General features: G+C 63.0%; 98 protein-coding genes, 5 tRNA genes and 2 pseudogenes (1 of these 105 running past the window's edge). 44 read left to right on the forward strand and 61 right to left on the reverse strand.

The window, feature by feature from the left end; genetic code table 11:
- Positions 1–108: 108 nt before the first annotated feature.
- On the reverse strand, positions 109–1485 hold the full coding sequence (otsA, locus tag BTE28158_RS14600) for an alpha,alpha-trehalose-phosphate synthase (UDP-forming) (RefSeq protein ID WP_151048386.1): 1377 nt from the start codon (positions 1483–1485) through the stop codon (positions 109–111).
- On the reverse strand, positions 1482–2234 hold the full coding sequence (gene otsB, locus BTE28158_RS14605) for a trehalose-phosphatase (protein WP_151048385.1): 753 nt from the start codon (positions 2232–2234) through the stop codon (positions 1482–1484). The genes otsA and otsB overlap by 4 nt, the downstream gene beginning before the upstream one ends.
- Before the next feature lie 282 nt (positions 2235–2516).
- On the opposite strand from otsB, the gene BTE28158_RS14610 reads away from it, so the two are divergent.
- Genes BTE28158_RS14610 through BTE28158_RS14620 form a run of 3 tightly spaced genes read left to right on the forward strand, consistent with a single transcriptional unit; the run spans position 2517 to position 4493 of the window.
- Entirely contained in the window at positions 2517–3161 is a 645-nt protein-coding gene (locus BTE28158_RS14610; protein WP_151048384.1) for an SCO family protein, read from the forward strand.
- Positions 3162–3169: 8 nt separating this feature from the next.
- The gene (locus BTE28158_RS14615; protein ID WP_124623294.1) at positions 3170–3610 is read left to right on the forward strand and encodes a copper chaperone PCu(A)C; all 441 of its coding nucleotides are present in this window, start codon (positions 3170–3172) and stop codon (positions 3608–3610) included.
- A 10-nt stretch (positions 3611–3620) separates the two neighbouring features.
- Positions 3621–4493 (forward strand): cytochrome c oxidase assembly protein, encoded by an 873-nt coding sequence (locus BTE28158_RS14620; RefSeq protein WP_124623296.1) that lies wholly within the window; start codon positions 3621–3623, stop codon positions 4491–4493.
- A 19-nt stretch (positions 4494–4512) separates the two neighbouring features.
- Here the strand turns inward: BTE28158_RS14620 and BTE28158_RS14625 are convergent, their stop codons facing one another.
- Both BTE28158_RS14625 and BTE28158_RS14630 read right to left on the reverse strand, forming a co-directional pair.
- Positions 4513–5004 (reverse strand): GNAT family N-acetyltransferase, encoded by a 492-nt coding sequence (locus BTE28158_RS14625; RefSeq protein ID WP_151048383.1) that lies wholly within the window; start codon positions 5002–5004, stop codon positions 4513–4515.
- A gap of 127 nt (positions 5005–5131) precedes the next feature.
- On the reverse strand, positions 5132–5998 hold the full coding sequence (locus BTE28158_RS14630; protein ID WP_124902100.1) for a pirin family protein: 867 nt from the start codon (positions 5996–5998) through the stop codon (positions 5132–5134).
- A 110-nt stretch (positions 5999–6108) separates the two neighbouring features.
- Here BTE28158_RS14630 and BTE28158_RS14635 point away from each other — a divergent pair, with 110 nt between their 5' ends.
- On the forward strand, positions 6109–7026 hold the full coding sequence (locus BTE28158_RS14635; protein ID WP_059607090.1) for a LysR family transcriptional regulator: 918 nt from the start codon (positions 6109–6111) through the stop codon (positions 7024–7026).
- A gap of 133 nt (positions 7027–7159) precedes the next feature.
- Positions 7160–7663, forward strand: a complete 504-nt coding sequence (locus tag BTE28158_RS14640) for a GAF domain-containing protein (protein ID WP_151048382.1) — start codon at positions 7160–7162, stop codon at positions 7661–7663.
- A 139-nt stretch (positions 7664–7802) separates the two neighbouring features.
- On the opposite strand, the gene map is transcribed toward BTE28158_RS14640, so the two are convergent.
- Complete coding sequence (gene map / locus BTE28158_RS14645) at positions 7803–8609, reverse strand: type I methionyl aminopeptidase (protein ID WP_151048381.1); 807 nt, start codon at positions 8607–8609, stop codon at positions 7803–7805.
- Positions 8609–8845, reverse strand: coding sequence for a ParD-like family protein (locus tag BTE28158_RS14650; RefSeq protein ID WP_059607081.1), 237 nt, complete (start codon positions 8843–8845; stop codon positions 8609–8611). The genes map and BTE28158_RS14650 overlap by 1 nt, the downstream gene beginning before the upstream one ends.
- 149 nt (positions 8846–8994) lie before the next feature.
- Between BTE28158_RS14650 and BTE28158_RS14655 the strand changes: the two genes are divergently transcribed.
- From BTE28158_RS14655 to BTE28158_RS14665, 3 genes are all read left to right on the forward strand, one after another.
- Positions 8995–9654: a helix-turn-helix domain-containing protein gene (locus tag BTE28158_RS14655; protein ID WP_151048380.1), complete on the forward strand. Its 660-nt coding sequence runs from the start codon at positions 8995–8997 to the stop codon at positions 9652–9654.
- The gene (locus BTE28158_RS14660; RefSeq protein ID WP_151048379.1) at positions 9651–10199 is read left to right on the forward strand and encodes a GNAT family N-acetyltransferase; all 549 of its coding nucleotides are present in this window, start codon (positions 9651–9653) and stop codon (positions 10197–10199) included. Before BTE28158_RS14655 ends, BTE28158_RS14660 begins: the two co-directional genes overlap by 4 nt.
- Positions 10200–10481: 282 nt before the next feature.
- Complete coding sequence (locus BTE28158_RS14665) at positions 10482–10970, forward strand: hypothetical protein (RefSeq protein ID WP_151048378.1); 489 nt, start codon at positions 10482–10484, stop codon at positions 10968–10970.
- 64 nt (positions 10971–11034) lie between these two features.
- Here the strand turns inward: BTE28158_RS14665 and BTE28158_RS14670 are convergent.
- The 5 genes from BTE28158_RS14670 to uvrC form a co-directional block, all read right to left on the reverse strand.
- A tRNA-Cys gene (locus tag BTE28158_RS14670) sits at positions 11035–11108 on the reverse strand.
- A gap of 101 nt (positions 11109–11209) precedes the next feature.
- A tRNA-Gly gene (locus BTE28158_RS14675) sits at positions 11210–11285 on the reverse strand.
- 52 nt (positions 11286–11337) lie between these two features.
- Positions 11338–11413: transfer RNA gene (locus BTE28158_RS14680), tRNA-Gly, on the reverse strand.
- A gap of 144 nt (positions 11414–11557) precedes the next feature.
- A complete protein-coding gene (pgsA, locus tag BTE28158_RS14685) occupies positions 11558–12145 on the reverse strand; it encodes a CDP-diacylglycerol--glycerol-3-phosphate 3-phosphatidyltransferase (protein WP_006757520.1) in 588 nt (195 codons plus the stop codon).
- A gap of 99 nt (positions 12146–12244) precedes the next feature.
- Positions 12245–14275 carry an excinuclease ABC subunit UvrC gene (gene uvrC, locus BTE28158_RS14690; RefSeq protein ID WP_151048377.1) on the reverse strand — a complete coding sequence of 677 codons (2031 nt, stop codon included), beginning with the start codon at positions 14273–14275 and terminating at the stop codon, positions 12245–12247.
- 76 nt (positions 14276–14351) lie between these two features.
- Between uvrC and earP the strand changes: the two genes are divergently transcribed.
- From earP to BTE28158_RS14705, 3 genes are all read left to right on the forward strand, one after another.
- On the forward strand, positions 14352–15539 hold the full coding sequence (earP, locus tag BTE28158_RS14695) for an elongation factor P maturation arginine rhamnosyltransferase EarP (RefSeq protein WP_151048376.1): 1188 nt from the start codon (positions 14352–14354) through the stop codon (positions 15537–15539).
- A gap of 138 nt (positions 15540–15677) precedes the next feature.
- Positions 15678–16235, forward strand: a complete 558-nt coding sequence (gene efp / locus BTE28158_RS14700) for an elongation factor P (RefSeq protein WP_059607070.1) — start codon at positions 15678–15680, stop codon at positions 16233–16235.
- Positions 16236–16506: 271 nt separating this feature from the next.
- Entirely contained in the window at positions 16507–17892 is a 1386-nt protein-coding gene (locus tag BTE28158_RS14705; RefSeq protein WP_059607068.1) for a sigma-54-dependent transcriptional regulator, read from the forward strand.
- 160 nt (positions 17893–18052) lie between these two features.
- Here BTE28158_RS14705 and nagZ read toward each other — a convergent pair whose 3' ends face one another.
- From nagZ to BTE28158_RS14815, 22 genes are all read right to left on the reverse strand, one after another.
- Positions 18053–19081: a beta-N-acetylhexosaminidase gene (gene nagZ / locus BTE28158_RS14710; RefSeq protein WP_151048375.1), complete on the reverse strand. Its 1029-nt coding sequence runs from the start codon at positions 19079–19081 to the stop codon at positions 18053–18055.
- A 15-nt stretch (positions 19082–19096) separates the two neighbouring features.
- Positions 19097–19537 carry a holo-ACP synthase gene (acpS, locus tag BTE28158_RS14715; RefSeq protein ID WP_124902108.1) on the reverse strand — a complete coding sequence of 147 codons (441 nt, stop codon included), beginning with the start codon at positions 19535–19537 and terminating at the stop codon, positions 19097–19099.
- Between the two features lie 69 nt (positions 19538–19606).
- A complete protein-coding gene (pdxJ, locus tag BTE28158_RS14720) occupies positions 19607–20383 on the reverse strand; it encodes a pyridoxine 5'-phosphate synthase (protein ID WP_059607063.1) in 777 nt (258 codons plus the stop codon).
- Positions 20380–21219: a DNA repair protein RecO gene (recO, locus tag BTE28158_RS14725; RefSeq protein ID WP_014897645.1), complete on the reverse strand. Its 840-nt coding sequence runs from the start codon at positions 21217–21219 to the stop codon at positions 20380–20382. The genes pdxJ and recO overlap by 4 nt, the downstream gene beginning before the upstream one ends.
- Positions 21206–22105, reverse strand: coding sequence for a GTPase Era (era, locus tag BTE28158_RS14730; RefSeq protein ID WP_059607060.1), 900 nt, complete (start codon positions 22103–22105; stop codon positions 21206–21208). The genes recO and era overlap by 14 nt, the downstream gene beginning before the upstream one ends.
- 60 nt (positions 22106–22165) lie before the next feature.
- Positions 22166–23413, reverse strand: a complete 1248-nt coding sequence (rnc, locus tag BTE28158_RS14735) for a ribonuclease III (protein WP_151048374.1) — start codon at positions 23411–23413, stop codon at positions 22166–22168.
- 153 nt (positions 23414–23566) lie between these two features.
- Entirely contained in the window at positions 23567–24460 is an 894-nt protein-coding gene (gene lepB / locus BTE28158_RS14740; protein ID WP_059678698.1) for a signal peptidase I, read from the reverse strand.
- 16 nt (positions 24461–24476) lie between these two features.
- A complete protein-coding gene (lepA, locus tag BTE28158_RS14745; protein ID WP_059607053.1) occupies positions 24477–26270 on the reverse strand; it encodes a translation elongation factor 4 in 1794 nt (597 codons plus the stop codon).
- 217 nt (positions 26271–26487) lie between these two features.
- Positions 26488–26724, reverse strand: coding sequence for a glutaredoxin family protein (locus BTE28158_RS14750; protein ID WP_059607051.1), 237 nt, complete (start codon positions 26722–26724; stop codon positions 26488–26490).
- Between the two features lie 7 nt (positions 26725–26731).
- Positions 26732–28237 carry a DegQ family serine endoprotease gene (locus BTE28158_RS14755; RefSeq protein WP_124623326.1) on the reverse strand — a complete coding sequence of 502 codons (1506 nt, stop codon included), beginning with the start codon at positions 28235–28237 and terminating at the stop codon, positions 26732–26734.
- A 16-nt stretch (positions 28238–28253) separates the two neighbouring features.
- Positions 28254–29306, reverse strand: coding sequence for a MucB/RseB C-terminal domain-containing protein (locus BTE28158_RS14760; RefSeq protein WP_059607047.1), 1053 nt, complete (start codon positions 29304–29306; stop codon positions 28254–28256).
- A gap of 5 nt (positions 29307–29311) precedes the next feature.
- A complete protein-coding gene (locus tag BTE28158_RS14765; RefSeq protein ID WP_059523722.1) occupies positions 29312–29929 on the reverse strand; it encodes a sigma-E factor negative regulatory protein in 618 nt (205 codons plus the stop codon).
- A gap of 88 nt (positions 29930–30017) precedes the next feature.
- The gene (gene rpoE, locus BTE28158_RS14770) at positions 30018–30617 is read right to left on the reverse strand and encodes an RNA polymerase sigma factor RpoE (RefSeq protein WP_006752490.1); all 600 of its coding nucleotides are present in this window, start codon (positions 30615–30617) and stop codon (positions 30018–30020) included.
- Positions 30618–30708: 91 nt separating this feature from the next.
- The gene (locus BTE28158_RS14775; RefSeq protein WP_151048373.1) at positions 30709–31173 is read right to left on the reverse strand and encodes a protein YgfX; all 465 of its coding nucleotides are present in this window, start codon (positions 31171–31173) and stop codon (positions 30709–30711) included.
- An 11-nt stretch (positions 31174–31184) separates the two neighbouring features.
- Complete coding sequence (gene fabF, locus BTE28158_RS14780) at positions 31185–32417, reverse strand: beta-ketoacyl-ACP synthase II (protein ID WP_124623329.1); 1233 nt, start codon at positions 32415–32417, stop codon at positions 31185–31187.
- A 162-nt stretch (positions 32418–32579) separates the two neighbouring features.
- Positions 32580–32819 (reverse strand): acyl carrier protein, encoded by a 240-nt coding sequence (gene acpP / locus BTE28158_RS14785; RefSeq protein WP_004197638.1) that lies wholly within the window; start codon positions 32817–32819, stop codon positions 32580–32582.
- A gap of 144 nt (positions 32820–32963) precedes the next feature.
- A complete protein-coding gene (gene fabG, locus BTE28158_RS14790; RefSeq protein WP_059607041.1) occupies positions 32964–33713 on the reverse strand; it encodes a 3-oxoacyl-ACP reductase FabG in 750 nt (249 codons plus the stop codon).
- Between the two features lie 36 nt (positions 33714–33749).
- Positions 33750–34682 (reverse strand): ACP S-malonyltransferase, encoded by a 933-nt coding sequence (gene fabD, locus BTE28158_RS14795; RefSeq protein ID WP_124902110.1) that lies wholly within the window; start codon positions 34680–34682, stop codon positions 33750–33752.
- 85 nt (positions 34683–34767) lie between these two features.
- Positions 34768–35757 carry a beta-ketoacyl-ACP synthase III gene (locus BTE28158_RS14800; protein ID WP_059607037.1) on the reverse strand — a complete coding sequence of 330 codons (990 nt, stop codon included), beginning with the start codon at positions 35755–35757 and terminating at the stop codon, positions 34768–34770.
- Entirely contained in the window at positions 35758–36864 is a 1107-nt protein-coding gene (gene plsX, locus BTE28158_RS14805; protein WP_059607035.1) for a phosphate acyltransferase PlsX, read from the reverse strand. It lies immediately after the preceding gene.
- A 129-nt stretch (positions 36865–36993) separates the two neighbouring features.
- Positions 36994–37173, reverse strand: coding sequence for a 50S ribosomal protein L32 (gene rpmF, locus BTE28158_RS14810; RefSeq protein ID WP_006051932.1), 180 nt, complete (start codon positions 37171–37173; stop codon positions 36994–36996).
- A gap of 98 nt (positions 37174–37271) precedes the next feature.
- Complete coding sequence (locus tag BTE28158_RS14815) at positions 37272–37907, reverse strand: YceD family protein (RefSeq protein WP_151048388.1); 636 nt, start codon at positions 37905–37907, stop codon at positions 37272–37274.
- 255 nt (positions 37908–38162) lie between these two features.
- Here BTE28158_RS14815 and BTE28158_RS14820 point away from each other — a divergent pair, with 255 nt between their 5' ends.
- On the forward strand, positions 38163–38792 hold the full coding sequence (locus BTE28158_RS14820; RefSeq protein WP_124902111.1) for a Maf-like protein: 630 nt from the start codon (positions 38163–38165) through the stop codon (positions 38790–38792).
- Positions 38789–39511 carry an SAM-dependent methyltransferase gene (locus BTE28158_RS14825; RefSeq protein WP_059447957.1) on the forward strand — a complete coding sequence of 241 codons (723 nt, stop codon included), beginning with the start codon at positions 38789–38791 and terminating at the stop codon, positions 39509–39511. The genes BTE28158_RS14820 and BTE28158_RS14825 overlap by 4 nt, the downstream gene beginning before the upstream one ends.
- 72 nt (positions 39512–39583) lie before the next feature.
- On the opposite strand, the gene BTE28158_RS14830 is transcribed toward BTE28158_RS14825, so the two are convergent.
- Genes BTE28158_RS14830 through BTE28158_RS14845 form a run of 4 tightly spaced genes read right to left on the reverse strand, consistent with a single transcriptional unit; the run spans position 39584 to position 42665 of the window.
- Positions 39584–40576 (reverse strand): S49 family peptidase, encoded by a 993-nt coding sequence (locus tag BTE28158_RS14830; RefSeq protein ID WP_124623335.1) that lies wholly within the window; start codon positions 40574–40576, stop codon positions 39584–39586.
- Positions 40577–40588: 12 nt separating this feature from the next.
- Complete coding sequence (locus BTE28158_RS14835; protein ID WP_059607024.1) at positions 40589–40999, reverse strand: Rieske (2Fe-2S) protein; 411 nt, start codon at positions 40997–40999, stop codon at positions 40589–40591.
- Positions 40996–41655: an HAD-IA family hydrolase gene (locus BTE28158_RS14840; RefSeq protein ID WP_059607022.1), complete on the reverse strand. Its 660-nt coding sequence runs from the start codon at positions 41653–41655 to the stop codon at positions 40996–40998. The genes BTE28158_RS14835 and BTE28158_RS14840 overlap by 4 nt, the downstream gene beginning before the upstream one ends.
- A 5-nt stretch (positions 41656–41660) precedes the next feature.
- The gene (locus BTE28158_RS14845; RefSeq protein ID WP_059607020.1) at positions 41661–42665 is read right to left on the reverse strand and encodes an RluA family pseudouridine synthase; all 1005 of its coding nucleotides are present in this window, start codon (positions 42663–42665) and stop codon (positions 41661–41663) included.
- A gap of 724 nt (positions 42666–43389) precedes the next feature.
- On the opposite strand from BTE28158_RS14845, the gene BTE28158_RS14850 reads away from it, so the two are divergent.
- The 6 genes from BTE28158_RS14850 (at position 43390) to BTE28158_RS14875 (ending at position 50609) form a co-directional block, all read left to right on the forward strand.
- Positions 43390–46524 carry an Rne/Rng family ribonuclease gene (locus tag BTE28158_RS14850; protein ID WP_151048372.1) on the forward strand — a complete coding sequence of 1045 codons (3135 nt, stop codon included), beginning with the start codon at positions 43390–43392 and terminating at the stop codon, positions 46522–46524.
- 131 nt (positions 46525–46655) lie between these two features.
- The gene (moaA, locus tag BTE28158_RS14855) at positions 46656–47768 is read left to right on the forward strand and encodes a GTP 3',8-cyclase MoaA (RefSeq protein ID WP_151048371.1); all 1113 of its coding nucleotides are present in this window, start codon (positions 46656–46658) and stop codon (positions 47766–47768) included.
- A 28-nt stretch (positions 47769–47796) separates the two neighbouring features.
- Entirely contained in the window at positions 47797–48414 is a 618-nt protein-coding gene (gene mobA / locus BTE28158_RS14860; protein ID WP_151048370.1) for a molybdenum cofactor guanylyltransferase MobA, read from the forward strand.
- Positions 48415–48519: 105 nt separating this feature from the next.
- Positions 48520–49815 (forward strand): molybdopterin molybdotransferase MoeA, encoded by a 1296-nt coding sequence (gene moeA / locus BTE28158_RS14865; RefSeq protein WP_151048369.1) that lies wholly within the window; start codon positions 48520–48522, stop codon positions 49813–49815.
- 36 nt (positions 49816–49851) lie between these two features.
- Positions 49852–50127: a hypothetical protein gene (locus tag BTE28158_RS14870; RefSeq protein ID WP_006476519.1), complete on the forward strand. Its 276-nt coding sequence runs from the start codon at positions 49852–49854 to the stop codon at positions 50125–50127.
- Positions 50124–50609: a GNAT family N-acetyltransferase gene (locus BTE28158_RS14875; RefSeq protein ID WP_151048368.1), complete on the forward strand. Its 486-nt coding sequence runs from the start codon at positions 50124–50126 to the stop codon at positions 50607–50609. Before BTE28158_RS14870 ends, BTE28158_RS14875 begins: the two co-directional genes overlap by 4 nt.
- Positions 50610–50705: 96 nt before the next feature.
- Here the strand turns inward: BTE28158_RS14875 and BTE28158_RS14880 are convergent, their stop codons facing one another.
- The 5 genes from BTE28158_RS14880 to pncB all read right to left on the reverse strand — a co-directional run bounded on the left by BTE28158_RS14880 (position 50706) and on the right by pncB (position 56683).
- A complete protein-coding gene (locus BTE28158_RS14880) occupies positions 50706–52184 on the reverse strand; it encodes a DNA recombination protein RmuC (protein ID WP_151048367.1) in 1479 nt (492 codons plus the stop codon).
- Positions 52181–53170: a 2-hydroxyacid dehydrogenase gene (locus BTE28158_RS14885; protein WP_174919945.1), complete on the reverse strand. Its 990-nt coding sequence runs from the start codon at positions 53168–53170 to the stop codon at positions 52181–52183. The genes BTE28158_RS14880 and BTE28158_RS14885 overlap by 4 nt, the downstream gene beginning before the upstream one ends.
- Positions 53171–53251: 81 nt before the next feature.
- Positions 53252–54682 (reverse strand): sodium:proton antiporter, encoded by a 1431-nt coding sequence (locus BTE28158_RS14890; RefSeq protein ID WP_059607007.1) that lies wholly within the window; start codon positions 54680–54682, stop codon positions 53252–53254.
- A gap of 52 nt (positions 54683–54734) precedes the next feature.
- Complete coding sequence (locus BTE28158_RS14895) at positions 54735–55397, reverse strand: LutC/YkgG family protein (RefSeq protein WP_151046993.1); 663 nt, start codon at positions 55395–55397, stop codon at positions 54735–54737.
- Between the two features lie 86 nt (positions 55398–55483).
- Positions 55484–56683 carry a nicotinate phosphoribosyltransferase gene (gene pncB / locus BTE28158_RS14900; protein ID WP_059607002.1) on the reverse strand — a complete coding sequence of 400 codons (1200 nt, stop codon included), beginning with the start codon at positions 56681–56683 and terminating at the stop codon, positions 55484–55486.
- Positions 56684–56972: 289 nt separating this feature from the next.
- Between pncB and fdxA the strand changes: the two genes are divergently transcribed.
- The 8 genes from fdxA to BTE28158_RS14940 all read left to right on the forward strand — a co-directional run bounded on the left by fdxA (position 56973) and on the right by BTE28158_RS14940 (position 61354).
- Positions 56973–57296 (forward strand): ferredoxin FdxA, encoded by a 324-nt coding sequence (gene fdxA / locus BTE28158_RS14905; RefSeq protein WP_011544919.1) that lies wholly within the window; start codon positions 56973–56975, stop codon positions 57294–57296.
- Positions 57297–57399: 103 nt separating this feature from the next.
- Positions 57400–57475: transfer RNA gene (locus tag BTE28158_RS14910), tRNA-Asn, on the forward strand.
- Between the two features lie 75 nt (positions 57476–57550).
- Positions 57551–57626 (forward strand) — tRNA-Asn (locus BTE28158_RS14915).
- 107 nt (positions 57627–57733) lie between these two features.
- Positions 57734–58219, forward strand: coding sequence for a CreA family protein (locus tag BTE28158_RS14920; RefSeq protein WP_151046995.1), 486 nt, complete (start codon positions 57734–57736; stop codon positions 58217–58219).
- 63 nt (positions 58220–58282) lie between these two features.
- Positions 58283–59188, forward strand: coding sequence for an AraC family transcriptional regulator (locus tag BTE28158_RS14925; RefSeq protein ID WP_151046997.1), 906 nt, complete (start codon positions 58283–58285; stop codon positions 59186–59188).
- Between the two features lie 121 nt (positions 59189–59309).
- On the forward strand, positions 59310–60083 hold the full coding sequence (locus tag BTE28158_RS14930; RefSeq protein ID WP_124623351.1) for an AzlC family ABC transporter permease: 774 nt from the start codon (positions 59310–59312) through the stop codon (positions 60081–60083).
- Positions 60080–60418, forward strand: coding sequence for an AzlD domain-containing protein (locus BTE28158_RS14935; protein ID WP_124902123.1), 339 nt, complete (start codon positions 60080–60082; stop codon positions 60416–60418). The genes BTE28158_RS14930 and BTE28158_RS14935 overlap by 4 nt, the downstream gene beginning before the upstream one ends.
- Positions 60419–60577: 159 nt before the next feature.
- Positions 60578–61354, forward strand: coding sequence for a DUF4088 family protein (locus BTE28158_RS14940; RefSeq protein WP_124623355.1), 777 nt, complete (start codon positions 60578–60580; stop codon positions 61352–61354).
- A gap of 117 nt (positions 61355–61471) precedes the next feature.
- Here BTE28158_RS14940 and BTE28158_RS14945 read toward each other — a convergent pair whose 3' ends face one another.
- Positions 61472–61882, reverse strand: coding sequence for a hypothetical protein (locus BTE28158_RS14945; protein ID WP_124902124.1), 411 nt, complete (start codon positions 61880–61882; stop codon positions 61472–61474).
- A 280-nt stretch (positions 61883–62162) separates the two neighbouring features.
- Here BTE28158_RS14945 and BTE28158_RS14950 point away from each other — a divergent pair, with 280 nt between their 5' ends.
- The 3 genes from BTE28158_RS14950 (at position 62163) to fumC (ending at position 65435) form a co-directional block, all read left to right on the forward strand.
- Complete coding sequence (locus BTE28158_RS14950) at positions 62163–62381, forward strand: RNA-binding S4 domain-containing protein (protein WP_006753074.1); 219 nt, start codon at positions 62163–62165, stop codon at positions 62379–62381.
- A 129-nt stretch (positions 62382–62510) separates the two neighbouring features.
- On the forward strand, positions 62511–63899 hold the full coding sequence (norM, locus tag BTE28158_RS14955; protein WP_151046999.1) for a multidrug efflux MATE transporter NorM: 1389 nt from the start codon (positions 62511–62513) through the stop codon (positions 63897–63899).
- 141 nt (positions 63900–64040) lie between these two features.
- Entirely contained in the window at positions 64041–65435 is a 1395-nt protein-coding gene (gene fumC / locus BTE28158_RS14960) for a class II fumarate hydratase (protein ID WP_151047001.1), read from the forward strand.
- Positions 65436–65491: 56 nt separating this feature from the next.
- Here the strand turns inward: fumC and BTE28158_RS14965 are convergent, their stop codons facing one another.
- Positions 65492–66004: an acyl-CoA thioesterase gene (locus BTE28158_RS14965; protein WP_014897688.1), complete on the reverse strand. Its 513-nt coding sequence runs from the start codon at positions 66002–66004 to the stop codon at positions 65492–65494.
- A gap of 144 nt (positions 66005–66148) precedes the next feature.
- A complete protein-coding gene (locus BTE28158_RS14970) occupies positions 66149–66289 on the reverse strand; it encodes a hypothetical protein (RefSeq protein ID WP_170296360.1) in 141 nt (46 codons plus the stop codon).
- 175 nt (positions 66290–66464) lie between these two features.
- Here BTE28158_RS14970 and BTE28158_RS14975 point away from each other — a divergent pair, with 175 nt between their 5' ends.
- Positions 66465–67172 carry an ArsR/SmtB family transcription factor gene (locus BTE28158_RS14975; protein ID WP_124623362.1) on the forward strand — a complete coding sequence of 236 codons (708 nt, stop codon included), beginning with the start codon at positions 66465–66467 and terminating at the stop codon, positions 67170–67172.
- A gap of 162 nt (positions 67173–67334) precedes the next feature.
- A complete protein-coding gene (locus BTE28158_RS14980; protein WP_151047003.1) occupies positions 67335–69845 on the forward strand; it encodes a DUF6600 domain-containing protein in 2511 nt (836 codons plus the stop codon).
- 110 nt (positions 69846–69955) lie between these two features.
- Here the strand turns inward: BTE28158_RS14980 and BTE28158_RS14985 are convergent.
- Positions 69956–70165, reverse strand: a pseudogene (locus tag BTE28158_RS14985) (thymidylate synthase); the annotation flags it as partial.
- Between the two features lie 211 nt (positions 70166–70376).
- Here BTE28158_RS14985 and BTE28158_RS14990 point away from each other — a divergent pair.
- The 6 genes from BTE28158_RS14990 (at position 70377) to BTE28158_RS15015 (ending at position 76902) form a co-directional block, all read left to right on the forward strand.
- Complete coding sequence (locus tag BTE28158_RS14990) at positions 70377–70949, forward strand: site-specific integrase (RefSeq protein ID WP_151047005.1); 573 nt, start codon at positions 70377–70379, stop codon at positions 70947–70949.
- Positions 70950–70978: 29 nt separating this feature from the next.
- Complete coding sequence (locus BTE28158_RS14995) at positions 70979–71611, forward strand: tyrosine-type recombinase/integrase (RefSeq protein WP_239007112.1); 633 nt, start codon at positions 70979–70981, stop codon at positions 71609–71611.
- A 67-nt stretch (positions 71612–71678) separates the two neighbouring features.
- Positions 71679–73715, forward strand: coding sequence for a site-specific integrase (locus BTE28158_RS15000; protein WP_170296361.1), 2037 nt, complete (start codon positions 71679–71681; stop codon positions 73713–73715).
- A 72-nt stretch (positions 73716–73787) separates the two neighbouring features.
- Complete coding sequence (locus BTE28158_RS15005) at positions 73788–75605, forward strand: tyrosine-type recombinase/integrase (protein WP_151047011.1); 1818 nt, start codon at positions 73788–73790, stop codon at positions 75603–75605.
- Complete coding sequence (locus BTE28158_RS15010; protein ID WP_089460614.1) at positions 75598–76056, forward strand: hypothetical protein; 459 nt, start codon at positions 75598–75600, stop codon at positions 76054–76056. Before BTE28158_RS15005 ends, BTE28158_RS15010 begins: the two co-directional genes overlap by 8 nt.
- A 12-nt stretch (positions 76057–76068) precedes the next feature.
- The gene (locus BTE28158_RS15015) at positions 76069–76902 is read left to right on the forward strand and encodes a thymidylate synthase (protein ID WP_151047013.1); all 834 of its coding nucleotides are present in this window, start codon (positions 76069–76071) and stop codon (positions 76900–76902) included.
- A 134-nt stretch (positions 76903–77036) separates the two neighbouring features.
- Here the strand turns inward: BTE28158_RS15015 and BTE28158_RS15020 are convergent, their stop codons facing one another.
- The 7 genes from BTE28158_RS15020 to BTE28158_RS15050 all read right to left on the reverse strand — a co-directional run bounded on the left by BTE28158_RS15020 (position 77037) and on the right by BTE28158_RS15050 (position 92426).
- Positions 77037–77663 (reverse strand): hypothetical protein, encoded by a 627-nt coding sequence (locus BTE28158_RS15020; RefSeq protein ID WP_089460612.1) that lies wholly within the window; start codon positions 77661–77663, stop codon positions 77037–77039.
- Positions 77660–78685 (reverse strand): FRG domain-containing protein, encoded by a 1026-nt coding sequence (locus BTE28158_RS15025; protein ID WP_089460611.1) that lies wholly within the window; start codon positions 78683–78685, stop codon positions 77660–77662. The genes BTE28158_RS15020 and BTE28158_RS15025 overlap by 4 nt, the downstream gene beginning before the upstream one ends.
- Before the next feature lie 161 nt (positions 78686–78846).
- Positions 78847–81087 carry a hypothetical protein gene (locus BTE28158_RS15030; RefSeq protein WP_151047015.1) on the reverse strand — a complete coding sequence of 747 codons (2241 nt, stop codon included), beginning with the start codon at positions 81085–81087 and terminating at the stop codon, positions 78847–78849.
- Complete coding sequence (locus tag BTE28158_RS15035) at positions 81084–82268, reverse strand: hypothetical protein (RefSeq protein WP_124475529.1); 1185 nt, start codon at positions 82266–82268, stop codon at positions 81084–81086. Before BTE28158_RS15035 ends, BTE28158_RS15030 begins: the two co-directional genes overlap by 4 nt.
- A 131-nt stretch (positions 82269–82399) precedes the next feature.
- Positions 82400–88606, reverse strand: a complete 6207-nt coding sequence (locus BTE28158_RS15040; RefSeq protein ID WP_151047017.1) for an HTH domain-containing protein — start codon at positions 88604–88606, stop codon at positions 82400–82402.
- A gap of 372 nt (positions 88607–88978) precedes the next feature.
- Positions 88979–89896, reverse strand: coding sequence for a flagellar basal body-associated FliL family protein (locus BTE28158_RS15045; protein WP_089460607.1), 918 nt, complete (start codon positions 89894–89896; stop codon positions 88979–88981).
- Positions 89897–89951: 55 nt separating this feature from the next.
- Positions 89952–92426 (reverse strand): UvrD-helicase domain-containing protein, encoded by a 2475-nt coding sequence (locus tag BTE28158_RS15050; protein WP_170296362.1) that lies wholly within the window; start codon positions 92424–92426, stop codon positions 89952–89954.
- A gap of 718 nt (positions 92427–93144) precedes the next feature.
- On the opposite strand from BTE28158_RS15050, the gene BTE28158_RS15055 reads away from it, so the two are divergent.
- The 4 genes from BTE28158_RS15055 to BTE28158_RS15070 all read left to right on the forward strand — a co-directional run bounded on the left by BTE28158_RS15055 (position 93145) and on the right by BTE28158_RS15070 (position 99535).
- Positions 93145–93756, forward strand: coding sequence for a hypothetical protein (locus tag BTE28158_RS15055; protein WP_105749897.1), 612 nt, complete (start codon positions 93145–93147; stop codon positions 93754–93756).
- 344 nt (positions 93757–94100) lie between these two features.
- The gene (locus BTE28158_RS15060) at positions 94101–96923 is read left to right on the forward strand and encodes a type VI secretion system Vgr family protein (RefSeq protein ID WP_151047021.1); all 2823 of its coding nucleotides are present in this window, start codon (positions 94101–94103) and stop codon (positions 96921–96923) included.
- Positions 96920–98512 (forward strand): hypothetical protein, encoded by a 1593-nt coding sequence (locus BTE28158_RS15065; protein WP_089460604.1) that lies wholly within the window; start codon positions 96920–96922, stop codon positions 98510–98512. The genes BTE28158_RS15060 and BTE28158_RS15065 overlap by 4 nt, the downstream gene beginning before the upstream one ends.
- A 15-nt stretch (positions 98513–98527) precedes the next feature.
- The gene (locus tag BTE28158_RS15070) at positions 98528–99535 is read left to right on the forward strand and encodes a PoNe immunity protein domain-containing protein (RefSeq protein WP_151047023.1); all 1008 of its coding nucleotides are present in this window, start codon (positions 98528–98530) and stop codon (positions 99533–99535) included.
- A gap of 68 nt (positions 99536–99603) precedes the next feature.
- On the opposite strand, the gene BTE28158_RS15075 is transcribed toward BTE28158_RS15070, so the two are convergent.
- The 4 genes from BTE28158_RS15075 to proA all read right to left on the reverse strand — a co-directional run bounded on the left by BTE28158_RS15075 (position 99604) and on the right by proA (position 108078).
- Positions 99604–99906: an H-NS histone family protein gene (locus BTE28158_RS15075; protein ID WP_151047025.1), complete on the reverse strand. Its 303-nt coding sequence runs from the start codon at positions 99904–99906 to the stop codon at positions 99604–99606.
- Between the two features lie 112 nt (positions 99907–100018).
- Complete coding sequence (locus tag BTE28158_RS15080; RefSeq protein WP_143330794.1) at positions 100019–101077, reverse strand: hypothetical protein; 1059 nt, start codon at positions 101075–101077, stop codon at positions 100019–100021.
- A gap of 133 nt (positions 101078–101210) precedes the next feature.
- Positions 101211–102089 (reverse strand): hypothetical protein, encoded by an 879-nt coding sequence (locus BTE28158_RS15085; protein ID WP_151047027.1) that lies wholly within the window; start codon positions 102087–102089, stop codon positions 101211–101213.
- A gap of 58 nt (positions 102090–102147) precedes the next feature.
- Positions 102148–108078 carry an anti-phage protein ProA gene (gene proA, locus BTE28158_RS15090; protein ID WP_151047029.1) on the reverse strand — a complete coding sequence of 1977 codons (5931 nt, stop codon included), beginning with the start codon at positions 108076–108078 and terminating at the stop codon, positions 102148–102150.
- An 892-nt stretch (positions 108079–108970) separates the two neighbouring features.
- Here proA and BTE28158_RS15095 point away from each other — a divergent pair.
- Positions 108971–109180 (forward strand): hypothetical protein, encoded by a 210-nt coding sequence (locus BTE28158_RS15095; RefSeq protein WP_089460599.1) that lies wholly within the window; start codon positions 108971–108973, stop codon positions 109178–109180.
- A gap of 1660 nt (positions 109181–110840) precedes the next feature.
- Here BTE28158_RS15095 and BTE28158_RS15100 read toward each other — a convergent pair.
- On the reverse strand, positions 110841–111413 hold the full coding sequence (locus BTE28158_RS15100; RefSeq protein WP_089460598.1) for an HAD domain-containing protein: 573 nt from the start codon (positions 111411–111413) through the stop codon (positions 110841–110843).
- A 465-nt stretch (positions 111414–111878) separates the two neighbouring features.
- Complete coding sequence (locus BTE28158_RS32505; RefSeq protein WP_219846199.1) at positions 111879–112376, reverse strand: DUF6088 family protein; 498 nt, start codon at positions 112374–112376, stop codon at positions 111879–111881.
- Positions 112377–113193: 817 nt separating this feature from the next.
- Between BTE28158_RS32505 and BTE28158_RS15105 the strand changes: the two genes are divergently transcribed.
- Entirely contained in the window at positions 113194–113493 is a 300-nt protein-coding gene (locus tag BTE28158_RS15105) for a helix-turn-helix domain-containing protein (RefSeq protein ID WP_239007123.1), read from the forward strand.
- 525 nt (positions 113494–114018) lie between these two features.
- Here the strand turns inward: BTE28158_RS15105 and BTE28158_RS15110 are convergent.
- Positions 114019–114789 (reverse strand): annotated as a pseudogene (locus BTE28158_RS15110) (thymidylate synthase); the annotation flags it as partial.
- Positions 114790–114831: 42 nt separating this feature from the next.
- On the reverse strand, positions 114832–115343 hold the 3' portion of the coding sequence (locus BTE28158_RS15115; protein ID WP_151047031.1) for a sigma-54 dependent transcriptional regulator. The gene runs 886 nt beyond the window's last position; 512 of the gene's 1398 nt are visible here — the last part of the coding sequence; its start codon lies beyond the right edge, outside the window — the gene reads right to left on this strand; its stop codon occupies positions 114832–114834.

Raw genomic sequence — 115343 nt, forward strand, 5'->3', positions numbered from 1 at the left:
GAAATACAAAACGCCCGATGCGGTGCATCGGGCGTTCTAGCGCCTGGATACTGTCAACCTATTCCAGGACTTGACACATCGCGCGGCCTCCGCCGTGCAGCGCGCGGGTTACACGCGCTGCAGGTCGCGCAGGAAGTTGTCGCGCCACACCGACACGTTGTTCTCGCGCAGCTGCGCGATCATGTCCGCATAGCGCGCGCGCCGCTCGGCGAGCGGCATCGTCAGCGCCTGCGACAGTGCATCGGCCATCCCGTCGATGTCGATCGGATTGACGATCAGCGCGCCCGTCAGCTCGCGCGCTGCGCCCGCGAACCGCGACAGCACGAGCACGCCCGGATCGTCCGGATTCTGCGCGGACACGTATTCCTTCGCGACGAGGTTCATGCCGTCGCGCAGCGGCGTCACGAAGCCCACGCGCGCGAGGCGATACAGCGCGGCCAGCACCTGTCGGTCGTACTGGCGGTGAATATAGAGGATCGGCGCCCAGTCGAGCTCCGCGTAGCGGCCATTGATGCGCCCCGACTCCGCTTCGAGCTGCAGGCGGATGTCCTGGTACGCGCGCAGGTCGGCGCGCGTCGACGGCGCGATCTGCAGGAACGACACGCGGTTGCGGATCGACGCCTGGTGCTCCAGCAGCTTCTCGAACGCGCGGAACCGCTCGACGAGCCCCTTCGAATAATCCAGCCGGTCGACGCTCATGATCAGCTGGCGCCCGCGCAGCGACATGGCCATGCGCGCGGCCTTGCCGTTCTCGCCGGCCTGCGCGAGCGACGCGATCTCGTCCGGATACACGCCGATCGGATAGGCCGCCGCACGCAGCGTTTTGCCGAACGCGCTGACGCGCACCGTGCGCCCCTCGCGCGCCACTTCGCCGCCGGCCTCGAACTCGATGTAGTCGCAGAACGCGCGCAGGTCCGGCTCGGTCTGAAAGCCGAGCAGGTCGAACGCGCACAGCGACTCGACGAGTTCGTGATGCGGCGGCACGTTGACGAGCACCTGTGCGGCCGGAAACGGAATGTGCAGGAAAAAGCCGATGCGGTTCTTCACGCCGGCCGCACGAAGCGCACGCGCGAACGGGATCAGGTGATAGTCGTGCACCCAGATCACGTCGTCGTCCTGCAGCAGCGGCACGAGCTGCTGTGCGAGCCAGACGTTCACGCGGCTGTAGCCTTCGAACTCGTGGCGGTCGTACTGGATCAAGTCGGCGCGGTAATGAAACGCGGGCCACAGCGTCGCGTTCGAGAAACCTCGGTAGTACTGGTCGTAATCGCGACGTGACAGCCCGACGGTCGCGAACGTCACGGGGCCGCGCTCCTCGACCCGGATCTGCGGCGCACCAGACGCGACCACCTCGCCGCTCCAGCCGAACCACATGCCGCCCGTCTCCTTCAGCGCGTCGTACACGCCGATCGCGAGGCCGCCCGCCGCCGGCTCGCCTTCCGAAATCGGGGCGACGCGGTTCGAAACGATGATGAGTCGACTCATGCGCCCTGCTGCTCCGCGCCAAGCCAGCGGGCGATCTGCTCGTGCAGCGCGTCGACCGAGTCGAGCCGCGCGCGGGCCGACGTCTCGCCCGCGCCGACCTTGATCGACAGGCCGCCGCGCGCGTTGACCACCGCGAAGCCCTTCTCGTCGGTCAGGTCGTCGCCCGCGAACAGCGGCACGCGGCCCGCGAACGGCGGCTCGTCGAGAAACGCGGCCAGCGCGCGCCCCTTGTCGACGCCCTTCGGCTTGATCTCGAATACCATCTTGCCGGGTTGCAGCACGTACGCATCCGCATATTCGGCGACGAGGCGCTCGGCCGCCTCGCGCGCGGCCGGCTCGCGCTCGGGTGCGTTGCGGTAATGCAGCGCGACGGCCGCACCCTTGATTTCGAGCAGCATGCCCGGATGACGGTCGACGACGGCCGCGAGCTCGCGCTCGATGCGCAGCAGCCGTTCGTCGTTGAAGCCGATGCGCTGCGTGTCGCCGTTCGCATCGCGACGCTCGGCGCCGTGCAGGCCTGCGATCGGCAGGTCCGGCATGTTCAGGAACGTGTCGAGATTGTCGATGCCGCGACCCGACACGACGGCGACCGCACCGTGCGTGCGACGCCGCAGTTCATCGAGCAGCGTCAGCAGCGACGGTGGCACGTGAATGCTGTCGGGCGTCGGCGCCAGCTCGACGAGCGTGCCGTCGAAGTCGAAAAAGAACGCGGTATCGGTCAGGGACAGGGAAGCCGGAACGGATTGCATCGATTCGATGGTCTGAGGAGCGGCCTGCAAACGCGGGCCGCCGCTGCGAGAATGGAATTGTGCGCATCTTACCGCGCCTGCGTAGCGAGATGGGCGAAACCGGTGGCGGGCGAGCCTCGCGCAGCCATCCGCATCAACTGCGACATATTGCCCCGCTCGCCCATGCCGTACGGGTTTCGAAAGGACGCAGGCGCAGGAATTGCGCTACAGTCTGCAACCGCCGGCCGCGCGACGCATGGCGCCGCGCCGGCCGACGACCATTCCGTCCGATCGAGCCCCAGGATGTCGTCTGCCCGTTCCGCGCCGCACCGGCGCCTCTTCAGTCCGACCCGCTTCGTCCGCACGGCCGCGGCGCTGACCGCCGCCGTCGCGCTCGCCGCATGCACGCACGACGAGCCGAACTGGCACCTGACCAACGTCACGGGCCACCTGCCCGACCTGTCGTTCACGCTCACCGGCGGCGACGGCCACGCAGTCGACGCGAACGCGTTTCGCGGCCGCGTCGCGCTCGTCTACTTCGGCTATACGCACTGTCCGGACGTCTGCCCCGAAACGATGGCACGGCTGATGGAAGTGCTCGCGAAGCTCGGCCCGCGGGCGAACGACGTGCGCATCCTGTTCGTCTCGGTCGACCCCGCGCGCGACACGCCGCAGACGATGCAGGCATACGTCGCCGCGTTCGACGCCGCGCACGCGCGCGGCCTGACCGGCACCGACAGCCAGATCGAATCGCTCGCGAAGCGCTATCGCGTCGCGTACCAGATGGAAAAACGCGATCCGTCCGGCGGCTACGAGGTTACGCACAGCTCGGCCGTCTACATCTTCGACGCGAACGGTCGCGCGCGCCTGCTCGCGACTGACCGCGATTCACCCGACGCCATCGCCGCCGATGTGCGCCGGATCATCGACACCGCCTCCACCACCTGAACTCCGACATGAAGACGCCCCTCAAGACGTTCGCCCTCCTCGCCGCGCTGTGCACCGGCGCGCACGCGTATGCCGCCGGCGCGATCATCGCGCAGAACGCATGGGTGCGCTGGCTGCCGAACAAGCTGCCCGCGGGCGGCTACGTGACGCTCGTCAACACGGGCGACAAACCGGTCGATCTCGTCGACGTCGACAGCCCCGACTACGGGATGGCGATGCTGCACCAGACCGTGTCGAACGGCTCGACGCAGAAGATGGAAATGGTCGACAAGCTGACGATCCCCGCGCGCGGCAAGGTCGACATCGCGCCGGGCGGCTATCACTTCATGCTCGAGGAACCCAGGCACACGATCAAGCCCGGCGACACCGTGCGCCTGCGCCTGAAGTTCTCCGATGGCGAGACGGTCGACACGCCGTTCGCCGTGAAGTCGCCGGCCCAGGCGAAGTGATGCGCGCGCGATGAACGTCCTGTACTGGCTCGATCCGTGGGAACCGTCGCCGACCGTGGTCATCGCGGTGCTGACGGCCGCCGTGCTGTTCGCGCGCGGCGTGAAGAAGGCGAAGGTGTCGCCGCTGCGACAGTTCTCGTTCTGGCTCGGGCTGACGGCGCTCTACATCGCGCTGCATACCCGGCTCGACTACTTCTTCGAGCACGAATTCTTCATGCACCGTGCGCAGCACCTCGTGCTGCATCACCTCGGGCCGTTCTTCATCGCGCTGGCCTACCCGGGCGCGGCGATCCGCGCGGGCATACCGTTTCGCTGGCGGCAGCGCTTCGTGCGCCCCGCGCTCGCGTGGGCGCCCATGCGCGCGACGCTCGACGTGGTGTTCCATCCGGTCGTCGCGGTCGTGCTGTTCGTCGGGCTGATCTATTTCTGGCTGCTATCGCCGATCCACTTCATCGCGATGCTCGACTGGCGCCTGTATCGCGTGATGAACTGGAGCATGGTAATCGACGGGCTGCTGTTCTGGTGGCTCGTCGTCGATCCGCGTCCCGCGCCGCCCGCGCGGCTGTCACCGGGCCGCCGGATCCTGATCGTCGTCGCGGCGATCCCGCCGCAGATCGCGCTCGGTGCGCTGATCTTCTTCACGCCGCACGAGTTGTATCCGATCTACTCGATCTGCGGACGCGCATTCACATGGCTCAGCCCGCTGCGCGATCAGCAGATCGGCGGCCTGCTGCTTTGGATCCCGGGTTCGATGATGAGCGTGATCGGCGCGCTGATCGCGCTGCGGCACTGGCTGCGACTGTCGGCGCGCGGCCGCTTGGTCGACGAACGGGCGGCCGCCCGGCACGCGCAGAACTCGCCGGTGACTCGCGCCGCCCACTGACGGCGGGGCGCGCGGCGCGTCAGCCGCGCGCGCTGGTCATCCACACGTGCGGGATGCCGTCCTCGTCGTGCACGTCCGAGCTCGGCGTGAAACCGAATGCCCCATAGAAGCGCTGCAGATGGGCTTGCGCATGCAGGCTCACCTGCGCATCCGGCCACTGCGCGCGGATGAACTCGAGCGCGCGCGACAGCAACGCGTTGCCGAGGCCCGCGCCGCGAAACGGCGCGGTCGTCAGCACGCGGCCGATGCGCACGTCAGTGTGCTGCGCATCCGGCAGCAGCACGCGCAGATAGCCGGCGAGGCGGCCCGCCGGGTCGTACGCGGCCAGGTGCCATGCGGCCTGATCCGCACCGTCGATGTCGCGATACACGCAGTTCTGCTCGACAACGAACACGGCGCTGCGCGCGTCGAGGATCGAATAGAGTTCACGCGCCGTCAGCGCGTCGAAGGATTTCCAGTGCCAGTCGAGATCGTCGGCGCGCACGGAGGCGGCAGGTGCGGAAGCGTTCATGGTCGGTCCTGAATCAAGCGCGCCGGCCGGCGCGCAGCAACCGATGATTATGCCTCGAAGCGCACGCGGCACGCGTGCCGCCGCGCCGCGCATGAAAAAAAGCCCCGCATTGCGCGGGGCCTGTCCGTCACACCGGCATCTGGCCGAAGCGGCCGCTGTTGAAATCGTCGATCGCGGTCCGGATTTCCTCTTGCGAGTTCATCACGAACGGCCCGTAACCGACGACCGGCTCATCGATCGGCTCGCCGCTCAGAATCAGCAGCTTGGCATCGCCGTTCGCTTCGATCTCGACGTCGCGGCCGTCGCGGCTCAGTTGCACGAACTGCGCTTCGCGGGCGACCGTCTCGCCGTTCACCAGCAATGTCCCGCTCAGCACGACCACCGCGAGCGTCCGCCCTTCGGCGATCGGGAACCGAGCACGGCCGCCTGCTGCAAGCCGCACGTCCCACACATCGATCGGCGTGTGCGTGCGGGCCGGGCCGCGCCGCCCGTCGAACTCGCCCGCGATGATCCGCGCTCGACCTGCGCCGTCCGGCAATTCGACCACCGGGATGTCCGCGTTCAGAAGCGTCTGATAACCGGGCGCACCCATCTTGTCGGCCGCGGGCAGGTTCACCCACAGCTGCACCATCTCGAGCGGGCCGCCACGCTTCGTGAACGCTTCCGAGTGAAATTCCTCGTGCAGGATCCCGCTCGCGGCCGTCATCCACTGCACGTCGCCCGGGCCGATCACGCCGCCCGCGCCGGTCGAGTCGCGGTGTGCGACTTCGCCGTCATAGACGATCGTCACCGTTTCGAACCCGCGGTGCGGGTGCTGTCCCACCCCGCGCGGCGCCGAAGCCGGCTCGAAGTTCGCAGGACCGGCGTAGTCGAGCAGCAGGAACGGGCTCAGATGTGCGCCGTGAGACTGATAGCTGAACATCGACCGCACCGGGAAACCGTCGCCGACCCAATGACCGCGCGGCGCACTGTACACACCCTGGATCTTCTTCATTTGCCTTCTCCGAATTGCGGCGAAACACGTGTTTCGCATCCTGAGAAGGAATATAGAGGTGGAACGATCGATGCGGTAGACTGCCAAAATCGCACTCAGCGTTCTATTTCATGAACGATAACGAACGGGATCTGAACGATCTCTATTACTTCGTGCAGGTGGTCGAGCACGGCGGCTTCGCACCGGCAGGACGCGCGCTGAACATGCCGAAATCGAAGCTGAGCCGCCGCATCGCGCTGCTTGAAGCGCGGCTCGGAATGCGGCTGATCCAGCGCTCGACACGCCGCTTCACTGTCACCGACGTCGGCCAGACCTATTACGCGCATTGTCGCGCGATGCTCGTCGAAGCGGACGCCGCCGACGAGGCGATCGCGCTGCTGCACGAGGAGCCGCGCGGCATCGTGCGGGTCAGTTGCCCGGTCGTGCTGCTCGATTCGCTGGTCGGCGCGATGATCGCCGCGTTCATGGTCACGTGCCCGCGCGTCGAGATTCATCTCGAAGCGACCAACCGGCGCGTCGACGTCGTCGGCGAAGGGATCGACGTCGCGATTCGCGTGCGCCCGCCGCCGCTCGAGGACAGCGATCTCGCATTGCGCGTGCTGGCCGAGCGCGGGCAGTGTCTCGTCGCGAGCCCCGCGTTGCTGCGCGAGCGCGGCGTGCCGGCCGTCCCCGCAGACCTGACCCGCTTGCCGAGCCTCGATCACGGCGTGCCGCAGGCCGCGCACGTATGGCGGCTGCGCGGCCCCGACGGCGCGCAGGCGGAAATCCATCACCAGCCGCGGCTCGTGACGGGCGGCATGCTCGCACTACGTGCGGCGGCCGTCGCGGGCGTCGGCATCGTGCAGTTGCCGACGATGATGGTGCGCGACGAAGTCGCGCGCGGCGAACTGGCGACCGTGCTGCCGGACTGGGCACCGCGGCGCGAAATCGTGCACGCGGTGTTCGCGTCGCGGCGCGGGCTGCTGCCCGCGGTGCGCGCCCTGCTCGATTTCCTGGCCGAGCGGTTCGCCGAGCTCGAACCTGATTGAGCGACGGCGCTGCGCGTTCACCAGGGCGCCCGCGAACCACGCGCTGCAAACGAGCCGCGCGTGCCGTAGACTGCGGGACGCGCATCGCGCTTTTCACAATCCCGCTGCCCACAACCCTTTTCGCATTTCAGCCATGTTCACGCTGTCCACCGCCCCTCACGCCTCCAAGGCCGAACTCTATGCGACGCTCGTCGAGCAGGCACGCGCGCTCGTCGAAACGGAACGCAACCTGACCGCGAACGCCGCGAACTTCTCCGCGCTCGTCTATCACTCGCTCGACCGCCTGAACTGGGCCGGCTTCTATTTCTTCGACGGGACTGAACTCGTGGTCGGCCCGTTCCAGGGCAAGCCCGCGTGCGTGCGGATCGCGCTCGGCAAGGGCGTGTGCGGCACGGCCGCGCAGACCCGCGAGACGCAGGTCGTGCGCGACGTGCACGAATTCCCCGGCCATATCGCCTGCGATGCCGCGTCGGAATCGGAAATCGTCGTGCCGCTGGTGGCCGCCGACGGCACGCTGATCGGTGTGTGGGACGTCGACAGCCCCGTTGCCGCACGTTTCGATGACGAGGACCGCAACGGAATGGAAGCGCTGTGCCGCGTATTCGTCGAGCACGCATGGCAGAAGGCGCGCGGTTGAGCCCCGGTTGAGCCGCGTGGCGCTGCGGGTCGCGGCGGTGGAGACGATCATCTGCTGATCGCGCCGCGCGACTCCAAATGAAAAGGGCCCCATGACGGGGCCCTTTTTCATTGCGCCGCTGCGTGAGGCACGCCGCGCGTCAGGCCGCGTGCGTGCCGGACAGCGCCGCGAACGCCGGCGGCCTCACATCGTCCGACAGGATCTCGAAGCCCTGCTCCGTCACGACGACCATGTGCTCCCATTGGGCGGATAGCGAATGGTCCTTGGTGACGACCGTCCAGCCGTCGGCCAGCACGCGCGTATCGCGCTTGCCCGCGTTCAGCATCGGCTCGATCGTGAAGATCATCCCCGGCCGCAGCGGCACGCCGGTACCCGGGCGGCCGTAGTGCAGCACCTGAGGCTCGTCGTGATATACGTCGCCGATCCCGTGCCCGCAATACTCGCGAACCACGCTGAACCCTTCTCGATGTGCGACCTGCTGGATCGCGTAGCCGACGTCGCCGAGCGTCGCGCCCGGACGAACCGCGCGGATGCCCGCATGCATCGCCTCGTAGGTCGTCGCGACGAGGCGCCGCGCCAGTTCGCCCGGCTCGCCGACGAAGTACATGCGGCTCGTGTCGCCGAACCAGCCGTCCTTGATCACCGCGATGTCGAGATTCACGATGTCGCCGTCGCGCATCGGCCGCGACGACGGAATGCCGTGACAGACCACGTGATTGACCGACGTGCACAGGGTTTTCGGATACCCGTGGTAGCCGATGTTCGCCGGGATCGCGCGGAGCTCGTCAACGATGTATTCGCGGCAGCGCGCATCCAGCTCGTCGGTGGTGACGCCCGGCTTCACGTGCTCGGTGATCATCGTCAGCACCTGGGACGCGAGCTTCGCGGCCTCGCGCGACCTGGCGATTTCCGCGGCACCGCGGATCGGGATTTCGCGTCTTGCCATCACGCCACCTGCTCGATGCCGTGGGCGACCGACTCTGTCGGTCGGGCATCGCCGCCGCGCGCTTCGGTCTCGATCAGCATCCGGCAGATATCGCCGTAGGACAGTGACGGATTGAGCTCCGCCAGCATCCCGACGCGCAGCCAGTGCTCCGCCTGTGCATTGATCGAACGGCTCAGCGCGGTGCTGGTCGAGCGCAGCCGTTCGTGCATGTGCTCGGATATCTTGATGATTCCCATATGTCTCTAATTAAACGAAATATAGCTGTTTTGTATATTACGCTCGCCCGGGTCGTCCGGCAAGCACGCGACCGACAGCGAATCGTCGACCCGCGACGGCAGGAATCCCGTTGACATCAAATTCCAGCTTGCTGGACAATAAATCCATCATGCAAGAATCAACCGCTGCCCCCGCTGACGACACCGGCATCAACGAACGCATTGCCCGGCGCGTGCGCGACCTGCGCACGCTGCGAGGCTACACGCTGGATGCGCTCGCCGCGCGTTCCGGCGTCAGCCGTTCGATGATCTCGCTCATCGAGCGTGCGTCGGCAAGCCCGACGGCCGTCGTGCTCGACAAGCTCGCGGCCGGTCTGGGCGTGTCGCTGGCCGGGCTGTTCGCCGGCGATCGCGACGACGCACCCGCGCAGCCGCTGGTGCGGCGCGCACAGCAGGCGGAATGGCGCGATCCGGCATCCGGGTACGTGCGGCGCAATCTGTCGCCGCCCGGATGGCCGTCGCCGATCCAGCTCGTCGAGGTCGATTTCCCGCCCGGCGCGCGCGTCGCGTACGACTCCGGCGGGCGTGAAAGCGCGCTGCATCAACTGGTGTGGGTCGTCCGCGGGTGCATCGACGTCACATTCGGCGATCAGCTTCACAAACTACACGAAGGCGACTGTCTGGCCATGCGCGTCGATCAGCCGCTGGTTTTCAGCAACCCGTCGTCGCACGTCGCGCGCTATGTCGTCGCGATCTGCGATGCCCCCGCCGCCATCGGCGCGCGGAATGTGTCATCCGTTCAAGGCCGACAGGCGCAGGAGCCCGTATGAATTCCCCGACACCGCGCGACGACGTGCGCCTGATCGATTGCAACGAGGCCGAGCATGCCGAGGCCATTCTCGAGATCCTGAACGATGCGATCTTGAACTCCACCGCGCTGTACGACTACCAGCCTCGCCCACCGGAAGCGATGGTCACCTGGTTCGCGACGAAGCGCGCCGGCGGGTTTCCGGTCGTCGGCGCGGTCGACGAATCGGGCACGCTGGTCGGCTTCGCGAGCTGGGGCACGTTCCGCGCGTTCCCGGCGTTCAAGTACACGGTCGAGCACAGCGTCTACGTCCACCGCGACCATCGCGGCCGCGGGCTCGGCGAATTGCTGCTGCGCGAGTTGATCCGGCGTGCGCGCGAAGCTGACGTGCATTTGCTGGTCGGCTGCATCGACGCGACCAACAGCGGCAGCGTCGCGCTGCATACGCGGCTCGGCTTCGCGCACTCGGGCACGATCACCGAAGCGGGCTTCAAGTTCGGCCGCTGGCTCGATGCGGCGTTCTATCAGCTGAAGCTCGACACGCCGGCACGGCCGGTCGACGGCTGACCGGCATCGCCGAACATTCGGCATGCTCATGATGACGCGGCCGGTATGGACGGCCCGCAGCACGCCCATCGCTTCGCCCGCGACAACGCGCGATCGCCCCCCTCCCCACCGGAGCGCGTTGTCGCCCCTCCTCCGGGCCTTCCCGGGCCGAGGCCTCGCCCCTTTGCCCCGTGACCGCACGTGTGACGTTCGCCGCATTCTTCTGCGAGAACGGTAGCGATACGGTATTCCCCAGCGGTCGCAGCACGGCCGCGTACCGATCCATCACCCGGAGAATGCCGTATGAAAACGCCCCCTGTCCTGTCGCACCATGCCGGATCGCGACGCGATGCCGGCCTCGCGCGCCGCGCGGCCCGACGCGTTGCGTGGTCGCTTGCCGCCCTCCCGCTTTTCTGCGGACAAGCTTTCGCGGCCGGCGCGTGTCCGACGCCGTTCGCGTTGAGCGGCAACACCGATCTGCTGTGGAAGGAAGTCACCAGCAACCAGTGGCGCAACATGCTGCCGCGCGGCTGGACCGACAACGGTTTTCATTTCTACAGCCGGGTGCGCAGCCGCGGGCCGGAGAACGGCATCAACACGCCGTCGGACCTCGAATCGGAAATCCGTAAACAGGTGTCGGACGAACCCGCCGGCGGCGGCAACCCGAATCGGCGGACGATCACGCTGCCGATACTGAACAGCAAGGGCCAGCATCTGCTCGCGATTTACGACTACGACGGCAAGAGCACGTCGAAGTGCGAGTTGGTGACGCTGACATATCCGGCGGAATAGATGCGCGAATGAGGCGCGGAAAAAAGAAAAGCCCCGCCGAAGCGGGGCTTTTTCTCTTCTTACCTGGAGGCGCGAGCCGGAGTCGAACCGGCCTAAACGGCTTTGCAGGCCGCTGCATAACCGCTTTGCTATCGCGCCAAAAGCGGACTGTCCGGATGCCGTGGAGGCAAGCGACAGATTTCTTATTCGATGACCATCAGTCCATCAAATAAAAAGGGAAGCGTGGCTTCCCCATTACTTGGAGCGGGAGACGAGTCTCGAACTCGCGACCTCAACCTTGGCAAGGTTGCGCTCTACCAACTGAGCTACTCCCGCATGTGTCCTGCATCTGCAGCGCTTTGCCGTACAACACGCTGCCAGAAAAATCTGGAGCGGGAGACGAGTCTCGAACTCGCGACCTCAACCTTGGCAAGGTTGCGCTCTACCAACTGAGCTACTCCCGCGTATTGATACGCTACTGCTTCCCCGTCACACATTTACTTCGTCGTGCAGCGGAGAAGCGAGATTATGTCGAAGGCACATTCGTGTGTCAAGGGCTTTTCCAGCCCTTTTTCCAAAAACCTGCGCAACCGACCATGCGGGGCCGATCACGCGCCGCCTCGCTCGCGAATCTGCGGCCATGCAAGCTTCATGTAGTACAGCATCGACCAGATCGTCAGCACCGCCGCGAGATACATCAGCCACTCGCCCCACACGCGCGTGTCGATCGTCGCGATGCCGAGCGGCAGCGGGCCGTAGTACAGCAGCATCGGGATCGCGACCATCTGGCACGCGGTCTTGAACTTGCCGAGCTGGTTGACCGCGACGCTCTTCGACGCGCCGATCTGTGCCATCCATTCGCGTAGCGCCGAGATCGCGATCTCGCGGCCGACGATCACGAGCGCGATCGCCGCATCGACCCGCGAAATCTGCACGAGGATCAGCAGCGCGGCGGTCACCATCAGCTTGTCAGCAACCGGATCGAGGAACGCGCCGAACGACGACGTCTGGTTCCACTTGCGGGCGAGAAACCCGTCGAACCAGTCGGTCAGCGCGGCGAGAATGAAGATCGCCGCCGCCGCGAGGTTGCGGTGCGCGCCGCCCATCACCGTGTCCGGCAGATAGAACACGCCGACGACGAGCGGGATCAGCACGATCCGTACCCACGTCAGGAAAATCGGGAAATTGAACGGCATGGCAGGCGGGTCAGTAAAGGATTTGCAATTGTGCCGTGTCGACCGGCCTGCCACAAGAACGCGAGATCGCGCGCAGGAGCCGCCGGCCGCACGGCCGCTTCAGTGAAGCTGTTTGTAGATCTGCTCGGCGAGTGCGTGCGAGATACCTTCGACGCTCGCCAGTTCCTCGACGCTCGCGGCGACCACGCCGCGCAGCCCGCCGAACCGCGCGAGCAGCCGCTGCCGGCGTTTCGCGCCGATCCCTTCGAGCTCCTCGAGCCGGGAGGTCTGGCGCGCCTTCGCCCGCTTCGCGCGCATTCCGGTGATCGCAAAACGATGCGCCTCGTCGCGGATCTGCGCGACGAGCATCAGCGCGGCACTTTCCTTGCCGAGTTCGAGCGGCGCGCGGCCGTCCGCGAACACGAGCGTCTCGAGGCCGACCTTGCGCCCTTCGCCCTTCGCGACGCCGACCAGCATTGACGTGTCGAGCCCGAGTTCGGTGAACACCTGTCGCGCAATCTCGACCTGCCCCTTGCCGCCATCGATCAGCACGATGTTCGGCAGCAGGCTCGATGCCTCGGCCTTGCGCGTCGATTCGCCGTCGATGCCGGCTGCGTCGTCGGCGGCCGCCGCCTGCGCGGCCTGCTCGACCATCTTCTCGTAACGGCGCGTCAGCACCTGCCGCATGGCCGCGTAATCGTCGCCCGGCGTGATCCCGGTGATGTTGTAGCGACGGTACTCGCCCGATTGCATCTTGTGATGGTGATATACGACGCACGACGCCTGCGTCGCCTCGCCCATCGTGTGGCTGATGTCGAAACATTCGATCCGCAGCGTGGCGAGATCGTCACCTTCGAAGCTGAGCGTCTCCGCGAGCGCGCGCGTGCGCGCCTGCTGCGAGCCCTGTTCGGACAGCAACCGTGCGAGCGCAATCTGCGCGTTCTGCTCGGCCATCGACAGCCACGCGCGCCGCTGCCCCTGCGGCTGCCGCACCAGCGAGACCTTGTGACCGGCCTGCTCGGACAGCAAGTCGAGCAGGTCGCGGCTCGCGGGCGCGTGGCTCACGACCAGCACGGGCGGCACGCGATTGCCGAGATAGTGCTGCGCGATGAACGCATCGAGCACCTCGGCCTCCACCGACGCCCCCGCGTCACGCGCGGCGGCAGCGTCTTCCTCGGGCGCCTCGGGCAATGCCGCGGCAGTTTCGTCGGCTGCGTCCGCCGCCTCGGCTTCGTCGCCGAGCCCGCCTTCGGCAAGCGTCAGCGCACTTTCGACGTGCGTCGGGAAATACGCCTTGTCGCCGAGATGCCGGCCGCCGCGCACCATCGCCAGGTTCACGCACACGCGCCCGCCCTGCGCGACGACCGCCAGGATGTCGACGTCGCTGTCGCTGCCGACCTCGATCGCCTGCTGGTGCAGCACCGTCGCGAGCGAGCTCATCTGGTTGCGCACGGCGGCCGCCTGCTCGAACTTCAGCTCGGCCGCGAACGCGTGCATCTTCTGCTCGAGCTCCTTCATCACTTCCGACTGCCGACCGAGCAGAAACCGCGCGGCATTCGACACGTCGATCGCGTAGTCGTCCTCGGAAATCGCGCCGACGCACGGCGCCGTGCAGCGCCCGATCTGATGGAGCAGGCATGGCCGCGTGCGGTTGTTGAAGACCGAATCCTCGCAGGTGCGCAGCTGGAACACGCGCTGCAGGATCTGGATGCTCTCGCGCACGGCCCATGCGCTCGGGAACGGCCCGAAGTACTGGTTCTGCTTGTCGACCGAGCCGCGGTAGTAAGCCATGCGCGGAAAGCGGTGCGCGGTGAGCTTCAGGTACGGATACGACTTGTCGTCGCGAAACAGGATGTTGTAGCGCGGCGTGAGCGCCTTGATCAGATTGTTCTCGAGCAGCAGCGCTTCCGCCTCCGAGCGCGTGACGGTCGTCTCGATGCGTGCGATGCGCGTGACCATCATCGCGATGCGCGGCGACAGCTGCGTCTTCGTGAAATAGCTGGATACGCGCTTCTTCAGGTCGCGTGCCTTGCCTACGTAAAGTACGGCGCCCGCCGTGTCGTAGTAGCGGTAGACGCCCGGCATGTGCGGCAACTGCGCGAGGATCTTCTTGGGTTCGAACGGGATGTCGGCGGCTTCTGGGGATGTCATGCGTGATCCGGGTGCCTTGTGGCGCGGAACGGGTCCATTAGAATCGCCAGTTTAGAGCATTCACCGGTCCGCTTCGATGCCCCGCACCACCCCCGCCTCCCCTGCGCCGCTCGCACCCGACGAACCGATCGCGTGCGACCTCTTCTGCACCGTGATCGACAACTTCGGCGACATCGGCGTGTGCTGGCGCCTCGCGCGCCAGCTCGCACACGAGCACGGCTGGCAGGTGCGCCTGTTCGTCGACGATCTGCGCACGTTCGCGCGTCTGCTGCCGGGGGTCGATCCCGATGCCGGACGGCAGACGCTCGACGCCATCGTGATCGAACACTGGCATGCGGAAGCCGGCGACGCGCTGGAGATCGCCGACGTCGTGGTCGAGGCGTTCGCGTGCGAGCTGCCCGGCGCGTATCTCGCGGCGATGGCGCGCCGCGCGCGCCGCCCCGTGTGGATCAATCTCGAATACCTGAGCGCCGAGGACTGGGTCGCCGATTTCCATCTGCGGCCGTCGCCCCATCCGCGGTACCCGCTGCTGAAGACGTTCTTCTTCCCGGGACTATCGGCCGGCACGGGCGGCGTGCTGAAGGAACGCGACCTCGACGCGCGCCGCACGGCCTTCGAAGCCGACACGGCAGCGCGCGCCGCCTGGTGGCGGCAGGCGACCGGCAACGCGCCGCCGGCGCCGGGCACGACCGTCGTCAGCCTCTTCGCCTATGAAAATCCGGCCGTCGATGCGCTGCTCGCGCAGTGGCGCGACGGCCCGTCGCCCGTCGTCGCGCTCGTGCCTGCCGGCCGCGTATCACCGGCCGTCGCGCGTTTCTTCGGGGTCGAATCGTTCGGCGCCGGCGCGCGCGCGGCCGCCGGCAACCTGACCGCTTACGGGCTCGCGTTCGTCCCGCAGGCCGACTATGACCCGCTGCTGTGGGTGTCCGACATCAACTTCGTGCGCGGCGAGGACTCGTTCGTTCGCGCGCAATGGGCGCGCAAACCGTTCGTGTGGCACATCTACCCGCAGGCCGACGACGCGCACCTGCCGAAGCTCGACGCCGCGCTCGCGCACCTGTCGGCCGGCCTCGCCGACGCGCCGCGCGCCGCGCTCGAGCGCTTCTGGCACGCATGGAACGGCGGCGGCACGCCCGATTGGGCCGATTTGCTGCAACACCGTGCCGCGCTGGACGCCAACGCGGCATGCTGGGCCGACGCGCTGGCGGGCGTCGGCGATCTCGCCGGAAAGCTGGCGGAATACGCAAAATCTCAGTTAAAATAAGCGGTTATCCGACGGCTGACCACGCAAGCGCTCGCGTTTTGGGGCTCTTGGCACCCACCGGAACGCCCCCGCTTGCGCCGTCAGCCGTTGTGCAACGCTCAGGCACCTATTTATTTGATTGGATCAGGACAGTTTTTTATGAAGACCGCACAGGAACTCCGCGTAGGCAACGTCGTGCAGATCGGCAGCGACGCATGGGTCATCGCAAAGACGGAATACAACAAGTCGGGCCGTAACGCCGCCGTCGTCAAGATGAAGATGAAGAACCTGCTGACGAACGCAGGCCAGGAATCGGTCTACAAGGCTGACGACAAGTTCGACGTCGTCGTGCTCGACCGCAAGGAAGTGACGTACTCGTACTTCGCCGATCCGATGTACGTGTTCATGGACGCCGACTACAACCAGTACGAAGTCGAAGCGGAAATGATGGGCGAAGCGCTGAACTACCTCGAAGACGGCATGGCTTGCGAAGTCGTGTTCTACAACGAGAAGGCGATCTCGGTCGAACTGCCGACGATCCTGGTTCGCGAGATCACCTACACGGAACCGGCCGTCAAGGGCGACACGTCGTCGGGCAAGGTGCTGAAGAACGCCAAGCTCGCGACGGGCTTCGAACTGCAAGTGCCGCTGTTCTGCAGTACCGGCGACAAGATCGAAATCGATACGCGCACGAACGAATATCGCAGCCGCGCGTAATCGCTCGCGATTTCCGGATCGAACAAAGCGCCCTTCGGGGCGCTTTTTGTTTGCCTGCCGCCAACAGCACCGGTGCGTCGGCACCATCGATAATACAAAATCCAGCACTAAAGGTATTCAATTTGTATCATCGGTAACTGTTTTATAGCGACAAAGAAATAATGTACGTCCGGCGTTCAGCGGGGCATAAAATCAGTTTTTAATCTGACATGCGGCTGCGGCCGGCTCGACAGCCGACAGCCCGCCTCTCTTGACTCGACTCGCGTCCACCATGCCACACGCCCTGATTGTCGAAGACGATCCCAACAGTCTGTCCGGCCTGACCGCGCTGCTCGCCGCGGACGGCTTCTCGGTCGACACGGCCACGTCGCTCGCCGAGGCACGCACGGCGCTCGGCCGCTCGATTCCCGATGTCGTCCTGGTCGACCTGAACCTGCCGGACGGCAGCGGATTTGACCTGCTCCAGCATCTGCCGCAGCAGCAGCCGAACGGTTCGCTGCCGGTGATCGTGCTGACGGGCAACGCGACGGTCGAGAGCGCGATCGAAGGCCTGCGTCACGGCATCTGGGACTACTTGCTGAAGCCGATCAACATTCCGCGCCTGCGCAGCCTGCTGGCCCGGATTCCGCGTCCCTACGAACTGATCGACGAAGTGCGGACGCTGCGCGCGTCGCTGCGCCACCTGGGCCGTTTCGGCGCGCTGGTGGGCCGCAGCGAGGCGATGCAGCACGTGTACGACATGATCGAGCACAACGCCGGCACCGAAACGGCCGTGCTGTTCACCGGCGAAGCCGGCACGGGCAAGAAGCTGACCGCGCGCACGCTGCACGAACTGAGCCGGCGCCGCAAGGGGCCGTTCGTGTCGTTCGACTGCCGCACGATCGCGCATGCCGGGCGTCACGGCGCGTCGCTCGACAGCGTGCTGTTCGGCCATGAACGCGGCGCGTTCGACGGCGCCGAGCGGCGCGAATCGGGCCTGTTCGAACAGGCCGGCGGCGGCACGCTGTTCCTCGACGAGATCACCGCACTGCCGCTCGTGCTGCAGGAGGCGCTGCTGCATGCGCTCGACTCGCAGAACTTCATGCGGATCGGCGGCACGAGCTCGATCGCGAGCGACTTCCGGCTGATCGCGGCCACGCGCCGCCCGGCCCGCGAGGCGGTCGCGAACGGCACGCTGCGCGAGGATCTGTGGCTGCGTCTCGATGCGGCGTCGATCACGATGCCGCCGCTGCGCGAGCGCGACGGTGATGCGCTCGCCATCGCGGACGCGCTTATCGACGAACTCAACCGCGAAGCGAGCGCCACCGGTCGCAGCACGACCGACAAGCGCGCGGCACCGGGCTTCGTGCGCGAATGCCTGTCCTACGAATGGCCCGGCAACGTGCGCGAATTGCAGGAGCGCGTGCGTTTCGCCTATGACGCGTCCGGCGATTTCATCGAAACGCTGCGCGCGGGCGAAGCGAGCTTCGCGGCTGGCGCCGCGCTGAACGGCAGCAGCGTGCAGATCAAGGTCGGCACCCCGCTGTCCGACGTCGAGGACCTGCTGATCCGCGCGACGCTCGACGCGGTCGGCGGCACGCGCCATCGGGCCGCGACGCTGCTCGGCATCAGCCCCAAGACGCTGTACAACAAGTTGCAGCGGATGAAGGTCAACTGACCGCGCCGCAGTTGTTCGGGGCGCGGTCGGGAGTTGACGGTTAGTTGCGTAAGGCTATGTCACCTTGCGCCTCGCCCCGCCTCGATGGAAAAGCAAAAAGCCGCGCTTCTGCGCGGCTTTTTGCTTTCGACAACGACGACATCACGCCGCCCTTCTCCGCTTACGCCAGCGCGCTGCTCAGCAGCGCCTGCGCCTGCAGATACTCGGGTTGCGCGATCAGCTTGTCCCACTTGAGCGGCTTGCCGCGCGCCCGCATCCGCTTGATGCGCCGCACCGACTCGGCCGACGCCTGGGCCTTCAGCCCGTTCAGCACGACCTCGGCCGCGTCCGGCTGGTTGCAGACGAGCACCATGTCGCAGCCGGCGGCGAGCGCTGCGTCAGCCGCCTGCGTGAGCGTGCCGCCTTCGCGTGCCGCCTCCATCGACAGGTCGTCGCTGAAGATCGCGCCCGTGAAGCCGAGCCGCCCGCGCAGGATGTCCTGCAGCCACACGCGCGAGAAGCCCGCGGGCCGCTTGTCGACCTGCGTGTAGATCACGTGCGCGGGGATCACCGCGGAGAGTGACAGGCCGAGCCAGTCGTACGGGGCGACGTCCTGCTTGAGGATCGCGTCGAGCGGCCGGTCGTCGGTCGGCAGTGCGACGTGCGAATCGGCTTCCGCGAAGCCGTGCCCCGGGAAATGCTTGCCGCAGTTCGCCATGCCCGCGAGCGACAAACCGTGGTTCAGGCTCTTCGCGAGCAGCGTGACGACACGCGGGTCGCGATGGAACGCGCGATCGCCGATCACCTTCGAGTGCCCGTAGTCGAGATCGAGCACCGGCGTGAAGCTCATGTCGATCCCGCATGCGCGCAGCTCGGCGGCCAGGATGTAGCCGACGGCGGTCGCGACCTTCGTCGCGAGCAGCACGTCGCGGTCCCACAGTTCGCCGAGGCGACGCATCGCGGGCAGCACCGTGAAGCCGTCGGAGCGGAACCGCTGCACGCGGCCGCCTTCGTGATCGACGGCGATCAGGATGTCTTCGCGCACCGCGCGGATCGAGTCGGTCAGCGCCGTCAGTTGCGCACGATTCTGGAAGTGCCGCGCGAACAGGATCACGCCGCCAGTATTCGGATGCGCGAGGCGCCGCGCATCGTCGCGCGACAGGGTCGTGCCGACGACGTCGAGCATGACCGGGCCGGGAGTCGTTTTCATCGAATCGGAATTCCGTCAGGAGGGGGTTCGGGAAACAGGTGCAGGTGCAGTGCCAGGCGCGGCGTCCGTTTCGGCGACCACGAACGACACCGCGTAGTCGCGTTCGTCGCTGACCGTCACACGCGCCGTGATGCCACGCGCGGCAAGCCAGTCGGCCAGCTCGCCCGAAGCGACTACGTACGGCTCGCCGCTACGCTGGTTGAGCGTCTGCAGCGCGCGCCACGTCATCGGCCAGTGCATGCCGAGCCCGATCGCCTTCGAGAACGCTTCCTTCGCGGAAAAGCGCGTCGCGAGAAACGCGATGCCGCGCGCCTCCGAGCGCGCACGGCGAGCCTGGAACACGCGCAGCTCGTCGGGGCCCAGCACCTTCTCGGCGAACCGGCCGCCCGTGCGCTCGAGCACGGCCGCGATGCGGCTCACCTGGACGATGTCGGTGCCGATGCCGTAGATCGCCATCTCAACGCCCGCCGTGATGCGCGGACGATGCCGGGCGGCGAGCGAAGCGCGCGCGCACGCAACGCATCGTCAGCGCGCGCCGCCGTGCAGCGCGGCGACGCGTGCGGCGACCATGATCGCCTTCATCTCGCGCACCGCGTTGTCCCAGCCTGCGAAGATCGCGTGCGCGACGATCGCGTGGCCGATGTTCAGTTCGACGATGCCGTCGATCGCGGCGATCTGCTGCACGTTCGTGTAATGCAGCCCGTGGCCGGCGTTGACCTTGAGACCCAGTTGCGCGCCGGCCTGCACGCCGGCGACGATGCGCTCGTATTCGCGCTGCTGCTCGGCCTCGTCGTGCGCATCGGCGTAGCGGCCGGTATGCAGCTCGACCACCGGCGCGCCGGCTTCGTGCGCGGCGCGGATCTGCGTCTCGTCCGGATCGATGAACAGCGACACGCGCACGCCGGCGTCGGCGAGCTGCCTGCATGCCGCACGCACGGCCTCGAAGCGGCCGGCAACGTCGAGACCGCCTTCGGTCGTCAGTTCCTCGCGCTTCTCCGGCACGAGGCACGCGTCGTGCGGACGCACTTCGCATGCGATGTCGAGCATCTCGGCCGTCACCGCGCATTCGAGGTTCATCCGCGTCTTCAGCAGAGGGCGCAGCGTGCGCACGTCGGCGTCGACGATGTGGCGGCGGTCCTCGCGCAGATGCAGCGTGATCGCGTCCGCACCGGCCTCTTCGGCGGCGAGCGCCGCGCGGATCGGATCGGGATAGGACGTGCCGCGCGCGTTGCGCAGCGTCGCGACGTGGTCGATGTTCACGCCGAGGTCGATGGCGGTGGGCGTTGTCAGGAAGAAACTCATAGGTTTTGCAGGTCGATCAGGATCTGACGCGTGGCAAGCGGCGTACCGCCGAGATAGGTGTTCAGCAGGAAGCGCATCAGCGTCTTGCTTTGCGCGACCGTCTGGGCTCGATGGTAATCGTCCTGCTCCATGTCGAGCAACGTCTGTCCGGTAATCACCGGCCAGTGCGACGGTACGTCGTCGTCCGCATTGCGCACGCCGCGCTCGGGATCGAACACGTAGCGGCGATCCGGCTCGACCGCACGGCGCGCGACCGTGCGGTTCAGCGCCATCGCATAGCCGGTCTCGCGCAGCAGCACCCGCTCGAACGAACGCAGCACCTGCACCGCGGGCTCGCCGTGCGCAAGGCGCGTGAGGGTCAGCACGTAGTGATTGAAGAGCGGCGGCTGCGGATCCTCGCGCGCGCAGAATTTCACGAGCAGCTCGTTCGCGTAGAAGCCGCACAGCAACCCGTCGCCGCCGAGCGGGAGCATCCCGCCGACCCACTCGGCACCCGTCAGCGTGCGTACTTCGGATTTGCCCGACCAGGACAGCAGCAGCGGCTGGAACGTCTGCAGCACGCCGCGCAGCGCGGAGTGCGGGCGCTTCGCGCCCTTCGCGACGAGCGCGAGGCGGCCGTGATCGCGCGTGAGCACGTCGATGATCAGGCTCGTTTCCCGATACGGATAGCTGTGCAGCACGAACGCCGGCTGCTCGGCGACGCGGAAATCGGACGTGCGAGACGTCGCGCGCCGCGCCTTGCGACGCGGCGGTTCGGGCGGTGCCGGCAACGGCGCGTCGTTCGCGCCGGCGGTCACCGCGTCTTCGGTCGACGTCAGCGCGTCATTCGTACCCATAGGCGCGCAGCCCCGCCTCGTTGTCGGCCCACCCGCTCTTCACCTTCACGAAGGTCTCGAGATACACGGGGCCGTCGAACAGCTTCTCCATGTCCATCCGCGCCTCGGTGCTGATCTGCTTGAGCTTCTCGCCCTTCTTGCCGATCACCATCGCCTTGTGCGAATCGCGCTCGACGAGGATCGTCGCGAAGATACGCTTCAGGCGCCCTTCCTCCTCGAACTTGTCGATCAGCACGGTGCTCGTGTAGGGCAGTTCGTCGCCGGTCCAGCGGAACACCTTCTCGCGCAGGATTTCGGCCGCAAGGAAGCGCGAGCTGCGGTCGGTCAGTTCGTCCTCGCCGTAGATCGGCTCGCCTTCCGGCAGGTACGGCTTGATGGTGTCCAGCAGGCGCTTGATGTCTTCCGGCCGCTGTGCCGACAGCGGCACGAGTTCGGTGAATTCGCGCAGCCCGCTCATCTGCTGCATGAACGGGAACAACGTCGCCTTGTCGGACACACGATCGATCTTGTTCGCGATCAGCAGCGTCGGCATGCCGGGCGGGATCAGGTCGAGCACCTTCTGGTCGTCGGGCCCGAAGCGGCCAGCCTCGATCACGAACAGGATCACGTCGACCGACGTGAGCGTCGACGTGACCGCGCGGTTCAGCGAGCGGTTCAGCGCGGTGCTGTGACGGGTCTGAAAGCCCGGCGTGTCGACGAACACGAATTGCGCGTCGTCGAACGTGTTGATGCCGGTGATGCGATGGCGGGTCGTTTGCGCCTTGCGCGACGTGATGCTGATCTTCTGGCCGACGAGTGCGTTCATCAACGTCGACTTGCCGACGTTCGGGCGGCCCACGATCGCGATCATGCCGCAACGGAAACCGGTAGGAGCGGGAGTGTTCATATCGTTTGGGAGACAGGTTCGGAAACGGCCGCGCGGCGCGCGGCACGATCGAGGGGCAATTCAGTGGTCGGCATCGGCCACGCGCGCCTGCGCGGCAGCGAGGCTTGCGCCACCCTGCGGCGTCTCGGTGCCGGGCGCCGCGGCGTCGCGGGCACGCGACGTTGCACGCGAAGCGGCGTCGGAACCGGCAGCGGGCTTGTCGGTGGACGCGGCCGGATCGGCCGCCTGGCCCGCCTGCTTGTCGGCTGCACGGGGTGCGGCTTCCGCGTGCTTGTCCGTCGCGCGCGAGCCGGCTTCGTTGCGATCCGACGGCTTCTCAGACGCCTTGTCGGCCGGCTTGTCGGCCATCGGCTTCGGGGGCCGGTCGGCCTTGTCCGTGGCCGTTTCCACATGCGCCGCGCGAATCGCGGCCATCGGCGCCTGCGTCGGCCGCTCGGTCGTGTGTGCGCCGGCGTCGGTCGCTGCCGACCCGGCAGCAGGCGCCTTCGCGTCGCGCGTCGTCGCACGCTCCTTTCGTTCCGGCGAACGCAGGTCGAGTGCTTCCTGCACGCCCTTCACGCCCGGCACGATTTCAGGCTCGACGTGCTTCGACCCGCGTGCGTTCTTCGAACGCTTCGGCTTCGCGGCCAGCATCGGCGCGGCCGCCAGCACCTCGTCGAGCGCCTTCTTCGCGGCAGCCTGCTCGGCCGCCCGCCGGCTCGCGCCGGAGCCTGACACCTTCACGTCGAGCTTCGGCACCGTGCACTCGACCTCGAACTGCTGATTGTGCGCCGCACCATGAGTCGCGACGACCGTATAGGTCGGAAGCGCGATCTTGTGCCCCTGCAGGTACTCCTGCAGCAGCGTCTTCGCATCCTTGCCGAGCGTGCGCGGATCGATGTGGTCGAGAATCGGGATATAGAGGCGCTTGATGACCCCTTGGGCGGCTTCGAAGCCGCCATCGAGGAATACGGCCCCGATGATGGCTTCGAACGCGTCCGCGAGGATCGACGGGCGACGGAAGCCGCCGCTGCGCAATTCGCCCTCGCCCAGCCGCAGCCCTTCCGAAATATTCAGGGCCTGAGCGATTTCGTAGAGCGACTGCTGCTTGACGAGGTTGGCGCGCACGCGCGACAGGTCACCTTCGTCCAGCTTGCTGAAACGCTGGAACAAAAGGGCGGCCACCGCGCAATTCAGAACGGAATCGCCGAGAAACTCGAGCCGTTCATTGTGCGTGGCACTGTGACTGCGATGGGTCAAAGCCTGGCGCAATAATTCCGCATTGCGAAATTCGTAGCGCAGCCGGCTTTCCAACTGGGATAGGGGCATGTGCAGGAGTATAACGCGGGCGCCGGTCGGGCCGAAACGGCACGGCCGGACGCGAAAAGGCGTGACGAGGCGGTGTTACCGCCGGTTCTTAAAGTAGTTCGGCAATACGCGACGCGGCCCGTGCGTCGCGTATTGCGTGCGAGTCGAACGCGATCAGTTGAAGGAACCGATGCGCTTCAGGTCGCCGAAGTTCATCCAGATGAAGAACGCGCGGCCGACGATGTTGTTGTCCGGCACGAAACCCCAGTAGCGGCTGTCGGCGCTGTTGTCGCGGTTGTCGCCCATCATGAAGTAGTGGCCCGGCGGCACCTTGCAGATCACGCCGCGGCTGTTGTACGTGCAGTTGTCGCGATACGGATAATCGTAGGCGCCCATCACGAACGGCGGCACGGCAGGGTTGTTGAGGATCGCGTTCTTCTTGTTGCCGATCGTTTCCTCGAACTGCTTTGCGTAGTTCTGGCGCTCGTCGTCGAAGAAATCGGGCAGCGGCGTTTCGGGCACCGGCTGGCCGTTGATCGTCAGTTGCTTGTCCTGGTAAGCGACCGTGTCGCCCGGCAGGCCAATCACGCGCTTGATGTAGTCGACCGACTCGTCCTTCGGATAACGGAACACGACGACGTCGCCGCGCGACAGCGGGCTGCCCTGCGTGATCTTCGTGTTCGTGATCGGCATGCGCAGGCCGTATTCGAACTTGTTGACGAGGATGAAGTCGCCGACCAGCAGCGTCGGAACCATCGAGCCCGACGGGATCTTGAACGGCTCGACGACGAACGAACGCACGACGAATACGGCCAGGATCACCGGGAAGAAGCTCGCGGTGTACTCGAGCCACCACGGCTGACGCAGCTTTTCGTCGCGCAGCTTCGAACGCGTCTGCCCCGCGTTTTCGTCCGCGAAACGCTTGTCGATGCGCGACTGCTGGCGGTCGAACTCCTCGATCGCCGCATCGGCCGCCTTGCGTCGCCGCGGCAGGAACACCAGTTTGTCCAACACCCACGCTACGCCCGTCACGACGACGAGCACAAAAAGAATCAGCGCAAAATTCATAAAAGGATCAGTCCTGTTATTTGTCTTCGACGCGCAAGATCGCGAGGAACGCTTCCTGCGGGATCTCGACCGAACCCACCTGCTTCATGCGTTTCTTACCTTCTTTCTGCTTCTCGAGCAGTTTCTTCTTTCGCGTGATGTCGCCGCCGTAGCACTTCGCGAGCACGTTCTTGCGGAGTGCCTTGATGTTCTCGCGCGCGACGATGTGCGCACCGATCGCGGCCTGGATCGCCACGTCGTACATCTGGCGCGGAATGATCTCGCGCATCTTCGCGGCCACTTCACGGCCGCGATACTGCGACTGCGAGCGGTGCACGATGATCGACAGCGCATCGACCTTGTCGCCGTTGATCAGCATGTCGACCTTCACGACGTCCGACGTGCGGTATTCCTTGAACTCGTAATCCATCGACGCATAACCGCGCGACACCGACTTCAGGCGATCGAAGAAGTCGAGCACGATTTCGGCCATCGGGATTTCGTACGTGAGCTGCACCTGGCGGCCGTGATACTGCATGTTGATCTGCGAGCCGCGCTTCTGCTCGCACAGCGTGATCACGGACCCGACGTAGTCCTGCGGCATGTACAGGTTCACGGTGACGATCGGCTCGCGAACTTCGGCGATGCGGCCGGGCTCCGGCATCTTTGCCGGATTCTCGACCATGATCGTCGAGCCGTCGCTCTGCACGACCTCGTAGACGACCGTCGGCGCGGTCGTGATGAGATCCATGTCGAATTCGCGCTCGAGCCGCTCCTGCACGATTTCCATGTGCAGCAGCCCGAGGAAGCCGCAGCGGAAACCGAAGCCGAGCGCCTGCGACACTTCCGGCTCGTACTGCAGCGATGCGTCGTTGAGTTTCAGCTTCTCGAGCGACTCGCGCAGCGCGTCGTACTGGTTCGCCTCGACCGGATAGAGGCCCGCGAACACCTGCGGCTTCACTTCCTTGAAACCCGGCAGCGGCTCGGTGGCGGCCTTGGTCACGTGCGTGACCGTATCACCGACCTTCGCGGCCGTCAGTTCCTTGATGCCGGCGATGATGAAGCCGACCTGCCCGGCCGACAGCGATTCGAGATTGCGCGACTTCGGCGTGAATACACCGACGTGCTCGACCGGATACTGCGCGCCGGTCGCCATCATCTTGATCTTGTCCTTCGGGCGCAGCGTGCCGTTGACGATGCGCACGAGCATCACGACGCCGACGTAGTTGTCGAACCACGAATCGATGATCAGCGCCTGCAGCGGCGCGGCCGGATCGCCCTTCGGCGGCGGCACCTTCGCGATCAGCGCTTCGAGCACGTCCTCGACGCCGAGCCCCGTCTTCGCGCTGCAGCGCGTCGCGTCGGTCGCGTCGATGCCGATCACGTCCTCGATCTCCTCGATCGCGTTCTCGGGGTTCGCCGCTGGCAGGTCGATCTTGTTCAGCACGGGCACGACCTCGACGCCGAGCTCGATCGCCGTGTAGCAGTTCGCGACCGTCTGCGCCTCGACGCCCTGGCTCGCGTCGACCACGAGCAGCGCACCTTCGCACGCGGACAGCGAACGGCTGACCTCGTACGAGAAGTCGACGTGCCCCGGCGTATCGATCAGGTTGAGGTTGTAGACCTTGCCGTCGCGGGCGCGATAGGACAGTGCCGCCGTCTGCGCCTTGATCGTGATGCCGCGTTCGCGCTCGATATCCATCGAATCGAGCACCTGCGCTTCCATTTCACGGTCGGCGAGGCCGCCGCATACCTGGATGATGCGATCCGCGAGCGTCGACTTGCCATGGTCGATGTGCGCGATGATCGAGAAATTGCGAATATGATCCATTCAGTGCCGATCAAGCGAAAAAGGCGCGCTCGACGACTGCGGAGCACGCCTTGTAAGTCGGTGAAAAAACGGCTTATTTTAGCCGAAAAGGCCTTTGCCGGGCGGTAATTTGGGACGTCTGGTCGAGGACGCCCGGTCAGGGCACCCTGCCGGAGGCCTTGGCGGGCAGACTCGCACCGGAACTCCGCGCAGGGCGCGGCCGGCGGCGGGGCCAGATTCAGCGCCGCGCCGATAGCGCGCCGCGCACCCTCGCCTCGTCGAACCGGTGGCGGCACACCTCCGTGCCGTCCAGCAACAGCACCGGCACGTCCTCGTCGTACCGGGCGACGAGCGCCGGATCGGCGTCGATGTCGACGTAGTCGACGGCAACGCCGAACTCGGCCGCCACGGGCGCCAGCGCATCGCGCATGTCGTCGCACAGATGGCACCAGCCGCGGCCGTAGAGCGTGAACATCGGCGCGTTACTTCTGGATCGGGCGCGGGCGCACAGGCACGAACTGCGTGTTGTCGCCGCGCCGCACGAGCACCGCGACCGCCTTCTGCGGATCCAACTGCGCGGTCACGTCGGCGAACTGCTTCGCGCTCGTGATGTCGGTGTCGCCGACGCGCAGCACGATGTCGCCGCGCTGCAGGCCCGCACGGGCCGCCGGACCGTCGACGCCGTCGATCTGCACGCCATTCTTCAGCTTCAGCGACTTCAGCTGGTCAGCCGAAAGGTCGCTGACCGTCAAGCCGAGTGAATTGGCCTGGCGCGGCTTCTGCGGCACATTCTTGCGCTGCTCGGCCTTCGCCGTCGTCTCCGCCGGCGTCTCGGCGATCGTGATCGGCACATCACGCGCCTGACCCTTGCGCCACACGCTGACGGTCGCCTTGGTGCCCGGCTTCGTGTCGCCGACCATGCGCGGCAGATCCGACGCCGCATCGACCGGCCGGCCGTTGAACTTCAGGATGATGTCACCCGGCTGAATGCCCGCCTTGTCGGCCGGACCGCCCGGCTCGACGCTGCTGACGAGCGCGCCTTCCGCCTTCGGCAACCCGATCGAGTCGGCCACATCCTTCGTCACTTCGCCGATCGCCACCGCGATGCGGCCGCGCGTGACCTTGCCGGTCGCCTTCAGCTGGTCCGCCACGCGCATCGCCTCGTCGATCGGGATCGCGAACGAAATGCCCATGAAACCGCCGGTGCGGCTGTAGATCTGCGAGTTGATGCCGATCACCTCGCCCTGCATGTTGATCAGCGGGCCGCCCGAGTTGCCGGGGTTCACCGCGACGTCGGTCTGGATGAACGGCAGGTAATCGCCCGTGTTGCGGCTCTTCGAACTCACGATGCCGGCCGTCACGGTGTTGTCGAGGCCGAACGGCGAGCCGATCGCGACGACCCACTCGCCGACGCGCACCTTGTTCGAATCGCCGATCGCGACGACCGGCAGATTCGACGCCTGGATCTTGACGACCGCGACGTCCGTGCGGTCGTCGACGCCGACCAGTTTCGCCTTGAATTCGCGCTTGTCGGTCAACGTCACGTAGATGGTGTCAGCGTCGTCGACGACGTGCGCGTTGGTCATCACGTAGCCGTCCGCCGACACGATGAAGCCCGAACCGACGCCGCGGTTCTGCTCGGTGTCGGGCGGATTGTCTGGCGCCGGCGCGTTTTTCGGGTTGCCATTGCCGTTGCCGCCACCGCTACCGGGCGCCTGCGGCAGCGGAATGCCGAAGAAGCGCCGGAAGAATTCCGACATGTCGCCGTTGTCGAAGCCCGGCGGGAGCACGCCGCGCGGCCCGGGCGTCGGCACGTTCGCGGTGGTTCGGATGTTCACGACAGCCGGCCCGACCTTCTCGACCAGATCGGCGAAGTCGGGAAGACTGGCTGCAGGAGGCGTGACAGCGGCAGCGGTATGCGAGGCAAGCGGCAGGCAGGCAAACAGCACCGCCGCCGCGAACACTTTGCGCAGCGTGAGTTTCGTCATGTCGAAAGCCGTAGCGTTACTTGGAAGCCTTGTATTCTATGGCAGACGCGAACTGCTGCAACGTGGCCGGCGGCACTTCGCCGAGCACGGTGATCCAGTAGTCGCCGCGACGCTTCACGAGCACGTGGGTCGCGCCGGTGCTGCCTGCACCTTCCTTGCGCGTGTTCTTTTCGGCCGGCTCGATGAAGACGGAGATCGTCGCGAGGCCGTCGGTGAAGACGGCCTGATCGACCGGAATCGGCGGATCACCGGCGTCGCGCGCGGCCATCGGGCGGCGCACCTCGCGAATCTTCCGGAATCCGGCGATGGTCGGTGCGATCTGCCAGCCCTGCGCTTCCATGTCGACCGTCGCGACCGGCGGGCGGACGACCGTCCAGCCGCTCAGGTTGCGCATACCGGCCGCAATCGCGGATTTGTCGCCGGCCGTGCCGCCTGTCTGCACTTGCGAAAATGCGACCTGCTCGAGCACGTGATCGCTCGCATCGAGCGTCTGCGAACGCAGCAGCAGCCCGGTGCGGGTGTCGGCCCACAGCTTGTACGTGAACCGGTACGCATCCTTCGGTACGAGTTCGACCACTTGCGCATCGACTCCGGCCACACGGTCCTTGCCGAGCAGCTTCGCGTCATAAACGGACATCACGTGCTCGCCGCCCGCGCCGAGCAATGCAGGGAACGAATCGCGCGTCTGGCGGCGCTCGACCACGCACAACTTGCGCTCGGGAACGAACGTGTACAACTCGTCGTTGTGCCGCAGAACCTTGCGCGGCTTGCCGTCGAGCGATTCGATCCGCTCGAACTCGCCGTCGCGGGACGCCACGTGCGCGATACGCGACGACTGGACATAGCCGCCGCGCTGGTAGACGAACGTACCCTCGTAGCTCTGCTGCTGCGCCGCCTGCTGGATGCGATCGAGCCAATCCGCCGCACCCTTGCGGGTCGCGACGGGATCGTCCGGTTGCTGGGCGCTGGCTGTGAGGGATTGGACGGACAACAGGGCGGCTGCGCAAAGCAGGAGGGCCGGCAGCCGCTTCCATCCGGAGATGGCGTGATTCAACTGCAATGTCCGCATCGGGTTTATTGGCCTGGCGTGGTGGTCACGGCAGCGCGGATCAGCGGCATCGAGCCCGTGACGACGGGCTGCTGCGCGAATTGCTGGTGCGCTTCAAGGTATTGGTCGAGACTTGCGTCGCGGATGATGTTGACGTCCTGCAGACCCGGCTGCGCCGATGCCTGCGCAACCGTCACGCGCTGCAGGTTGCCGTTCTGCGGTGCGCCTGTCGATGCGACCTGGACGGCGCCCGGCGCGCCGGCCGTCTGCATCTGCGGGACGACGATCCACGTCAGCGTGGCGGCCGCGGCGGCCACCGCGAACGCGGGCACGACTCGCCGGCGCAGCGACAGCAGTTTGCGCGCGACCGGCGCGGCGGCCGGCGCGAGCAGGTGCGGCTCGCTTTCGAGCGCGGCCGACATGCGCGCGGTGAACGCGACGCTCAGCGCGGGCGACAGCGCGAGCTCGTCCGAGCGCAGCGCATCGCCGATCAGGTGGTAATGGGCCCACGCAGCGCGATCCGCGCGGTCGAGCTCAGCCAGAAACTGCCCGTGATCCGGGCCGTCGAACAGTTCACCGTCGACCAGAGCGGAAAGGCGCTCGCCGCGCGAGCACGCCTGCGACTGCGTATTGACCGACCCCATGATGCTCCCCATCTTGCACACACCCCGTCGTGACTTCACGACTCTATCCGTAACTAGACCCCGACCCGCGTCGTTGCGCCCGTCGCGCTTACCAGCGCTTGCCTTCGGGCGTATCGAGCAGCGGACGCAATTTCGCAGCAATTGCCTCGCGCGCCCGGAAGATCCGCGACCGGACCGTCCCAATCGGACAATCCATCATTTCCGCGATCTCTTCGTAGCTCAGGCCCTCGATCTCGCGCAGCGTGATCGCCTGGCGCAGTTCTTCGGGCAGGACGGCCATTGCAGCGTTGACCGTCTCGGCAATCTGCTTGCTCATCAACATCGACTCAGGCGTGTTGATATCCCTTAGTTGGTCTGCGTCGGAGAAAGTTTCCGCTTCCTCGGCATCGGCCTCGGTGGAGGTCGGTGCCCGGCGGCCCTGCGTCGCAAGGTAGTTCTTCGCCGTATTGACGGCAATCCGGTACAACCACGTGTAGAACGCCGACTCGCCGCGAAATTGCGGCAGCGCACGATACGCCTTGATGAACGCGTCCTGGGCCACATCCTCGACCTCGGCGGGATCCCGCACGAGGCGCGAGATCAACCGAATGATCTTGCGGTGGTATTTGGAGACCAGGAGTTCGAACGCTGCCTTGTCGCCTTTCTGTACGCGCTCGACCAGAGCCTGATCGATTTCTTTTTCACTCACCTGACAAATCCGTTAACTAGGGATGCAACGCGGAGCGTTATTGTAGCGTTCCGGCGCCGGGCGCTGGTTACGGTCGGTAACTGCGCCACCGTCATGCCCGCCCCGCCGTGCCCGCGGTACGCGCCAGCACGGACAGCGCGCTGAACGACGCGGCATCGAGCGCATCGGCCGGGATCAGCAGCGGCCGGGCGCGCCGGGCGCCCTGCCCGACCGACAGCACGAGCAGCAGGCTGCTCCAGTGTGCATGGCCGGTCACGCGGCCCCGGGCCAGCAAGCGCCCGGTGCGGCCAAACGCCGCAATCTCCCCGAATGCATCGATCCGCAGCTCGGCCGGCAGCCGACGGGCACAGGCCCGCGCGGCACACGCGGCAAGCAGCGCAGCCGTCGCCGCGGACACGCACGCGCCGGCGGCAGCACCGGCCCGCGGCGCCCAGAACAGGTACGCGGACGCGGCAGCCGCCGCGACGAACACGGCCAACGCGACATACGACACGGCCGAGGCCCGCAACGCAAAGCGCTGCGGACGCCCGGCCGGAGCATCGAATGGACTCGTCAAGCGATTCGGCGTCAGACGCGCTTGAACACCAGCGTGCCGTTGGTACCGCCGAAGCCGAAGTTGTTCTTCACGGCAACGTCGATCTTCATGTCACGCGCGGTATTCGCGCAGTAATCGAGATCGCACTCGGGGTCCTGGTTGAAGATGTTGATGGTCGGCGGCGACACGTTGTTGTGCAGCGCCAGCACCGTGAACACCGACTCGAGACCGCCCGCGCCACCCAGCAGGTGGCCCGTCATCGACTTCGTCGAGTTCACGACGAGCTTGTACGCATGCTCGCCGAAGGCCGCCTTCACCGCGTCGGACTCGTTCTTGTCGCCGAGCGGCGTCGACGTGCCGTGCGCGTTCAGGTACTGAACCTCGTCCGCGTTCAAGCCGGCGTCGCGCAGTGCCGCAACCATGCAGCGGCGCGGACCGTCCATGTTCGGCGCGGTCATGTGGTACGCATCGCCAGTCATGCCGAAGCCCGAGACTTCCGCATAGATCTTCGCGCCGCGCGCCTTCGCCGCCTCGTATTCCTCGAGCACCATGACGCCTGCACCCTCGCCCAGCACGAAGCCGTCGCGGTCCTTGTCCCACGGACGGGACGCAGTGGCCGGATCGTCATTGCGGGTCGATAGCGCACGCGCAGCCGCGAAGCCGCCGATGCCGAGCGGCGACACCGTCGATTCGGCGCCGCCCGCGACCATCACGTCGGCGTCGCCGGCCTGGATCAGGCGCGCCGCGAGGCCGATGCTGTGCAGACCGGTCGTGCAGGCCGTCACGGCCGCGAGGTTCGGGCCCTTCAGGCCGAACATGATGCTCAGGTGACCCGAGATCATGTTGATGATCGAACCCGGCACGAAGAACGGCGAGATCCGGCGCGCGCCGCGATCGACGTAGGTCTGGTGCGTGTCTTCGATCATCGGCAGGCCGCCGATGCCGGAGCCGACCAGCACGCCGATGCGTTCCGCATTGGCTTCGTTCACTTCGAGGCCGCTGTCCCGGATTGCCTGGACGCCGGCTGCGATGCCGTAATGGATGAACGTATCCATGTTGCGGGCTTCCTTCGCCGGAATGTACTCCTCGGCGCTGAAACCCTTCACCTCACCCGCGAAATGCACGGCAAGGTTCGACGGATCGAACTTCGTGACGGTGGCGATGCCGGACCTGCCGGCGACGAGATTGGCCCAGCCGTCGGCAACATTATTGCCAACAGGCGAAATCAGCCCCAGGCCTGTAACGACAACACGACGGCGGCTCACGGTAACCTCTTTTCCATTGGATGACAAAAACAAAAGCCACAGTGGCCACAGGAACCAGCCCTGCGAGCCCTGTGGCTGTTAGTCCGTCCGGCGCGGTTGCCGGCAGGATGGCGCGTCAAACGCGAAGATCGCGGCGACGTGGCAGACAAGCGCGAAAGGCGCTTACGCCTTGACGTTTGCGCGAGCGTAGTCGATCGCTTGCTGAACGGTCGTGATCTTCTCTGCTTCTTCGTCCGGGATTTCCATGCCGAACTCGTCTTCGAGCGCCATCACCAGTTCGACCGTGTCGAGCGAGTCCGCGCCCAGGTCGTTCACGAACGATGCTTCGTTCTTGATCTCGGCTTCTGCGACGCCCAGTTGCTCAGCGACGATCTTCTTGACACGTTGTTCGATGTTATCCATTACCCCTCCGAGGGAAAGTTCAGATTTACAAGTGCGCGCATTTTATCAGGTTTGCTGACGCCAAAACGCGCGTTGGCTTGATGGTCGATCAAGCGCCTATCCGCCTGAAAAACGGGATACGGCGCGGATGGTAAACGAAAACCGTTACGACATGTACATGCCGCCGTTCACGTGCAGCGTCGTGCCGGTGATGTAACCGGCCTGCGGCGATGCGAGGAACGCGACGGCATGGGCAATGTCTTCCGGGCTGCCGAGGCGGCCGAGCGGAATCTGGGTCTTGAGCGCGGTCTGCTGTTCTTCCGGCAGCGTCTTCGTCATGTCGGTGTCGATGAAGCCCGGCGCGACGCAGTTCACCGTGATGCCGCGGCTGCCGATCTCGCGCGCGAGCGCACGGGTCATGCCCGCGACGCCGGCCTTCGCGGCAGCATAGTTGACCTGCCCCGGGTTGCCGGCCGAACCGACCACCGACGTGATGTTGATGATACGGCCGCCGCGGGCCTTCATCATCGGGCGCAGCACTGCACGCGACAGGCGGAACACCGACTTCAGGTTGGTGTCGATCACCGCGTCCCAGTCCTCGTCCTTCATCCGCATCGCGAGCTGGTCCTGCGTGATCCCGGCGTTGTTGACGAGCACGTGGAGCGCGCCGAATTCCTTCACGGTCGCGTCGATCAGCGCTTCGGCCGCCGCCGCGTCGTTGACGTTCAGCACCGCGCCGCGGCCCGTCACGCCCGCTTCCGCGAACCCTGCGGTAATCGCGGCGGCGCCCGATTCGCTCGTCGCCGTGCCGATCACCGTCGCGCCCAGGCGCGCGAGTTCGAGCGCGATCGCCCGGCCGATGCCGCGAGACGCGCCGGTCACGATCGCGACCTGTTTATCGAGAGTCTTTTCCATGAATCGAATATCCGTCTCTTGAGGAAAGGCGCCGCGTCAGGCGGTCGCCAGCTTCAGTGCTTCGTCGAGCGAAGCCGGATCGAACACCGATACGCCGACCAGGTTGCCGTCGATGCGCTTCGTCAGGCCCGACAGCACCTTGCCCGGACCGCATTCGATCACGTGCGTGACGCCCGTGCCCGCGATGTGCTGCACGCATTCGACCCAGCGCACCGGGCCCGCGGCCTGGCGCACCAGCGCGTCCTTGATCGCGGCCGGATCGCTGGTCACCGCGACGTCGATGTTGTTGACGACCGGAATCTGCGGCGCCTTCACGTCGACGTTCGCGAGATAGTCGCGCAACTGGTCCGACGCCGGCTTGAGCAGCGACGAATGGAACGGCGCCGACACGGGCAGCGGCAACGCGCGCTTCGCGCCCTTCGCCTTCGCGATCTCGCAGGCCTTCTCGACGGCCGCCTTCGCGCCCGCGATCACGACCTGCGCCGGAGCGTTGAAGTTCACGGCTTCGACGACGCCCGCTTGCGCGGCTTCGACACACACCGCGCGCACCGTGTCGTCATCGAGACCCAGGATCGCGGCCATGCCGCCCTCGCCGACCGGCACGGCCGTCTGCATCGCCTGCGCGCGGAAGCGCACGAGCGGCACTGCGTCCTTGAACGCGATCGCGCCCGCGGCGACGAGCGCCGTGTATTCGCCGAGGCTGTGGCCCGCGACGATCGACGGGGCCGGGCCGCCGGCCTGCTGCCATGCGCGGTAGCACGCGTAGGCGGCCGTCAGCATCACGGGCTGCGTGTTGGTGGTCAGATTCAGTTCTTCGGCCGGACCTTCGGCGATCAGCTTGCCGAGATCCTGATTGAGTGCATCGGATGCTTCCTGAAGCGTCTCGCGCACGACGGCCAGATCGGCGAATGCGTTGAGCATGCCGACCGACTGCGAGCCCTGCCCCGGAAAAACGAATGCAAATTTCATATCGTCCCCAATTGAATCGATTCGGACGGCGCGCGCGAACGGCGCGCCGGTTCGGGATCCGCGCGCAGCCATTGCGCGCCGCGGATCAGTAGCGGAAGACGGATGCGCCCCACGTGAAGCCACCGCCGACGCCTTCGATCAGCACGTGCTGACCGCGCTGGATGCGGCCGTCGCGCACCGCGGTGTCGAGCGCCAGCGGGATCGACGCAGCCGACGTGTTGCCGTGCTGGTCGACCGTCACGACCATGCGCTCCTGCGGCAGGCCGAGCTTGCGGCAGGTGCTGGTCATGATGCGGATGTTGGCCTGGTGCGGAATCAGCCAGTCGATCTGCTCCGGCGCGAGATTCGCCTTGGCGAGCGCCTCGATCGCGACCTTTTCGAGCACGTTGACCGCGAGCTTGAACACGGCCTGCCCGTCCATGTACAGGAACGCGCTGCCGTCGATCACGCCGCGATTGACGTTGCCCGGTGTGCAGAGGATGTTCGAATAACTGCCGTCTGCGTGCAGCGCGCTGCCGAGCACGCCCGGCTCTTCCGATGCGGACAGGATCACCGCGCCCGCGCCGTCGCCGAACAGCACGCAGGTCGTCCGGTCCTTGAAATCGAGAATGCGCGAGAACGTCTCCGCGCCGACGATGAGCGCCGTGCGGTGCTGGCCACTGCGGATGAAGCTGTCTGCCGTCGCCATCGCATAGGCAAAGCCGGAGCACACGGCCTGCACGTCGAATGCCGCGCCGCCGTTCTTGATGCCGAGCTTGTTCTGCAGCAGGCACGCCGTGCTGGGAAACACGAAATCGGGTGTCGAAGTCGCGACGATGATCAGGTCGATCGACTGCGGATCGATACCGGCCATTTCGATCGCACGACGCGACGCCTCGAGCGCGAGGTCGCTCGTCGTGACGTCCGGTGCGGCGAAGTGACGCGCATGGATGCCCGTGCGCGCAACGATCCACTCATCGCTCGTCTCGATGCCTTCCTTCGCGAGTCGATCGGCAAGCTGCTGGTTCGTGACGCGGTCGGGCGGCAGATAGCTGCCCGTGCCGAGCACGCGGGAATAGAGAGTCGATTGGGCCATTTATGCTTTAGAGGATTGCGCAGCGGAAGGTTCGGCGTGATGGCCTGCGGCCGGGCTCGTCTGGCCCGCGCCGCCCGCGTCGTGTTCGCCGTCGCCGAGCGACACCGAATTGTCCGCCATCGCGCGCGCGAGGCGCTCCAGCACGCCGTTTTTGACGGCATCATACCCGCGTTTGATCGCCCACTCAAACGCATAGGCATCGGCCGAACCGTGGCTTTTGATCACGAGGCTCTTCAGCCCCAGCAGCGCTGCTCCATTGTACTGGCGGTGATCGACGCGCTTCTTGAAACGCATCAGCACCGGCAGCGCAAGCAGCGCCATCAGCTTCGACATCAGCGAACGGCCGAACTCCTCGCGGATGATGTCGGAGAGCATCTGCGCGAGCCCTTCGGACGTCTTCAGCGCGACGTTGCCGACGAAGCCGTCGCAGACGATCACGTCGACCGTGCCTTTATAGATGTCGTTGCCTTCGACGTTGCCGCGGAAATTCAGCGTGCTGGCGCGCAGCAGTTCCCCTGCGCGCTTGATCGTCTCGTTGCCCTTGATGACCTCTTCGCCGATGTTCAGCAGGCCGATCGTCGGACGCTCCTTGCCTTCGAGCGCGGCAACGAGCGCATGCCCCATCTCCGCGAACTGCAGCAGGTGCTGCGGCTCGCAGTCGACGTTCGCGCCGAGGTCCAGCATCATCGTGTAGCCGGTCGGGTTCGGCAGCGCGAACGCGATCGCTGGCCGCTCGATGCCGGGCAGCGTCTTGAGCACGTAACGGGAAACGGCCATCAGCGCACCGGTATTGCCGGCGGAGATACAGGCCTGGGCCGCGCCGTCCTTGACGTGGTTGAGCGCGACACGCATCGAAGAATCCTTCTTCTTGCGCAGCGCCACTTCGACAGGGTCGTCCATCGCCACGACTTCGGTGGCGGGCACGATGGTCAGCGCGGGATCGTCGAGGGCTTTCAGCTTTTTCAGCTGAGCGCGGATCGCGCTTTCGATGCCGACGAGCATCAGGTGCGCATCGGGATGCGCGCGGACGAACTTGACTGCCGCGGGAACGGTCACGGACGGGCCGTGGTCGCCTCCCATGCAATCGATTGTGAGCTTTACGGTCATGGAATGCGACGAATTTCAGGCACAAAAAAGCGGCAGTTGAATGCCGCCTTTTTGTTGAGCCAGGAAAGTGTCAAGCGAACCAGTTGTCACGCGAACGGCGAACGTAGCGCGCAACGCGTGACTTGACGCTTAGTCGTTCTTCGTCTTGACGACTTTCTTGCCGCGATAGTAGCCGTTCGGGCTGACGTGGTGACGCAGATGCACTTCACCCGTGCTCGGCTCGACTGCCAGCGGCGCTGCCGTCAGGAAATCGTGCGAACGATGCATGCCGCGCTTCGACGGCGACTTCTTGTTTTGCTGGACTGCCATGACTAACTCCTAAATAATTTTCCGGATTCTAACACAGCCCGATCCGGCGCTTAACTACCCTGGCCCAAAGCCCTTACGCCTTCCCGCGCCACAACTGCTTAGTGTTTCTTGCCGCCGTCCCCGTCCTTCTTCAGCGCTTCCAGCGCCGCGAACGGATTCGGCCGTTTGCCTTCGTCCTCGTCTTCGGCGGACTCGTCGTCCGCGTCTTCCGAAGGACCGCTCGCACCCGACACGAGGCTTTCGTGAACTGCCGGGCAAACCTCGTGCTTGGGCACGAGCGGCAACGAAAGCAGCAACTCCTCTTCGATCAAGTCGACGAGATCGAACTGGCGTGAGCCCACGATCACATCGGCTTCATCGTCGTCGAGCGGAAATTCTTCAGCTTCTTCTTCGGTCGCAACGACCCGGTACGTCATGTCGACGTCGAACGTCTGGTCGTACGGGGTCATGCAGCGCTGGCACGTGAGCCACGCATGGCCATGCACCGCGAGGCGCAGATACGGCTGCTGCCCATCGGCGCCGTCGTCCTGCAACTCTTTCTGGGTGAACCCTTCGGCCTGCCACGTGAAGACCGTGTCACGATCGGGCGCGTCCGCCGGCACTTCGCTCAGCATGCGCGGCAGCTGCGACAGCCGCACGGCACCCGCTGCTTGCCGCCCGCTGCGGGCCAATTCGAACAGGTCGACCGCGTGCGGATCAAGCGACGCCGCAGGTTTGCCAGAAGAAGTGTTCATGTTGCGCTCCTGCCTACAGGCTGACTTGCGGGACCCGACTTGCTGGCGCCACATATTTGGCGCCGCACACGTGCGCGATCTACGCCGCGTACGATTACGTACTTTACGTCCGACGACCCGGCAGGCGCCACCACAGCGAAAGCCTGCCGATGAAAAGCGGGAAAGCATACCTGTTTTACCTTTTTCGGTCAATCACTTATGCTTGCGCCCTCGCAACACCGCGCCACACCTGACGACTCATCGACCCAACCGACCATGCCGGATACCGTTTGCCGCCCGCCGCGGCTGATTCTCGCCTCCAGTTCCCGCTACCGCCGCGCGCTCCTCGAGCGCCTCGGCATGCCGTTCGACGTCATGTCGCCCGACCTCGACGAAACCCCGCTCGCAGGAGAAGCGCCGGCCGAGACCGCACTGCGCCTCGCCGGCGCGAAGGCGCGCGCGGTCGCCGCGACGATCGACGCGCCGGACGGCGTGCTCGTGATCGGGTCGGACCAGGTCGCGACGTTCGACGGCCGCCAGATCGGCAAGCCCGGCACGCACGAGCGCGCGCTCGCGCAGCTCCTGTCGATGCAGGGCCGCGACGTCGAATTCCACAGTGCGCTCAGCCTGTACGACAGCCGCACGGGTGAAACCTGGAGCGAGGACGTCGTCACGCACGTGCGCTTCCGCTCGCTGTCCGAAGCCGAACTCGACGCTTACCTGCGCGCGGAAACGCCGTACGACGTCGCCGGCAGCGCGAAGTCAGAAGGGCTCGGCATCGCGCTGCTGGATGCCATCGACTCCGACGACCCCACGGCCCTCGTCGGCCTGCCGCTGATCGCGCTCACGCGGATGCTGCGCGCCGCGGGCTATCCATTGTTCGCTACCCAAGGAGACCGCGCATGACGGCCGGCACGCTCTATCTCGTCCCGAACACCCTCGGCGAAGGCGACGCATCGATGCTCGCCGCCGTGCTGCCCGCGGCCGTGCAGGCGCGCGCCGGCACGCTCGGCTACTACATCGGCGAAAACGCGAAAACGACCCGCGCGTTCCTGAAGAAGATCGGCACGACGCGGCCGATCCAGGAGATCGAGATTCGGGAACTGAACGTCAATACGCCGGCCGGCGAGATCGACCGGCTGCTCGCACCGGTACTGGCGGGCGCGGACGCCGGGCTCGTATCCGAGGCCGGCTGCCCCGCCGTTGCCGATCCCGGCGCGCTGCTGGTCCGCCGGGCGCACGAGCGCGGCGTGAAAGTCGTGCCGCTCGTCGGGCCGAGTTCGATCCTGCTAGCGCTGATGGCATCGGGCCTGAACGGCCAGAGTTTCGCGTTCAACGGCTATCTGCCGGTCGATGCGGCCGCGCGCGCGAAACGCCTGCGTGAACTCGAGCAGTTGTCGCGCAAGGCGCGCCAGACGCAGATATTCATCGAGACGCCGTACCGGAACCATGCGATGCTCGATACGCTCGTCGCGACCTGCGCGCCGTCGACGCAGATCTGCGTCGCGGCCGACTTGACCCTCGAAACCGAGACGATCGCCAGCCGTTCGGTGGCCGACTGGAAAAAGGCGCCGGCGCCGAACCTGCACAAGCGCCCCGCCATCTTCCTGCTGCTCGCGAACTGAGATCGGCACCGGCAACAGCCTCGCGGCACGGGGCGCCCCGCCCCAATCGGCGCGGCGCCGGCCGGCTGGCGCTCAGCGCAGGCTGAACGACGTGCCGCCCGCGGTCAGCGCCTTCATCGCTGCACCGCCGACCGCCGCGCCGAACTTGCGCGCAACACGATTCGTCAGGCTTTCCTTCACCGTGTAGTCGACGAGATCCGGCGCCTTCAGCACGTCGCGCGCGACCGTGTCGGTCGTGCCGTAGCCGTCGGCGAGCCCGAGTTCGACGCTCTTCTCGCCGGTCCAGAACAGGCCCGAGAACATGTCGGGCGTTTCGTGCAGCCGCTTGCCGCGGCCATCCTTCACGGCCTTGATGAACTGCGCATGGACCTGGTCGAGCAGCGCCTGCGCATGGGCATCCATCTTCGGCGTGTCGGGCGAGAACGGGTCGTAGAAGCCCTTGTTTTCACCCGCTGTGTGCAGGCGGCGATCGACGCCCAGCTTGCCCATCAGGCCCGTGAAGCCGAACCCGTCCATCAGCACCCCGATCGAGCCGACGATACTCGCCTTGTCGACGAAGATCTTGTCGGCGGCGGACGCAATGTAATAGCCACCCGATGCGCACATGTCGGTCACGACGACGTACAACGGCTTGTCCGGATACTTCGTGCGGAGCCGGCGGATCTCGTCATAGACCATTCCTGCCTGCACCGGGCTGCCGCCCGGGCTGTTGATCCGCAGCACGACGCCGGCCGTGCCGCTGTCGTCGAAAGCGGCATCCAGCGCCGTATTGATGTCGTCGGCATTCGCGTTGGTGCCCGCCGCGATCTCGCCGTCGATCGTCACGAGCGCCGTGTGGCGCCCGCTCGACGAGAACTTCGAGTCGCTCGAGAAATCGATCAGCGCGAACGCGAGCAGCACGAATACGCCGAGAAACGCAAAGCGGAAGAAGATCTTCCAGCGCCGCGCCGCGCGCTGTTCCTTGACGGCCGCGAGCGCGATCCGCTCGAGCGCCGCACGCTCCCAGTTCGGTTCGCGGCTGTCGGGACGGGAGGAGGAATCAGGGATGTTCGGTTGGTCGGCCATGCAGTAATGTCTTCAGTCGGTCGTGGCGGAAGGGGGCGGAGCGGCGGGGCCCAAGTCGGCATCCGGCACCCAGAATACCGCACGCCCGTCCGGCGTGTCGCGCTCGTCGACTTCGACCGGCCGCAGGCGACCGCCGCGGCATGGGCCGCCGACACACTTGCCGGTATCCGGCGCATAGATCGCGCCGTGCGTCGCACACATCAGGTACAGGCCCGACGACTCGAAGAACTGCCCTTCGGCCCAGTCGAGTTCCATCGGCACGTGCGCGCAGCGGTTCAGGTAGCCGTACGCACGACCTTCGTAGCGCACGAAGAACACGACCGCCTGCTCGCCGCGCAGCGATGCGTCGACGCGCACGCCGGCACCGCCGTCGGCCAGCGCGTCCGATGCACACACGCGCACGACTTCCGGCGCCGTGCTCATGCGTGCTCCCGCAGCCACGCCGCCAGCGCGCCGACGTCCGGCGCGACGAAGCGCGGCGTCAGCGCGGCCAGCGCATCGGCCGTGTGCGCACCATACGAAACACCGATGCCGGCGGCCCCGGCACTGGCGGCCATCTGCAGGTCGTGCGTGGTGTCGCCGATCATCACGGTACGCGCAAGATCCTGCCCCAATTCGCGCGACAGTTCGTGAAGCATCGCCGGGTGCGGCTTCGAGAACGTTTCGTCCGCGCAGCGCGTCGCATCGAACAGGCTCGTCAGCTTTGACTGGTCGAGCACGCGGTTCAGCCCGACTCGGCCCTTGCCGGTCGCGACCGCGAGCAGGTAACCCATGTCGCGCAATTCCGCGAGCAGTTCGCGCACGCCGGCGAACAGCTCGATGCGCTGATCGTCCAGCAAGTAGTGATGGCGATAACGTTCGGCCAGCCGCGGATAGTCGGACGGATCGAGGGTCGGCGCAGTAATCTGAAGCGCATCGCGCAGGCCGAGGCCGATCACATAGCGGGACGCCTCGTCCGACGGCGTGGGTAGGCCGAGATCGCGGCACGCGGCCTGGATGCTGTGCGCGATGTGCGCAGTCGAATCCATCAGCGTGCCGTCCCAGTCGAAGACGATCAGGTCAAATTGCTGTCGGGCCATGCGAGTCAGGCGGTATCGCGCAGAGCGCTGAGTTGATCGAGGAAGCGCCGGCATTCGTCCGGCAGCGGCGCGTCGAACTGCAGCGCCTCGCCGGTCAGCGGATGGGTGAGCTTCAGCCGGTGCGCGTGCAGGAACATCCGCTTGAGCGACGGCTGCGCATTCGCGCGCGCCAGCGCCTTGTTCAGTGCGAAGTCGCCATACTTGGCGTCGCCGGCGATCGGCAGGCCGAGATGCGCGAGGTGCACACGAATCTGATGGGTCCGACCCGTTTTGAGTTCCGCTTCGACCAGCGCATAGTCCGGCCAGCGCTCGATCAGGTTGAACACCGTGTGCGACGGCAGGCCGTCGTCCTGCACGCGCACCCGCCGCTCCCCTTCCGGGGTCGAATACTTGAACAGCGGCGCCTTCACCGCACGGCGGCGGCCCCAGTCGGCCTGCCATTCTCCATGTCCGCACGCGAAGTAACGCTTGTCCATCCGGTTCTCGCGAATCTGCTCGTGCAGGCCGACGAGCGCCGAGCGCTTCTTCGCGAGCATCAGGATCCCGGACGTCTCGCGGTCGAGCCGATGCACGAGTTCGAGGAACTTCGCGCGCGGACGCGCCTGACGCATCTGCTCGATCACGCCGAACGCAACGCCGCTGCCGCCGTGCACGGCGACGCCGGCCGGCTTGTTGATGACGAGCATGGCGTCGTCTTCGTACAGCACCTCGAATTGCGCGGGCGGCACGATCGGCGTGTCGGCGCGCGCGAGGTCCGCCGCGGCCACGCGCACGGGCGGTACGCGCACGATGTCGCCGAGAGCGAGCCGGTACTGCGCATCGATCCGGCCCTTGTTCACGCGCACTTCGCCGCTGCGCAGGATCCGGTAAATATGGCTTTTCGGCACGCCTTTACAGACGCGCAACAGGAAGTTGTCGATCCGCTGACCGGCCGAGTTTTCGTCGATCTCGATCATCGATACCTGGCCGCTTGCGACTGAATTCTGGGATATTTTGCCTAACTCATTCATACTGAATATAATTTTGCCCAGCCTGACGTTGAGGGTGGCCTGACCGGCCGGCCCCGACCGAGTCGGGCAAGGTGCAAGCGGAAACCATTATTTTACTTGCGCCGGGGGTCCGCTGCTCGCCCCTAATCAAAGAGATGCAGCAAGTTGCACGCACGGCGCCGCCCGTCGGCAAGGATCGCGCCCACAGGCGGATTCGGTCGGCAAGGCGCCGCGGTAACGGAAAGTTGGTTGAAAAGAATTTGATCGGCAGCCCGACGGCGCGAAGTGCGTCCGCAGGCTGCCGGTTGCGAAAATTACGGCGTTGCGCCCGATTTGGCCCCGCGAAGCGTGCGGGGCTTGGCGACGTCAAACCAGGGAAGTACACCCCAAGCGGGAAAGTCGGGCTGGATTCGATACTCCCCGCTGCGGCCCAAGCCGCAGCATCTGCCGCCCGTCGGCGCGCGCGACGCATTGCGCGCGCCCGTGGCAATGCGCGGACTCAGGCTTAGCGCGCTTTTTTGCAGCGTGCGGTGTGTGAACGCCGTGCTTTGAAGCCGTATTCGCAGGTGCCCTACGGCCGCCGGCCCCGTCTTTCGGGCCCAAGCGCCTCTTCAGGCAATTCTCCCCGCCATCGTTCCCGCTCCAGCGTGCTTGTGACAACACAACAAGGTGCGGCCTGCCGTCGTTCCCGCCCTCGCGACTGACAACCGCGAGGCGCCGGCTGCGGAGCCGCCTGGAGTCGTACATGAAACGCATGCTGTTCAATGCGACGCAGCAGGAGGAGCTGCGCGTCGCCATCGTTGATGGGCAAAAGCTCATCGACATCGACATCGAGACAGCCGGGCGCGAACAGCGCAAAGGCAATATCTACAAAGGTGTCGTCACCCGCATCGAGCCGTCGCTCGAAGCGTGCTTCGTCAACTACGGCGAAGATCGCCACGGCTTCCTGCCGTTCAAGGAAGTCGCCCGCCAGTACTTCAAGGAAGGCATCGACATGCGCTCCGCGCGCATCCAGGATGCCCTGCGCGAAGGCCAGGAGCTGATCGTCCAGGTCGAGAAGGAAGAGCGCGGCAACAAGGGCGCCGCCCTCACGACCTTCATCTCGCTCGCCGGCCGCTACCTGGTGCTGATGCCGAACAATCCGCGCGGCGGCGGTGTATCGCGCCGGATCGAGGGCGACGAGCGCCAGGAACTGCGCGAAACGATGTCGCAACTGCAGATTCCGGACGGCATGAGCATGATCGCCCGTACCGCGGGCATCGGCCGCAGCGCCGAGGAACTGCAGTGGGACCTGAACTACCTGCTGCAACTGTGGCGCGCGATCGAAGCGGCGTCGCAAAGCGGCAACTCCGGCCAGCCGATGCTGATCTACCTGGAATCGAGCCTCGTGATCCGCGCGATCCGGGACTATTTCCAGCCCGATATCGGCGAAATCCTGATCGACACGACCGAGATCTACGATCAGGCCCGTGCGTTCATGGACATCGTGATGCCGGACAACGTGTCGAAGGTGAAGCGCTACCACGACGACGTGCCGCTGTTCTCCCGCTTCCAGATCGAGCACCAGATCGAAACGGCCTACTCGCGCACGGTGCCGCTGCCGTCGGGCGGCGCGATCGTGATCGACCACACCGAAGCGCTCGTCGCGATCGACGTGAACTCGGCGCGCGCGACCAAGGGTGCGGACATCGAGGAAACGGCGACCCGCACGAACCTCGAAGCGGCCGACGAAGTGGCCCGCCAGCTCCGCCTGCGCGACCTCGGCGGCCTGATCGTGATCGACTTCATCGACATGGAGTCGGCGAAGAGCCAACGCGAAGTCGAGCAGCGCCTGAAAGACGCGCTCAAGCATGACCGTGCACGCGTGCAGATGGGCAAGATCTCCCGCTTCGGCCTGATGGAACTGTCGCGTCAGCGCCTGCGTCCGGCCCTGTCGGAAGGCAGCCACGTGACGTGCCCGCGCTGCAACGGCACCGGCCACATCCGCGATACCGAATCGTCCGCGCTGCAGGTCCTGCGGATCATTCAGGAAGAAGCGATGAAGGAAAACACCGCGGCGATCCACTGCCAGGTGCCGGTCGAGGTGACCGCCTTCCTGCTCAACGAAAAGCGTCAGGAAATCAACAAGATCGAGTCGCGCTTCAAGGTCGGCATCGTGCTGATCCCGAACAAGCACCTCGATACGCCGCACTACAAGCTCGAGCGCCTGCGCCATGACGACGCGCGCCTCGACGATCCGCGTGCGTCCTGGAAGATGGCAGAGGAAGCCGCCCGCGAACTGGAGTCGGAAACCGGCTACAGCAAGCGTGCGGCCGACGTGAAGCCGAAGCAGGAAGCGGCGGTCAAGGGCATCACGCCCGAGCGTCCGGCACCGAGCCCGGCACCGCAGCGCCCGGTCGAGCCGGCGGTTGCGGCGCCCGCACCGGTCGCCGCGGCGAGCGGCGGTTTCATCGGCTGGCTGAAGGGTCTGTTCGGCATGTCGCCGGCTCCGGCGCCCGCGCCGGTCGCACCGGCACCGGCCAAGGAACAGGCAACCCGTCCGGCCCGCGAGCGGACCGAGAAGACCGAGCAGCGCGGCGGCGATCGCAACCGCAACCGCCGTGGCGGCGCCCAGCAGGCTCAGGGTGGCCGCGACCAGGCAGCGGCAGGCCGTGGCCAGTCGCAACGCCTGGAACGCGAAGGCAAGGAAGGTCGCGAGCCGCGCGAGGGTCGCGAACCGCGTGAAGGCCGCGAACCGCGTGAAGGCCGCGAACCGCGCGAAAGCCGCGAGCCGCGTGAAGGTCGCGAGCCGCGCGAAAGCCGTGAGGGTCGAGAAAGTCGCGAAGGCCGTGGCCCGCGCGAAGGCCGCGAGCCGCGTGAACCGCGCGAGAACCGCGAACCGCGCGAGCGCACCGAGCAGCCGGAAGCCGTCGAGGCAGCCGGCCGCGGCGAGCGCCAGGAGCGCGGCGAACGTCGCGAGCGCGGAGAGCGCCGCAAGCCGATGCAACACGCGGCGACGCTCGAAACCGTCACCCGTGGCGAAAACCATCCGGAAGCGGATGCCGACCAGGCCGCAGCCGTCGCCCTGCCGGGCGCCGATGTCGCAGCCGACGCGGAAGCCAGCGCACGTGACGGCGAGGAACGTCGCCGCCGCCGCCGCGGTCGCCGTGGCGGTCGTCGCGAGCGCGAGGACGAAGGCGCAGTCGTCGACCACGCCGAGCAAGGCGCGGACGGCGAAGTCGCCATGCAGGCCGTGACGACGGAACCCTCGAGCGCGGACGAGCCGGCTCATACGGCCGTATCGGTCGCACCGGTCGTAGTCGAGCCGCAACCGGCACCGGTTCGCGTCGAAGCAACGCCGGTCGCACCGCTCGAGCCCGCCGTCGTCGCACCGGCAGCCGAATCGGCACCGGTCGCGCCGGCCGCTGCTCCGGAAGCCGGCCCGGCTCCGGTCGCGGTTTCGCCGACCGATGCGTTCGAAGTGCCGGCCGCGCCCGCTGCCGTCGAAGCGCCGCAGTCCGCGCCCGTCGAGCAGGCCGCACCGGCACCGGTCGTCGCAGCCGAAGCGGTTCCGGCCGTTGTCGAACCGGCTCACGTCGAACCGGCTCGCCTCGAACCCGCTCGCGTCGAACCGGCCCGCGTCGAAACCGCACCGGTCGAAGCCGTTGCTGCGCCAGCTCCGGCGCCCGTGCAACCGGCCGCTGCGCCAGCTTCGGCGAGCCTCGATGCCGTGCTGGAACAAGCCGGTCTCGTGTGGGTGAACACCGACGCCGACAAGTTCCGCGCTGCTCAGGAAGCCGCGTCGCGCCTGCCGCGCGCGGTCCGCGTTCCGCGCGAGCGCAAGGCGCTGCCGCCGGTCGACCCGACCCCGATGCAGCAGGTCGAAACGTCGCAACATTAAGCGGCGCATCGCCCGACCAGGAAAAGCCCGCCCCCGGCGGGCTTTTCCATTTCCGCGCCGAGGGTTTCCGCCCACCGGCCCGGCCAGGCGCTTGCGGCTAGAATAGAAGCTTGGCTCGCACTTCTTTCGACATGTCCCGACGCATCATTCCCCTCGCAGACGTCAGCGGGATGCCGGATATCTCCGGCGTCGCGCATACCCCTGACGGCGCCTTGGCCGACACGTTCGCCAGGCCGCTGCGCGACCTGCGCATCTCGGTGACGGACCGTTGCAACTTCCGTTGCGTGTACTGCATGCCGCGCGACGTGTTCGACAAGAACTACCCGTTCCTGCCGCACAGCGCGCTGCTCACGCACGAGGAGATCGAACGCGTGGCGCGGCTGTTCGTCGCACACGGCGTCGAAAAGATCCGGATCACCGGCGGCGAACCACTGCTGCGCAAGAACCTCGAATTCCTGATCGAGCGCCTCGCGCGCCTGACGACCCATGACGGCCGCCCGCTCGACCTGACGCTGACCACCAATGGCTCGCTGCTCGCGCGCAAGGCGCGCGCGCTGAAGGATGCCGGCCTCACGCGCGTGACGGTCAGCCTCGACGCGCTCGACGATACGTTGTTCAAGCGCATGAACGACGCCGACTTCGCGAGCGCCGACGTGCTCGACGGCATCTTCGCCGCGCAGGCCGCGGGCCTCGCGCCGGTCAAGGTCAACATGGTCGTGAAGCGCGGCACCAACGACAGCGAGATCCTGCCGATGGCCGAGCGCTTCCGCGGCACCGGCGTGATCCTGCGTTTCATCGAATACATGGACGTCGGCACGTCGAACGGCTGGAACATGACCGAAGTGCTGCCGTCCGCGGACGTCGTCGCACGGATCGCCGAACAGTTCCCGCTCGTGCCGCTCGAGCCGCACACGGCGGCGGAAACCGCGCAGCGCTGGGGCTATGCGGACGGCAGCGGTGAAATCGGCGTGATCTCGAGCGTCACACAGGCATTTTGCGGCGACTGCACGCGCGCGCGGTTGTCGACCGAAGGCAAGCTGTACCTGTGCCTGTTCGCGTCAACTGGCCATGACCTGCGTGCCCTGGTGCGCGGTGGCGCCAGCGACGCCGAGATCGCGACCGCGATCGCCCGGATCTGGCAGGCCCGCACCGACCGCTATTCGCAGCTGCGCGGCAGCGCGGCCACCGACGCGGCACCCCACGGTGCCGGCAAGCGCGTAGAAATGTCGTACATCGGCGGCTGACGCGCGCCCGCCGCCCCGATTTCCCGCGATGTCCGCTTCCACCTCGCCTTCCATCACCGGCCTGCTGCTCGCGGGCGGGCGGGCGACGCGCATGGATGGCGCCGACAAGGGCCTGCAACTGCTCGACGGCACGCCGCTTGCGCTGCACGTGTTGCGCCGGCTCTCGCCGCAGGTCGACGAGACGCTGATCAGCGCAAATCGCAACGCCGAACGCTACGCCGAGCTCGGTGCGCCGTTCGCCGCGCGCATCGTGCCGGACGAAACACCCGATTTCCCCGGCCCGCTGGCGGGTCTGCTGGCCGGCATGCGGGCGGCGCGCGCACCGCTCGTCGCATGCTCGCCGTGCGACACACCCTATCTGCCGACCGACCTCGTCGCACGACTGCACGCGGCGCTCGATGCGCAGCAAGCCGACATCGCGATGGCGGTGACCGTCGACGCGCAACAGGCACGTTCGCCGCAGCCGACCTTCGCGCTGCTGCGAACGTCGCTCGCCGACGATCTCGCGGCCGGACTCGCGGCCGGCGAGCGCAAGGTGCGTGCGTGGTACGCACGCCACAAGACGGTCGAAGTCGAGTTTTGCGACGAGCGTGCGTTTTACAATGCCAACTCCTGGCAGGAACTTGCCGCGCTTGCCCGCCGCTGACGGCACCGGCATCCGTTCCCGCCCGCCGCATGCGCCTTCGCGCTCCGGCGCCCTCCGCGCGCCACCGGCCACGAACCCGATACGCCTTGCGGCGCAGTCACACTGATGATCACGCAATCCTCGCCCGCCTCCCGAACCGCACCCGATTCCGCTGCCACGTTGTCGCTCGCCGATGCGCAGGCGCTCGCGTGCCGGTTCGCGGTGCCGGTCGACGCGTGCGACACGGTGCCGCTGCATGACGCCCTTGACCGCGTGCTCGCGGCCGACGTCAATGCGCCGTTCGACATCCCCGCGTACGACAACTCGGCAATGGACGGCTATGCATTCGACTGCGGCGCACACACGCCTGCATCGGCCCCCGACATCGCATTGACGGTCGCCGGCACGGCGTTCGCCGGCCATCCGTTCGATGGAGCCGTGGCGCCCAGTACGTGTATCCGCATCATGACCGGCGCGCCGATGCCGGCCGGATGCGACACGGTCATTCCGCAGGAACGCGTGCGCGTCGACGGCGACGTCATCCGCTTCGCCGCGCACGACGTCACGCGCGGAGCAAACTGCCGCCGGGCCGGCGAGGACCTCGCGCGCGGCGCCTGCGCGCTTGCCGCTGGCCGCATCCTGCGCCCGTCCGATCTCGGCCTGCTCGCATCGTTCGGGTTGCGCGAAGTCACGGTGCGCCGCCGCGTGCGCGTCGCCGTGTTCTCGACCGGCGACGAACTGCGCGAACCCGGCGAGCCGCTCGGCCGCGGCACGCTGTACGACAGCAATCGCGGGATGCTGGTCGCGATGCTCGAAAGGCTGCACATCGACGCGCTCGACCTCGGGATCGTCCGCGACGATCCGGCTGCCCTCGAGCGCGCGCTGCGCGATGCCGCCGCCGCACAGGCGGACGCGGTGATCACGTCAGGCGGCGTGTCGGTCGGCGAAGCCGATTTCACGCGCGACGTGATGGCACGGCTTGGCGACGTGACCTTCGCTAGCCTCGCGCTGCGGCCCGGCCGGCCGCTCGCGTGCGGCACGCTCGCACCTGCGGGCGACGGCGCCGGCCACGTGCTGTTCTTCGGGCTGCCCGGCAATCCGGTCGCCTCCGCCGTGACGTTCTATGCGATCGTGCGCCCCGCGCTGCTGACGCTGGCCGGCGCGCATGCGCCACCGCCGGCGCTGTATACGGCACGCAGCACGCAGGCGCTGAAAAAGCGCCCGGGCCGTACCGAATACCTGCGCGCCATCGCGACGCGCGACGCCGACGGCCAGTGGCTTGTCGCGCCGGCCGGTTCGCAAAGTTCCGCATCGCTGAGCGGCCTCGCGGCCGCCAACTGTTTCATCGTCCTGGGCCACGATTGCGCAGCAGTCGACGCGGGCGCCCCGGTCGACATCCTGCCGCTCGACGGCTTGATCTGAATTCCAATCGGTATATCTCTACGGGGCAATCCGCACATGAAAAAACAAATCTCGTCGATCGCCGCGGGGCAGACCGCTAAGGCGCTGATCCTCGTCTACCTGACGTTCAGCGTGCCGATCGTGCTGCTCGGCATCCTGGTCGCGTACATCCGCTACGGGATGGTCGAACTGAGCACGATCCTGAGCGCGCTGCTGCTGAACGCGATCCTCGGTTTCGTGCTGCTGTGGATCGCCTGCCACGCGTACAACTGGGTCGCGTCGCGCTTCGGCGGCATCGAGATCGTGCTGTCCGATCCGCCGGAGGAAGCGTGAGCGGCACGCCGCTGATCCGCACGGCCGAGGCGCGCGACGTCGGCGCGATCCTCGCGCTGATGCGCGAGCTGGCCGAGTTCGAGAAGCTCACGCACCTGTTCGTCGCGAGCGACGCCGACCTGGCCGACGCGCTGTTCGGCGAGCGCCCCGCCGCCGAAGCGCTGGTGGCCGAGGGCGACGGCGCGATCGTCGCGTATGCGCTGTTCTTTCACAACTATTCGACGTTCCTCGGCCGTCGCGGCCTCTATCTCGAGGATCTGTACGTGCAGCCGTCGCAGCGCGGCACGGGCCTCGGCACCGCGATGCTGCAGCACCTCGCAGCACTCGCAGTCGAGCGCCGCTGTGCTCGTTTCGAATGGTCGGTGCTCGACTGGAACCAGCCGGCGATCGACTTCTACCAGAAGATGGGCGCGACCGTGCTGCCCGAGTGGCGCATCGTGCGCGTCACCGGGGATGCACTGAACACGCTCGCCGCACGTTGAACGTGGGCCGGCCACGCTGGTCGATGCTGCAAAAGAAAACGGGCGCCGTAGCGCCCGTTTTTCGTTCCAGCCGGCTTCGGCTGTACGCGTGATGCGTCATGCATCGTCCGCATCGGCTCCATCGGCGCCTTCCGTGCCGAGCAGCCCGGCGGCCGCCTCACCTGGCAACGCCTCGACCTGCTTCAGCTTGCGGTTCATCACGCGGGTGCGCTGCTCGGCGGACTCGATCGAGCGCGTGACCGTTTCAAGCTGCGCCTTCGTGCGCGCGAGCACATCGCCGAACTTGCCGAATTCGGTCTTCACTGCACCGAGCACCTGCCACACTTCGCTCGAGCGCTGCTCGATCGCGAGCGTGCGGAAGCCCATCTGCAGACTGTTCAGCAGCGCAGTCAGCGTCGTCGGCCCGGCCACCGTCACGCGATAGTCGCGCTGCAGCAGGTCGGTCAGCCCCGGGCGGCGCAGGATCTCCGCATAGAGCCCCTCGGTCGGCAGGAACAGCAGCGCGAAATCGGTCGTATGCGGCGGTGCGACGTACTTCTCGGCGATCGTGCGCGCTTCCAACCGCACGCGCGCCTCGAGCGCACGGGCCGCGTCCTCGACCGCCGCCGAATCGGCACGCTCCTGCGCGTCGATCAGCCGCTCGTAGTCCTCGCGCGGGAATTTCGCGTCGATCGGCAGCCACACCGGCGGCGCGTCGCGCGTGCCAGCGTCGCGCCCCGGCAGCCGGATCGCGAACTCGACGCGTTCGCTGCTCTTCGGCACCGTCGCGACGTTCTTCGCGTACTGGTCGGGCGTGAGCATCTGCTCGAGCAAGGCCTCGAGCTGCACCTCGCCCCAGGTGCCGCGCGTCTTCACGTTGGTCAGCACCTTCTTCAGATCCCCAACACCGGCCGCGAGGGTCTGCATCTCGCCGAGCCCGCGGTGTACCTGCTCGAGCCGGTCCGACACGAGCTTGAACGATTCGCCGAGCCGCTGTTCGAGCGTCGCATGCAGCTTCTCGTCGACGGTGCGGCGCATCTCCTCGAGCTTCGCCGCATTGTTCGTCTCGATTTCCTTCAGCCGCTGTTCGAGCGTCGCACGCACTTCGCCGATCCGGCGATCGTTGGCCTCGGTCAGTTGCGTGAGCTGCCGGTTCAGCGTGTCACCGAACAGCCGCAGCGCGACCGTCTGCTCTTCACGCGCCTGCTGCGCCTGGCGCTGCACGCTCTCGCGCATCGCGTCGAACTGCTGCGCGTTGCCCGCGACGAGCTTGCCCAGCTGTTGCGCGAAGCCCTCGATCTGATTGTTCTGCACGGTCGCGATGCTCGTGAGCTGCGTCGCGAGCGTCTGCTGAAGCTGCGAGAAACTGCCAGCAAGCTCGGTGCGCGAGCCTCGTGCGTTCTCGACGATCTCGCCACGCAGCTCGCGCTCGAGCCGCTCGACCGCGAGCGCCTGCGCGTGCGCGGCGTCCTCGATCTGGTCACCCAGCACGGCCGCATCGTCGTGGCGGCCGCCACCGCGCACGATCGCGACGATCGCCACCGCGAGCGCGACGGCCAGCACGACGACCGCCGCCAGCAACAACATCGTCGTCATGCGCGCGGCTTCCCGATTACGTCAGGGTTGATCGCGTTCGGCGGCTGCCCCGCGCGCGGCCCTTCGCCCAGCGCGGCGATCAGGTTGTCGGCCGCGAGGTTCGCCATCGCACGGCGCGTCTTCTCGGTCGCGCTCGCGATGTGCGGCGTCAGCACGACGTTCGGTACCTTGAGCAGCGCTGGATGGACGCTCGGTTCGCCTTCATAGACGTCGAGGCCGGCCGCGGCGATCGTCCCGTCGCGCAGCGCGACGGCCAGCGCTGCGTCGTCGACGATGCCGCCGCGCGCGATGTTGGTCAGCGTCGCGGTGGGCTTCATCTTCGCGAGCTCGGCCGCGCCGATCGTGTGATGGTTCTCCTTCGTGTACGGCAGCACGAGAACGACGTGATCGGCGCGCGCCAGCAACGCATCCTTCGACACGTATTCGGCGTTCAGCTCGGCCTCGATCTCGGGCGCAACCCGCGACCGGTTGTGATAGATCACCTGCATCCCGAAGCCGCGCGCGCGCCGTGCGAGTGCCTGACCGATGCGCCCCATCCCGATGACGCCGAGTGTCGAGCCGTAAATGTCGCTGCCGAGGAAACCGTCGTACGCCCACTTCTTCCAGTGTCCGGCGCGCAACCAGTGCTCGGATTCGGCGATCCGCCGCGCGGCGGCCATCATCAGCGCCCAGCCGAAATCCGCGGTGGATTCGTTCAGCACGTCGGGCGTATTGGTGCCGAGCACGTTCGCAGCGTTGAACGCGGCCATGTCGAAATTGTTGTAGCCGACCGCCATGTTCGACACGACGCGCAGGCGCGGCGCCGCCGCGAGCGCGGCCGCGCCGACCGGGTCGCCCGCCGTCAGCGCGCCGTCCTTGTCCGCGAGGCGCGCGGCGAGCGCGTCGGGGGCGAGCGCATCGCCATTGTTCCAGTCGACTTCGAAATACTGCTCGAGCCGTTCGATCACGTCCGGAAAGATCGGACGTGCGACCAGGATCTTCTGCATCGCCATCTCCGCATGCCGCGGCCGGCACGCGGCACTTCGTGCGCCGCCGGAGCCGTCCGCGCTTGGTTGAAAATCGTCAGCCTACGCCGGGAAGAAGATCCACGACGTCAGCAGGAATACGGGTACCAGGATCACGAGCGCCCAGCCGAGATAGGCGAAGAAGCTCGGCATCCTCACGCCGCGCGATTCCGCGATCGCCTTCACCATGAAGTTCGGCGCATTGCCGATGTAGCTGTTCGCTCCCATGAACACCGCCCCCGCGGAAATCGCGGCGAGCGTCGTCGCGCCGGTCGTCATCAGCGCTTGCGCATCGCCGCCCGCGAGGTTGAAGAACACGAGATAGGTCGGCGCGTTGTCGAGGAACGACGACAGCAGGCCGGTCGCCCAGAAATACATCGCGTCGATCGGCTTGCCGTCGGGCCCCGTGACGAGATGGACGATCTGTGCGAACGCACCGTCCGCACCCGCGCGCAGGATCACGATCACCGGTGCGATCGTCACGAAGATCCCCGCGAACAGCTTCGCGACCTCCTCGATCGGCGCCCAGTTGAACGCGTTGCCTTCGCGCGCCGAGCGCGGCGTCAGCGCGAGCGACGCGAGCGCCACGACGACCAGCGCGACATCGCGCACGAGATTCTGCAGTGCGACGTGCGTGCCCCACACGTCGAACGAGATGCCCGGCTTCCAGATGCCGCTCATCAGCACGAGGCCGATCACGGCCGCGAGCAGCACGAAGTTGACCTTGCCGTCGATCGACAGCGCGCCGCCGTCGGGCGTCGGGTCGAGTGCGGCCGGCCGCTCCTCACCGGCCTTCCGGTAGAAGTACGTATCGAGCACGAAGAAAAGCGTCAGCAGCACCGCGCAGATGAACAGCATCGGCAGCGCGAGATGCGTGGTCGTCCAGAAGAAGCTCACTCCATTCAGGAAGCCGAGGAACAGCGGCGGATCGCCGAGCGGCGACAGCGAGCCGCCCGCGTTCGCGACGAGGAAGATGAAGAAGATCACGACGTGTACGACGTGCTTGCGGTTATCGTTCGCGCGCAGCAGCGGCCGGATCAGCAGCATCGCCGCGCCCGTCGTGCCCATCACGCTCGCGAGCAGCGTGCCGAGCGCGAGGATCGCGGTGTTCAGCTTCGGCGTGCCGTGCAGGTTGCCGTTGACGCAAATGCCGCCCGCGACCGTATAGAGCGCCGTCAACAGCACGATGAACGGGATGTATTCCTCGAGCAGCGCGTGCACGAGCGTACCGAACGCCGTGCTCGCACCAAACGCGACGGCGAACGGGACCAGGAACACGATCGCCCACGCTGCGGCGATCTTGCCGAAGTGGTGATGCCAGAACACCGGCGCGACGAGCGGGAACACCGCGATGGACAGCAGGATCCCGGCGAACGGGATGCCCCAGAGTGCGGACAGCGTGGCACCGTCGAGCGTGGCGGCCGATGCAAGCGCGGGAACGGCGCCAAGCGCGGCTCCCGACGCCATGCCCGCCCAGGCGGCATGTCGTTTCATGCAGAACTTCCTTGTGCGAGTGAGTCGAGTGAGGATGGATCAGGTGCGTGCGTCATGCGCCGCGTACGACGATCACGTGAACGCGGTACGGGCCGTGCGCGCCCAGCACGATGGTCTGCTCGATATCGCCCGTGCGCGACGGGCCCGATACGAAATTGACCGCGCGCGGCAATTCGCCGCGCTCCGCGCGAATCAGCGCGAATGCGTCTTCATGGCCCGCGACGATCCGCGACGCCGGCACGATCGCGATGTGCGTCTCCGGCAGCAGCGCGGCCGATGCATAGGTGTCGGGGCCGGACAGCAACACCAGCGAACCCGTTTCGGCGGTTGCGCAGAAGCAGCCGGTGAGGCCGACGAGATCACCGTCGCGCGGTTTGCGGCATTCGACCGACAGGCCGGCGCCGGCCCAGTCGAGCTCGGCCAGCGTGCGCCATGCGACGGCCTGCATCGGCAGGCCGTGAGCGGAAAGATAGCGGGCGGCGGCGAACGGCGCGTCGGCCAGTGTCGCGACTTCGTCGACCGTCGTCGAGAGGCGAGCCGCTTCGTCGCCGAATGCGGCGACGAGGTCGGCCGGCATCGGCGGGCGCGGCCCCTCGGGATGGCGGGCGAGGTAGTCGGCGACGCCGTCGCGCTCCGCTGCATCGGGTTCGGGCGCGCGTCGTTGCGACGCGCGAATGCGTGCGAGGATCTGGCGACGCGCAGCGGAAGTGTCCATGAACGGTCCTCGTGACGTTGGCGTGCGATACCGTCGGATTATACCGGCCGCCCTCGCCGCGACGCACCTGGCCGCATGGCCGACGCTTACTGCGATGCGTCCTCGTCGACCGGCTGCGCGATGCCGAACACCTGGCGCAGGTACGCGAGATACGCCTTGTCGTCGCACATGCTCTTGCCCGGCGAATCCGACAGCTTCGCGACCGGCTGTCCGTTGCATCGGACCATCTTGATCACGATCTGCAGCGGCACGTAGCCGAGATCGTTCGTGAGGTTGGTGCCGACGCCGAACGCGAGCTTGCAGCGGTTGCGGAACCGTTCGTACAGCTGCATGACCTTCGGGATGTCGAGCGCGTCGGAGAACACGAGCACCTTGGTACGCGGGTCGCAGCGGTTCGCCTCGTAGTGGCGCAGCATGCGCTCGCCCCACTCGAACGGATCGCCCGAATCGTGGCGCGCGCCGTCGAACAGCTTGCAGAAGTACATGTCGAAGTCGTTCAGGAACGCGTCCATCCCGTAGACGTCCGACAGCGCGATCCCGAGGTCGCCGCGATACTCCTTCGCCCACATCTCGAAACCATAGGTCTGTGAATCGCGCAGCCGCGGGCCGAGCGCCTGGCAGGCCTGCAGGTATTCGTGGGCCATCGTGCCGAGCGGCGTCAGGCCGTGCTTCATCGCGTAGAACACGTTGCTGGTGCCCGCGAACTGCGGCCCGAGCCCGTCGCGCAGCGTCAGCGCGACCTCCTCGTGCCACACCTTCGAGAAGCGCCGGCGCGTGCCATAGTCGGCGATCTTGCAGTCGGCGAACTCGGGCTTCGCGCCGAGCAGCTTGATCTTCTCGCGCAGCCGTTCGCGGCCTTCGCGATAATCGGGCTCGCGCTGCGTATTGCGGAAATAGACCTCGTTGACGATCGCGAGCGCCGGAATCTCGAACAGGATCGTGTGCAGCCACGGCCCCTCGATCACGATGTCGATCTCGCCGTTGCCCTTCGGAGAAGGCGTGATCGAGATGTATTTCTCGTTCAGATGGAACAGCGCGAGGAAGTCGACGAAGTCGCTCTTGATGAAGCGCATGCGCCGCAGGTAGTCGAGTTCGTCGTCGGTGAAGCGCAGCGAACACAGGCCGCGCACCTCGTCGCGGATCTCGTCGATGTACGGGACGAGATCGACGCCGGGCGTGCGACACCGGAACCGGTACTCGACGTGTGCGGCAGGAAAGTGATGCAGGACGACCTGCATCATCGTGAACTTGTAGAGATCCGTGTCGAGCAGCGAAGTGATGATCATGATTGCGGTACCGCCAATATCGAGACACGGCCCCGGCGCACCGCGCGCCGCCCGGTCTGCCGGCCATGTTACCCGAATGCGGGCCCGACCATCGTGAAACCGCCTCCCCCTTGCCCACCGCGTCGTGCGGCCGCCCGCACGCACCGCGCCCACGGTCGGCCCCATAAACTAATCACGAAACGATATAAGCCGGAAAGCCGACCACGCCATGCGGGTTTTGCGCTTCAGTTACAATGCCGCTTTTGGCGCAAACGCCACCCCATATATACCGCGAAGCAGGAGCGTTTTAATGACTCACGTTGTGACCGAAGGCTGCATCAAGTGCAAATACACGGATTGCGTGGATGTGTGCCCGGTGGATTGCTTCCGTGAAGGTCCCAACTTTCTCGCCATCGATCCGGACGAGTGCATCGACTGCGCCGTGTGCGTCGCCGAGTGCCCGACCAATGCGATCTATGCCGAAGAAGACGTTCCGGGCGACCAGCAGCAGTTCACCGAGCTGAACGCCGAACTGGCGAAGAACTGGCCGTCCATCACGAAGACGAAGCCGGCACCGGCCGACGCGGACGAGTGGAAGGACGTGCAGGACAAGCTGCACCTGCTCGAACGCTGATCGCGCAGCGGCGCCGCAAAATTTTTTGCACTCCGCCGCTCAAAAGTATTGACAGGTTAGCGAACGCTCCATAAAATCTCGTTTCTCTGCTGTTGTTGTTTGTTCCCCGATAGCTCAGTCGGTAGAGCGCCGGACTGTTAATCCGTAGGTCCCTGGTTCGAGCCCAGGTCGGGGAGCCAAAAACGCAAGAGCCCGTTGAAAGTGGACGGGTTTTTTGTTGGCCATCAAACAAGCACGCAGATGTACCGATTTATTCCCCGATAGCTCAGTCGGTAGAGCGCCGGACTGTTAATCCGTAGGTCCCTGGTTCGAGCCCAGGTCGGGGAGCCAGACAGCAGAAGGCCCGTCATTCGACGGGCCTTTTGTTTTTCCGGCGCCCGTCGGTCACCGCCGCGCATGCTAGAGTCTCTGTCCCGCATTCGCATCCGGTTCCGTCGATGAAGCATCACCTCCTTTCCGCCGCGCCGTTCGCCCTTCTCCTCTCCGCCTTTGCCGCCGCGCCGCTCGCGCACGCGGAGGAAGTCGGCAGCGTCAACACCCATTTCCGCGTGACGGGCTCTGACCGCGTGGTCGTCGAAGCGTACGACGATCCGCTCGTGACGGGCGTCACCTGCTACGTGTCGCGGGCGCGCACCGGCGGGATCAAGGGCACGCTCGGCGTCGCCGAGGATCCGAGCGAAGCGTCGATCGCGTGCCGGCAAGTCGGCCCGCTCAGCTTCAAGGAGCCGCTCAAGCAGCAGACCGACGTGTTCAGCGAGCGGATGTCGTTCATCTTCAAGACGCTGCACGTCGTGCGTGTGGTCGACAAGAAGCGCAACACGCTCGTCTACCTGACCTACAGCGACCGCATCGTCAGCGGCAGCCCGAAGAACGCCGTGACCGCGGTGCCGATGCCGGCCGGCACGACGATTCCGGTCAAGTAAGCCCGCGCCGGCCGGGCGCTCGAGCGATACACTGTCGATTCGACCGCCCCCCCGCGCCCGACCATGTCCGCCACCCGCCTTCTTCCGGACTCCGCACGTTACTGGCGCACGCCGCTGCTGCCAGGCGCGGATCTGCTCACGGCTACCTATCGCGACCATACGTTCGCGCCGCACTGGCACGACGCGTACACGATCCCCGTGATCCTCGAGGGCGCGGAGCGCTACACCTGTCGCGGCAGCGGCCATGTCGCCGAAACGGGCACCGTGCCCGTGATCAATCCCGGCGAAGTGCACACGGGCTCGCGCGCGACCGACGAAGGCTGGTGCTATCGCGTGAGCTACGTGCCGGTCGACTACATTCGCGCGCTCGCGAGCGCGATCGCGGGGCGCCCGCAGGACGCGCCATGGTTCCCGTCCGACGTGATCCGCGACGCCGATCTCGCGGCACGGCTCGCGCTGGCCCACCGGATGATGGAGGCCGGCAGCGAATGCATGCCGGCGGTCCATCCGCACGAGCAGCCGGCCGCCGACGCTCCGGCCGCCGCGGCAGCGCGCGTCTACGATCCGCTCGCCGCCGAAACGGCGATGCTCGACGCATTGTCGACACTGATCGCGCGCCACGCCGACGCGCGGCTGCAGCCGGCAGTGCTTGCGGCCGACGAGCCGCGCGTCGACGCGATGCGCGAGAGGCTCGCCGCCGATCTCTCCTGCACTGTCACGCTCGACGACGTCGCGCAGGCTGCCGGCCTGTCGCCGTTCCACGCAGCGCGCCTGTTCACCCGGACGATCGGGATGCCGCCGCATGCATGGCGCAACCAGCTGCGGCTGCAGCGCGCACTGGCGCCGTTGCGCGCGGGCGTGTCGATCGCCGACGTCGCCGCGGCCAGCGGCTTCGTCGACCAGAGTCACTTCTCGCGACATTTCAAACGAATGTTCGGCGTACCGCCCGGACGCTGGCAAGCGCGCTGACGCGCACTCCCCACCCTGCATTCGACAATACGCGGCAACCGGCACGCAGGTTGCGCCGCCGGCACCGCGGGCGCAAGAACGTACAAGCCGCCACGGGCAGCGCTCCGCTATCCTGCATTGCATGGAGACGCACCCCTTGAATCCCGCACCCACAAACTCGCCCCTGCCCCGCCGCCCGCTCAACGAATGGCTCGACGGCGCACGCGACACGATCCCGATGATGATCGGCGCGGCGCCGTTCGGCGTGATCTTCGGCACGCTGGTCGGTGGCGGCCCGCTCGCCGCATGGCACGGCGCGCTGATGTCGCTCGCGGTGTTCGCGGGCTCCGCGCAATTCATCGCGCTCGGCCTGATCGCCGGCAGCGCAAGCTTCGTCGTCGTGCTCGCGACGACGCTGATCGTGAACCTGCGTCATCTGCTGTACAGCGCGACGCTCGCGCCGTACGTCGCGCACCTGCCGCTGCGCTGGCGCGCGACGCTCGGTGCGCTGATGACCGACGAAGTATTCGCGGTCGCCTACGCGCACTACCGGCACTTCCCGCCCGGTGCAATCGGCCCCCACTACTTCTTCGGCTCGGGCCTCGCGATGTACCTGAACTGGCAGGTCTGGACGCTCGCGGGCATTGGCTTCGGCGCGGCCTTCCCGGGCCTCCAGTCGCTCGGCCTCGATTTCGCGATGGCGGCGACATTCATCGCGATCGTCGTTCCGCAACTCGGCACGCTGCGCTATTTCGCGGCCGCCGCGACGGCCGGCACGCTCGCGTACTTCTGGCAGGGCTGGCCGTACAAGCTCGGGCTGCTGGGCGCGGTCGCCGCCGGCGTCGTGGTCGGCGTCGCGCTGACGCTGCGGCACGAGCGTTCGCGCACCGCTTCACGCACGGAGACCGCATCGTGAGCTACGCGCTGCTGATCCTCGGGATGGCCGTGATCACCTATGCGATCCGGACGACACTGTTTCTGTTCGGCGAGCGGCTGACCTTCCCACCGCTCGTGCGGACCGCGCTCGGCTTCGTGCCCGTCACCGTGCTGACCGCGATCATCGTGCCGATGACCGTCTCGCCGCACGGGGGCACGGCCGAACTGACCTGGCGCAATCCGCAGCTCGTCGGCGCGCTCGCCGCCGTGGCCGTGTCGGCGACGACACGCCGGCCGCTCGTGACGATCGCGGTCGGGCTCGCGGTGTTCTTCCTCTGGCAAGGGATCGTGATGCCGCACTGGCTGCCGGCCTGAGCGAACGTCGCCGGCCGTGCTCAAGTTTTCGCCCGGCGCGCCGATATCGGGTATGAAGACCCGCCATCGGCCTCGGCGCGAACCGGTCCGTCGACGCTGCGCCCGCACCGGTGCGCGGTGTCGGCCGCCGGCCCGCGCGGGCCGCCATCGAGACGATTCATGGGCCAGATCACCCTTTCCCTCAAAGACGACACGCTTGCGTCCCTGCGCAAGGACTACGACGCATTCGTGCGCGTGTCGCTGAAACTCGACCCGCAGTTCGCGACGCCGTCGTTCGAGGATTTCCTGCGCGCCAAGCTGCTCGACAACATGGTGCCGCTGACCGAGCATGCCGTGCAGCGGATGCTCGAGGGCGGCCAGTACGCGTGGGCGAAGCGCACGCTCGACAAGGAATTTCCGGACGTCGTCGCGATCCTGATGCGGCAGGCCGGCGAATTCGGCTTCGGCTTCGCGTCGCGCTCCGAATGGACCCCCGACGAGCTCGCGAAGGCATGCCGCGACTGGGCCAAGGCGATCGTCGCCGAAGCGCAGGGCGACGCGTCGCTCGTCGATCCGCTCGCCGCGCAGATCAAGGGCGCGGTGCATGACATCCAGACGCTCGAGGAAACGATGCAGACGCCCGCATGGCGGCTTGCGGAATCGCTGCGCCAGCGCGTCTACGAGGCGAAGCTCGCGTGCGAGATGAGCGTCGGCAGCGCCGCGCGCGACAAGCTCGGCGAACTGCGCGGCCTGCTGCGGCTCGGGCTCGCGCACGGTTCGTTCCAGAAACAGGAAGCGCAGCAGATCATGGAATACCTGCGGCTGCTGAAGCCCGACATCTTCGTCGACGAGCCGTACGACGTATTCGCGCGGCTTGCCGCGTGGCTGCGCAGCGTATTCACGCCGTCCGCCGCACGACCGGCGCACGGACCGGGGCCGGAACAGCACCGGCCATGACGACCCGCGTCCACGCATGAAGAACGGCCCGGTTCGCGCGAAGCGAACCGGGCCGTCGATCGATCGCCGTCACGACGCGCCGTCCGGGGCGAACGTCGTGCGACGTCGAGGGGCCGCTTACTGCGCGGCGCCCGAGGCCGATGCACCGCCCTGCACGCCGGCCGACGCGCCGCCTTCGACCGCCTCGTCGCCCACCTTCGACTTCGCCGAGCCGGCATGATGCTTGGCCGACTTCGCCGCGTGCTTCGCGTGCTTCTTGGCCGAGTGGACCGACGACGCCGCCGTGTCCTTCGCGCCGTCGGCTGTCGCACCGACCGCGTCGGTCGCGCCGCCGACCGCATTGCCCGACGCGTTCGCGCCGGCACCACCCTGCATGCCCGCGCCAGCGCCTGCCCCTGCTGCCGGCGCTTGCGCCTGCACGCCGGCACCTGCGGTGCCCTGTGCCGCGACGCCCGTCTGCGCGAATGCGGCCGAAGTGGCGAACGCCGTCAGCGCGGCACCGATCAGCATCGTACGAATCTTGGACATGAGAATCCTCCTCAAGAAGTTGTGGGCGCGGACCGCCTCGATGCGATCCGTCGCGTCCCCCGCCGCAACACGCAGCAGGTACGACGAAAGACCCGCAGGCCGCACGTCCGGTTCTCCAATCTCTCAGACTGTTACCCACCGTTTCATTTGCTGACGAATCGCTCACAGTCCTTAACAACTACTGCGCGCTGGCCTGCACGACCGTCCGCACTCGCGCGCCGGCCCTCGGTGCCGTATGATGCGGGGCGATTCCTCCCGCGCATCACGCGCATCCTTCGTCATGCCCAATCTGGATTTCACGCTGACCGGCGAATACGTCGAGCTGCACAACCTTCTCAAGATCACCGGCCTCGCGGACAGCGGCGGCACGGCGAAGATGTTCGTCGCGTCCGGCGCGGTGAAAGTCGACGGCGTGGTCGAACTGCGCAAGACCTGCAAGATCCGCGCGGGTCAGGTCGTGCTGTTCGGCGACACGCGGATCGCGGTTCACGACGCGTAGCGGTTCCCCCTGACCGTGACATGGCCATCGGCGCGCGCGTTCGACACCGTTCGAATAAAGCCGTAAGCTAGCCGTCTCTCAAAATAAATACAGACAGCGCGGGCCCGCACCCGCGCGAGCGCTCATTCCATGTCGCATTCCGGTCTTACGCGGACGGCCGCCGCGCCGCCGTCCCTGTCCAGTCATGCCGCCGATACCGCGCGCCTCGCCGCGCCGCTTGCGATCGCGCAGCTCTCGCAGATGGCGATGAGCGTCACCGACACGGTACTGCTCGGCTCGCTCGGCCCCGATTCGCTCGCGGCGGGCGGCCTCGGCGCGAACTTCTTCTTCGTCATCGTGACCGTCCTGCAGGGCGTGCTCTCGTCGGTCAGCGTGAGCGTCGCGCATGCGCGCGGCGCGCAGGCGGAACACCGCGTGCCGCACATCTACTGGACCGGCTTCATGCTGTCCGTGCTGCTCGCGATTCCGGCGATCGTCGCGCTGTCGCTGTCCGAACCGATCCTGCTGATGTTCCACGAGCCGCCGACGCTCGCGCGTCACGTCGGCGAGTACACCGGCATCCTGCGGTTCGCGGCGCTCGGCAGCCTGATCGGCGTCGGACTGATGCGCGCATTCCTGCCGGCGATCGGCGCCGCACGACGCCTGCTGTGGGTTTCGATCGGCGGCGTCGGCATCAACGGCGTGCTGAACTACGGGCTGATCCACGGCGCATTCGGCTTGCCGCGGCTCGGCTTCCTCGGCTCGGCGGTCGCGACGACCATCACCATCTGGCTCACCGCGCTCGCGCTGATCTGGCTGCTGCACGGCCGCCAGCGGTTCCGCCATTTCGTGACCGCCGCCCGTCCGAAACTGCCCTTGATGGGCGAGCTGATCGGCATCGGCTGGCCGGTGGCGATCACGTACGGGGTCGAATCGACGCTCTTTCTCGCCACGGGTCTCACCATCGGCGTGCTCGGCGCGACGTCGCTTGCCGCGCATCAGATCGCGCTGAACGTCGCGTCGGTCGCGTTCATGGTGCCGCTCGCGATCGGCCAGGCCGCCAACGTGCGGGTCGGCTACTGGGTCGGCGCCGGCCAGCCGGTCGCCGCGCGACATGCGGGTTTCGTCGCGCTCGGCCTCGGCGTCGCGTTCATGTCGCTGTCGGGGCTCGTGCTGATCGTCGCGCCGCATGCGATCGTCGGCCTGTATCTGCAACTCGACGACCCGGCCAACGCGGCGACCGTGTCGCTGGCCGCATCGCTCCTCGGCATCGCCGCGGTGTTCCAGATCGTCGACGGCATGCAGACCGTCGGGTCGGGCGCACTGCGCGGACTGCGGGACACGCGCATCCCGATGCTCGCGGCGACCTTCGGCTACTGGGGCATCGGTTTCCCGACCGGTTACTGGCTGGCATTCCATGCCGGCCTCGGCGCTCGCGGCCTGTGGTGGGGGCTCGCGGCCGGCCTCGCGAGCGTCGCCGTGCTGATGGCCTGGCGCTTTCACCGGAAGACCTCGTCGCTCGTCGCTGCGACGCGTTGAGCTCGGCACGACGCAAAATCGCAGCCGGCGCTATGCTTGTCGGTTGAAGACCCAGGACGCCGCGCCAGCGGCGCGACTGCCTCACGATACGCCAGACGCCGCGCGAACCGCGGCTTTTCCCCTTCCCAAGAGGAGTGCATCATGAACGAAGCAGTTCGGATGGAACGCGACACGTTCGGCGAGATCGCCGTGCCGGCCAACCGGCTCTGGGGCGCGCAGACGGAACGCTCGCTGCAGAATTTCCGGATCTCGACGGAGAAGCAGTCGCCCGAGCTGATCCACGCGCTCGCGATCGTCAAGCGTGCCGCGGCCGCCGTGAACCAGTCGCTCGGCGTGCTGGCCGACGAAAAGGCGCGCGCGATCATCGACGCGGCCGACGAGATCATCGCTGGCAAGCATCCGCGCGAATTCCCGCTCGCGGTCTGGCAGACGGGCTCCGGCACGCAGACCAACATGAACCTCAACGAGGTGATCGCGAACCGGGCGAGCGAGCTGCTCGGCGGCGAGCGCGGCGAAGCACGCAAGGTCCACCCGAACGACGACGTGAACCGCGGCCAGTCGTCGAACGACGTGTTCCCGACCGCGATGCATATCGCGGCCGCCTACGCGATTGTCAACCACCTGCTGCCCGCGCTGCGCACGCTGCGCGCGACGCTCGACGCGAAGTCGAAGGCTTTCGCCGACATCGTGAAGATCGGCCGCACGCACCTGCAGGACGCGACGCCGCTCACGCTCGGGCAGGAGTTTTCCGGCTACGTCGCGCAGCTCGACCAGGGCGTCCGGCACGTCGAATCCGCGCTGCCGCACCTGTACGAACTCGCGCTCGGCGGCACCGCCGTCGGCACCGGGCTGAACGCGCATCCGGAGTTCGCGGTGCGCGTGGCCGACGAGATCGGCCGGCTGACGAAGCTGCCGTTCGTGACCGCCCCGAGCAAGTTCGAGGTGATGGCAGCCGCCGACGCGCTGGTGTTCGCGCACGGCGCGCTGAAGACGGTCGCGGCCGGCCTGATGAAGATCGCCAACGACGTGCGCTGGCTTGCGAGCGGGCCGCGCTGCGGGCTCGGCGAACTGTCGATTCCGGAAAACGAACCGGGCAGCTCGATCATGCCGGGCAAGGTGAACCCGACGCAGTCGGAAGCCGTGACGATGCTGTGCTGCCAGGTGTTCGGCAACGATGTCGCGGTCAACGTCGGCGGCGCCAGCGGCAATTTCGAGCTGAACGTGTTCCGGCCGATGATCGCGCACAACGTGCTGCAGTCGGTGCGGCTGCTCGCCGACGGCGCGCAGAGCTTCAACGACCACTGCGCGGTGGGCATCGAGCCGAATCGCGCGCGCATCGACCTGCTGCTGAATGAATCGCTGATGCTCGTGACGGCGCTCAATCCGCACATCGGCTACGACAAGGCCGCGCAGATCGCGAAGAAGGCGCACAAGGAAGGCACGACGCTGAAAGCCGCCGCGCTCGCGCTCGGCTACCTGACCGAGGCGGAATTCGACGCGTGGGTGCGCCCCGAAGAGATGATCGGATCGCGGTAATCGCGGGGAGGCGACGCGATGACGGGCGCGGCACGCATGCGCGGCGCCCGTTGTCGTCAGACGGTGCCCTTCGCCACTTCCTCGGGCTTCATCTCGACGATCTTGTCGAGCGCGGCGCGCACGTCGGCCGCATATTTTGCGAGCACCTTCTGTTCGTCGGTCTCGGGCACGAACGGCGGCACCGGCACCGGGTTGCCGTTCTCATCGACCGCGACGAACACGACGAGGCAATCGGTCGTCTGGCGCAGTACGCCGCCCTTCGGATCGCCGGCGTGCACGGACACATGGATGTGCATGCTGGTGCGCCCCGTCGCGACGACGCGCGCCTTCAGTTCGACCAGGTTGCCAACGAGGATCGGCCGCTGGAAGCGGATGTTGCCGACGCTGACCGTCACGCAATAGCGGCTCGACCAGACCGCCGCACACGCATACGCGACCTCGTCGATCCACTTCATCAGCGCGCCGCCATGCACCTTGCCGCCGAAGTTCACGGACGACGGCTCGGCGAGGAAGCGGAATACGGTTTCGGTGCGGTCGAGGGCGGCCGGTACGGGGGACGGTTGGGACATCGTGGTAGCTCCAGGCGGCGGGGGCACTGCAATCGGCGCATTATACGTTGCACTGCGGCAACACGTCGCGGTGCCCGCCGCGCCGCAGCGACGGCACGCCCACCCGCGCACTGAGCCGGCATCGGCACCGCAAGCTGGCGCCCGTCAGCGGCGCACCGTGATGCCCTGGTCGATCGTCCCGTACATCTCGAGGCTGCCGCCCCGCGCGCCGGCGGCACCCGCACCGCCCTGCGCACAGGCCGCGCAGAGGAACGCGGCCACCAACAGGCAGAAAATCGTCTTCATCGTTGCATCGTGTCGCATCCGGCGGCCCACTGCCGCCGCGTCGGGCCATTCTACGCGCGCGGCCGGCAACCGCGGGCGCACACCGCCCCGCCGCATCTGACATTTCATCCGAACGCGAAACATCGAATGCGCGCAGCGCCTACACTGCAGGCATTCCGCCTGACGAGACACGACGATGACCGATCAAGACGACCACCACTTTCCAGGCCTGAGCCGGATCGGCGCACTGATCGCCGATCCCGGCCGCGCCGCGATGCTGTGGGTGCTGATGGACGGCAGCGCGCGGCCGGCCGGCGAACTGACGATGATCGCGGGGCTGTCGCCTTCCGCGGCGAGCGCGCACCTTGCGCGCCTGACCGAAGGTGGCCTGCTCGCGCTCGACGTGCGTGGCCGGCACCGCTACTACCGGCTCGCGTCGGTCGACATCGCGGCGTCGCTCGAGGCACTCGCAAACGTGGCCCGCGCGGCCGCACCGAACCGTCCGGTGCCGCCGCCGTCGCGCACGGTGCCGGCCGAACTGCGCTACGCGCGCACCTGCTACGACCACATGGCCGGCGAGCTCGCGGTCCGCATCTTCGACGGGCTCACCGCACGCGGCTGGCTGCAGGCGGACGGCGATGCGATCGAAGCCACCGAACTCGGCACGCAGGCGCTCGGGCGCTGGGGCATCGACGTCGCACAGCAGCGCACGCGCCGCCGCCGTTTCGCATGCCGCTGCCTCGACTGGAGCGAGCGCCGCCCGCATCTCGGCGGCGCGCTGGGCGCGGCACTGCTCGACAGCTTCTGCGCGCACGGCTGGATCGAGCGCACCGTGCGGCCGCGCGTGCTGCGCGTCACCGTGCCGGGACAGCAGATTTTCGACGACTGGCTTACGTCCGCTTGACGTGCGCATTGCGACCGGATGACAACGGCACGCGATGGACAGGTTTTGTTACATCGCGTGCCATACGACTTACAAAACACTGAGCACTGAAACAGGCCGAGCGGATATTGTGAACTCGACGGCACGAATCGACGCGCCGCGATAACGACGAAGACGCTCATCATGGCCTCCCTGTTCACGCTCAAGCGAACCGCCCACTGCACGCTGCTCGCTGTCGCCACGCTGGCGACCCTGCCGTCCGCATTCGCGCAAGCGACACAGGCCGCGGCGTATGCGGCCGCCGCCCGACAACCGGGTGGCGATCCGCCGAGCCGCGTCGCCCGGCTCAACTACATGTCGGGTGCCGTGACGACGGAACCCGCCGGCACCGATACCTGGTCGTACGCCGCCGTGAACCGGCCTCTGACGACCGGCGACCAGCTGTGGAACGATGCCGGCGCGCGCTCGGAACTGCACATCGGCTCGACCGCGGTGCGTCTCGGCGAATCGACGAACCTGTCGGTCCTGAACCTCGACGACAACACGACGCAGCTGAAAGTCGGGCTCGGCACCGTGTCGACCCACGTACGCGATCTGCCGCCCGGCGGAGCCTACGAAATCGATACGCCCAATCTCGCGCTCGGCATCACGGGCCCCGGCGACTATCGCGTCGATGTCGCGCCGAACGGTGCGACCACGACGGTCACCGTCCGCAGCGGTAGCGCGACCGTCTACGGCAGCAACGGGCAGTATCCGCTGTCGCCCGGGCAGCAGGTCGTGTTCGCCGGCACCGACCTGCAGGTCGCACAGCAATCGGCCGCACCGGCCCCCGATGGGCTCGACCAGTGGGCCGCCAGCCGCGATGCGGCCGAGCAGCGCTCGGTGTCGGCCCGCTACGTATCGCGCGACGTTCCCGGCTATCAGGACCTCGACGCGAACGGTACGTGGCGCGAAACCCCGAATTACGGCGAGGTCTGGGTGCCGAACGACACGCCGGCCGACTGGGCGCCGTATCACGACGGTCACTGGATCTGGCAAGCGCCGTGGGGCTGGACGTGGGTCGACGATGCACCGTGGGGCTTCGCGCCCTATCACTACGGCCGCTGGGCCTATGTCGACGATAGCTGGGCATGGGTGCCCGGCCCGATGGTCGTCAGCCAGCCGCCCGTCTACGCGCCAGCGCTCGTCGCGTTCGTGGGTGGAGGCGGCGGTCCCGACTGGAGCGTCGCCCTGACGGTCGGCGGCGTCGCCGCGGCCGGCTGCGCGTGGTTCGCACTCGGCCCGGGCGAAGCCTGGCATCCCGGCTGGGGTGGCTGGAGCCCGCATTACTACGATCGCGTGAACCGGAACATCGTGGTCAACAACGTGACGGTCAACAAGACCGTGAACGTGACGAACATCACCAACATCACGAACATCAACAAGACGTACGTGAACTTCCGCGCGCCGCACGCGATCACGGCCGTGCCGGCGTCCGCGTTCGTGCACGGTCAGCCAGTCGCGCACTTCTCGCAGCGCGTCGATCCGCAGCAATGGCGCAACGCGCACGTGATGCCGGGCACCCCCGGCATTGCGCCGGTACGCCAGAGCTTTACCGGCGGACTGCGCACGGCCAGCTACCGCCCGCCGGCAGCGATCGGACAGCACACGTTCGTCGCGACGCGCAATCCGGCGGTACCGGCCGCATATCGGGACCAGGCGGCCGCGCATCTCGCCCGGCAAGGCGCGCGCGTGCCGGGCGCGGGCGCGCCCGTCGCGAAGACGAACGTGCCGGCCGACTATACGGCTCGCCCGGTCCGCGTTCCGGGCAACCCGAAGGCCGGTGCATGGGCGATGCGCAACGTTCAGCTCGTGAACCCGCACGGTCCTGTCGTGCAACCGGCGCACGCGCCGCGCGACGGGCAGCCAGCCCCGGCACAGGCACTGGCCGCACGGCCGGGTGCGCCGATGCCTGTCGTGCCGAATGGCGCGCGGCCGACGAACGGCGAAGGCCCCAATGCGCCGCGCTTCACGAACGGCACCACGCCGCAGGCACCGGGCAATCCGGCTGCGCATCAGGCATTGGGCCCTGGAAATGGCGTCCCGCACCCGCCGACGTCCGCCAACACGCCGACCGGGCACGACAACACGCATGCTGCCGCGGCGCCCGCGCCCGCGTGGATGCAACCGCATACGCCGATGGAGCGTCAGCGCCCGACGCCGCCGACGGCTCTCCACGCAGCGGGACAGAATGCACTGCCGCCCGTGCGCGGCGCGGCACCGGCCCAGCATCCGGAAGCCGCGCCCAGTACGCAACTCGGCGGGCGGCAGGAAACGCCGCGCGCGTTGCCGCAACCACGGCTCGATACGACCGCGCAGATTCCGCAGCCGCGTCCGCGTCCTGACTTCGCGGCACCGGCCCAGCATGCGCAGCCGCGGCCCGAGCGGGCCGCCCCGACACCGCAACCGCGCCCCGAATTCGCGCAACCGGCACCAAGGCACGAAGTCGCGCCGCCGCGCGTGAACGAGTACCGCCCGCCCGCGCCGGCCGTACACGAAATGCCGCGACCGCAGCCGCAAGCTCCGCGCATGGAGCCGCGGCCGTCGATGCCCGCGCCGCACGTGGAACCACGGCCGCAACCGGCGCCGCACGTCGAGGCGCCGCGCCCGAGCAACCCGCCGCCCGGCGGCCACGACGAGCGGCACCGCCAGTAACCGCGCCCGATGAAACGGAAAGGCCCGACCGGCGAATGCCAGTCGGGCCTTCTTCATTCCGTCTGGCGCGGATCGCATAACCCGCACCGCCCGCCGTCGAACGCCGGGGCTCAGACCGCCATCGGCGCGGTCAGCGGCTCATGATGCCGATAGCCGACGAGCGAGAAGTCGGACGGCTCGATCTGCTCGAGCCATTCCGGCGCATAAACACCCGTCTTCGCGTAGTCCGGCACGCGCTCGGCAATCTCGAGCCGCGGGCTGTCGTACGGTTCGCGCGTGAGCTGCTGCTGCAGCATGTCGAGCTGGTTCTCGTAGATATGTTTCTGGAACCAAATTTTTTATACCAATCCGGCGCATCTCCCACGGAAAACCGGACTATCTAGTCATCCCAAGCAAGAAATTTCATGGAACCATATTCTTTTACCACTTCATCAATCTCCAGGTATCATTCCGCCGGCGCTCTTGCCAGTTGCCCATCAGACTCAGAGACGTGCGGTTTACGGAAAGACATTCCTACCGGGAGGCTCATAAGTGCCGCTTGCCAACAGCCTTGTACCTCAATTGGTGAAAGTGACCGGCAGTGCTTCCTCCGAAGTCGTCGTACTGTCCAGCGGCGACGTTCTTCAGTTGTCGGTCAATTCGAGCACCTACCCGCTCTACAGCGTGCTGGACAGCTACGGGGTCGTCGTAAAAAGCGTCCATCTCTGGCTGCGCAAGCTAAGAGCCGAAGCTGGTTTGAGCATCAGCATGAGCACTGTCGAGCAGTACGCCCGTACCCTTTCTTATCTCTGTCGTTGGATTGAGCGGGATGGGCCGTATCCGAACCTGAGCGTCGACGAAAATCTCGTGCTGCTCAGTCGCCAAGACATCCAAGCGTGGACTCGCGACATGAAAACGCGAGGAGCCGAAAGCCATAACACCTTGCATTCACGAGAGGCCTGCGTGAAGCAATTCTTGGACTGGATGGCAACGCAAGAAGCCGGCAATCTGCGGGACCCAGAGAATTCCCCATATGGCCTGCCGGCACGCTTCGCTACGTGGTCGCACCACCGAATGCCCGTAGTCCGAGGTATGTCTCTGCAGAAATCGTTGTGCAGCTCCTGAATGGCATGCACAACGAGTGCGAGCGGTGCATGTTCCACGCACAGTACGACATGGGCCTCAGAATCTCTGAGTTGGTGAATCTCGTGGCTAGCGACATTCCCGATGACTCGATGTACGACCCCGCCTTTCAATTCATTCCAATCTGCGCCCGGCGTGTCAAGGGGCGTGGAGGCCAGAAACCCGAAAAAATCACCCTGATGTCGCGGGCTGTCCTCAGGCGCATCAAGCGCTATCACAGTAGTCGCGAGTACAAGCTCGCTTCAGATTGGGATATCAATGACCCCAACAAGCCGGTGTTTCTGACCGCAAATCAACTGCGGTGGAGCCCCAGAAACGCGTCGAAGCAATTCAAGAAAGCTGTCAGAAGAGTTCGCCTCATCGATGCTATGGCGACCCATTGGATGCGTCACGGCACTGCCTTTTCAGTATTGTGCTCGGACATCGGGAAGACCTACCAAGACAGGATGTTGTTGGTTCAGCAAATGCTTGGGCATGCCCATTTGAAGACAACCGAGATTTACACGCAAATTCCGCCCGACCTGTTGCAGAGGCTAACCAAAGCCGGCAAAGAAATGAATCGCCTCGACGAGGCTGAATCTATCCGCGAGCAAACCTACCTCGGGCCGCTACAGCACAATGAAAAGCGGGGGCACCATGCGTAACGAACCAGTCCGCCTCTACAAGCCACCCAAGCCAACTCTCGCAGACCCATACGCCCAAATCAAGTGGATGTTTTTCCAAGTGGAGGCCGAGTACGAAGGCTTGAGCGCTGAGCGTTTCCGTTATGCGCGCAACAAGTACTTGCAGTTCGTCGCGGAGACGAGCGCCTACTACCCCGAACTCGAGAGCAACAAGCGTTTTTACTTGACAATACACTGGGAAGCCGACGCACTGATTCGCTTCAACAGATGGCTAGTCGGCCAAGACCTCAAGAGCAAATCTCGATATGGCGTGTACAAATCGGTTCGTCAGGTCATGGATATGGCTTACGCGCTTCGCATTGTCGACACCGTGGTCTACCACCCGCCGGTGTTCAAGGGCGCCTCAGAAACTAAGGAGCGGTCCGCGTACACTGAAAGCGAACAAGAAGTCGTTAACGCAGCCATCGCCCGTTGGATTGACTTGGCCAATAGCGTCCTCAATGGCTACACTCCGACTGGCGAGGGCATCCCGTATCGTCGCCAGAATACTCTTCCTCCGATTTCGATAGACGGCCAACTATGCACCGTTTCTGAAGCGGCGAAACGATATGGTGTTAAGCACGGGGTAATTTCCCAGCGAATTCGAACGGGCTGGACGCCGGAACAGGCCGTGGGCCTCGCGCCCCCGCCCTCGCCACGCTTTACTTCAATTCAAATTTCGGTTGAAGGCATCAGCTATTCGAGCGTAGGTGCTGCCGCCAGAGCCTATGCCGTGGACCCAGCGGTAGTCGCCCAAAGGTTGCGGATGGGACACACCCCGGAGCAAAGCGTCGGCATTGACCCAATTCATGTGCTGCAACGCGACGAGCGTGCCTTACTCTGGTTGTTCGAGAATCAATACGCGTGTAACGCTCTCGCGATGTATGAGGACTTCTATGACCGGCGGCAGAATCTTGTCGCCGTCTGCACGATGCAACGCCTGTCAAAGCTATTCATCCGCTGGGGTGTCTGGCCGCATGTCGATGACCGCCTAATCATGCCGTTGGCGGCCGAATTCAGTATGCTCGCTGGCCTGAACGTCGAGGCGCTCAAAGAGCTTGAAATCGACTCCTACCAGCGCGAACACCGGCTCACCGGACAGCCTGTCATTACGTATCGGAAACGACGGGCCGGCAGTTCGACCCGCTCAGAGGACAGAGAACTTCATCTTCCGTTACTTGACATGGAAGAGCTGTATCTTGACGAGTCCGTAGTTCAAAAGCTTGGGAAGCTGGTTGGCTTGGTTCTAGGGCTGACGTCGCGTATCAGGGAAGACGCTCCCCCGGAGATTGCTCGCCGCCTTTTCATATTCGAAGACGTCGAATGCTCGCACAGAGAGGGCAAACGCGTCATCGTCGCGATAGACCCCAAAAGGAAAGCCGGAAAATGGTACCGTCGGTTTTGCACCGACGAAGGGCTTTATAGCCTCTTCGGGAAGAACTTTAACTTCAGTCTCGCTCGCTGCCGTCCAACGCTCGCCACCAATATGGTACTGGCCGGCGCCACGTTGTTCGACGTACAAGTCGCGCTCGGGCATGAGAGCATTCAGACTACCGCCACGTACCTCGATGAGCAAGGTTTAAAGCCGACCTTCAATCGCACCGTCTCCGAGGCGCTCGAGCGCATTGCGCAACGCTCTAGAGAATTTCAAAAAACGGAACAAGCGCGGGTACCTCGCGCACCGACATCCCCGAGTCCTGAACTTGATTGCTTTCACGAAACACTGTCGGGATGCGGATGCAAGAACCCGTACAACCCGAGCGAGAACGTCCGGGCTGTCACGAAGCATGTGGATGGCACCCCGTGTCGATTCTGGAACATGTGCATACGATGTGACCGTTCTATCGTCACGGAACGCACCCTTCCAAAACTCATCGTATACCGCAGGCGTGTGAGTGTGGCGCTTGAATCAGACTCACCGGCCATCCGAGGTCGAAAATCGCTTTTTGAAGACGCAGTAAAGCTCATCGACGGCATCCTCGCAGAAGATGTGGTGTTTCCGGCAGCAGTAATTCGAACCGCCGAGCACGTTGCAGCGACGATGGACGATTTGCTCGTTGACCACTTGATTTACCAGGGATTCTGAAACGTGAGGACCTCCGCTCGACTTCCTGCCTTGTCCGATGTCACCGCTGGGCAAGCGGTCTTTCGAAACGACATGCCAGTCTGGCTTGGACGCTTTGGCGACGATATCTGGCCCTTCATCGAAACAACTTCGCCTCTCTATACAGGTCCCGCCAGTTCAAGCTTTGTGTGGCGCGATTACGTCGATGGCAAAGGCGCCACTCTGCGGCATCCCAGCTCATTTTCAAAGACCACGTATGAGTATTGTCTAACCGATGCAATAGTCGCAGACCTGAAGATTTCCGCAGTAATTCATGGGTATTTTCCACAGCTCATCAAGCACGCGCGAGCGCGGAAAGAGCAACTCGACCCGAAGACGGTGAGAGGGCGTATTGATGAACTGGCTAAATTCCTCTCGATGGTCATCAACGAAGGGAAACGTAGACTACACATTCAAATCACTCGTCTGAGTGATATTCCGTTCGCCCTTCTTAAAGAGACTATTCCACAGTATCCGGGCCGCTCCGAGCATCTTCGCCGCGCGCTGAAGCTGATTTCCGACCCAATGGTTCAGAGAAATCTCAGCGCCCCGCTCCAGTGGGGCTTGCTCGACATCGAAAAATCGTCAATTGCATGGGGTGAGTCTAAATATGAAGGCGGCATCCCAACCTTGCCGGATGCCCAGTTCCTATTCCTGCTGAACTACTGCAAGCATGCTATGACACGCTTCAAGAGTGCCGCCGCGCTGGTCATCCACGATAAGGAATGTCAATCCTTAGCTAGCTCGATTACTCTCCCCGAAAGCGAAACCTTGGCATCGGCGATGACGGAATATTACGATTTCGTAGAAAAAGGTAAAAGCCAACGGTTCCGAAGGAAACATCGCATCCCCCTGACCGTGGTCAACGACATCATCAGCGAGGGGCATCTCGCATCCCTGCTTCTTATCCTGTTGTTCACAGGGATGCGCGCCACCGAGACTCATTTCCTGATGCGCGACTGTCTCACGTTTGAACACGGCTACTGGTTCCTTGTCTCCAAACAGGTAAAGCATCGTCCGAAAGATGTTCCAATCTGTGAAGGTTGGCTGGCCGTCGACCTAACAAGAGACGCGTACGACGTCCTCATGTTCATTACGGAACAAACCGGCAATCCGTATCTTTTTTCGTCATCGGTCCCTGGAAAGGCCGAGACTGGATTCGGGTACAGGGGTAGTGCGCTCAATACGAAGTTTGAACGATGGCTAGCACGAATTGACGTAGATGGACTCTTCATCGATTGGACATTTTCAGTTCATCAATGTCGCGAAACACTCGTGGCACAGCTTGCGAACCAAGAGGTCGGCTTACCGTTCATCAGCATGCAGCTCAAGCATTTTCACAGCCAGTTCAACGCCATGCCCAACGCAGTAACGGCGGGTTACGGGAACTACCGGCAGCAGTTGATGACAAGCGTTACGACCCGCATCGCCGAGGCTCGTGAGACCGCTCTCCTAGACCTCTTTGGCGAGGACGCGAAGTTCGCCGGAGGCGGCGGCGCTGCTCACAAGGCGCGTATCGACACGTTCTTTGCGGGTCTAGGCCTGTTCGGCAACGAGCGCGAACAGTACATCAAGGATATGGCCAAGCGCGGCGTCAAGCTGATGCCGACAAGCATCGGAGCTTGCGGCAGAAACTTTGCTATTCCGAACGCAGAAGTGCCGCCCTGCTACGGCGACTATCAGTGTGACCCCGAATGCCCGAGTCACGTGATTACGCAACGGGCAGCGCAGGTGCTCACTATGCGCAGGGAACACGCCCATGGTGAGGCGGAGCGTGAGACCAATCCGGGCTACAAGACTATCTGGCTGGGCCTTGTTCAAACATTGGACAAGCACATCGCCACCCTGGACCTGGAGACCGTAGATGACTGATGGCCGCCCCGAGGAGCTCACCGAGCATCAGGCAGACACTTCGACGAAAAATGATACACTCATCCTGAATGCCCTCGGGCTGCTCGAGGACCCTACCAAGCGCGGGAAGCGCAAGGCGACGGTCGCCGCCATATGCGAGTTGACGGGCCTATCCCGGAATACTATACGCAACAGGCAGTGGGCCTGCGATAGGATTCAAACCTTAAAGCGGAAGCTCAAAGCTGGTGCGGTAACGCCGGCCGCGGCCCAGTCAACGTCCGAGCAAACTGCTGAACCCACCCTCGATGACCTGAGGAAGCGAATCAGACGTATCCTCGAGCAAAACGCGTTGCTATACGAGGAAATCCTGTCCCTCCAAAGCACAATCGCCAAGAAAGACAGCGAGATTGCCGCGCTCAAAGCTCGGAACAATTTTTCCATCGTCCCGCCCACCGGCCGGGAAACCGAATAATCGGATGTCGACATGAAGCAATATTTGGAACTTCTTCAAGATATTTTGGAGAACGGTGTCGCCAAAGGTGACCGTACTGGCACTGGGACCAAGTCCGTGTTCGGGAGGCAGATTAGACATAACCTGTCGAAGGGCTTTCCTCTGCTGACGACGAAGAAGTTGCACTTCAAGAGCATCGCCAACGAGCTAATCTGGTTCCTTAGCGGGAGCACGAATGTCAGTTGGTTGAAGGAAAACGGAGTCTCAATCTGGAACGAGTGGGCCACCGATGACAATGAGCTCGGTCCCGTCTACGGCAAGCAATGGACGGCATGGCCGACCAAAGACGGTCGTACCATCAACCAGATTGACTACGTAGTCAACACGCTTCGCAATAACCCGAACAGTCGGCGCATCCTGTTCCACGGCTGGAATCCGGAATACTTGCCCGACGAGTCAATCAGTCCGCAAGAAAACGCCCGACAAGGTCGGATGGCTCTGCCGCCTTGCCATCTGCTGTATCAGTTCTACGTCGCGGAAGGTAAGCTGTCCTCGTTGTTGTACATCAGAAGTTCGGACAGCTTCCTCGGGCTACCATACAACATCGCCTCCCTGGCATTGCTCACGCACATGCTCGCTCAGCAGTGTGATTTGACGCCGCACGAAATCGTGGTCAGCATCGGTGACCTGCATGCTTACTCGAACCATATGGACCAGATTCATACGCAGTTGGAGCGCGAGGTTCGTGAGTTGCCTCAGTTGAACATCAAGCGACGTCCGGAATCAATTTACGACTATAAGTTCGAAGATTTCGAAATCGTCGGCTACAACCCGCATCCGAGCATTTCCGCTCCAATTGCCATCTGAACCATCGGTCAAGCGCACGGTGGGCACAGGATGCCTCGTGCGCGTACGAAACAACGAGACCGCGGTGAGCCCACCCTACGCTAGGACGTCGTCTCACCCTTCCATCAGCGGGCATCGCGCGGTCTCTGTCCATCTCAGATGTTCAAGGGCTCCACGTAGTCAGCATCTATCCCATCATCGCCGATGCCCACGCGACTCAGCTCGATGTCTTTCCTTTCGCATACGATTTGCAAAGCCTTGAACAGCGCGGGCTCCATTCGATGCCCAGCAATGACCCGTTTCACGGGGCTCGGCAGATAGAAGTACGCGTCTCGTTGCAACACGCGAACCTCCTGTTCGTATTCCCATTCGCGGTACTTCGACGACAACACCTGTTCGGCGGCCTGCTCAGGCGAGAAGTCGTCCCCAAACGTTAGCGACGCGAAGACGCCACGATAGCTGACCTCTTTGATTTCAGGGGCATCGTCCGGCAACTCGACTTCGATTGCCAGACCCTCGAAGCCAGAGGCGTAGTGAGCCCAAAGCAGGTGACAGTCGAAGGTCTTCGCCAGCGAGCAAACCTTGAGCCCCTTCTTCTGCTCTACGACTCGGGCAACCTGTTCCTTAATGTCGTCTTCGCGCGAGCTCTTATAAGAATAGGCGAACATGCCCTCCATCGGGTCATTCAGCTGCCGCCAGTCCGCACAAAACAAACGGCTGTTGAGCATGATGTCAAACGCATACTGAATTTGACTTGCAGGCCTGAATTTATATGCCTTCAATTTTTCTTCTCCCTAGTCATTTTTCCTCCACGCGTCGCCGCAGTTGATTTCTTGCGAGCGTCTCGCTTTTTCTTCGCACGCTTTTCCTTCGAACTTCTTTCACGCTCCAGCTTTTCAAGATAGGCCTTACGCTCGTGCCCCCACCGCCGCTGCTCATCGAAACGCACGTCATGAGCAACACTATCGAGGCCGGGATATATGAACGACTTGGTAAACCCAAAATGTCGAAGCTGCTGCCAGATAATCGGAGTCTTTTCCTGTGGAATCAAAATCTTAGTAATAAGTGGCCTAACTGCGGAGAACCAATCGAGCGGGTTCACGTCTCTGCCATGGATTGTAAACAGCCCGGACTGAGCCCGAATTCGCGGCGATAGCTGGGGCGCTGTAATACAGAGCGGCGCGTAGTTATCGAAGTGCTCGGACGACAACATAGTAGGTCGCGTGTACGCCTCCCAGTAGCCGTAGTCTGCGGCCACATCTACAACCTCATCAATGTCTGCGTGCATCGCGTGATTCACCTTGTGCGGATTCATCGCGAAGACTGCCGCTGCATTTTTGGCGAATTCGTCAATCTCTTCTTCGCGGTCTTCATCAGAAGCTACGCCCGAAGACTGCGAGTCTTCAATCGCAAAATACAAAGCGACCAACGCGTTTGTGGTCCAGTCGAGAAGCCTCGTTGGTACACCATGGTGCTGCATCAAAAACAACCATTCGAAATCATTGCGCGGAACGAAATCCAAAAATGGTATCGAACGACGCTTGAAATCACTTAGCATTCGCTCCGGGCTAACTCCAGTTAGCTCATATCCGCTCGCCCTTAGTACCTCAGTACCATCTAAAGGCCGTCCGTATGCATCGCGAAACGCAACCAAGTCTCGAAGCGCCCCCGGCGTCAATCGGTAGGTCGCGCTCGAATGCCCCCGAAACCAAGCCGTGTCATTTTCCGCGCTGTTGATTGCCGACACTACGTCGATATATGCACTCAGCGAATCAACAACCACCACTTTTAGATTTTCTGACATACGTTTGACATATAGAAATTTGTAACACCAGACAGCCGTAGTCACAGAAAGGCATGACGAGAAGGCGACACCTTGGATAACGGCATGCCGGGTCGAAACTTGACTATCGCCGGTAATAGCACGCTGACCCAGCGAGACACATCAGAGGCCAGCGTGTCCACTTAGAATTCATCCGGCATGCTGGCGTTCCTTGGCATCTCCTCCAGCCCCAGCAGCACGCGTAGCAACTTCAGTCGCGGAGCGTCACCAGCAAACTTTGGCTCGATACGCTCCTGCAATTCCCTAAAATGGCGCGCGTCGAGGCGCAATCGCCCCGTATGCAAAGCAAGAGCAAATTCCCCAGCCGCTTCTCCCTGTCTTCTCCCGTATTGCTCGAAGACATTTGAGAGGAAATCCAACATGAACTGGCTTGAGTTTCGCTCCCGAGAATAATCCAACTCGCCGACACGAGCACACCGAAGCAATGCCGCCTGGATGGCACCGTCGTTGTATCGAGTGAAGTTCTCTGGATGCAAAATTACCTGCTGAAATGCATCGGTGGAAAGACGGTTCGCTTCGTCATCGAACTTGCCTTCTCTGGCGTTCTGGAGCAGCGCCCCGACCGTCGCGAGGACGCCAGCACTCGTCTCGTCGTCCTCCTTATAGAACGGTGTCCAGTACGCAAAATCCGCTCGAAGCTTCAGGCGTTCGGTAAGTTCGTCGTCGGATGCGATGAACGCGCATCCCGCCAGACCACATTCCGAACCGCGAAGGTTACCTATCCTGTCTTGGAAAGAAGCTCCAAACTCCTGCTGTACATTCTTGAAGATGTCCGCTTCGTTCAGAAAAGACTCCGATATCCCTGGGCCAATCGCGATACCCATGAAGCGCTCAACATTGATAGTGGCTTGGGTCGCAGAGTGCTTGAGATTGGGAGTAAGTGCATTCACTTGCGTAGCCGTCTCGGCAATCTGAGCGCCGATGAGATAGGTCCTCGCACCGCGATGGATATCCCGCAAATCGCGACTGATTGAGAGAAGCTTTGTACCGCGCCCAACCACAGCAGCGACGATGAGCATTGCCCCTATGGGGTCCGGCATCGATGTCTGCGCCTCGATTTCGACGTCCGACACTACACGCAGTGGCTCTGCCCGATTCATGACCTCCTGCAAACGCTTCGCACAACGCTTTGCGATTTCGTGCGAAGCAGCATCGCTCTGGTAGACGATGGTTTTGACCGATGCCGGCGTCTTCTGGCACAGGACGTTATCAGTAAACTTCGCAAATTCGCCGTTTTCCAGTAGGGCACACCCGTCGAGATAGACGGGCCGCACCTTGGCTGTAGGGACACTTCCGCGTGACTGGACCGCGAGCCGGCCGGTCTTCGCGAATGCTTCGCAAAATCGCGCGACCGCCTCAACACGGTGTTTAGCCTTTTTCAAAAGCACCGACTTTGGGAGGAGGTCCTCCGGCGCAAACCTTTCACCAACAATTGATAGGTCCTTGAGCTGCCCGTAGCGCTGTTGCTGGTCATCCTCTATGCCATCTGGCGTTTCCAGCGCGTAAAGGGCATCTCCATGATGCCTTGCGCAATCCAGCGTTAGGAGCGTGACAACTTCGTCAGGATGACAACGCGTCCTCTTTTTCCACTCCTGCTCAAGATTCATCGACGACGAAGCTGAAATCATTGTGAACGACGTCCCGTACAAGGGGGCATCAACCTCATCCAGCCCATCGTGCGAATGGAAGCTTACGACGCGCGGGCGCGGAAGGTCGTAAAGCGCACAATAGATTTCTCGAAGCGCGTAGGCAACGGACGCGATTGCCATCGTATCCACGAATATGACGTCCAGCTTTGCGCCAACTGCCAACGCTCGCTTGTTCAACTTCTCCAGCAGTGCGAACGCGAGGAACTGTGCGCTCTCGACTTCCGTCAGGGCCTCCTCGGCTCGTAGGAAGTGAGTCGACCGCTTTTGCGATGGCTTCACGAATGTGAAACCAGGCGGTGCCACCACGAACACGCGCCGCGCATCGAAGAGCTTCTCTAGCCCTGCCTTGCGAATCGCTTTTGACTGGCTTTGTAGGATGTCATCAAGCTTGTCGACTGGGTTCCGAAGCTGACGGTGTAGGCGGACAGCTCCATCGCGTTTAAAGGAGCAAACGCATATGCAGACTTTGGTCGATGCACGGTTCGCCGCTTGCGTGAGGAGCCGGTCCCCAAAAGCAGAGACGATTAGGCCCGCATCAGTTGCTTCGCAGATGATTGCGACCACGTCGGGCGGATTTACACTTTGAAGGCCAGTCTCGATGGCGTCAGCAAGGTTTGCCTCATTGAGTTTGCCCGGCGGTTTAAAGAGGAAGTGAAAATTCCTTGTCGGGACGCCATCCGCAAATGTCCAATCGAATGCGAAATATCCCTTCATAGCAGCACCTTCGAGAGCGGCACCACAATCGAATAGCAAGCGCCAGCCGTCATCGGTAATACTGGCTGCTCTTTGAGCCAGTGCGTTGGTGCAAACAAGGCTTCTGCCTTCGGGGCGGAGAAGTCTTGTACGAGGCAGACGCGACCGGTCCGCAATCGAAGGTAGGCGTTCAGCCGTTGCAGCGTCTGAAGCACGTACGAAAGCCCTCCACCGCTACCTGCTGTTGTCTTGGTCGTCGCATGAAGCTCAAAGCACTTCTTGACGAGGGCCACCTCGTCAGCAATCGACAATTGCTCTATCTTGTCGCCCGGGTCACCGTGGCGCGAAAGCCAACGACGCGCGAGTCCAGGACCAGTGTCAAGTACTGTAAGCTCGAGCAGAGCAGATTGCCGGTTCTGCCAGCGCTCATCAGAGCCCTTCGATGTGCGCCGGTTGGCGATATTGTGCAACAGGTAAAACGAAAGTCTGGGGTCACCCTCGCCTAGATGAGCGGCAGCAGTTTCCGCGTCGTAGGTGATGAACTTCGCCATAACTGCGCGAAGATTCTTCGGGTACGGTCGACCTTGCTCATCAGTTGTAGCGTGCTCGTCCGTATTTTTGAAGAGTTCGTAGATAAGCGTTCCGAGCCAGATTCGTCTTGTCTCGGTCATCTGCTGTTCCGCTGATGGAGCACACGCCGCAATTATTCGAGAAGTGAGCGTGACGAACTCGTCTCGGGACCGTATGGCGCCAACCTCAGCCCGCGAGTACAAGGGAATCAGGAACTCATTCTTCGCACGTGAAAAGCAACCGAGAAATACCCCTCTCCCATGCATTGTTTCTCTAAAGCTGCTCGACTGCATGGCTTCAATCCGTGCGACCGCGTTAGCAAGCGCGGCCCGCGTCGACATCACTTCTCCCGCTGCAGTCTCAATAGCATCTGCGAAGTACGCTGCCGCTATGCCATGCGGTTCTTTAGACAATGCTTCCGCAGCTTCTCCGATATGTTTGCTGTACAAGCGGAGAGTGGGTTGTGAGACGTTGCGCGACCATGCTGCGGTCAGCTGTATTAGCGAGCCGGGAACTCCGGCGCCACCACCGAATTTCAGCGTCGTGGGTAAACGCAGTGTCTCCTCGACTTGAAACTCAGAATAGGCTGCCTCTATCTCTTTGAGGCTGACGGCTTGAGAAAAGGAAATCATGAACTCTCGATTCGCAAATTCGCTTTCTGCTAACCAGGGACACGTGGCGTGCCTCGACGGTATGCCACGCATGCGATGTGACTGGCGAGTCCTTCCAGTCCTTGCCATGCACGGACCGGAAAGGGCGCAAGTCAGCCCGCGCTCAAAGCATAGAGTTCGGCCCAAGAAGCGGGCCCAGAATACCAGCGCCTGAGATTCGAGCAAGCTCGGAGCACTTCCGCAGCGGTGCGAGATAGCTCTCCCGCAGGCAAGAGAAGCGAAAGGGTCTTCGTAGCATCCTCTATCACTGTAGCGCGCTTCTCAGTCTCTCGGAACGCCCCCGCTGCTATAAATAGGGTGTGCAGAATCGGCATCAACCTCATGTCGTTGGTCGTAGTGCCCGCGACGCGAAACAGGAAGTCGCGTACCACCTCCGCCAATTTTACATCCGCCTCTATAAGCGCCAGCAGAGCGACATCGGCGACACAGCGAAGCTTGTTGTCCCAATCGACATCGTCCGCCGCCAACGTAAGCTCCCTAAGCCCATTCATTCCCGCTTCGTATATTCCAGACTCAACATGTATGACTTGTGAGGTTGCAACGAGTGCGCTCCATACTGGCGAGAACGGAGACTCAGCCAATCGCTCCCGGGCGTTCGATGTCTCTGCTGGGGTCAGCTTCGCCTCCTGACGATTGCGCATGTTCCCGCAAGGGCCAGCGGTGTGAAACGATGCGAAGTTCTGACTTAGACGCCTATTCACGAGCTCTTTTATTCGATTCTCCAGCTTATCGCTCAACACACCATCTGCAGCATTTCCGCCCACGGTAACGAGCAATTTGAATACGTTGTCCCATATGGCCTCTGCGGTGTTCAACGACGCCGCGTAGTAGGGGTCTACGTGGAGGTCCATAACCTCTGCGGCAACTCGCGTGGGCTGCAAATGTTCCGCGACCCATGACTCCAACGCCGGCATGATGAAATTTTGATTGCCATAGCCCTGCAAAATCACGCCGGCCTGCATCCGGGCGGCCATGCGCTTCCAATGGGGCTGTACTAGAGCTGCATCATCCAGTGTCTGTATCTCGGAAAGTGCCAACCTATTGAACAAAGCCGCTGCGGCGAATAAGTGAGCGCCGGCCATGTGTTCTTTACAGAGGCGTTCGATGCAATCCCGCGCCAACTGTACGAACCGAGGGTCGCTTGCACGGACAATCCCAATTTCCGCTAATCCAAGCAGTGTGTATGGGTCTCCAAGTTCCTTCAAGCTCTGAACGGCGAACCAGAGCTCGTCGTTCTCAACATGCTGAACTAGCCGCGACGGAGCCAAAATGATGTCGAAGAACCCCAAGCATGCGATACGCAAACCTTCAATGAGGTCACGCTCAATTAGCCGAGTTCGGTACGGAAGCAGGGTTTCGGCCGCATACTCCGGGAAGCCGAGACTCCTTTCTACGGGACCTAGAAGCGCAGCGTAGTACCTGGTGCTATCAGGCACGAGAGTGTTCAGCTCCGGGGGCCGCTCTCGCTCACCCCGTATCCTCAGCCATCTGGCTTTCACGCCGTTAATGCGCTCCTCGAGCAGTAGGTCGAAGTCCCTCTCCGCTAAGATATCGTTGCTTACGGAGGCAATGATGCGCTCGCCATCAGTAAATGTTGGACCAAGCTCGCTTACCGCTTGGCGTACTGCGGCCAGACGGGCAGCGTCATCCTTCATCAACCCAGCGAGCTCTGGGAACGGAAGTCCCATCCAAGTACCATCTTCGAGGAGCTCAGCCAGAATCGTTTCGCTTTCCAAACGCATGCGACAACCGTCGAATTCATTCAGGCCGTCCTCAGCCGTACGCCTTGCTGCTTGATATAGAGCACTGACCGTGAATGAATGCGTACCGAACTGCACCGCATGTTCGACGGTCTCGCTGACGAGGTCGCTCATCGAGGGTTCGTTCTGCAAGTAGTCGCGAATTCGGCTGGGAAGCAGCGCAACGAAGATGTGAAGTTGCTGCTTCGAGTCTGCGTCCAGTTCATCCTTCAGTGCCTTGAATGCATCCAACTGCACTTGGATAAGGGCGGTAATCCTTCCCAGAAGGTCACGATTTGCGTACACCGCAGGCTGCAGCAGCTCATCGTCCAGCAGTTCCTGGAACTTCATCCGGCGGTCACGTTGCCAAAACGTCGCCTTGAGTAACAAACCGGATATGGTTACAGCGGCCATCTCGAGGGCAGCGGCCCGAGGATTGTTTTGACCGTTACCGACGGCTGTCCAGAGGGGCCTACCAAGCGCGTCCAATGCCCACCTCGTGAGCGCAATGGCTCTGTCCGGAGCGACATCAGCTGTTTCCCACGAGCGAGCGATTGTGTCGACAAGAGCCGTGGAAATTGACTGAAGGAACTGACGGTCCTGAACGCTCCCAGTGTCAAGCGCACAGGCATGCGTTAGAGATTGACGAAGGGTCCGTACTTCATAACTCTCTCGAAGGAGACTGGAGCTGTCCACTCCACAGGCGTCAAGCATGCCAGCAAGCTCTCCGCCATCGACGTTGATATACGTCGCGCCTCTCAAGCGCAGGCGATGCCTCGCATGCGCGCCTTCCGCCGGGCTTAAAAAACCCTCCGAAATCATGGAGTCAATGACGTCAAGCGTCGAGTAAGTATGAATGAGCTTTCCGAGTTCATCCTCGAAACCGGGTATTCGGGTGAAATACCGGTCATCGATAACAAGATTCTCAACGGGATGTCCTGCCTGCAGAAAAGCTAGCAGCGTAGGCAGCGTTTCGGCCTCTCCGTCCCGAAGCGCTCTAAGCTTCTCACTTCGTGGACGTTCCGCTATCAAATTGACTTTACCTGCCTCCAGCGCACGTCTAAGCGCCGAGCGCGCAGAATCAATTATCTCCACGAGACTTTCTCGCTCATCCGCCTCAGCCTCCAACTGCTCGTGGTCGTCTTTCAAACCAGGAGAACACCTGAGCGTAAGACCAGCCTGCGCTACCGCATCTAAAGTGCCAGACCGATGCAAATAGCGAATGGCTACGTCGTCGACGTAGAACAGAGTGTCGTGCGATGCAGTTGGGAGTTGGGTTTTGGGCCCCGAATCCATCAAGGTAATCTTCGAGGCGGCATTCTCCGCAACCGCCTGAGCAATCTTTCCAGTTCGCAACAGCAAATCGATGTACGTCTGGCAGGAGACCACATAACCCTGATATTCCCTCAAGTTGGCCGGAGCCTCATTGAGCGAACCGGCACGAAATACCGGAAACGCAGTAATGACGAAACCTTGGGTGGTTTTCGCGGACTCCAATAGCTGCGCCAATCTCGGCCCGACCTCCTGAATGAGCCAGTCTGGCGGTTGATTACCATCCTCGACGGTGCGGAGAGTCAAGCGTCGCAGCGCCGCAAGTATGCTGTGAGCAAGCTGCAACTCCGACGGCTGCCGAAATCGCATGTGGCGGCTCTCGACGAGAAGTAACTCCAGGGTGTCAGGCGCGATATGGACACGCTGAAAGAACTCCAACGCCCTATCGAACAGCCCTAGTGTTGTGAGCGTCAGAATACTCGTGATATCGAAACCAATTGGGTCACAGTTAGCGAGTGTCGATTTCTCCAGTCTGGCGCCGAAGAACGGAAGAACGACACGTTTACGTGCGTCGGTTTGCCTCTCGTTTGCTGAAGGAATAGCGCAATAGAGCCTGGCAATCGGCATTTTGAGCACCGACGCAATCAACTGTATTGGGGCCGTGCTCTTTTGCAGGTGGTCCGACAAGCTTTCATTCCTCTTCTGTAAAGAGGGCAAAATCTCCTCGGTCAGTTCCCGAACTGGGATTCGCTTGATAACACCGGATGTGTCTGTCGCCGCTGCGTGATGCAGCCAAGCTGCACTGAGCTCATCCTCACGGCCCAAGGTCACCGCAGCGTTATAAGCCGCGACGAGTGCTGGTGCACTATCGGATGCCTTTTCCGCTGCAAGTCGAACAAGTTCAAATGCCTTCTCGGTGGGCACGTGCCCATCGTTGGCTAATTGGGCTAACAAGAGCAGCGTACGTGGAGAATGGTTATTCTTCCGCGGCCATTCTCGGTCGAATATTGCGGCGAAGTGCTCCCAGTCACCCGATTTGATTGCGATGTTGATATCGAGACCGACGTGACTTTCGGCATTTGGCTGCGCTACCAAAAGCTCGTCGTTCAGTGCACGCGCTTTTTTCCACTCACCGCACTGCAGGAGACTCCAGGCAAGCTGCGATTTCAACTCTAGGTCATTTCCGACCACGTCGTGCTCTGCTTCAAGGAACTCAACCATTTCTCTGGGGTCCAGATTCGTTCGGTGAGAAAGACATGCAACGACGATTCTAGCGTTTGGTAACGCACGCTCCAGTTGGTAAAGCTCCCGGGCCTTTGGCTCCAACGCAACGAAGTCTTGAACCTTCAGCAAGTGCTCAACGAGCAAATGGAGATTCACAATCGTTGGAGATTCTGTATAGATGCGCTCCAACCTGGGTCGAATATCCTCGCCCTCCGTCGCCGCGATTTCGGCCTCTAACTGAGCAGCATGGTCGGCAGAAAACACGCTTCGATTGGACTCTAGTTCCTCGCGCGCACGAATCGCTTGACCATCGGATGCCAGCAACGCTTTTATTCTGACACTCGTCAGAGCACGAGGTTGTATCACACCGCTCAAGCCGCTGCGATGGCGTTCAAGGAAATCCAATAGCTTTGGGGCATCTTCTGGTCGACCTAAGATATCGAGCGCCAGAAAGAATCGAGCGACCCATTCGTCCTCAGAGAGCCCTCCGAGCGTCTCCCTGACATCAAGGTAAGACATGAGAGATTCCTTGTCGGCTTGCCTGTCATATTGCCGTAGAACAGGGTACAGCTTAACCGCCTGCGACTTATCAACGGCCAGACGCGACAGTTCTTCCTCTGCTTGTAAACGCACCGCATCGTTTTTGCTTCTCAGAGCCAGCGACATTCTCGTGAAGAACGCAAATTCCGCCCTACGTTCGTTAATGGGGGCAATTTCAATCTCTGCCTTGCGGAGCAGTTCGATGCTGCCAGACCGCCAAACTTCACTGGCATCGTCTTCGTGCTGCGGCACGCTGCCAAGCATGAGACTGCCTTCGAGAGCCTGCTGACGGAGTTCAGCTGGCACGGTCATCGCTGCACGGTACATGCCCTCGATAAACAGCAAATCCGCGTACTGTCCGGCAAGAGGACGCGCCTTTTCGAGTACTTCAATTGCGGATTCCCATCTCCCAAGCTCACTGTAAGCGGTCGCGAGACTGCACCACCCAACAGGAGTTATGTCATGCAAAGCCGCCGCCGGCTCGAGGCTTTCATACCACGACACCGCGGACTCAAACCCCCGGCTCTTGGACAACACGAAAATCATTGCTGCGCGCGCGTCGGGTGACGAGATATCCCTCAAAGTTTGTATTGCAGCGCCTCCTTGGCCATCGTGCGCCTGCAATATTGCGGAGACGACGGAAACGTCGCTCTTGCAGTGCGCCTTGTCGACAAGTTCGAAGTAGGTATTTGCCTCGCCGCGCATTTCGTCTCGGCCGGACAAAATCTTCGCAGCCCAGAGGTAAACTTGTTGTTTGGCACCGTGAGATGCACCCACCAAGTCCCCAACGCGCACCCGTTCGGCCAGTGCACGAATTCTTTGATGCGCCGCCGGGTCATATATTCGCGCTTGAATGATTCTGTCTAATTCCTGCTCGACCGCACCAGTCGCGAGTGGCTCAACGGCCTGTCCTAGGTTACCCGCGACGTCCTGAGACAACGCATTCAAGTGCTCGTGAACGCCTGCAAATCCCTGACTCAGCCCCTGCTGTACGTCCTCGACCTTCGCGCTGACGGTCTCGACCACGAGCTTGCTCTGGTCTTCAAACCGCGCCCGATATCCTGCAACTAGCCCATCGACTACGATATTTATCGCACCGTCGGCCAATTCTCGCCGCTCCCCGGTCCGTACTGAATATGACTCGGCGAGACCTTCACGTAGCGACGTATCCTCCAGTCTTTGAAGACACTTCCCTTTCGCTACGCCGAAGAACGCCGCACGTACGTCACTTCCCGATAACCATTCCCTTATGGCTGGCGTTTTAAGGAACGGAGGGACGGAAAACGTTCGCTCCACAATCGCTACGCGCTTGTTCAACTCCGAGTCGTCAGTGGCTCCACCGAGCAACCGCCCGTACGTCTCAGAAAACGACTTCTGCATCTCCGGGGTGAGGTCCGCTCCGCTCTCGTAGGCATCTCGTTCTGCCTTTAACACGGTGTAGCGCGCTAGGACTTTAGGCTTGACGGCTTCCCACACCTTCCCGATTACCATCAACACTTTTGTGAAAAGGACTGAATGTGGCATTTTTGCTTCGATTTTTGGGAGCAGAGGATAAGTCTACGGCAGTTCAATGCAAAGCAAGTCGCCTGAGAACTCGGTCCGCCAACCGGACACGCAACTGGTCGAACATGCTGCGAACAGCTGCACGGCAGCCGTAACAACGTACACGCGGGGCGGCAAACCACGACCCGGAACATCGGAGTTGGGCGTAACTCCGACAACGCCCGCTTCCGCCGGCTTGCAACGTCGATTTGCCACCGAGTAACGCGGGAGCGTACGAGCGATTGTGGGGGAACATGCTGACAAATTGACGTCTCCCGTAACACACACAACTGGTGGAAGCTCGGCTCGGTGTCAACTTCCTTTTATTTCCGGTAACGTTCTGAGACTCGAGTCTTACGGATTGCAGGGTTGAACATCCATACAGCAAGGATGACCAGCGAGGTCCAAAGAGTCGACGACAGCCGTGTAGATTTTGACGAGCTCGGCACACGCGCGCGTCCGGTCGCTATGGTCCTGCGTATAAGATGACAACCCCTTCGGCAAAGTGATTTCGAATCCCTCTCCAACAAGCTCGTGATCATCTTTGGATTCGCTGACACCCATGTTGTGAACAGAGTTTCTCAACGCCGCATACCCTCTGATGAGGCTACGGTCTTGTTCTGCGTTTGGCCTTGAATACGTCGATATCTTCGAGAAGACAAAATCAACTATTCCAGCACTAGACTGCTGCCCTCTCATCAACTTCGCAATTCTCTCGAGAATCGCGTCTCGCTGCGGCGCGTCCAAAGCAGTCGGATACTGCTCGACCAGCTCCCTCAGTTTTCGCATCCGTTGGCTCGGCGCTCGTGGATTCCTCTCCATGAGAGCGTTACGAATCCTCGTCATCCACGTCTCGAAAACCGAGTAGGTCCCAACCATGAAGTCCAGATAGCATCGACCTACATAGTGGTCTCTGTATTCAGCCGTCATCCTTTCGAAATCTATGAAAGCTGCGTTAAGTTTATTTATATTTTCTGCGTCCGTGTTACCAGCGATTTGGCGAAACACTTGCCTCGATGGTCCACGGCCATCGAGACAAGTCGCAATCTCATCATTCACAAAGTTGTAGACTAGTGCGTCCACCTCGTCTGAGATACCGCAATAGAAGGATGTCAGCCCCGAACCAGAAGGGACTTCATAGCAGAGCTCCAGCTTATTTTGATACTCCAGACAGAGACCTTTCAGCAGCATAAGCTGATTGATGCGGTCTAGCTGGTTGCGGTCAAAGGCAAACCGCTGTTGAAATGACGGAAACTGTTCCATTTTCTTCATAGGTACGTGTATCTAGCAAGACCCGCGCTGCGGGTGGATTATTAACCGTCGTTTTCTATTGGGCCGGAACGCTTTCCTTTGACGCGACCTGCTCCGCCAGCGAGGCGACGTCCGCCACGCTTGCTCGAGTAGAGTAGTCCGACCGACGCGGGAGGCGCTCGAACACCCCTTCGCTCTTGGGCTCCGCGAACCAAATACAAAACTGCTTTGCTCGAGTGATACCCACATAGGCAAGGCGCAACGCCTCATCCTGTTGGGCTAAATCATAGGCCCGCTCACGTCCGTGAGCACTGCTAGCCAGTTCTGCCTTGAGATACACGCTGTTCCGCAATACGTTGCGACCAACGTAGCGTATTTCACCAAGCAGTACGACGTAATCCGCTTCCAGCCCTTTACTTTGATGCAGGGTTGTCACCAGCAGGTCACTCTCGTCGACCCCGCGAAATGCATTCCGGACAGCCTTCGCCGTTGCATCCAGTTTCGCTCGACTCAAGACGAACACGCGCTCACCGTTCTGTTTCTTCCGCAGCAGAGTGCGAACCACTCGCACGACGTCGTCACTCTTGAACTCGGTCACCTGGCAAACCGGGGTTGGCAAGTCCTTATACTGTGATTCGGCCACTCCGCGCAGTTTGTCCTCCATTCTTTCCCGCAAGTCTATTAGCGCATCCTCTGCTGCACGGATGATGTTTGCCGACGAGCGAAAGTTTTGATTCAGTTGCAGCGCTTGCTTCGGCGCGCCACGGAAATATTTGTGGAAATCCATAAAAAATTTCGGCGAGCTTCCGCGCCATCCATAGATTGATTGCCAATCATCCCCGACTGCTATCAAGGTTGGCTGAATGGCGTGTCCGGATTTCTTCCACAGGCTTGTCTGCGCGGCCGTCACGAATTTGACGATTGCCGGGGAGATGTCCTGGAATTCATCAATGAGCAAATGCTGTACAGGTGATAGGTCAGCGGCATCCATTTCCCCAAGCACATCTCGCTCATCGGCGAGGGCTCGGAATATCTGATTGAACGTCCAGACCCTGCGAGCCTCCAGCGCTTCGTAAAAGGACGAGTAGTATTCAGCGCAAGCACGCCCGAACTGCTCCTCAACCGAGTCTGTGCCAAGAAGGGGAAGCTGGTCCAGCGAGCGAGGGTCAACAGAAAGATTTTCCGCAAACTGCCCAAACGTAAAGAGCGCGTAAAACACGGGGACCAGTTTGCGCTCGCCGGGAATACGAATTTTGAACTTCGGAGCGGTGTTCGTTTCTGGCAGTGCCGCCCAGTGGAGCTGCTTCTTCAGTGCCGTCAAGTCCTCCTCGTCCGTGACGTACCGAATCTTCTGCTCACATTGCGCCAGGAGCAGAGCCTGCTTGTTTTTCGAGGCGAGAAAGTTCCTAACTGGGGTCGTCCGTCCGAACCCGTTCATCGTGTCACGTATCTCACTATGCACGCCCAGCACCACGTAGGTATCGACCGAGGGGATGTAGCCGTGAGCCACATATTGCCCATTGTCAACAGTCAGAGCGCAGCGTTCGGCGGGCAACTTGAGCTCCCTAACGCCCGGCAAAGGCCACAAACCGCGTTGGCGCCAATCGGCCTCCACATAAGCAGAAAACTGTTCATCTCGGCGAAGAATATTTTTCTCAAAACGAACAGCTTCGATAGCATCTTTGTCATCCTTATCGATTGGAGGCGAAAGGAACGATGATTTCAAGAGCTCCTTCACAACGTCACGAAACGTACCGCTTTGGGAGAAACGAACCGTATAAGCGTCGTGCAACAAGCGCAGCTGGGGGCGCGACAGGTCGCCGGGCATCAGGCTATCAACGTTGTTCGCACTATTCTCCTCCTCGCTGAGCAAATCGTCGCTCGAAGGAGTAACATCAGAAGGCGCGGTAACGACTTCCGCGCTCTTCGTTACCGCAGGAACGTCATCTTTCAGGAACTCGAATACGGCGACATCTCGCCCCCTCTTTGCACGAAACAGCTGCAAAGCCTTTGAATGAAAGGTTCGAACCGATGCTTCTGCTTCTTTCAGAGTAATCGGCGTCGGCCAAAACTGAGACTCCTCGACCAATTTCTCGATAAAGTCGCGACGTGACTTCCGCGTGAACGTGAACACAGTGATGTGACGCAAGTGTACGTTCAGGTAGTTAGTCGCCAATAGGAAGCGATTCACGAGTGACGTCGACTTGCCTGAGCCAGCGCCCGCTAGTACCGGAAGCGCGGCCCGTGTCGAGAAAATCAGCTTCAGTTGGTTGTCTGTCGGGCCAATGCGTTCTCCGCTACCGGGTTTCTTTTCCCGATACATATGTTCCCGAGCATTCCGCTGAGTGCTAGGTTTGATATCGAACGCATCGCCAGCATAGACTTCCTTGATAGTCGCTACAGGAGAAGTCACCGTTGGTTTCGGCTGTTGCGGCCTCACTGCTGGGGGCTGCTGAACGGGCCTCTGCGGAACAGCCTTGCGCTTGCTCGCTCTTGCGAGTCCAAGAAAAGCCAGGAAGCTATCCCAGAGTTGTAAGAACCACTGCGTCATCGACAAACCTCGTAGAACTGGCGACCTGGCAATCGACGTCGCTGCCATCTGGTTTCCCGGTCGCCTTGTTTTGGGTTCAAGCTGGCCTCCTGGCGCAAGGTCCTCAAACGCAGGCGCGCGAGGTCTGGACTATTCGGCTCGGCACATCCTTCAAGCACTTGCGGGTGCTTCTTGCCCAGACGGAAGTGGAGTACTTAGATTCCGTCGAGCAGACCGAGAATATCTCAATATTGAGAGGGAGACATACCGATTCCCGGGAACAATGCTCCGTATGCAGCGCACTTAAGCTTTGTCAGTTCGTGCATCTCATGTTTTTTGTAGCGCGCGACAAAACCCGCGCGTACGGGGGGCTGATTATTGTTGCCAGGAGCGCTCTTGTGGGTTCCGAGGTCACGGCAGCATGCGCGACAACTTGCAATTTCCGACGACTAGGGCACGCTCCCTCCGTGCATCGGGATGGCGGTACGTAGAGCATGGGTTCTGAAAGCCCTTCCGCGATGCAGACAATCTACTCGTTCGTGGTCAAGTTTTCAGTGTCTGCTCCGTTAACCCGTTCGATGGCTTGGGAAGATTGTCTGTTGGTCGCGGCCAACCAGGCCCGTTGGCGGGCGTAGTGCCGCCACAACATCATGCCGAAGCACAGCATTCCGCAAATCATTTTGACCAAGAAAGTTGCATCAAGAAAACTCTTAGTCGAGAAAAAAGGATATACAAATAGATGAAACAAACTGAGCATATAAAGGCAGTTTACGACCACATCAAAAAGACCATCCGGTCTAAGTGCAGCGACGCTGAGTGGCTGGCGCTTAAGCATATTATCTCCATGGAGATTTCGGGGTGTGCCGTTGGTTTGTGTATGCTGCTGGTTCATTTCTTAGCGTCAAGATTATTTCATAAAAATATCGGCCTTCATTTCTTTGAACATCTGTCATCTGTAGATAGCGAATTTATACTTTCCGGGCTTGCCACGACAGGCATACTATTCATGCTGTCCGGTTGGTTTCTAGAGGCACGCGCATACCGATACATTGTCAAACCATGGCTGGGACTTATCATCCATTCTTTTGCATTGCTTGCTGGGGCCGCTGTGCCTATAGGCATCGGCGAAGGTTTCAGCGAGATGAACTTCATTAGCGGCCTTGGACTCGCCATCGTAATATTTTTGAGTGGAAATTTAATCGCAGTATTTTTTAGCTTGCTTAGTATCGGCGCGAATCCAGAGCAATCAACTCAGCAGTCCGGCGCCATCGATGGTATCTTCAAAGTACCCATGCTGCGATTTCTTTTTGGGCTCATCTCATTTATTGTTTATTTTTCACTCCAATCCTGATGGCTTATTTTAAAAACACAAACACTCAACTCGATAATAATCTGACAGGGAAAATTACATAACCCGAGCCGGCCCTCTTTGACATAGTGCCGGGCGCTCGCTCCGGCACACTCGAACAGGCATCTGTCTCCGCCGAAGCGCTACGCAAGGAGGTAGCCATAAAAGTAGCGCTACAGGAGAGGGGCCCCGGAGCCAGATTATTTCGAGATAAGGAACAGTTTCGAGAGAATATCGCCATCCCAACCCGTTACGGGTACAAGATAGTGTCTGTCATATTGCCTGCGTAGGGTCTTCCCTATATGATTTTGCTCGGCTCTGAGAGACGCCGACACAAGGAAAATCAAATGGGAGCGCAGGACCTTATCGCGTTGATAAATTCGGGGTTACTCCAGTCCGACCGGATTGCGAAATTGGATACCCCCGCCGGGCCGGATGTGCTGCTGCCACATATCGTGGTGGGTACTGCTCGGCTGGGTGGCAATTTCGAGATTGCTGTCGATGTTGTTTCGCTGCAGGATTCAATCGAACTGAAGTCGCTCATTGCGCAGCCCGTCACACTTTGGACTCAGCAGGCCGACAAGACCTACCGGCCGAAGCACGGCTACGTGCATACGGCAAAACGCTTGGGCGCCGACGGGCGACTGGTCAGCCTGCAACTGATTTTCTCGTCTTGGCTTCATTTCCTGAAGTTCCGCAAGGACGCGCGCATATTCCAGGACCAGACCGTCGAAGCGATTCTCGAAACAGTGTTCCAAGGGCATCCTCAGGCAGTTGGAGCGTACCGAATCGAGGTGAGCAAACCGTCGCCTGCACGCTCGTTCTGCGTGCAGTACGAAGACGATTGGAACTTCGTGCACCGGCTGATGGAGTCAGAAGGCTGGTTCTATTACTTCGAGCATGCCGACGACGGTAAATCTCACACCCTCGTCGTCACAGACGACCTGTATTCACTCAAGCCGCTTGAGCCGGAACAGGTCCGGTTCTATCGGGCCGGCGTCACGCGCCAGCCCGACGCGTTCGTGCACTGGTCGGGCACGCGGACCTTACAGAGCACGTCGTACTCGACGAGTACGTTCGACTATAAGAACCCCGAAGCGCGCAAGGAGAAATCGTTTCCGACCGTCGCGAACCAGGGCGAGCTTCCGCAGCAGGCTGAGGTCTACGAATACACGGGGCCATACACGTACCTCGATGATGACCGCGGAGACCGGTTAACCAAGCTCAAGCTCGAGGAATGGGAGTCGCGCGCGAAGCGATTCCACGGCATAGCTAGCGCACCGAGTATCGACGTCGGCGGCTGGTTCAGTTTGCTAGACCACCCCGAGCACGACGGAGATAGCGCCGAGGACCGCAAGTTTGCGGTGGTCGAGGCCACTTGGTACATCCGCAACAATCTTCCAATTGGGGAAACTCGCCCCTATCCGCATAGTCTGGACGCACGTCTTGCCGAGGTTCGTGACGCTCACGAGGAGTCGGCACCCGCGTTCGCGGTTAAAGATGCTTCCGGCAGCGAGGGCTTCTTCCTCGTAGAGGTCGAGGCCCAGCGCCAGAAGGTGCCGTTTCGCAGCCCGTTCGAACACCGTAAGCCCGTCATGCATCTTCAGACGGCGACGGTCGTCGGCCCTGGCAACGAAGAGGTCTATACCGATGCGCTGAACCGAATCCTAGTGCGTATGCACTGGGACCGGCATGAGGGCGTCGGAGCGACATGCTGGGTGCGCGTTTCCTATTCCGATACTGGCGGCGGCTACGGCAGCGTGCACGTGCCGCGCGTTGGCGAAGAAGTGACTATCGAATGGCTTGGTGGTGATTGTGACCGCCCCATTGCAATAGGCCGCGTCTACAACGGCGCAACGCAGCCGCGCTGGCATTCGAACGGCATCCTGTCAGGCTTCAGCTCTAAGGAATACGGCGGCAACGGTTACAACCATCTCGTGATGGACGATGCGACCGGGCAGAACAGGCTGCAACTGTTCTCGTCGCAAGGCAGTTCCATGCTTCATCTGGGATACCTGATTGCCCAGGACGGCAATGTCCGCGGCAGCTATCTCGGCAGCGGCTTCGACCTTCGCACCGATGCGTACGGCGCGATTCGCGCCAATCGGGGGCTTTTCCTCACGACCCATCCTGGTTCGGGTGCGGCGCACCAGCAATTGGAGGTCCGACAAGCCCAGCAGCAACTCGCCAGCGCTCACAACTTGGTCGAGTCGCTTTCCGACGTCGGCAGCCAGCACCAGGCCGAAAGCCTGAAAGCGGGCCAAGACGCGCTCAAGGCTTTCACGGACGCCACGACGGACAACGTTCAGGGGCAAGACCAGGGGAGCGGCGGCCGCACGGCGGGAGGCGGCACGGGCGCAGCCAACGCGTTCAAAAAACCTATTCTTCTGGCCGCAAGCCCGGTGGGCATTGCACTGTCGACGCAGCGGTCGGTGCACTTGGGGGCGGACGAACACGTGAACGTGGTCAGCGGCCAGAGCACCCACATCGCGGCCGGAAAATCGCTGCTCGCGAGTGTCGCCGAACGCATCAGCCTGTTCGCCCAGAACGCCGGGATGAAGCTCTTCGCTGCGAAGGGCAAGGTGGAAATCCAGGCGCAGTCGGACAACATCGAAGTGACCGCGCAAAAAACGGTAAAGGTGCTATCGGCGACCGAGAAGGTCGAAGTGGCCGCGAACCAGGGCATCCTGCTGACCTCAGGTGGCGCGTATATCCGCATTCAGGGCGGCGATATCGAGATTCACGCTCCGGGCAAGATAGACATCAAGGGAGCGCAGCATGCTTTCGCCGGCCCCACGAGCGCACCCTACGATTTACCGGCCCTGCCCAAGGGCGACCTGCACAACAAGCTCGAACTGAATCTCACGGACGACAACCTCAAGGCTGTGCCTCAAGCTCCCTACAAAGTCGTGTTTGAGAACGGGACGACTCTGGCCGGCAAGCTTGATGGAAACGGCCACGCGGTCCTGCGCGACGTACCAGACGGCACCGCAAAGGTCTTCTTCGGGGAGGACGCCCGCCCATTCACGCCCCAGCCAGTCCCCGTGCCCACGGAGCTCGCGCAGCCTGATGTTCTCAAAGAACTGCATGCAGCCGGGCACGAGGGCATTACTGAGGAAAACCTCTACAGCCTGTTCAACAAATTTTCTGGACGGCCGGACGCGAAATGAACGAAAGCGACCAACAAGCGATAGAAGACGCGGTCAAAGAGATTGGATGGTCGATGGCAACCAACGCTGTCCCGCTGTTCTACGTCGCGCAAAACGTCTACGACACCACGGAGAGCGTCTGGACCGTATGGAACGCACGCGAAAGTGCGGACGAGATGACGAAAATCGAGGCCGGCATCGACTTGGTGTTTGCCGTCGTAGGCTGGGTCCCGGTCGTCGGCGCTGGGGTCAAGCGTACGTTTCGTCTCGTCAACCACAAGTCAGAAATTTACGGCCCGCTGCTGTTCGACATTCTGCGCCTGGTGCTCCAGCAAGCGCACATCCAGACCAGCCCGGATGCGTTGATTGACAAGCTGTTCGATGCCACCGGGGTCAAGAAGTATCTGACCGAGGCGCGCGAACACATCCAGAAGTCTTGGCTGTATCGCGAGATGCCGTCCGCAATGCAAGTCACGTTTATGCAGGCGCTGACCTTCGTCGAAACGAACCTGCCTTACTGGCTCGCCCAGTTCGTCCAGCGCAAGCTGCTCCACTGGCGCAAGAAGCAGCCGAATTCATCCGCAGTCAGCACCCTGGAGGAGCATCGGACCACCGAAAAACCTGGCGCGAGGGGTGAAGAGGCGAAGGCGGGTCATGACCGCCCGGTGCCAACGCCCTCCAGGGGAGTGGTGAACGCCAAGCTCGCGGTGACCGATATCACGACCGAAATCACTGGCATCCTGGGCGAACATATCGGGGACTACTACTGCTATGAAAAGCTCAAGTGGGGCAATGGCTGGCAGACTCACGACAAAGGCCTGAGCGGCAAGTGGAGCGAGCAGCCTGGCCTGCGGGTCATGGGCAAGCTCAATGACAAAGGCAAGCTCAACAAACTGTTCGAACTCAAGGCACGCGGTCATGGCATCGACGGCGTATGGCGTGCGGCACCATTCAGCAACCAGATGAAGGACTACGCCATCGTCGAAATGAAGGCATCGACGACGAAGCGCAAGCTGAAGGACCCGAATGCAAAGCATAGTATCTGGAGCAAACTCGGGACAATTAAGGATGAGGTGCGGCCCGCCGCAGACGACCTTCTCGAACCGCCCGATGACGAGGGTCCCACTGTTCCCGCTGGTGGTGGCTCAGGTAAGCCAGGGTCCGGCAAACCCACGTCTGGCGGAGGAGGTGGAAAACCTCCGAGCACCGGGGGAGGAAAGCCTGCCGCCAGTAGCGACGTCAAGGCCCAACGGAAGCCGCAAAACGAGGGTGCTGCTGCGCCAGGCGAAGCGGTTCCGACAACTGAGCCAGTGGCTCCGAAGGACCCGAAAGCCAGCATCGTCCAGATGAGCAACGCCTGGATTCTGAAGAATCTGCCGGAGGCCGTGTCGCGAGATATCGAGCTATCTATTCTGAATGCAGGCTACTCGCGACATTTGTTGTATGTGCCGTTCTACCTCCCCTCAGCTGCGCAACACGTCGAAGCACTTGCGACGGGGGACGAACATGGGCACGTCGACCACGACCTACCATTCACTCACCACTACAAGGACGGCGAGGTGGCTGAAGCGGTCAAGCGCAAAGCCGAGCGGCTAAAATCGCGTACCTGACACGAGATATTTGAAATGAGCGATTTTGATTCGAAGCGACGACAGCGTTTTCTGGGCGAGGACTACTTCAAGTGGCTGCTGGCTTCGTTTTCTGAAAACATCGCGAGTTGGGCCGACAGGCTGACTCCTATCGGTGACACGGAAAACGAGAGGAAGGCGCTGACCAGAGGCATTGTTGCCTCGGACAGCTATCGTCGCTTTCTGCTCATGTATACGGGCGGCGCGGACATCAGCCTGCTAAGAGACGAATTCGATTCGGTGGTCTCCGCATTCGAACAACTCACGATAGCCGAGCGCGTGCATCAAGCAGATGCCCGGCAGCCGCCGCTCGCGTTCAGTGAAATCGGCGATTATGAGACCGCGATGCAGCTGATTGGCTTTTGCTACCTGCTGCATCGGCGTGACTTGCTGCCGCGCATCGTCGCGATGTTCGACCCGGCCTACCGCGGGAAGGACACACTCTACGAAGACCTGCTCGCGTATGAACTCGAGGGGCGTGTTGACGTCGACAGCTGGTTTCACGATGTTCCGTATCGGCCGCTCGTCTTCAGCCTTTACCGCGAAGCGAAACAGGAGTGTGTCGACGACATCACGCAATATCTCGAAGCCTGGTACCCGGGCATGGCCGCGGCGGTGTGGCATGACGGCCACCTCGAAGCACAGAAGGGCGGCAAGGGGACGTACGTTGGCTATTGGGCCATCGAAGCCGCAGCGGTTGCCTATCTGCTGGAGCTGGACGACAGTCCCTTCCGGGACCATCTGCTGTATCCGAAGGACCTAGCTGAATTCGCGCGCAACTTCGACCCCGCGAAGGGGAATCCGCCGGCACTTCCGAACAACGGACCGAAGACAGTGCGCACCGGTCAGGTATGCCCGGAGACCGGTATCTGGAAAGCACAGGGCCACCATGTGCCTGGCGTGATGGTGCAACAGGGCGAGCGCATGCCAGACGTGTTCGCTCCTGACCGTTCCGGCGCGTACCGGTCGCAACCGGCGCTATGGGAGTTTGAACGCAAGGCCTGACGTAAAGGCACGTTCTCCAAGCCGCACGCTCAAACTCCGACGCGCACGGTCTTGCCGAATTCGATGCCTTACTTTGCGATGAGGAAACGGTCCCGGTTCTTTGCGTCTCGAATCCATAGCGGGGCGCGACCGCGGCCAGACCACGTCTCGCCAGTCTTCGGATTCTGGTACTTCGGCTCAGCAGCCGCTGCTGGGCTCTCCGCCTTCTTCGCACGCTTGCGACCAAAAATCTGGTCTTCGGTGATGCCGTACTCGGCGACAAGTTCGCGAACCTGCGCAACAACTGCTTCAAGCTCGGCGAGGCGTGCTGCTTCGGTACGCTCATGGAGCGCGTCGAGCTGCGCCTTCAGTGCTTTATAGTTTTCCGCCATTCTGTAACTCTCCCGTTTTGAAAAAATTTGCATATCTGAGCAATCTGGTTGTTGCTCGAGCGAAGTATAACTGCCATCTTTAGTCGAAAAGTGCGAAGTCGCGGTTTCGGCATTACTCCGCCCCCTTACCAAGCAACGTTCCATTCGCAAGTCCCTTCTCGAGGGCAGTCAATCGTTTTTTGACACCAATTTTTGCATCGATGCCCAATGCGGCACGATAAGCCTCAATCGCCGCAACCGACATGTTCATTCTTTCCAGCAACTCCCCCTTAAGACGATAGCCGCCTGCCAGCCATCTTGCATCCTCGCCAGGCTTGAATGCCGAAATAGTTGCGTCGACGACATCGAAGGCGCGTTTCAGTGTCGTAGCGGACCCGTCGGTCTGGACTAGCTCTCCTGCAGCACGGATGCGGGTCCACGGGTCGCCCTTTGAGAGCCGCGCCGTCATAAACTTCTTTGCATCCAGAAACGCCCCTGTCGGAGAGTATGCGAACTTCCCCAAGTGATTGATTCTTGCGACGACGCGCTTGAGCTCACCATCCTCTGTCTCGAATGTGTACTCCGAACTCCAACCTGCAACAGGCGCACACGAGGCGAGCACCCGACGCTGTGCGACGTCGTGTACCTCGAACAGGTTGCTGTCTTCGTTGCCAGAATTGCAGGTTTGACTTGCTACATACCTGCCACAAGACGAGATACCGAACCCGAAAAGATTCGCCCTATAAGCGCGTTCGTAGAGCTGCGCACCTGTGACATCAAAAACAATCAACTTGGAGGACAGTTCGGAAGCCTGCCCAGCGTCATGTACCCCAAAAACGCCGGTGTCAGCAACGTCGACTGCGAACGGACGCTCCAGTGTGTTGAGCACAGCAACAATCTTGCCGGTGGTGTTATCTCGAAGCCGGACACTTCTTTGTCTCTGTTGCGAAGGGTCCGGGCCCGGGTCCCAGTAGCCGACAGACCAATGCTTGTTGGGCGAGTGTTCCGCTAAACCAAAATCCACAAGGTCGTCAAATTTTGACGGTAGCCGAATGGGCTCGCGAGCGGACGCAACAGGCGGCTCGCCTGTCGCGTTGGAAATCGACGCACTGGCCTCTGGTCGAAACGTCGGCTCGGGTGCCGTCCGGGATTTCAGCCCCAAAATTCCAAGGAAATTCTTTAACAGTGCCATGCTGCATTTTCCTGTTTGGGTTGGTCTCGAAGGGCACGCGCATTACGCTCTGGCTCACACCGAATGTAGTGAAGAGCTCTGACCTCTTATTCGCGCCCCTGCGCCGCTCGGGCGGAGCTGCATCAGATTCGCCCTACTCCCCAGTGACGGGGTCGGTCGACTCCTCCAGCTCAAACACCATGCCGACTAGCGAAGCCGTCGTGGTCAAGACCATTGCGGCGTCCCGGCGACTAAAGACCTCGGGCTGGCCCTCGCCACCTACGTGATGACTGAGATGGGTGTAGTTGCGGAGCGCGTTGTAAATCGCAGCCGCACGTTGCGGTTTTGAGAACTCGCTACTCCTCCCTCCCCAGACAGATTTGCTCAATTCCTGAAGGACTGGCGATGCTTCCTTTAGGCTGTCCAGAGCGAGCCGGCAGGAGCCGACAGCGTGATGATATTCTCCAGCGACCAGTGCATCACGCGCCTTTTTCAGGCACGTCACTACATGAACCATCCGCGTGGGAGCGTTCAGGGGAATGTCTACCCCAACTACAATTGAATCGGCTGCCCCCAAGGATTCCAAGACTTTCACCCAATGGCTGAGATTCATCTCGACGCGGACACTATGCTCTGTCGGGTGGGTGTCATTAGGAGCATGGGCCAGGCCTATGACCTCGACTTCGAACACCACGCCACCACCGCCCCGTAGCTCTTCCAGTGCCAGCAATTGCGCATCGCCGAACGTCACGCGGAGCAGCGACGACTGCGTTGAGGAATTCATCAGCCTGCGGATAACCAGTGGTTTCTCGAACTCTCCGGTTCCCAGAAGGAGGCGCCCTCTATTGGATGCATGAACCAACACGTTTGCACGCAGGCAATCGATGAACATACCCGGCGGGTCGCCGGGATACTGGTTGGTGATTGAGAAGTTAACACTGAATCTCAATGCATGTATGCCGAGGCCACGTTCCCCGGCAACATGTTGAATCTGGACATCCGCCATGTGGTATTGATGAACCGCCAAGCTCATGACTTCCCTTTATAAATATACGCCTTCAGCGCCGATGCCATGCCGCGCACGCAACAGCTCATTTCCGTAAACGGACAGAACCGTCCTCGATGGCCACTACCGTCTTAACTCGTCCATGGGTCAATGCTCGTGAAATCCGCGCTCCAGCCTCGGAAGTTGTCCGGGCCACGCCCAGCAACCGGCAAACCGCTTTTGCCAGTCCATCGTGCGATGTGCCACCTTGCTGCGACAGGATGTACGCGGCCGCATTGCCCAATTCTTCGAGGCTAATCTCGTCAATGCCGCGTCGCGTTTCCGGGTCGCTTCCCGGCACTCGAATACCTTCCCAAGTACTCGGATTGGCATGCTCCGGCCAGTAGAAGGCGACACCGTCGTCCGTTGTTCGAGTTATCTGCCGGGGCACCAATGCGCTCAGATGAGCCTCGATGCGGCTTCCGACGCGAGACAGCCCCCAAGCGCGCGTCACGCGCCTGAACACTATCGCCTGCGATACCGGACCTTCTGTTTCGATTACCTTGAGTAGCTGGCTTGTCAAAGTCGAAATCGAGCCGCGCTCATAGAAGAGGTCCGGATTGCCTTTATCAAGACTGGCTAGTTCGTATTCGAGCGACTGAGTAGCAGGCGCAATCGACCCTACGACCGATTCGGCCCCGGCATACAAGGCGTGCGACTCTTCCTCGGGTGCAGTTTCTTCTGGCAGCTCAACAACCGGCTCATCCTCCGTCGGCACCGTCTCCACCAATTCCTCCAGTCGGGCAACAAGTTTTCGCATTGGCTCTTCTGGATTCAGCCACCAGTCGGTAGACCAGATTCGGTACAGCTCCCAACCAAGGCCTTCAAGGACTTGCTGTCGAAGCCGGTCACGGTCGCGGGCAGTTGCGCCCGAGTGATACATGGCGCCGTCGCATTCGACACCCAGCAGATAGCGGCCCGGCGCACGCGGGTCGACCACGCCAATATCAATCCGGTATCCGGACACGCCTACCTGCGGATGGACTGTCCACCCTTTCTCACGAAGAGCGGATATCACCTGACGCTCGAACGGGCTATCGGGCTCCCGTCCGGTCGGCACACTTTGCTCAACCAAGGCACGAGGGCCGCGAATGGCGAACTCCATGTAGTTCTTCAGGTCTCGTACGCCGGCAGCCCGGACACGCGACAGGTCAATCTGCTCCGGAAGCAGCGTACTAAAAATCACGACACCGACGCGGGCACGCGATACGGCCACGTTGAGACGCCGATGGCCACCCTCCAAGTTCAACGGCCCAAGGTTGAGACTTACCTTGCCCGATGCATCCGGACCATAGGTGATGGAAAAGAAGATGATGTCCCGCTCGTCACCTTGAACGTTCTCGAGGTTCTTGATGAACAGCGGCTCCTGCACAGCCTGTGAAATTGCCTGGTCTAGCTGCTGAGACGCGCGGCGGCGTTCATCCAGCATGCGCTCAATCAGGCTTTGCTGCGCCTGATTGAATGTCACTACGCCGAGCGTCAGATGCCGCTTCGCCGAATCCAGATAGTGCCGCTCAATCGCCTTGACGATGGCATCGGCTTCCGCCCGATTGGTTCGCGAGCCACCGCGGTCGTAGACACCCGGTACGCGTTCAAAACGCACGCTCTGGTCGTTTGTCACCGGCGACGGGAACGTGACAAGTTCGTTGTCGTAGTACGTCACATTGCTGAAGGTAATCAGCCCCTCATGCTTGCTTCGGTAGTGCCAATTCAGCCGCAGCTCAGGCAGGCCGATACTGAGGCACTCGTCCAAAATGCTCTCCAGGTCCTGCACATCATCGCTATCCGCAGCGTCTTCCGAGTCATCTGACCGAGAGAAGAAACTGGTCGGCGGCAGTTGCTTTGGGTCGCCGACGCAGACAAGCTGCTTGCCGCGAGCGATGGCGCCGACGGCATCCCACACCGGAATTTGGGACGCCTCATCGAAGATGACCACGTCGAACTGGGCGTGCGACGCGTCCAGATACTGGGCGACCGACAAAGGCGACATCAGCAAGCATGGCTTCAAACGGGTCATCAGGCTCGGCAGGCTTTGTACCAGCAGGCGAATCGGCATGTGCTTTCGCTGCTTTTGCAGTTCGCGGCGTAGTTTTCCAAGTTCGGAATCGGCACCAGGCACAACCTCGACGCTCGCGGGAATCTGGCCCGCCAGTTTGGCCGCAATGTATTGCAGGGTCAGCCTCTGAAAACGCTCATCTGCCTCCTTGAACTCAGCAATCTTGCGGTCATGCTCGGCACTCGAGAAATTGCAGAGCACCGGCTCCCGGTCAATCGCTTTGCGCAGCCACCAGCTCTGGTAGCTGTACTCGAAGAACGTCGCCACGCTGGACAAAGGCGCTTGGCCAGCCTCCAGTGCGTCCACAATGCCTTGCAACCCGCTGCTGATTGCATGGGCGCGGGATTTCCTCCATAGGCACCACGGCTGCAGCTGCCTCGAAGCAGATTGCCATCCTTGAAGCAGGCTCAATAGTCGAGGAACCACGCCGGCGGCAGCTGGGTCAAGTCCGAGGTCTGCCTGACAATGGCCAAGCTCAATGACCGCGCGGAGTTGAACCATCACGTCTCGGCAGCAATCGCGATACGACAACAAACCGGAGCCGAGAGGCGTGTCTGCCTTCAGCATGCCCCGGTTGTCGGAAACAAATGGCTGCAGCTTTGCGCGGAGCGTCTGGGCCAATTCGATGTCATTGCCCGCGATTGCCGTTACGGCGTCCGCGAATGACGTCGCCCATCGCTCGGCCGCCTCAACGGCGTTCCAGTCCGTCTTCGACGCAGCGAATGCTTCATGCAGCAGTTGCGACGCGTCATGAGACATGGACTCGATGACCTTGTCCTCGGCATTGACGGCGGTCAATGCGGCGATGACGGCCGGAACATCCCCGGTTTGCGGCCGACGCTGGTCCTGTCGGTACAAGCGCAGTCGTCCGGTAACCGCGCGCTGCGCAAACAGGCTCTTCGGCCACCAGGTATTGGTCGCGGCGGCCCACTGCAGTTTGAGCTCGGACGCATTCAGAGTGGCAACGTCGTCGACGTAGTGTTTGCTCAACGGCTCCCACGCCTGATTGCGCGCCACACCATGCTGACGAAGGGCGGCGAGCCGGTTGCGCACGGACTCGTCATGCGCCGCCCTGGCCACCTCGACCGGAACTGTGGGCGCGGCGGAAAGCACGTCGGCCAGTACATCGAATTTGCCAAGCCCGTTCAGGGAGAAAGCAACCTTGGGAAGGCCCAGCTGATTCAGCAGGTTCGATGTGGCCTCATCCAGTTTCTTGATGTAGGCTTCAAACGCCGAAACCGCATCGAGAAACTCTTGTTGCCAGGACGGCATCCATTCGGTCTTGTTGACGACTGCCAACGGATGATTCTGCAAGCCAGTCAACTGGCCGGCCAGAGCGCCCATCTGGCGACAGGTCTCGCGCAGAGCTTCTAGCTGGGCGCGGTCATGCGCATCCGCATCGGTCCATGGCATCGCGCCAGGCCGCATTTCCGCGTGCTGCAGACTGGTTCCGATAGCCTCGTACACGGTCAGGTCGTTCGGATGAGTGCGATGGAGCGCACGCGCTACGCCATTGAGGTCTGTGCGGAGCCTCAGGAGTCTTTCGGACTCTCGCTCCCAGTCCTTCACAGCGCGAGCGCCGGCGGCATCAAGCGCGATGCCCAGCTGTTTCAGGACGTCCGCTTTCTTTGCCTTGGACGAATGCAACTCGAGACAAAATGGTCCCAAGCCCAGACTGCTGAGCCGGCGATGCACCACCTCCAGCGCCGCCATCTTCTCCGAAACGAACAACACCGTCTTCCCGGTGGCCAACAGATGGGCAATCAGGTTCGAGATAGTCTGGCTCTTACCCGTCCCTGGCGGGCCTTCGATGACAAGATTCTTGCCTTCGGCAGCGACGCAAACGGCACGCAACTGCGACGAGTCCGACAGCAATGGCGTAAATAGGTCTTGAGGCCGGAACTTCTCATCCAGAGTACTGGGCTCGAAGCCAGTCGCGCTGTCGGCAAATGCCTTGCCGGGATTGTTAATCAAATGAGCGACAACGCTGTTTTCCTGGAGCTGTTTTTGGCGGTCTTGGAGGTCCTTCCACATCAGGTACTTCGTAAAGGAAAAGATACCCAGATTGACCTGCTCCTTGACCTCCCACCCCTTCAGTTCGCCCACATGTAGCCGGAAGGACTGCAGAATCCGGTTGACATCGATGCCACGGTCATCGGTCGGCAAAACGTCGAACGACGGTAGCTTCAGGCTGAAATCTTGCTGCAACTTTTGCAGCAGCGTCGGATTCACGAGCGCGTCGTCATCGTGACGCGTCAAGCGGAAGCCACTTCTCACAGACTGGCGGGACAGCGTTACCGGGATGAGCAAAATCGGAGCAAGGTGGCTGGATTCGGCGTCTTTGCTTTCTTGCCATTCGAGCATCCCGAAAGCCAGAAACAGGGTATTGGCCCCGCCTTCCTCCATGCCCGTGCTGGCCGCGCGGAATATTTCCAGCAGCCTGCCGTCCAGCGCCTCTTCTTCGATGTCTGTAACGATTTCGTTTCGGCTAAGGGCGTCAGTCGCCAAGTCATCCAATGCAGCCGTACCATTGCGGCCGGCGTACACATTGGCATCGCGACCATCCGAACCGGACATCAACTTCGGTCTCGCACGAACGCGGAATTCGTTTCCCTCTGCCAGTCGGTCTTCCAGTGCACCCGGGTCCGGGCAGATGACCCGTAGTGTGGATTTGGTGGGTTTAAAATTCAGGAGCTTGTTTCGGAGCGTCAGGTCGAGCAGCTTGCTCTTCCATTTCGCTAGGCGACCCTCTGGTGTGTCGGGTGTCGCGTCGTCGCGCAATGGTACGACGACCGGGTCGAGCGGTGGCAGTTGCGGTACGTCTTCAATGACGGGCGTCTCGGCTTTCGCAATCGGGACAGCAGGCTCTTCGACCGGCGACGAACGGGACGGCAGTGGACGAATCCGGACTTCTCGTGCGCGACGAATGTCCACTGCATACGCGAACTGGTCTTCGTCGTTTAAGTGTTCTTCGCCACGAGTGCAGGCCCACCTGAGGGATGGCTTCTGGCCGCTCGCCACTCCGGTGGTCTCGAAGACCATGAACTCGCCAGATTTCACCCGCTTGCGAATCGCCTGAACATCGTCCACCAAGGCGGTGGGGAAGCTACTCTCTATCAGCCAAACGCCCACCCACGCGTGGCCTTCTTTGAACAACACGGCAGGGTGCAGCCCAGCCTGTTCCAAGCAGGACGCGACCAGCATGGCAAGGTCCAGACATGTCGCCAGCTTGCCATCGAGAATACGCTCTGGGGTTCGGATTTTCTGGCCGTCGTTTCCGAACGACGCCGGTGGATTGGAGTATTGGATATCCTCGGCAACTATCGTGCTGTAGATAGCTGACACCTGCTTCCAGACCTTCTCGCGATTTTTGGACTGGTAGCCGTCCATGGACAGGTCGGCCGACGTCTGCCGCAGAAGCCCGGATGCCCGCGCGAGAAGTTTGTCCACGACCCGCGAGTTCGGCATGCAAAACGCAGCCAGCAGTTCGGGCAGCGACCGCGCGCCGGCCCACTGGTCGTAGGCCAGTACGTCAATATTGTGTGTTTCCGTTACGAGGTCCGTTTCCTGAACACGCAGTGATGCCGTGATGACCGCCCGCTCAGATTCGTCTAGCTGACTGAAATACTGGTGGTCGGGACGCAGGTCGACAGGTGCTAGACGGCGGCTTTCGCCTGGCGCCAATGCTTCGAAGCGGAAACGTGCGCTCTCGGCAAAGGCCGGTACACATTTGACAAGCAGTTCGACATCAGAGAGTACCGCTTCCCCGTCGTTCGTGACCATAATTTCACGGATGACCGGAACGTTGTTTTGAATCGCCGCGTAACCTATCGTAAGGTCCGCGAATACCTGAACGCTCGGTAGCTTTACGTCCGTATCGGTCGTTGAGTCTTCGGTTTCATCTGCCTGCAAGTGCGTCATCACCCCGTTCCCCACTATTCTCATCGACCTCAACTGAATCGCCGTCGTGGTCGATAACGTTATTCGAGTCGAGCCGTCATATCGATTGCTCTGTTGCCTGTTCTTCTATGCAGGGAGTGCGGCGGCGAGTTACCGATGCGAATCGCATGAAAGTCGCGCTGTTGGGTTCCCGGAGCATCTGAAATATACGCCTTTTTCCGGTCATTTTAGGGGATTGGCCGAAGGTCGACCAAGTAGCCGTATTCGGGCTTTCGCGACATATAAAGCGCCGGTTGTCGGCCATGCGCGCCGGTCGCCACGGGGCGGCTGAGACTCTTAGCCGAGGAGAAACCCGGAACGCGAGCAAACTACGACAACCTGTACGCATACACAGTATCATTTGTTCGACGCGCTGTTTTCGGCTAAGCAGTTCTTGGAAGTCCCGAGCCATGGGCGCCCGAATTTGCAAATCGGTTGGTCACCCGATGCCGGCGATGGCGAATGTGCCGGCCGGGAAACCGGCTGCAGCGAAATGGTTCAGTTCGCCTTGAACGTCGGAGGATGAGGTGTTGCGTGTTCTAAGTGTGATGTTGCTTGCGGCGGCTTCCGTTGCCCACGCGGGCGAACACTATCGCGAAGTATGGAATCCACCGGAGGCAAGGCATGCGCTGCACGGCAGTCATGCCGCCCACCACAAGCCAGCAGCGCGTCGACTGTCGGCAAAGCGGTCAACGAAGATGAAGCCATCCCGCGTGGCTGCCTACCTCCCGACGCCGACCAAGCGAGAGCATACTGGCCGCGCTGTACGCGTGAACGCCGGGCCGCGCGTGCAGAACCTACCGCCTCCGTTGACGCATAAAGGCAATGTGCTGCGCGTCGACTCGAACGGTGCCGGGGCGGAGGTCGTTCGCTGATGGAAGCAAAAGTCTACAAGGGCTATTTGCTTTGGGGACATGTTATCCGGCAAGGCCACGAATACGCCGCCAGCGACACTGTCACGCGAAACAACAAGCTCGTTGAAACATCGGGGGTGCTTGGTAGCTTTGAAAGCGAAGACGAGGCGCAACTGGCTGGCCTCGACTGGTGCCGCGCCTGGGTAGACAACCACAGCAACCACAGTTGATGCGATAGACATCCGGAACCCTGCAGGAAAAACAACTCCCCAAAAGCAAAGAGCCCAAAGCGAGATGGCAAGTTTTTTTGGAGAGCGTACTGCTGAGTACGCCCTTGTCCCACTACTACAGCGCGCGCTCGTCCGAGAGTTCGGATGGGCTATCCCAATGTCATACTGGAAAACAAGGGAGGGAAACCGCACGTCCGCCGAGATGCACAATGGGCTCTCGGTCAGAATTCTAGCCATGTTCGCGAGACGTCCGAAGGTGACGCCGTCTGACACTATTCTAGCGGGCAAGGTGAATTCGGAATTATTTCGCTTCGCGAGTTTTGCACGTCAGTTGGGAATTCCGACTATTGCAGGATTTCCAGCAGTGAAATCTGTTATGGAGTTGCACTCGGACCCACGAGTCTTTTGGCTCCATATCGAAGGCTTACGAGCGAGCGAATTCTTCGTTGACCTCTCATCAAACCCAGAACAAGCTTTGATAGACACCGATGGCAATCCCGTGCCGACGATGTCCGTCGACGACATCGCAGAATACGTTTCCGTACGCGCCCGGACCTTCGCCTGGGACGATGCGATGCAATGCATACACCGACTGCGGACAGAGGACGACGGTCGCTACGTATCGCCGTGGTCCGTTGGCTACAAGCCTGTATATTTGTTGATTCCCCCGGGCAATTCGGGATTTCCCGCCCGATGAGCGGGAAGTCGTCGAATCCCTCCTCGTCAACAGTAGACGCAATACGTTTGACCCGAGAACGTAAGGCCCCGCAATGCTCGACCTGCACCCAAGCGAGCTGTCGCCGGTTAAGCTTGTTTTGCAGTGCTGCCGTCTCCTTGTCGCTCAGGAAACGGACCTTGTTTTGGCTGTACAAGTCGGAACTCGGATGGAGCAGCCGGTCCTTTAGCGGTTGGGGCGGCCACGTCGAAAAGTCACTTTCGTAGATTGCAGTCAAGAGGTCGCCTAGGTGACTAACACTCGGGTCGGCCGCAGCATACAAAGCCTTATCGGAAACCTTCTGGATGCGTGACGTTGCAGCGCGTGCGATGGCTAGCGGACCTTCCGTCTGCCATGTCGAGCGATGCTGACAGGCGCGAAGGTCGCCAACCACATGCGTCCTGCGGCGGTCATAGAGACCGCCGCGAATGATGTCCTTCCGGCCACACCTTATTCGACGAGGCTCACGCGGTAGGGCAAGCGCGCCTTGTAGGTTTCTCAATTTTGTTGAGAAGTCTTGAGAACTACGACTACAGCCGCCCGCGCAGGAAGTCATTACAGTCTTCAACGTAAGCGCAATCCATTGGTTGAGGGTCGTCCGCTACGTGAGGGCGGCTACCGTTTGCAATGCGCCGACGGAAAAAAGTCTGAGGGGGTTCGGGTACCCGCTCAGTCTGACGTAACTAGGTCCGTCGCTGTCATGCACGGGTAGCATCGGGAGCGTCGGTCGCGGCGGCAGTTCCTCCCCACCGTCATTTAGCGCGGCAGCAAGACAGCGTGCAACAAGGTGCCGCACCCTCGCCGACCATCGCAGGCAGTCCGCCGCGACGACTTCGTCACCGCCCGGATTGAGGAACTGTTCCTCGAAACGCACCATCACGTATTCGGCCAATCTCTGCCGTCGCAATGACTCGGCGCACCGAGCCGTGCCCACCGGCCCACAACTCAACCGTGACTTTTGAGCCCGTACCCGCCAAAGGCCTTGTCCAGCTTTGTTTTCAGCTCCGCAAGCACGCTCGGCTCGGCGATGCCGAACATAGGGTCGGTGCGCACAAGCTGTTCACGGCACCATGCGGGCCAATGCAAATAATCGTCGTCGAGTGCGAGCCACGCCGAGGGTTTGCGCCGCAGCACGTCGCCCCATATCTGCATGCCTCTCGGTGCCTGCGCAAACTCGGCTGGGTCCATCCTCGAGTGGTACGTGGCACCAATCACTCTTGCCTGCAAGCCCGGCGTCAATCTATAAGACACGCGGCGGATGCTTCCGCGGTAGCGACGCACCCACGATGTCGAAAGGACAATGCGAACATCACTGTACGATGCAAGCAGTTCTTCAAGAAGTTCGCAATGCTCAAAAAGTTGGTGACCCGGAGAGTTCTGCAAAGTTGGACCGCGCCTGTGAAGCAAAAATACGTTCTCCGGATGTAGCACCCCATCGTAATCGAGAAAGAGCAGGCGCCCGCCGGTGTGTCGCGGGCGCGGTATCTCGTAAGTCGGCCCGGAAAATTCTTTTAGCATTGCCTATCGTCGTCTGTCTGAAGCACCACTGGCCAAGCCTCCAACAGGCGACGAGCTGTGGTGACCACGTCGTCGCCAATCACATACGCGGTTGGCGGAAGCTGCGCAACCGATTGAGCCGTTCGTGCGCTGGCGTAAGCGAAACTTCCTTTGCATAGAACGTCAATTCGAAAGGTGGCCACTAGTCGCGCGCCCGCGGCCGCGCGGCAGGAAGTCTCGTGAACGAAAATCGTGAAGCGCTCCGACACCGGGTATGGGCCACGCGGTGTCGGATGGGCGAGCGCCCGCAGAGCACGCTGCGACGTCGACCCGCCCGGTTCGACGCAAGTGCCATCGCACACCACGAGCACGCTATCACCACTGCAGTCGCCCAGATACACCGCGACGTCCGTCTGCACGGGAGAGCTATGTTGCGACAAGCCCGGGGCATCACACATCAATAGTCCTCTCGGCTCTCGATTCGCCTCATGGCGTGCCCTTGCCGACGCGCTCATATGTGACACTTTTGCTACCCACCTGAATTCGCCTGGTAATACGTCGTCGGCCAGTGGTCACGACTGCCACCATCGGTATCTGCGTGGAGACGCCAGAGTTGTAATCTCTGGCGAGGGTGCCCGGACCGACATCAATGCCGAGCTTTCTGAAAACCTCGGCAGCTATGGCCTCAAATGGGGCCGCAGGCGCGTAACGGCCTGTAAATCGATTCGTCCTCGTTTTCGCGTATATTCCATGCCCTACGCGCACAAGGCGCCCAGTGTCGACCAAGATGCGCAGCACTCGCGTTAGTTGAGATGAACTTCCCAACTTCGCGAGTTCTGACCGGAGTACGACGACACCTGTCCGTCGCCGGATGGAGCGCGTCACTCGGTCCTTTAGCAGGGACTTACTTGTAGCCTTCCGGCCCATATCATCACGTGCGCCCAAACCGGCGGAAGGTAGCGTCGAGAACCCGTGCTGCCACATCGCATACCTCCGTTACCGAAACTGCCGGCAAGAAAGGCGTCCCGCGCTCCGTCCAAAAAAGCAGCAAATCGATTGTTACGCTGTCTTGAGCGGAGACCTCTAGAGTCGGAATCGCGGCATCAAGAATGTCGAAGCTCGGATGTGTAAGCGTTTCAAGCGTCACCCCACTAGCGGCTGCTAGCTCAAGGCAGCAAAAATATATGCACTCGAACGCAAGGCAAAAGCGCGCGTGCAGAGATAGCGAATCCGTTCTGGCGTCGCGCAGAAGTGCCCCGCACGCAAGAAGGCGAGGACGTATGCATTCGAGGCACTGGCCACGTCGTTGGGTCGCATCAATCTTCGTCTGGTCGGGGAGGATTTCCGTCACCTGCATTTGTGGCCTCGTGCGACCACCCGCGGGACTGAGTTTTCATTGCTAGCGCCCACAGCTTGCTGCCGCGAAAGTGAGGCGGCCGCTGACACCGAGCGACACCGTCGTGGAGAGAGTCGGAGCCCAGCCTGTCCGCCACAATGGAATAGGCGCCGGTTGGCATTCGGGACCTTCACTAACAGCTTCAGCATCCTGCCTAGCATCCTCAAACGATTGCGCGACGTCGATGGCACGTCATTCCTGCAAAAAAGCGCGCTCTGCCCTGCCTCGCAAAGGCAGAGCGCGAATTGTTGAGCCGTCCCACATGCAAGTCGTCTATTCAGGCATGTGCGCCCATCGCCTAAAGTCTAAAACGAAATATATGCAATGTAAAGATTGGCAATTTATAAATTGCCACTTTATACAGGGTGGATTCACGGCATGCGATAGGCGATGCTCCTGTCGCATATGGAAGACACCACAACACCCCAGCAGAAGGCCGCGCGGCTGCGGCTTGCTACAAATCTAAAGCTGCTGCGAGGCAAACTTGGGCTATCGCAAGAGGTGCTCGCGGACCGCGTGGGATTGCACCGGAATCATCTAGGCCAGATTGAACGAGGGTCGGCGAACGTAACTTTGGACAATTTGGTCTCGCTCGCCAATGCGCTCGGAGTCCAAGAATCGCTCTTGCTTGTAGAACCTACTGAGCAACCGGTACCTATCAAGGTCGGCCGAAAGAAAAGAACTGATGTCAGAGGCGCCCCCTAAGACCACGGGGAAACATCTAAAACCGAGTGCCGGTCATCCAACTGTCAACGACATCGGCGCGCCAGCGCAAGAGCTCTCGGTCGTACAGCGGAGCACGCGGCGGAAGCAGCCAAGGGTGGTGACGTGCTCGAAAAACAACCGCGCGCAAGGAAATACCCAGAACGTCTGCCAAGTCGCTGGCGTCGACGTAACGATAAACCTCAAGAGTGGTGGTATCTGGCATCCCACATCTAGCGACTGAGCTTAAATTTTAGATAGACGCTTAAGCGTCAGCGTGGCGCATCGGGCTTCGGTGCCGACTATGCTGCGCGTCACTCGTCCAAGGGGTCTACCGACCGAAGGTAAGCTGGGCGCTCATGCTGAGAGCTGACTTTTGGGTCAATCCCAACGAGCAAATATCTGGGGACAGAGTAATGGACAGACCGGACCGCTGACCCAGTAGGCTGGTACTTTTTGAGAAAGTACCGAGAGGAATTGGGCTGTAACCCAATGTCAGTGGTAGGTTGGTACTTTTTTAGGTTCCATAAAGATGTGCGCGTCACCGATGAAGTACGTGAACCAGCGCGGCGTATAACCCGTCAGCCGACCGACGAGCGACAGCAGCGCAGCCCCTTCCGTCAGGTTGAACGGCGTGCCGAGCCCGACGTCGTTGCTGCGGATGTACAGACACAGCGAAATCTCGCGCTTCGTGACGTTCGGCAGGAACTGGTACAGCAGATGGCACGCGGGCAGCGCGATCTGGTCGAGTACGGCCGGATTCCACGCGTGAAACAGAATGCGGCGATCGGCCGGGTTCTCCATGATCGTGTCGAGACACTGGCGCAACTGGTCGATCGCCTTGTACAGCAGCACCTTCGGCGCGCCGTCCTCGTCGAAGCGCGTGACGATCCGGAAACCGCGGCGCGTCGCGTCGGCGACCTGCGCGTCGGCGCCCGCGTCGAGCACCTTGTAGCCGGGCCACTGGCGCCATTGCACGCCGTACACGTCGCCCAAGTCGTCGACGCCCTGGCGGTACGGGTTCGCGAGCCACTGCGCATTGTCGTTCGCGTTCGCGTCCCACACCTTGCAGCCGAGCGCGCGGAAATCGGCCGCGCTGCGCGACGCCCGCAGGAAGCCGACCAGTTCGCCGATCGCGGACTTGAACGCGAGCTTCTTGGTCGTCACGGCCGGGAAACCTTGCTGCAGGTCGAACCGCAGCATCGCACCGGGCATGCTGATGGTGCGGATGCCCGTGCGGTTCTCCTGCCAGGTGCCGGTGTCGAGGATGGTGCGAACGAGGTCGAGGTACTGTTTCATGCGGGTTCCTTCGGCCGCGAGGGCGGCCGTCACCCGCCAATTTTAGCAAGCGTGACGCGGAACCTCCGGCAACGGCGCCGAAAACCCTCCCAGCGGGTCGCTGCGATCGCGCATGCCATGCGCGCACATCAGCCGGTACAGCGTGACACGCGACACGCCGAGTTCGCGCGCCGCATCGGCGAAACGGCCGCGGTGGCGCAGCAGCGCCTGCTCGATCGCCTGCCGTTCGGCCGCTTCCCGCGCCTCGGTCAGCGAGACGGGCGCCAGGATCGCGAATTCGTTGAGTTCGAGATCGGCTGCGGTAATCATCCGGCCCTCCGACATCACGATCGCGCGGCGCACGCGATTGATCAGCTCGCGCACGTTGCCGGGCCACGAATAGCCGTACAGCGCGGCGATCGCATCCGGCGAGAAGCCACGCAGGCGGCGATGCGCATCACCCTTGAAACGCTCGAGCATGTGGCGCGCCAGCAACTCGATATCCTTGCCGCGCGCGCGCAGCGGCGGCTCCTCGATCTTCAGCACGCACAGCCGATGGAACAGGTCCTCGCGGA

Source organism: Burkholderia diffusa, from assembly GCF_902499115.1.
Lineage (GTDB): Bacteria > Pseudomonadota > Gammaproteobacteria > Burkholderiales > Burkholderiaceae > Burkholderia > Burkholderia diffusa.

Coding starts and splice junctions, on each gene's coding strand:
- moeA (WP_151048369.1), top strand. CDS start 48,520: ATGATCACGCAATCCTCGCCCGCCTCCCGAACCGCACCCGATTCCGCT.
- BTE28158_RS14630 (WP_124902100.1), bottom strand. CDS start 5,998: ATGAAGAAGATCCAGGGTGTGTACAGTGCGCCGCGCGGTCATTGGGTC.
- pdxJ (WP_059607063.1), bottom strand. CDS start 20,383: ATGAGTTTCTTCCTGACAACGCCCACCGCCATCGACCTCGGCGTGAAC.
- map (WP_151048381.1), bottom strand. CDS start 8,609: ATGGCAAGACGCGAAATCCCGATCCGCGGTGCCGCGGAAATCGCCAGG.
- BTE28158_RS14800 (WP_059607037.1), bottom strand. CDS start 35,757: ATGGCCCAATCGACTCTCTATTCCCGCGTGCTCGGCACGGGCAGCTAT.
- otsB (WP_151048385.1), bottom strand. CDS start 2,234: ATGCAATCCGTTCCGGCTTCCCTGTCCCTGACCGATACCGCGTTCTTT.
- BTE28158_RS14925 (WP_151046997.1), top strand. CDS start 58,283: ATGTCCGCCACCCGCCTTCTTCCGGACTCCGCACGTTACTGGCGCACG.
- BTE28158_RS14835 (WP_059607024.1), bottom strand. CDS start 40,999: ATGAGCACGGCGCCGGAAGTCGTGCGCGTGTGTGCATCGGACGCGCTG.
- BTE28158_RS14850 (WP_151048372.1), top strand. CDS start 43,390: ATGAAACGCATGCTGTTCAATGCGACGCAGCAGGAGGAGCTGCGCGTC.
- BTE28158_RS14980 (WP_151047003.1), top strand. CDS start 67,335: ATGGCCTCCCTGTTCACGCTCAAGCGAACCGCCCACTGCACGCTGCTC.
- BTE28158_RS14830 (WP_124623335.1), bottom strand. CDS start 40,576: ATGGCCGACCAACCGAACATCCCTGATTCCTCCTCCCGTCCCGACAGC.
- efp (WP_059607070.1), top strand. CDS start 15,678: ATGAAGACCGCACAGGAACTCCGCGTAGGCAACGTCGTGCAGATCGGC.
- BTE28158_RS15095 (WP_089460599.1), top strand. CDS start 108,971: ATGGAAGCAAAAGTCTACAAGGGCTATTTGCTTTGGGGACATGTTATC.
- BTE28158_RS14765 (WP_059523722.1), bottom strand. CDS start 29,929: ATGGGGTCGGTCAATACGCAGTCGCAGGCGTGCTCGCGCGGCGAGCGC.
- BTE28158_RS14975 (WP_124623362.1), top strand. CDS start 66,465: ATGACCGATCAAGACGACCACCACTTTCCAGGCCTGAGCCGGATCGGC.
- plsX (WP_059607035.1), bottom strand. CDS start 36,864: ATGACCGTAAAGCTCACAATCGATTGCATGGGAGGCGACCACGGCCCG.
- BTE28158_RS14970 (WP_170296360.1), bottom strand. CDS start 66,289: ATGAAGACGATTTTCTGCCTGTTGGTGGCCGCGTTCCTCTGCGCGGCC.
- BTE28158_RS14625 (WP_151048383.1), bottom strand. CDS start 5,004: ATGAACGCTTCCGCACCTGCCGCCTCCGTGCGCGCCGACGATCTCGAC.
- BTE28158_RS14820 (WP_124902111.1), top strand. CDS start 38,163: ATGCCGGATACCGTTTGCCGCCCGCCGCGGCTGATTCTCGCCTCCAGT.
- BTE28158_RS15055 (WP_105749897.1), top strand. CDS start 93,145: ATGAAACAAACTGAGCATATAAAGGCAGTTTACGACCACATCAAAAAG.
- BTE28158_RS15030 (WP_151047015.1), bottom strand. CDS start 81,087: ATGAAGGGATATTTCGCATTCGATTGGACATTTGCGGATGGCGTCCCG.
- BTE28158_RS15070 (WP_151047023.1), top strand. CDS start 98,528: ATGAGCGATTTTGATTCGAAGCGACGACAGCGTTTTCTGGGCGAGGAC.
- fabD (WP_124902110.1), bottom strand. CDS start 34,682: ATGAAATTTGCATTCGTTTTTCCGGGGCAGGGCTCGCAGTCGGTCGGC.
- acpS (WP_124902108.1), bottom strand. CDS start 19,537: ATGGCGATCTACGGCATCGGCACCGACATCGTCCAGGTGAGCCGCATC.
- recO (WP_014897645.1), bottom strand. CDS start 21,219: ATGGGTACGAATGACGCGCTGACGTCGACCGAAGACGCGGTGACCGCC.
- BTE28158_RS14640 (WP_151048382.1), top strand. CDS start 7,160: ATGTTCACGCTGTCCACCGCCCCTCACGCCTCCAAGGCCGAACTCTAT.
- BTE28158_RS15065 (WP_089460604.1), top strand. CDS start 96,920: ATGAACGAAAGCGACCAACAAGCGATAGAAGACGCGGTCAAAGAGATT.
- BTE28158_RS14650 (WP_059607081.1), bottom strand. CDS start 8,845: ATGGGAATCATCAAGATATCCGAGCACATGCACGAACGGCTGCGCTCG.
- BTE28158_RS15010 (WP_089460614.1), top strand. CDS start 75,598: ATGACTGATGGCCGCCCCGAGGAGCTCACCGAGCATCAGGCAGACACT.
- uvrC (WP_151048377.1), bottom strand. CDS start 14,275: ATGACATCCCCAGAAGCCGCCGACATCCCGTTCGAACCCAAGAAGATC.
- BTE28158_RS14815 (WP_151048388.1), bottom strand. CDS start 37,907: ATGAACACTTCTTCTGGCAAACCTGCGGCGTCGCTTGATCCGCACGCG.
- fdxA (WP_011544919.1), top strand. CDS start 56,973: ATGACTCACGTTGTGACCGAAGGCTGCATCAAGTGCAAATACACGGAT.
- BTE28158_RS14655 (WP_151048380.1), top strand. CDS start 8,995: ATGCAAGAATCAACCGCTGCCCCCGCTGACGACACCGGCATCAACGAA.
- BTE28158_RS14895 (WP_151046993.1), bottom strand. CDS start 55,397: ATGGACACTTCCGCTGCGCGTCGCCAGATCCTCGCACGCATTCGCGCG.
- BTE28158_RS14965 (WP_014897688.1), bottom strand. CDS start 66,004: ATGTCCCAACCGTCCCCCGTACCGGCCGCCCTCGACCGCACCGAAACC.
- BTE28158_RS32505 (WP_219846199.1), bottom strand. CDS start 112,376: ATGTGGCAGCACGGGTTCTCGACGCTACCTTCCGCCGGTTTGGGCGCA.
- BTE28158_RS14870 (WP_006476519.1), top strand. CDS start 49,852: ATGAAAAAACAAATCTCGTCGATCGCCGCGGGGCAGACCGCTAAGGCG.
- BTE28158_RS14840 (WP_059607022.1), bottom strand. CDS start 41,655: ATGGCCCGACAGCAATTTGACCTGATCGTCTTCGACTGGGACGGCACG.
- BTE28158_RS15035 (WP_124475529.1), bottom strand. CDS start 82,268: ATGATTTCCTTTTCTCAAGCCGTCAGCCTCAAAGAGATAGAGGCAGCC.
- fabG (WP_059607041.1), bottom strand. CDS start 33,713: ATGGAAAAGACTCTCGATAAACAGGTCGCGATCGTGACCGGCGCGTCT.
- BTE28158_RS15085 (WP_151047027.1), bottom strand. CDS start 102,089: ATGAGCTTGGCGGTTCATCAATACCACATGGCGGATGTCCAGATTCAA.
- BTE28158_RS15080 (WP_143330794.1), bottom strand. CDS start 101,077: ATGGCACTGTTAAAGAATTTCCTTGGAATTTTGGGGCTGAAATCCCGG.
- BTE28158_RS14930 (WP_124623351.1), top strand. CDS start 59,310: ATGGAGACGCACCCCTTGAATCCCGCACCCACAAACTCGCCCCTGCCC.
- BTE28158_RS14880 (WP_151048367.1), bottom strand. CDS start 52,184: ATGACGACGATGTTGTTGCTGGCGGCGGTCGTCGTGCTGGCCGTCGCG.
- BTE28158_RS14920 (WP_151046995.1), top strand. CDS start 57,734: ATGAAGCATCACCTCCTTTCCGCCGCGCCGTTCGCCCTTCTCCTCTCC.
- BTE28158_RS15100 (WP_089460598.1), bottom strand. CDS start 111,413: ATGCTAAAAGAATTTTCCGGGCCGACTTACGAGATACCGCGCCCGCGA.
- BTE28158_RS15050 (WP_170296362.1), bottom strand. CDS start 92,426: ATGACGCAGTGGTTCTTACAACTCTGGGATAGCTTCCTGGCTTTTCTT.
- BTE28158_RS15040 (WP_151047017.1), bottom strand. CDS start 88,606: ATGCCACATTCAGTCCTTTTCACAAAAGTGTTGATGGTAATCGGGAAG.
- BTE28158_RS14945 (WP_124902124.1), bottom strand. CDS start 61,882: ATGTCCAAGATTCGTACGATGCTGATCGGTGCCGCGCTGACGGCGTTC.
- lepB (WP_059678698.1), bottom strand. CDS start 24,460: ATGAATTTTGCGCTGATTCTTTTTGTGCTCGTCGTCGTGACGGGCGTA.
- BTE28158_RS15105 (WP_239007123.1), top strand. CDS start 113,194: ATGGAAGACACCACAACACCCCAGCAGAAGGCCGCGCGGCTGCGGCTT.
- BTE28158_RS14665 (WP_151048378.1), top strand. CDS start 10,482: ATGAAAACGCCCCCTGTCCTGTCGCACCATGCCGGATCGCGACGCGAT.
- nagZ (WP_151048375.1), bottom strand. CDS start 19,081: ATGAAAACGACTCCCGGCCCGGTCATGCTCGACGTCGTCGGCACGACC.
- BTE28158_RS14885 (WP_174919945.1), bottom strand. CDS start 53,170: ATGCAGAAGATCCTGGTCGCACGTCCGATCTTTCCGGACGTGATCGAA.
- BTE28158_RS14615 (WP_124623294.1), top strand. CDS start 3,170: ATGAAGACGCCCCTCAAGACGTTCGCCCTCCTCGCCGCGCTGTGCACC.
- BTE28158_RS15060 (WP_151047021.1), top strand. CDS start 94,101: ATGGGAGCGCAGGACCTTATCGCGTTGATAAATTCGGGGTTACTCCAG.
- BTE28158_RS14620 (WP_124623296.1), top strand. CDS start 3,621: ATGAACGTCCTGTACTGGCTCGATCCGTGGGAACCGTCGCCGACCGTG.
- BTE28158_RS15000 (WP_170296361.1), top strand. CDS start 71,679: ATGTTTTTCCAAGTGGAGGCCGAGTACGAAGGCTTGAGCGCTGAGCGT.
- moaA (WP_151048371.1), top strand. CDS start 46,656: ATGTCCCGACGCATCATTCCCCTCGCAGACGTCAGCGGGATGCCGGAT.
- BTE28158_RS15045 (WP_089460607.1), bottom strand. CDS start 89,896: ATGAAGAAAATGGAACAGTTTCCGTCATTTCAACAGCGGTTTGCCTTT.
- era (WP_059607060.1), bottom strand. CDS start 22,105: ATGAACACTCCCGCTCCTACCGGTTTCCGTTGCGGCATGATCGCGATC.
- BTE28158_RS14755 (WP_124623326.1), bottom strand. CDS start 28,237: ATGACGAAACTCACGCTGCGCAAAGTGTTCGCGGCGGCGGTGCTGTTT.
- BTE28158_RS15015 (WP_151047013.1), top strand. CDS start 76,069: ATGAAGCAATATTTGGAACTTCTTCAAGATATTTTGGAGAACGGTGTC.
- BTE28158_RS14950 (WP_006753074.1), top strand. CDS start 62,163: ATGCCCAATCTGGATTTCACGCTGACCGGCGAATACGTCGAGCTGCAC.
- BTE28158_RS14610 (WP_151048384.1), top strand. CDS start 2,517: ATGTCGTCTGCCCGTTCCGCGCCGCACCGGCGCCTCTTCAGTCCGACC.
- fumC (WP_151047001.1), top strand. CDS start 64,041: ATGAACGAAGCAGTTCGGATGGAACGCGACACGTTCGGCGAGATCGCC.
- BTE28158_RS14995 (WP_239007112.1), top strand. CDS start 70,979: ATGTTCCACGCACAGTACGACATGGGCCTCAGAATCTCTGAGTTGGTG.
- BTE28158_RS14760 (WP_059607047.1), bottom strand. CDS start 29,306: ATGCGGACATTGCAGTTGAATCACGCCATCTCCGGATGGAAGCGGCTG.
- norM (WP_151046999.1), top strand. CDS start 62,511: ATGTCGCATTCCGGTCTTACGCGGACGGCCGCCGCGCCGCCGTCCCTG.
- BTE28158_RS15075 (WP_151047025.1), bottom strand. CDS start 99,906: ATGGCGGAAAACTATAAAGCACTGAAGGCGCAGCTCGACGCGCTCCAT.
- rnc (WP_151048374.1), bottom strand. CDS start 23,413: ATGCCCCTATCCCAGTTGGAAAGCCGGCTGCGCTACGAATTTCGCAAT.
- proA (WP_151047029.1), bottom strand. CDS start 108,078: ATGACGCACTTGCAGGCAGATGAAACCGAAGACTCAACGACCGATACG.
- BTE28158_RS14635 (WP_059607090.1), top strand. CDS start 6,109: ATGAACGATAACGAACGGGATCTGAACGATCTCTATTACTTCGTGCAG.
- BTE28158_RS14750 (WP_059607051.1), bottom strand. CDS start 26,724: ATGTTCACGCTCTACGGCCGCGGCTGGTGCCATCTGTGCGACGACATG.
- BTE28158_RS15025 (WP_089460611.1), bottom strand. CDS start 78,685: ATGTCAGAAAATCTAAAAGTGGTGGTTGTTGATTCGCTGAGTGCATAT.
- BTE28158_RS14845 (WP_059607020.1), bottom strand. CDS start 42,665: ATGAATGAGTTAGGCAAAATATCCCAGAATTCAGTCGCAAGCGGCCAG.
- lepA (WP_059607053.1), bottom strand. CDS start 26,270: ATGGATCATATTCGCAATTTCTCGATCATCGCGCACATCGACCATGGC.
- BTE28158_RS14660 (WP_151048379.1), top strand. CDS start 9,651: ATGAATTCCCCGACACCGCGCGACGACGTGCGCCTGATCGATTGCAAC.
- BTE28158_RS14940 (WP_124623355.1), top strand. CDS start 60,578: ATGGGCCAGATCACCCTTTCCCTCAAAGACGACACGCTTGCGTCCCTG.
- pncB (WP_059607002.1), bottom strand. CDS start 56,683: ATGATCATCACTTCGCTGCTCGACACGGATCTCTACAAGTTCACGATG.
- otsA (WP_151048386.1), bottom strand. CDS start 1,485: ATGAGTCGACTCATCATCGTTTCGAACCGCGTCGCCCCGATTTCGGAA.
- acpP (WP_004197638.1), bottom strand. CDS start 32,819: ATGGATAACATCGAACAACGTGTCAAGAAGATCGTCGCTGAGCAACTG.
- BTE28158_RS15005 (WP_151047011.1), top strand. CDS start 73,788: ATGCCAGTCTGGCTTGGACGCTTTGGCGACGATATCTGGCCCTTCATC.
- pgsA (WP_006757520.1), bottom strand. CDS start 12,145: ATGCCGTTCAATTTCCCGATTTTCCTGACGTGGGTACGGATCGTGCTG.
- mobA (WP_151048370.1), top strand. CDS start 47,797: ATGTCCGCTTCCACCTCGCCTTCCATCACCGGCCTGCTGCTCGCGGGC.
- BTE28158_RS14890 (WP_059607007.1), bottom strand. CDS start 54,682: ATGAAACGACATGCCGCCTGGGCGGGCATGGCGTCGGGAGCCGCGCTT.
- rpmF (WP_006051932.1), bottom strand. CDS start 37,173: ATGGCAGTCCAGCAAAACAAGAAGTCGCCGTCGAAGCGCGGCATGCAT.
- BTE28158_RS14705 (WP_059607068.1), top strand. CDS start 16,507: ATGCCACACGCCCTGATTGTCGAAGACGATCCCAACAGTCTGTCCGGC.
- earP (WP_151048376.1), top strand. CDS start 14,352: ATGCCCCGCACCACCCCCGCCTCCCCTGCGCCGCTCGCACCCGACGAA.
- BTE28158_RS14825 (WP_059447957.1), top strand. CDS start 38,789: ATGACGGCCGGCACGCTCTATCTCGTCCCGAACACCCTCGGCGAAGGC.